The 112,789-nt window shown below is 68.7% G+C and carries 111 protein-coding genes (2 of these 111 only partly in view); 56 read left to right on the top strand and 55 right to left on the bottom strand.

The window, feature by feature from the left end; translation table 11 throughout:
- A protein-coding gene (locus ASF80_RS17775) for a 3-oxoacyl-ACP reductase (protein ID WP_056313526.1) crosses the window boundary here: on the top strand, window positions 1-177 show its end. Its footprint begins 603 nt before the window's first position; the window shows 177 of its 780 coding nt (coding positions 604-780); the start codon falls outside the window, past its left edge; its stop codon occupies window positions 175-177.
- 34 nt (window positions 178-211) lie between these two features.
- A complete protein-coding gene (locus ASF80_RS17770; RefSeq protein ID WP_056313524.1) occupies window positions 212-940 on the top strand; it encodes a FadR/GntR family transcriptional regulator in 729 nt (242 codons plus the stop codon).
- Between the two features lie 50 nt (window positions 941-990).
- Here ASF80_RS17770 and ASF80_RS17765 read toward each other — a convergent pair whose 3' ends face one another.
- Both ASF80_RS17765 and ASF80_RS17760 read right to left on the bottom strand, forming a co-directional pair.
- A complete protein-coding gene (locus ASF80_RS17765; RefSeq protein ID WP_056313522.1) occupies window positions 991-2,379 on the bottom strand; it encodes an aspartate aminotransferase family protein in 1,389 nt (462 codons plus the stop codon).
- 23 nt (window positions 2,380-2,402) lie between these two features.
- The gene (locus ASF80_RS17760) at window positions 2,403-3,887 is read right to left on the bottom strand and encodes a CoA-acylating methylmalonate-semialdehyde dehydrogenase (RefSeq protein WP_056313520.1); all 1,485 of its coding nucleotides are present in this window, start codon (window positions 3,885-3,887) and stop codon (window positions 2,403-2,405) included.
- Window positions 3,888-3,985: 98 nt separating this feature from the next.
- Here ASF80_RS17760 and ASF80_RS17755 point away from each other — a divergent pair, with 98 nt between their 5' ends.
- Entirely contained in the window at window positions 3,986-5,524 is a 1,539-nt protein-coding gene (locus tag ASF80_RS17755; protein WP_235560044.1) for a PucR family transcriptional regulator, read from the top strand.
- A gap of 15 nt (window positions 5,525-5,539) precedes the next feature.
- On the opposite strand, the gene ASF80_RS17750 is transcribed toward ASF80_RS17755, so the two are convergent.
- From ASF80_RS17750 to ASF80_RS17725, 6 genes are all read right to left on the bottom strand, one after another.
- Entirely contained in the window at window positions 5,540-6,934 is a 1,395-nt protein-coding gene (locus tag ASF80_RS17750; protein ID WP_056313518.1) for an aspartate aminotransferase family protein, read from the bottom strand.
- Window positions 6,931-7,398, bottom strand: a complete 468-nt coding sequence (locus ASF80_RS17745; RefSeq protein WP_056313516.1) for an Lrp/AsnC family transcriptional regulator — start codon at window positions 7,396-7,398, stop codon at window positions 6,931-6,933. The genes ASF80_RS17750 and ASF80_RS17745 overlap by 4 nt, the downstream gene beginning before the upstream one ends.
- A gap of 88 nt (window positions 7,399-7,486) precedes the next feature.
- On the bottom strand, window positions 7,487-8,647 hold the full coding sequence (locus ASF80_RS17740) for an acyl-CoA dehydrogenase family protein (RefSeq protein WP_056313514.1): 1,161 nt from the start codon (window positions 8,645-8,647) through the stop codon (window positions 7,487-7,489).
- Window positions 8,644-9,402, bottom strand: coding sequence for an alpha/beta fold hydrolase (locus ASF80_RS17735; RefSeq protein WP_056313512.1), 759 nt, complete (start codon window positions 9,400-9,402; stop codon window positions 8,644-8,646). The genes ASF80_RS17740 and ASF80_RS17735 overlap by 4 nt, the downstream gene beginning before the upstream one ends.
- Window positions 9,403-9,456: 54 nt before the next feature.
- Window positions 9,457-10,371, bottom strand: coding sequence for a sugar kinase (locus tag ASF80_RS17730; protein ID WP_056313509.1), 915 nt, complete (start codon window positions 10,369-10,371; stop codon window positions 9,457-9,459).
- A complete protein-coding gene (locus tag ASF80_RS17725) occupies window positions 10,368-11,576 on the bottom strand; it encodes an MFS transporter (protein ID WP_164481754.1) in 1,209 nt (402 codons plus the stop codon). The genes ASF80_RS17730 and ASF80_RS17725 overlap by 4 nt, the downstream gene beginning before the upstream one ends.
- Before the next feature lie 389 nt (window positions 11,577-11,965).
- Here ASF80_RS17725 and nrdH point away from each other — a divergent pair, with 389 nt between their 5' ends.
- From nrdH to nrdF, 4 genes are read left to right on the top strand one after another with little or no spacing between them, the layout of a single operon-like run.
- Entirely contained in the window at window positions 11,966-12,199 is a 234-nt protein-coding gene (gene nrdH, locus ASF80_RS17720) for a glutaredoxin-like protein NrdH (protein ID WP_017828869.1), read from the top strand.
- A 6-nt stretch (window positions 12,200-12,205) separates the two neighbouring features.
- A complete protein-coding gene (nrdI, locus tag ASF80_RS17715) occupies window positions 12,206-12,667 on the top strand; it encodes a class Ib ribonucleoside-diphosphate reductase assembly flavoprotein NrdI (protein ID WP_056313504.1) in 462 nt (153 codons plus the stop codon).
- Between the two features lie 20 nt (window positions 12,668-12,687).
- Window positions 12,688-14,808 (top strand): class 1b ribonucleoside-diphosphate reductase subunit alpha, encoded by a 2,121-nt coding sequence (nrdE, locus tag ASF80_RS17710; protein WP_056313740.1) that lies wholly within the window; start codon window positions 12,688-12,690, stop codon window positions 14,806-14,808.
- A 32-nt stretch (window positions 14,809-14,840) separates the two neighbouring features.
- A complete protein-coding gene (gene nrdF / locus ASF80_RS17705; RefSeq protein WP_056313503.1) occupies window positions 14,841-15,821 on the top strand; it encodes a class 1b ribonucleoside-diphosphate reductase subunit beta in 981 nt (326 codons plus the stop codon).
- A 70-nt stretch (window positions 15,822-15,891) separates the two neighbouring features.
- Here the strand turns inward: nrdF and ASF80_RS18830 are convergent, their stop codons facing one another.
- From ASF80_RS18830 to ASF80_RS17690, 3 genes are all read right to left on the bottom strand, one after another.
- Window positions 15,892-16,320: a hypothetical protein gene (locus ASF80_RS18830; protein ID WP_082488459.1), complete on the bottom strand. Its 429-nt coding sequence runs from the start codon at window positions 16,318-16,320 to the stop codon at window positions 15,892-15,894.
- A gap of 73 nt (window positions 16,321-16,393) precedes the next feature.
- Window positions 16,394-17,740, bottom strand: coding sequence for an MFS transporter (locus tag ASF80_RS17695; protein WP_082488458.1), 1,347 nt, complete (start codon window positions 17,738-17,740; stop codon window positions 16,394-16,396).
- Between the two features lie 5 nt (window positions 17,741-17,745).
- Window positions 17,746-18,186: a MarR family winged helix-turn-helix transcriptional regulator gene (locus ASF80_RS17690; protein ID WP_056313499.1), complete on the bottom strand. Its 441-nt coding sequence runs from the start codon at window positions 18,184-18,186 to the stop codon at window positions 17,746-17,748.
- An 81-nt stretch (window positions 18,187-18,267) separates the two neighbouring features.
- Here ASF80_RS17690 and ASF80_RS17685 point away from each other — a divergent pair, with 81 nt between their 5' ends.
- From ASF80_RS17685 to ASF80_RS17650, 8 genes are all read left to right on the top strand, one after another.
- Window positions 18,268-19,005 carry a copper homeostasis protein CutC gene (locus ASF80_RS17685; RefSeq protein ID WP_056313498.1) on the top strand — a complete coding sequence of 246 codons (738 nt, stop codon included), beginning with the start codon at window positions 18,268-18,270 and terminating at the stop codon, window positions 19,003-19,005.
- 90 nt (window positions 19,006-19,095) lie between these two features.
- Window positions 19,096-19,950 (top strand): alpha/beta fold hydrolase, encoded by an 855-nt coding sequence (locus ASF80_RS17680; protein ID WP_056313496.1) that lies wholly within the window; start codon window positions 19,096-19,098, stop codon window positions 19,948-19,950.
- A gap of 131 nt (window positions 19,951-20,081) precedes the next feature.
- On the top strand, window positions 20,082-20,822 hold the full coding sequence (locus ASF80_RS17675) for a DUF1684 domain-containing protein (protein ID WP_235560043.1): 741 nt from the start codon (window positions 20,082-20,084) through the stop codon (window positions 20,820-20,822).
- A gap of 48 nt (window positions 20,823-20,870) precedes the next feature.
- Window positions 20,871-21,920 (top strand): lipoyl protein ligase domain-containing protein, encoded by a 1,050-nt coding sequence (locus ASF80_RS17670; protein WP_056313491.1) that lies wholly within the window; start codon window positions 20,871-20,873, stop codon window positions 21,918-21,920.
- Window positions 21,917-22,933, top strand: coding sequence for a DNA-methyltransferase (locus tag ASF80_RS17665; protein ID WP_414845943.1), 1,017 nt, complete (start codon window positions 21,917-21,919; stop codon window positions 22,931-22,933). The genes ASF80_RS17670 and ASF80_RS17665 overlap by 4 nt, the downstream gene beginning before the upstream one ends.
- A gap of 76 nt (window positions 22,934-23,009) precedes the next feature.
- Window positions 23,010-23,255 (top strand): hypothetical protein, encoded by a 246-nt coding sequence (locus tag ASF80_RS17660; RefSeq protein WP_056313489.1) that lies wholly within the window; start codon window positions 23,010-23,012, stop codon window positions 23,253-23,255.
- Window positions 23,252-23,596 carry a type II toxin-antitoxin system PemK/MazF family toxin gene (locus ASF80_RS17655; RefSeq protein WP_082488455.1) on the top strand — a complete coding sequence of 115 codons (345 nt, stop codon included), beginning with the start codon at window positions 23,252-23,254 and terminating at the stop codon, window positions 23,594-23,596. Before ASF80_RS17660 ends, ASF80_RS17655 begins: the two co-directional genes overlap by 4 nt.
- 5 nt (window positions 23,597-23,601) lie before the next feature.
- Window positions 23,602-25,068 (top strand): carboxylesterase/lipase family protein, encoded by a 1,467-nt coding sequence (locus ASF80_RS17650; protein WP_056313485.1) that lies wholly within the window; start codon window positions 23,602-23,604, stop codon window positions 25,066-25,068.
- 36 nt (window positions 25,069-25,104) lie between these two features.
- On the opposite strand, the gene ASF80_RS17645 is transcribed toward ASF80_RS17650, so the two are convergent.
- The 4 genes from ASF80_RS17645 to ASF80_RS17630 form a co-directional block, all read right to left on the bottom strand.
- Window positions 25,105-25,578 (bottom strand): DUF3237 domain-containing protein, encoded by a 474-nt coding sequence (locus ASF80_RS17645; RefSeq protein ID WP_056313482.1) that lies wholly within the window; start codon window positions 25,576-25,578, stop codon window positions 25,105-25,107.
- Window positions 25,575-26,072 (bottom strand): MarR family winged helix-turn-helix transcriptional regulator, encoded by a 498-nt coding sequence (locus tag ASF80_RS17640; protein ID WP_056313480.1) that lies wholly within the window; start codon window positions 26,070-26,072, stop codon window positions 25,575-25,577. The genes ASF80_RS17645 and ASF80_RS17640 overlap by 4 nt, the downstream gene beginning before the upstream one ends.
- Window positions 26,069-27,325 carry a flavin-dependent oxidoreductase gene (locus tag ASF80_RS17635; protein WP_056313478.1) on the bottom strand — a complete coding sequence of 419 codons (1,257 nt, stop codon included), beginning with the start codon at window positions 27,323-27,325 and terminating at the stop codon, window positions 26,069-26,071. Before ASF80_RS17635 ends, ASF80_RS17640 begins: the two co-directional genes overlap by 4 nt.
- 94 nt (window positions 27,326-27,419) lie before the next feature.
- Window positions 27,420-28,076, bottom strand: a complete 657-nt coding sequence (locus ASF80_RS17630) for a TetR/AcrR family transcriptional regulator (RefSeq protein ID WP_056313476.1) — start codon at window positions 28,074-28,076, stop codon at window positions 27,420-27,422.
- Between the two features lie 161 nt (window positions 28,077-28,237).
- Between ASF80_RS17630 and ASF80_RS17625 the strand changes: the two genes are divergently transcribed.
- The 5 genes from ASF80_RS17625 to ASF80_RS17605 are packed head-to-tail and all read left to right on the top strand — an operon-like array spanning window position 28,238 to window position 34,995.
- On the top strand, window positions 28,238-29,944 hold the full coding sequence (locus ASF80_RS17625) for an amidohydrolase (protein WP_056313474.1): 1,707 nt from the start codon (window positions 28,238-28,240) through the stop codon (window positions 29,942-29,944).
- Entirely contained in the window at window positions 29,941-31,599 is a 1,659-nt protein-coding gene (locus tag ASF80_RS17620) for an ABC transporter substrate-binding protein (protein WP_056313472.1), read from the top strand. The genes ASF80_RS17625 and ASF80_RS17620 overlap by 4 nt, the downstream gene beginning before the upstream one ends.
- Window positions 31,596-32,552: an ABC transporter permease gene (locus ASF80_RS17615; RefSeq protein ID WP_056313470.1), complete on the top strand. Its 957-nt coding sequence runs from the start codon at window positions 31,596-31,598 to the stop codon at window positions 32,550-32,552. The genes ASF80_RS17620 and ASF80_RS17615 overlap by 4 nt, the downstream gene beginning before the upstream one ends.
- Window positions 32,549-33,415, top strand: a complete 867-nt coding sequence (locus ASF80_RS17610; RefSeq protein ID WP_056313467.1) for an ABC transporter permease — start codon at window positions 32,549-32,551, stop codon at window positions 33,413-33,415. Before ASF80_RS17615 ends, ASF80_RS17610 begins: the two co-directional genes overlap by 4 nt.
- Window positions 33,412-34,995, top strand: a complete 1,584-nt coding sequence (locus tag ASF80_RS17605; RefSeq protein WP_056313465.1) for an ABC transporter ATP-binding protein — start codon at window positions 33,412-33,414, stop codon at window positions 34,993-34,995. Before ASF80_RS17610 ends, ASF80_RS17605 begins: the two co-directional genes overlap by 4 nt.
- A 48-nt stretch (window positions 34,996-35,043) precedes the next feature.
- Here ASF80_RS17605 and ASF80_RS17600 read toward each other — a convergent pair whose 3' ends face one another.
- The 8 genes from ASF80_RS17600 to ASF80_RS17565 form a co-directional block, all read right to left on the bottom strand.
- On the bottom strand, window positions 35,044-36,666 hold the full coding sequence (locus tag ASF80_RS17600) for an amidohydrolase (RefSeq protein WP_056313734.1): 1,623 nt from the start codon (window positions 36,664-36,666) through the stop codon (window positions 35,044-35,046).
- Window positions 36,667-36,724: 58 nt separating this feature from the next.
- A complete protein-coding gene (locus ASF80_RS17595) occupies window positions 36,725-37,192 on the bottom strand; it encodes a DUF3237 domain-containing protein (RefSeq protein ID WP_056313463.1) in 468 nt (155 codons plus the stop codon).
- The gene (gene nikE / locus ASF80_RS17590) at window positions 37,189-38,904 is read right to left on the bottom strand and encodes a nickel ABC transporter ATP-binding protein NikE (RefSeq protein ID WP_056313461.1); all 1,716 of its coding nucleotides are present in this window, start codon (window positions 38,902-38,904) and stop codon (window positions 37,189-37,191) included. Before nikE ends, ASF80_RS17595 begins: the two co-directional genes overlap by 4 nt.
- A complete protein-coding gene (locus tag ASF80_RS17585) occupies window positions 38,901-39,764 on the bottom strand; it encodes an ABC transporter permease (protein WP_056313458.1) in 864 nt (287 codons plus the stop codon). Before ASF80_RS17585 ends, nikE begins: the two co-directional genes overlap by 4 nt.
- Window positions 39,761-40,708, bottom strand: coding sequence for an ABC transporter permease (locus ASF80_RS17580; protein WP_056313456.1), 948 nt, complete (start codon window positions 40,706-40,708; stop codon window positions 39,761-39,763). Before ASF80_RS17580 ends, ASF80_RS17585 begins: the two co-directional genes overlap by 4 nt.
- 30 nt (window positions 40,709-40,738) lie before the next feature.
- Window positions 40,739-42,388, bottom strand: coding sequence for an ABC transporter substrate-binding protein (locus tag ASF80_RS17575; RefSeq protein ID WP_056313455.1), 1,650 nt, complete (start codon window positions 42,386-42,388; stop codon window positions 40,739-40,741).
- A 145-nt stretch (window positions 42,389-42,533) separates the two neighbouring features.
- The gene (locus ASF80_RS17570; RefSeq protein WP_056313453.1) at window positions 42,534-42,968 is read right to left on the bottom strand and encodes a DUF3237 domain-containing protein; all 435 of its coding nucleotides are present in this window, start codon (window positions 42,966-42,968) and stop codon (window positions 42,534-42,536) included.
- Window positions 42,965-44,623, bottom strand: a complete 1,659-nt coding sequence (locus tag ASF80_RS17565) for a CocE/NonD family hydrolase (protein ID WP_056313450.1) — start codon at window positions 44,621-44,623, stop codon at window positions 42,965-42,967. The genes ASF80_RS17570 and ASF80_RS17565 overlap by 4 nt, the downstream gene beginning before the upstream one ends.
- Window positions 44,624-44,769: 146 nt before the next feature.
- Between ASF80_RS17565 and ASF80_RS17560 the strand changes: the two genes are divergently transcribed.
- Complete coding sequence (locus tag ASF80_RS17560) at window positions 44,770-45,339, top strand: TetR/AcrR family transcriptional regulator (RefSeq protein WP_056313447.1); 570 nt, start codon at window positions 44,770-44,772, stop codon at window positions 45,337-45,339.
- Between the two features lie 232 nt (window positions 45,340-45,571).
- Entirely contained in the window at window positions 45,572-45,883 is a 312-nt protein-coding gene (locus tag ASF80_RS17555; RefSeq protein ID WP_029153956.1) for a hypothetical protein, read from the top strand.
- 228 nt (window positions 45,884-46,111) lie between these two features.
- Here ASF80_RS17555 and ASF80_RS17550 read toward each other — a convergent pair whose 3' ends face one another.
- From ASF80_RS17550 to cmtR, 4 genes are read right to left on the bottom strand one after another with little or no spacing between them, the layout of a single operon-like run.
- Window positions 46,112-46,645, bottom strand: coding sequence for a signal peptidase II (locus ASF80_RS17550; protein ID WP_029264099.1), 534 nt, complete (start codon window positions 46,643-46,645; stop codon window positions 46,112-46,114).
- A complete protein-coding gene (locus tag ASF80_RS17545; protein WP_036275918.1) occupies window positions 46,642-47,250 on the bottom strand; it encodes a cadmium resistance transporter in 609 nt (202 codons plus the stop codon). Before ASF80_RS17545 ends, ASF80_RS17550 begins: the two co-directional genes overlap by 4 nt.
- Window positions 47,250-49,175, bottom strand: a complete 1,926-nt coding sequence (locus ASF80_RS17540; RefSeq protein WP_197491836.1) for a heavy metal translocating P-type ATPase — start codon at window positions 49,173-49,175, stop codon at window positions 47,250-47,252. The genes ASF80_RS17545 and ASF80_RS17540 overlap by 1 nt, the downstream gene beginning before the upstream one ends.
- Window positions 49,172-49,531, bottom strand: a complete 360-nt coding sequence (cmtR, locus tag ASF80_RS17535; RefSeq protein ID WP_036275916.1) for a Cd(II)/Pb(II)-sensing metalloregulatory transcriptional regulator CmtR — start codon at window positions 49,529-49,531, stop codon at window positions 49,172-49,174. The genes ASF80_RS17540 and cmtR overlap by 4 nt, the downstream gene beginning before the upstream one ends.
- A 299-nt stretch (window positions 49,532-49,830) precedes the next feature.
- Between cmtR and ASF80_RS17530 the strand changes: the two genes are divergently transcribed.
- The 6 genes from ASF80_RS17530 to ASF80_RS17500 all read left to right on the top strand — a co-directional run bounded on the left by ASF80_RS17530 (window position 49,831) and on the right by ASF80_RS17500 (window position 54,770).
- Complete coding sequence (locus ASF80_RS17530) at window positions 49,831-50,112, top strand: metal-sensitive transcriptional regulator (protein ID WP_056313732.1); 282 nt, start codon at window positions 49,831-49,833, stop codon at window positions 50,110-50,112.
- Between the two features lie 31 nt (window positions 50,113-50,143).
- Window positions 50,144-50,473, top strand: a complete 330-nt coding sequence (locus tag ASF80_RS17525; RefSeq protein WP_056313443.1) for a heavy-metal-associated domain-containing protein — start codon at window positions 50,144-50,146, stop codon at window positions 50,471-50,473.
- Between the two features lie 55 nt (window positions 50,474-50,528).
- Window positions 50,529-52,649, top strand: a complete 2,121-nt coding sequence (locus tag ASF80_RS17515) for a heavy metal translocating P-type ATPase (protein ID WP_414845930.1) — start codon at window positions 50,529-50,531, stop codon at window positions 52,647-52,649.
- A 51-nt stretch (window positions 52,650-52,700) separates the two neighbouring features.
- Window positions 52,701-53,162, top strand: a complete 462-nt coding sequence (locus ASF80_RS17510) for a DUF6153 family protein (protein ID WP_056313438.1) — start codon at window positions 52,701-52,703, stop codon at window positions 53,160-53,162.
- A gap of 82 nt (window positions 53,163-53,244) precedes the next feature.
- Window positions 53,245-53,844, top strand: coding sequence for a DUF305 domain-containing protein (locus tag ASF80_RS17505; protein ID WP_056313436.1), 600 nt, complete (start codon window positions 53,245-53,247; stop codon window positions 53,842-53,844).
- 149 nt (window positions 53,845-53,993) lie between these two features.
- The gene (locus ASF80_RS17500) at window positions 53,994-54,770 is read left to right on the top strand and encodes a F510_1955 family glycosylhydrolase (RefSeq protein ID WP_235560041.1); all 777 of its coding nucleotides are present in this window, start codon (window positions 53,994-53,996) and stop codon (window positions 54,768-54,770) included.
- Window positions 54,771-55,320: 550 nt separating this feature from the next.
- Here the strand turns inward: ASF80_RS17500 and ASF80_RS17495 are convergent.
- Together ASF80_RS17495 and ASF80_RS17490 are read right to left on the bottom strand one after the other, a co-directional pair.
- A complete protein-coding gene (locus ASF80_RS17495) occupies window positions 55,321-55,509 on the bottom strand; it encodes a hypothetical protein (RefSeq protein ID WP_056313431.1) in 189 nt (62 codons plus the stop codon).
- 84 nt (window positions 55,510-55,593) lie between these two features.
- On the bottom strand, window positions 55,594-56,535 hold the full coding sequence (locus ASF80_RS17490) for an NAD(P)/FAD-dependent oxidoreductase (protein WP_056313430.1): 942 nt from the start codon (window positions 56,533-56,535) through the stop codon (window positions 55,594-55,596).
- A 77-nt stretch (window positions 56,536-56,612) separates the two neighbouring features.
- On the opposite strand from ASF80_RS17490, the gene ASF80_RS17485 reads away from it, so the two are divergent.
- Window positions 56,613-57,200, top strand: a complete 588-nt coding sequence (locus ASF80_RS17485) for a helix-turn-helix domain-containing protein (RefSeq protein WP_056313428.1) — start codon at window positions 56,613-56,615, stop codon at window positions 57,198-57,200.
- A 95-nt stretch (window positions 57,201-57,295) separates the two neighbouring features.
- On the opposite strand, the gene ASF80_RS17480 is transcribed toward ASF80_RS17485, so the two are convergent.
- On the bottom strand, window positions 57,296-57,661 hold the full coding sequence (locus tag ASF80_RS17480) for a hypothetical protein (RefSeq protein ID WP_056313426.1): 366 nt from the start codon (window positions 57,659-57,661) through the stop codon (window positions 57,296-57,298).
- A gap of 308 nt (window positions 57,662-57,969) precedes the next feature.
- On the opposite strand from ASF80_RS17480, the gene ASF80_RS17475 reads away from it, so the two are divergent.
- Entirely contained in the window at window positions 57,970-58,461 is a 492-nt protein-coding gene (locus ASF80_RS17475) for a hypothetical protein (RefSeq protein ID WP_235560040.1), read from the top strand.
- 110 nt (window positions 58,462-58,571) lie between these two features.
- Window positions 58,572-59,351, top strand: coding sequence for a CPBP family intramembrane glutamic endopeptidase (locus ASF80_RS17470; RefSeq protein WP_056313730.1), 780 nt, complete (start codon window positions 58,572-58,574; stop codon window positions 59,349-59,351).
- A gap of 156 nt (window positions 59,352-59,507) precedes the next feature.
- Here ASF80_RS17470 and ASF80_RS17465 read toward each other — a convergent pair whose 3' ends face one another.
- Genes ASF80_RS17465 through ASF80_RS17455 form a run of 3 tightly spaced genes read right to left on the bottom strand, consistent with a single transcriptional unit; the run spans window position 59,508 to window position 61,770 of the window.
- Window positions 59,508-59,870 (bottom strand): cupin domain-containing protein, encoded by a 363-nt coding sequence (locus ASF80_RS17465; RefSeq protein ID WP_235560039.1) that lies wholly within the window; start codon window positions 59,868-59,870, stop codon window positions 59,508-59,510.
- Window positions 59,867-61,273, bottom strand: coding sequence for an NAD(P)/FAD-dependent oxidoreductase (locus ASF80_RS17460; RefSeq protein ID WP_056313420.1), 1,407 nt, complete (start codon window positions 61,271-61,273; stop codon window positions 59,867-59,869). Before ASF80_RS17460 ends, ASF80_RS17465 begins: the two co-directional genes overlap by 4 nt.
- A 29-nt stretch (window positions 61,274-61,302) precedes the next feature.
- On the bottom strand, window positions 61,303-61,770 hold the full coding sequence (locus ASF80_RS17455) for an Lrp/AsnC family transcriptional regulator (RefSeq protein WP_056313418.1): 468 nt from the start codon (window positions 61,768-61,770) through the stop codon (window positions 61,303-61,305).
- 100 nt (window positions 61,771-61,870) lie between these two features.
- Here ASF80_RS17455 and ASF80_RS17450 point away from each other — a divergent pair, with 100 nt between their 5' ends.
- A complete protein-coding gene (locus ASF80_RS17450) occupies window positions 61,871-63,304 on the top strand; it encodes a gamma-aminobutyraldehyde dehydrogenase (protein WP_056313728.1) in 1,434 nt (477 codons plus the stop codon).
- A gap of 13 nt (window positions 63,305-63,317) precedes the next feature.
- Here ASF80_RS17450 and ASF80_RS17445 read toward each other — a convergent pair whose 3' ends face one another.
- Window positions 63,318-63,845 (bottom strand): GNAT family N-acetyltransferase, encoded by a 528-nt coding sequence (locus ASF80_RS17445; RefSeq protein ID WP_056313416.1) that lies wholly within the window; start codon window positions 63,843-63,845, stop codon window positions 63,318-63,320.
- Between the two features lie 114 nt (window positions 63,846-63,959).
- On the opposite strand from ASF80_RS17445, the gene ASF80_RS17440 reads away from it, so the two are divergent.
- Genes ASF80_RS17440 through ASF80_RS17430 form a run of 3 tightly spaced genes read left to right on the top strand, consistent with a single transcriptional unit; the run spans window position 63,960 to window position 67,326 of the window.
- On the top strand, window positions 63,960-65,099 hold the full coding sequence (locus ASF80_RS17440; RefSeq protein WP_056313413.1) for an ROK family transcriptional regulator: 1,140 nt from the start codon (window positions 63,960-63,962) through the stop codon (window positions 65,097-65,099).
- Entirely contained in the window at window positions 65,096-66,004 is a 909-nt protein-coding gene (locus tag ASF80_RS17435; protein WP_056313411.1) for a polysaccharide deacetylase family protein, read from the top strand. The genes ASF80_RS17440 and ASF80_RS17435 overlap by 4 nt, the downstream gene beginning before the upstream one ends.
- Window positions 66,001-67,326: an MFS transporter gene (locus ASF80_RS17430; RefSeq protein ID WP_056313409.1), complete on the top strand. Its 1,326-nt coding sequence runs from the start codon at window positions 66,001-66,003 to the stop codon at window positions 67,324-67,326. The genes ASF80_RS17435 and ASF80_RS17430 overlap by 4 nt, the downstream gene beginning before the upstream one ends.
- Window positions 67,327-67,328: 2 nt before the next feature.
- Here ASF80_RS17430 and galE read toward each other — a convergent pair whose 3' ends face one another.
- The 3 genes from galE to galT form a co-directional block, all read right to left on the bottom strand.
- Window positions 67,329-68,306, bottom strand: coding sequence for a UDP-glucose 4-epimerase GalE (galE, locus tag ASF80_RS17425; RefSeq protein ID WP_056313407.1), 978 nt, complete (start codon window positions 68,304-68,306; stop codon window positions 67,329-67,331).
- A 61-nt stretch (window positions 68,307-68,367) separates the two neighbouring features.
- Window positions 68,368-69,564 carry a galactokinase gene (gene galK, locus ASF80_RS17420; RefSeq protein ID WP_056313404.1) on the bottom strand — a complete coding sequence of 399 codons (1,197 nt, stop codon included), beginning with the start codon at window positions 69,562-69,564 and terminating at the stop codon, window positions 68,368-68,370.
- Window positions 69,561-70,838: a galactose-1-phosphate uridylyltransferase gene (gene galT / locus ASF80_RS17415; RefSeq protein ID WP_235560038.1), complete on the bottom strand. Its 1,278-nt coding sequence runs from the start codon at window positions 70,836-70,838 to the stop codon at window positions 69,561-69,563. The genes galK and galT overlap by 4 nt, the downstream gene beginning before the upstream one ends.
- A 142-nt stretch (window positions 70,839-70,980) precedes the next feature.
- Between galT and ASF80_RS17410 the strand changes: the two genes are divergently transcribed.
- Complete coding sequence (locus tag ASF80_RS17410) at window positions 70,981-71,931, top strand: LacI family DNA-binding transcriptional regulator (RefSeq protein WP_056313726.1); 951 nt, start codon at window positions 70,981-70,983, stop codon at window positions 71,929-71,931.
- Window positions 71,932-71,933: 2 nt separating this feature from the next.
- Here the strand turns inward: ASF80_RS17410 and ASF80_RS17405 are convergent, their stop codons facing one another.
- A complete protein-coding gene (locus tag ASF80_RS17405; protein ID WP_056313402.1) occupies window positions 71,934-73,022 on the bottom strand; it encodes a substrate-binding domain-containing protein in 1,089 nt (362 codons plus the stop codon).
- Window positions 73,019-74,821 carry a heparinase II/III domain-containing protein gene (locus ASF80_RS17400; RefSeq protein WP_056313400.1) on the bottom strand — a complete coding sequence of 601 codons (1,803 nt, stop codon included), beginning with the start codon at window positions 74,819-74,821 and terminating at the stop codon, window positions 73,019-73,021. The genes ASF80_RS17405 and ASF80_RS17400 overlap by 4 nt, the downstream gene beginning before the upstream one ends.
- 145 nt (window positions 74,822-74,966) lie before the next feature.
- Between ASF80_RS17400 and ASF80_RS17395 the strand changes: the two genes are divergently transcribed.
- The 12 genes from ASF80_RS17395 (at window position 74,967) to ASF80_RS17340 (ending at window position 88,359) form a co-directional block, all read left to right on the top strand.
- Window positions 74,967-76,898 carry a DUF2264 domain-containing protein gene (locus tag ASF80_RS17395; protein WP_056313398.1) on the top strand — a complete coding sequence of 644 codons (1,932 nt, stop codon included), beginning with the start codon at window positions 74,967-74,969 and terminating at the stop codon, window positions 76,896-76,898.
- Between the two features lie 66 nt (window positions 76,899-76,964).
- Window positions 76,965-78,245, top strand: coding sequence for an ABC transporter substrate-binding protein (locus ASF80_RS17390; protein ID WP_056313396.1), 1,281 nt, complete (start codon window positions 76,965-76,967; stop codon window positions 78,243-78,245).
- A 69-nt stretch (window positions 78,246-78,314) separates the two neighbouring features.
- Complete coding sequence (locus ASF80_RS17385) at window positions 78,315-79,253, top strand: carbohydrate ABC transporter permease (RefSeq protein WP_056313394.1); 939 nt, start codon at window positions 78,315-78,317, stop codon at window positions 79,251-79,253.
- On the top strand, window positions 79,250-80,155 hold the full coding sequence (locus ASF80_RS17380) for a carbohydrate ABC transporter permease (RefSeq protein ID WP_120493840.1): 906 nt from the start codon (window positions 79,250-79,252) through the stop codon (window positions 80,153-80,155). Before ASF80_RS17385 ends, ASF80_RS17380 begins: the two co-directional genes overlap by 4 nt.
- Before the next feature lie 3 nt (window positions 80,156-80,158).
- Window positions 80,159-80,857 carry a DUF624 domain-containing protein gene (locus ASF80_RS17375; protein ID WP_056313389.1) on the top strand — a complete coding sequence of 233 codons (699 nt, stop codon included), beginning with the start codon at window positions 80,159-80,161 and terminating at the stop codon, window positions 80,855-80,857.
- Window positions 80,854-81,828 carry a hydroxyacid dehydrogenase gene (locus ASF80_RS17370; protein WP_235560037.1) on the top strand — a complete coding sequence of 325 codons (975 nt, stop codon included), beginning with the start codon at window positions 80,854-80,856 and terminating at the stop codon, window positions 81,826-81,828. Before ASF80_RS17375 ends, ASF80_RS17370 begins: the two co-directional genes overlap by 4 nt.
- 173 nt (window positions 81,829-82,001) lie before the next feature.
- On the top strand, window positions 82,002-83,165 hold the full coding sequence (locus tag ASF80_RS17365) for a Gfo/Idh/MocA family protein (protein WP_056313387.1): 1,164 nt from the start codon (window positions 82,002-82,004) through the stop codon (window positions 83,163-83,165).
- A gap of 2 nt (window positions 83,166-83,167) precedes the next feature.
- On the top strand, window positions 83,168-84,340 hold the full coding sequence (locus ASF80_RS17360; RefSeq protein ID WP_056313386.1) for a dihydrodipicolinate synthase family protein: 1,173 nt from the start codon (window positions 83,168-83,170) through the stop codon (window positions 84,338-84,340).
- A complete protein-coding gene (locus ASF80_RS17355; protein WP_056313385.1) occupies window positions 84,337-85,200 on the top strand; it encodes a sugar phosphate isomerase/epimerase family protein in 864 nt (287 codons plus the stop codon). The genes ASF80_RS17360 and ASF80_RS17355 overlap by 4 nt, the downstream gene beginning before the upstream one ends.
- Before the next feature lie 164 nt (window positions 85,201-85,364).
- On the top strand, window positions 85,365-86,123 hold the full coding sequence (locus ASF80_RS17350; RefSeq protein ID WP_056313383.1) for a sugar phosphate isomerase/epimerase family protein: 759 nt from the start codon (window positions 85,365-85,367) through the stop codon (window positions 86,121-86,123).
- An 83-nt stretch (window positions 86,124-86,206) separates the two neighbouring features.
- Window positions 86,207-87,262: a LacI family DNA-binding transcriptional regulator gene (locus tag ASF80_RS17345; RefSeq protein ID WP_082488450.1), complete on the top strand. Its 1,056-nt coding sequence runs from the start codon at window positions 86,207-86,209 to the stop codon at window positions 87,260-87,262.
- Complete coding sequence (locus ASF80_RS17340; RefSeq protein ID WP_056313379.1) at window positions 87,259-88,359, top strand: glycerate kinase; 1,101 nt, start codon at window positions 87,259-87,261, stop codon at window positions 88,357-88,359. Before ASF80_RS17345 ends, ASF80_RS17340 begins: the two co-directional genes overlap by 4 nt.
- Window positions 88,360-88,380: 21 nt before the next feature.
- Here ASF80_RS17340 and pgm read toward each other — a convergent pair whose 3' ends face one another.
- Window positions 88,381-90,024 carry a phosphoglucomutase (alpha-D-glucose-1,6-bisphosphate-dependent) gene (pgm, locus tag ASF80_RS17335; protein WP_056313376.1) on the bottom strand — a complete coding sequence of 548 codons (1,644 nt, stop codon included), beginning with the start codon at window positions 90,022-90,024 and terminating at the stop codon, window positions 88,381-88,383.
- Between the two features lie 62 nt (window positions 90,025-90,086).
- On the opposite strand from pgm, the gene pheA reads away from it, so the two are divergent.
- On the top strand, window positions 90,087-91,037 hold the full coding sequence (pheA, locus tag ASF80_RS17330; RefSeq protein WP_056313374.1) for a prephenate dehydratase: 951 nt from the start codon (window positions 90,087-90,089) through the stop codon (window positions 91,035-91,037).
- A gap of 37 nt (window positions 91,038-91,074) precedes the next feature.
- Here pheA and ASF80_RS17325 read toward each other — a convergent pair whose 3' ends face one another.
- From ASF80_RS17325 to ASF80_RS17285, 9 genes are all read right to left on the bottom strand, one after another.
- Window positions 91,075-93,168 carry a molybdopterin oxidoreductase family protein gene (locus tag ASF80_RS17325; RefSeq protein WP_056313372.1) on the bottom strand — a complete coding sequence of 698 codons (2,094 nt, stop codon included), beginning with the start codon at window positions 93,166-93,168 and terminating at the stop codon, window positions 91,075-91,077.
- The gene (locus ASF80_RS17320; protein WP_056313370.1) at window positions 93,165-94,709 is read right to left on the bottom strand and encodes an FAD-dependent oxidoreductase; all 1,545 of its coding nucleotides are present in this window, start codon (window positions 94,707-94,709) and stop codon (window positions 93,165-93,167) included. Before ASF80_RS17320 ends, ASF80_RS17325 begins: the two co-directional genes overlap by 4 nt.
- Before the next feature lie 2 nt (window positions 94,710-94,711).
- Window positions 94,712-96,103, bottom strand: a complete 1,392-nt coding sequence (locus tag ASF80_RS17315; RefSeq protein WP_056313368.1) for an MFS transporter — start codon at window positions 96,101-96,103, stop codon at window positions 94,712-94,714.
- Window positions 96,104-96,228: 125 nt separating this feature from the next.
- Window positions 96,229-96,513 carry a DUF6457 domain-containing protein gene (locus ASF80_RS17310; protein WP_056313365.1) on the bottom strand — a complete coding sequence of 95 codons (285 nt, stop codon included), beginning with the start codon at window positions 96,511-96,513 and terminating at the stop codon, window positions 96,229-96,231.
- Complete coding sequence (locus tag ASF80_RS17305; RefSeq protein WP_082488449.1) at window positions 96,510-97,256, bottom strand: molybdenum cofactor guanylyltransferase; 747 nt, start codon at window positions 97,254-97,256, stop codon at window positions 96,510-96,512. The genes ASF80_RS17310 and ASF80_RS17305 overlap by 4 nt, the downstream gene beginning before the upstream one ends.
- Complete coding sequence (glp, locus tag ASF80_RS17300; protein ID WP_235560036.1) at window positions 97,253-98,512, bottom strand: gephyrin-like molybdotransferase Glp; 1,260 nt, start codon at window positions 98,510-98,512, stop codon at window positions 97,253-97,255. The genes ASF80_RS17305 and glp overlap by 4 nt, the downstream gene beginning before the upstream one ends.
- Window positions 98,513-98,578: 66 nt before the next feature.
- On the bottom strand, window positions 98,579-98,788 hold the full coding sequence (locus tag ASF80_RS17295; protein ID WP_056313719.1) for a hypothetical protein: 210 nt from the start codon (window positions 98,786-98,788) through the stop codon (window positions 98,579-98,581).
- 84 nt (window positions 98,789-98,872) lie between these two features.
- Window positions 98,873-99,907: an LLM class flavin-dependent oxidoreductase gene (locus tag ASF80_RS17290; protein WP_056313361.1), complete on the bottom strand. Its 1,035-nt coding sequence runs from the start codon at window positions 99,905-99,907 to the stop codon at window positions 98,873-98,875.
- A gap of 75 nt (window positions 99,908-99,982) precedes the next feature.
- Window positions 99,983-100,468: a MarR family winged helix-turn-helix transcriptional regulator gene (locus ASF80_RS17285; protein WP_056313359.1), complete on the bottom strand. Its 486-nt coding sequence runs from the start codon at window positions 100,466-100,468 to the stop codon at window positions 99,983-99,985.
- Between the two features lie 78 nt (window positions 100,469-100,546).
- On the opposite strand from ASF80_RS17285, the gene ASF80_RS17280 reads away from it, so the two are divergent.
- Together ASF80_RS17280 and ASF80_RS17275 are read left to right on the top strand one after the other, a co-directional pair.
- Entirely contained in the window at window positions 100,547-101,725 is a 1,179-nt protein-coding gene (locus tag ASF80_RS17280) for an FAD-dependent oxidoreductase (protein ID WP_056313357.1), read from the top strand.
- Window positions 101,726-101,778: 53 nt separating this feature from the next.
- Window positions 101,779-103,509, top strand: a complete 1,731-nt coding sequence (locus ASF80_RS17275) for a cation:proton antiporter (protein ID WP_056313355.1) — start codon at window positions 101,779-101,781, stop codon at window positions 103,507-103,509.
- A 107-nt stretch (window positions 103,510-103,616) separates the two neighbouring features.
- Here ASF80_RS17275 and ASF80_RS17270 read toward each other — a convergent pair whose 3' ends face one another.
- Entirely contained in the window at window positions 103,617-105,050 is a 1,434-nt protein-coding gene (locus ASF80_RS17270; protein WP_056313354.1) for a dicarboxylate/amino acid:cation symporter, read from the bottom strand.
- A 143-nt stretch (window positions 105,051-105,193) separates the two neighbouring features.
- Window positions 105,194-105,526 carry a hypothetical protein gene (locus ASF80_RS17265; protein ID WP_056313351.1) on the bottom strand — a complete coding sequence of 111 codons (333 nt, stop codon included), beginning with the start codon at window positions 105,524-105,526 and terminating at the stop codon, window positions 105,194-105,196.
- A gap of 104 nt (window positions 105,527-105,630) precedes the next feature.
- Here ASF80_RS17265 and ASF80_RS17260 point away from each other — a divergent pair, with 104 nt between their 5' ends.
- Complete coding sequence (locus tag ASF80_RS17260; RefSeq protein ID WP_056313349.1) at window positions 105,631-105,999, top strand: YbjQ family protein; 369 nt, start codon at window positions 105,631-105,633, stop codon at window positions 105,997-105,999.
- 54 nt (window positions 106,000-106,053) lie between these two features.
- Here the strand turns inward: ASF80_RS17260 and ASF80_RS17255 are convergent, their stop codons facing one another.
- From ASF80_RS17255 to ASF80_RS17245, 3 genes are all read right to left on the bottom strand, one after another.
- Window positions 106,054-106,269, bottom strand: coding sequence for a hypothetical protein (locus ASF80_RS17255; RefSeq protein WP_056313348.1), 216 nt, complete (start codon window positions 106,267-106,269; stop codon window positions 106,054-106,056).
- A gap of 84 nt (window positions 106,270-106,353) precedes the next feature.
- A complete protein-coding gene (locus ASF80_RS17250) occupies window positions 106,354-106,584 on the bottom strand; it encodes a helix-turn-helix domain-containing protein (protein WP_056313345.1) in 231 nt (76 codons plus the stop codon).
- Window positions 106,581-107,222 carry a hypothetical protein gene (locus ASF80_RS17245; RefSeq protein ID WP_056313343.1) on the bottom strand — a complete coding sequence of 214 codons (642 nt, stop codon included), beginning with the start codon at window positions 107,220-107,222 and terminating at the stop codon, window positions 106,581-106,583. The genes ASF80_RS17250 and ASF80_RS17245 overlap by 4 nt, the downstream gene beginning before the upstream one ends.
- A 226-nt stretch (window positions 107,223-107,448) precedes the next feature.
- Between ASF80_RS17245 and ASF80_RS17240 the strand changes: the two genes are divergently transcribed.
- The 4 genes from ASF80_RS17240 to ASF80_RS17225 all read left to right on the top strand — a co-directional run bounded on the left by ASF80_RS17240 (window position 107,449) and on the right by ASF80_RS17225 (window position 112,098).
- The gene (locus tag ASF80_RS17240; RefSeq protein ID WP_056313341.1) at window positions 107,449-109,974 is read left to right on the top strand and encodes an ATP-dependent Clp protease ATP-binding subunit; all 2,526 of its coding nucleotides are present in this window, start codon (window positions 107,449-107,451) and stop codon (window positions 109,972-109,974) included.
- Window positions 109,975-110,148: 174 nt separating this feature from the next.
- Window positions 110,149-110,652, top strand: a complete 504-nt coding sequence (locus ASF80_RS17235) for an amino-acid N-acetyltransferase (protein WP_056313339.1) — start codon at window positions 110,149-110,151, stop codon at window positions 110,650-110,652.
- Window positions 110,653-110,661: 9 nt separating this feature from the next.
- A complete protein-coding gene (locus tag ASF80_RS17230; protein WP_056313337.1) occupies window positions 110,662-111,324 on the top strand; it encodes a hypothetical protein in 663 nt (220 codons plus the stop codon).
- A gap of 363 nt (window positions 111,325-111,687) precedes the next feature.
- Window positions 111,688-112,098 (top strand): hypothetical protein, encoded by a 411-nt coding sequence (locus ASF80_RS17225; RefSeq protein ID WP_056313335.1) that lies wholly within the window; start codon window positions 111,688-111,690, stop codon window positions 112,096-112,098.
- Window positions 112,099-112,135: 37 nt separating this feature from the next.
- Here the strand turns inward: ASF80_RS17225 and radA are convergent, their stop codons facing one another.
- Window positions 112,136-112,789, bottom strand: partial view of a DNA repair protein RadA gene (gene radA, locus ASF80_RS17220; RefSeq protein ID WP_056313333.1) — the 3' end only. Its footprint extends 714 nt past the window's final position; the window shows 654 of its 1,368 coding nt (coding positions 715-1,368); its start codon lies off the right edge, out of view; the stop codon is at window positions 112,136-112,138.

Below are 112,789 nucleotides of genomic sequence, written 5' to 3'. Positions count from 1 at the left end.
AAGGATCCCGAGCGCGCACAGCGCCGACTCGTGCACGTGCCGATGGGGCGCTTCGCGGAGCCGTCGGAGCTCGCCGCCGCCGTGGCCTTCCTCGCCTCGGACGACTCGTCGTTCATCACCGCCAGCGCCTTCGTCGTCGACGGCGGCATCACCAACGCCTACGTCACCCCGCTGTGAAGCGGGATCATGTCGCTGTGACAGGCTGAGAAGCATGAGCGAGCACCCTTCCGACGGCGATCTCGTCGCGGTGCGCCGGGCGGTCTATCGGCCGCTGCGCCGAGGCAATGCCCTCGAGGATGCGGTCGCTCGCCTCGTGCAGACCATCCGCCTCGGCGTCGTCGCGCCGGGGGAGTCGCTGCCGCCGGAGCGTGAGCTCGCGGCATCCTTCGGCGTCAGCCGCGACACCGTCCGGGAGGCGATCCGCGAGCTCGCCGACACCGGCTATCTCGTGCCCAAGCGCGGGCGGTACGGCGGCACGTTCGTCGCCGATCCGCTGCCGCAGCCCTCTGATGCCGGACCTGTGACCGCGGCCGAGGTCGATGACGTGCTCGGACTCCGTCTCGTGCTCGAGACCGGTGCGGTGCGGGCAGCCGCGAGCCGGACGCTGGATGCCGCGACCCGCGCCGACCTGCGGGCGAGGCACGAGGCCGCACTGCCGGCCGGGCCCGAGGAGTACCGCCGCCTCGACACCCTGCTGCACCTCGCGATCGCCGAGGCAGCCGGCGTGCCGTCGCTCGTCGCGCTCGTCGCCGAGAACAGGGCCGACGTCAATGCGTGGCTCGACACCTTCCCTCTGATGCCTCGCAACATCCAGCACTCGGGGGAGCAGCACGAGCGCATCGTCAGCGCGATCCTCGCCGGGCGTCCCGACGTCGCCGAGGCCGCGATGCGCGATCACCTCGCAGGTTCCGAGGCGCTGCTGCGCGGATTCCTGATCTGAACCCGCGCAGCAGCGGCTGCACCTCACGGCACCGTCAGCTCACAGAGCTGTCAGCTCGTTGCGGCCTCGTCGGCGACCGACAGAGCCTCGTCGAGCACGGCGAGACCGCGCACCAGGTCGTCCTCGCTGATCACGAGGGGCGGGGCCACGTGCATGCGGTTGAAGTGCGTGAACGGCCAGACGCCGGCCTTCTTCGCGGCGGCGGCGAAGGCCGCGACCGGCGCAGCATCCGCTCCGCTCGCGTTGAACGGGACGAGCGGCTCGCGCGTCTCCTTGTCGCGCACGAGCTCGACCGCCCAGAAGAGGCCGCGGCCGCGCACCTCGCCGACGCTCGGGTGGGTGTCGACCCAGCGGTGCAGCGTCGGCTCGACGATGCGCTCGCCCAGGTCGCGCACGCGCTCGAGGATGCCGTCGCGGCGGAACACCTCGAACGTCGCGACACCCGCGGCGCACGCGAGCGGGTGGCCCGAGTACGTCAGTCCGCCGGCGAACGGCGTGGTGTCGAACGCCTTCGCGATGCGCTCCGAGATCACGACGCCGCCGAGCGGCACGTAGCCCGAGTTCACGCCCTTGGCGAAGGTGATGAGGTCCGGGCGCCCGTCGTAGGCGTCGATGCCGAACCACTCGCCGAGACGGCCGAAGCCGACCATGACCTCGTCGGCGATGTAGACGATGCCGTAGCGGTCGCACAGCTCGCGCACGCCCTTCAGGTAGCCGGGCGGCGGCACGAGCACGCCGTTGGTGCCGACCACGGTCTCGATGATGATCGCCGCGATCGTCGAGGGTCCTTCGAGCTGGATGGTCTGCTCGAGGTGGGAGAGGGCGCGCTCGGACTCCTGCTCCGGCGTCTCGGCGTGGAACGGCGAGCGGTAGAGGTAGGGCCCGAAGAAGCGCACGGCACCTGAGTCGGGCGTACCGTTCGCCCACCGGCGGGGGTCACCCGTCAGTGAGATCGCGGTCGAGGTCGACCCGTGGTAGCTCCGGTACATCGAGAGCACCTTGTGGCGCCCCGTCGACTGGCGCGCCATGCGCACCGCGTACTCGTTGGCCTCGGCGCCGCCGTTCGTGAAGAAGACCTTCTCGAAGCCCTCGGGCGCGACCTCGACGATGAGCCGGGCGAGCTCGCCCCGCACGTCGCTGGCCATCGCGGGCTGGATGGTCGAGAGACGGCCGGCCTGCTGCTGGATCGCTGCGACCAGATCGGGATGCTGGTGCCCGAGGTTCAGGTTCACCAGCTGGCTCGAGAAGTCGAGGTAGGCGTTGCCGGCGTAGTCCCAGAACGTCGAGCCCTCTCCCGCCGCGACGGGGAGCGGATCGATCAGGCCCTGGGCGCTCCAGGAGTGGAAGACGTGGCCGCGGTCGTCCGCGCGCACCTGCGCCTCGGCCTCGGGGGCAGGCAGCGGGTGCGATGCGCCATGGCGGTCGGTGAAGTTCGTCATGTCTCGTGTCTCTCTCTGAGCGTTCAGTGGTTGCTCGGGAAGCCCAGGTCGATCTGCGAGGGCGTGTGGTCGGGCCAGCGAGTGGTGACCACCTTCGACCGAGTGTAGAAGTGCACCGACTCGGGGCCGTAGATGTGCGAGTCGCCGAACAGCGAGTCCTTCCAGCCGCCGAACGAGTAGGCGCCGATCGGCACGGGGATCGGCACGTTCACGCCGACCATGCCGACCTCGATGTCGAATTCGTACTGGCGGGCGGTGCCGCCGTCTCGCGTGAAGATCGCGGTGCCGTTGCCGTAGGCGTTCGCGTTGACGAGCTCGACGGCCTCGGAGTAGTTCTCGACCCGCACGACCGAGAGCACCGGACCGAAGATCTCGTCGTCGTACACCTTCATACCGGGGGCGACCTGGTCGATCAGGCTGACTCCGATGAAGAAGCCCTCCGAGTCGAACTGCTTCGTCGTGCCGTCGACCACGACCGTCGCACCCTCGGCGGCGGCGCCCGTCACGTACGACGCGACGCGGTCGCGGTGCTCGCGGGTGATGAGCGGACCCATCTCGCTCGCGGCATCCGTGCCCGCGCCGATCGTGAGGCCCTCGATGCGCGAGGCGATGGCTGCGACCAGGTCGTCGGCGATGTCTCCCACCGCGACCAGCACCGACACGGCCATGCAGCGCTCACCGGCCGAGCCGTAGGCGGCCGAGATCGCGGCGTCGGCTGCGGCGTCGATGTCGGCATCCGGCATCACGACCATGTGGTTCTTCGCTCCACCGAGAGCCTGGACGCGCTTGCCCGCGGTCGACGCGCGCTGGTAGATCGAGCGGGCGATCGGCGTCGAGCCGACGAAGCTGATCGCGTTCACGCGCGGCGATTCGAGCAGGGCGTCGACGGCCTCCTTGTCGCCGTGCACGACGTTGAGCACGCCATCGGGAAGACCCGCCTCCTGGAAGAGCTTCGCGAGCCAGACCGACGCCGACGGGTCCTTCTCGCTCGGCTTGAGCACCACCGTGTTGCCGCACGCGATGGCCGAGGCCACCATCCAGAGCGGCACCATGACGGGGAAGTTGAACGGCGTGATCGCGGCGACGACGCCGACGGGCTGCTTGACCGAGTGCACATCGACGCCGCGCGAGACCTGCTCGCTGCGCTCGCCCTTCAGCAGATGCACGAGACCGGCGGCGAACTCGACGTTCTCGATGCCGCGTGAGACCTCGCCCGCGGCATCCGACAGCACCTTGCCGTGCTCCGAGGTGACGATCGCCGCGAGCTCGGGCGTGCGCTCCTTGAGCAGCTGACGCAGACGGAAGAACACGTCGGCGCGCTTGATGAGGCTCGTCTCGCGCCAGGCGGGCAGAGCGGATGCCGCGGCGGCGATCGCCTGGTCGACCTCGGCGGTGGAGGCGAAGGCGACCTGCTTCGAGACCTGACCCGTGGCCGGGTCGAAGACCTCTCCCGTGCGTGCCGCGTCGGCGGTGTCTGCTCCATTGATGAGGTGACGGACGATGTCCACGGGGCTCCTTCGGGGTGGGTGATCCGTATCGAACACTCTGACCGAGTGGCGATACGCTGGCTTCCTCCCATGATCACAGAGCGCGAGGAGCAGCCACCGTGTCAGAACGTAGCGAGATCGCCGGTGATCGGACAGATCGTCCGACGGGCGCCGTCTTCCTGACGGTGGCTGATGTGCTCGCAGAGGCTGCGGTGCAGCAGGGTGAACCCGACGTGATCGTCGGCGGTGCCGCACTCGAGGCCGCCGTGCGCTGGGTGCACGTCTCCGACAGCGTCGGGGTCGCCCGACTGCTCGACGGCGGTGAGCTGCTGCTGACCACGGGCGCCGGGTGGCCGGTCGTCGATGATGAGCTGCGGGATTTCGCGTCGAGCCTGCATCGGGCGGGAATCGCCGGCATCGTGTTCGAGCTGAAGACCGCCCGTCAGGCGGTGCCGCAGCCGGTCGTCGACGTCTGCGCCACGGTGGGGCTGGCCCTCATCGCCCTCACGCACGAGGTCAAGTTCGTCGCCGTGACCGAAGCCGTGCACCATGCGCTGATCGCCGCGCAGACGCAGGCGCTGCGCGAACGGCAGCACCTGCACGAGCTCTTCACCGCGCTGAGCCTGCAGGGGGCGCCCGCCGACGTCGTGGTCGCTGAGACCGCTCGAGCGCTCGGCGCACCGGTCGTGCTCGAGAACCTCGCACGCGAGGTGATCGCGACCGAGGGGCTCGGGATGCCGATCGCCGAGGTGCTCGGCGATCGCCGCACTGCCGAGACGGTGCCCGTGCAGGCGCGCGGGGTGCGCTGGGGCACGCTTCTCGCTCTCCCGGGCCCTGCGCATCCCGCCGGTCGGGTCACGGTGCTCGAGCAGGGCGCGACGGCTCTCGCGTTCGGATGCATCGCCGACGGCGGTGACGCCGAATGGTCGCTGCTCGCTCAGCGCGGGGTGATCGACGACCTGCTCGGTGCGCGGTTCGCGAAAGCCGAGGACATCGACGCCCGGCTGCGCGCCGGAGGGTTCGCGCTCCGAGGCCGCCACTGCCACGGGATCGTGGCGCGGGGCAGCGGCTCGATCAGCGAGCTCGCCTACCGCGCGCGACAGGCAGGATTCGCCGTGATGGCTGCCCGCGTCGACGGCGACGACGTGGCGTTGCTGTCGGTGCCCGCATCCGCCGGGCTGTCCGACGAGGTGCTGCTGCGCATCGCAGGTCCCGACCGTGCCGTCTTCGTGGGGCCGGTCGCCGACGACGTGATCGGTCTGCTCGGCTCTCTGCGCGCGGCGCGCGATCTGGCCGACAGCGATCGGGCCGAGGCCGGCGCGAGAGTGCGCCGCGTCGACGATCGCCCGCTCGAGCGGCTCGTCGCCACGCTGCGCGACGATCACCGACTGCACGAACACAGCGAGCGGATGCTGGCGCCGCTGATCCGTCATGACAGGGAGCGCCGCGGCGACCTGCTCGACGTGCTCGCGGCCCTCGTCGCACACCCGGGCAATCGCTCGGCCGCAGCGGCCGCGAGCCATCTGTCGCGGTCGGTCTTCTATCAGCGCCTCACGCTGATCGGCGACCTGCTGGGGGCCGATCTCGACGACGGCGAGACGATCGCGGCGCTCCACCTCGCACTCCTCGCGAGGCGGCGCACCGCGGCATCCGGCTGAGACGATCCGGCTGGGTCAGAGCACCGACTGGGCGTCGGAGAGGACGCTCCGCAGGATCTGCCCGATCTCGCGGAACTCGGCAGGGCCCACCGTGAGCGGCGGCGCGAGCTGAATCACGGGGTCGCCGCGATCGTCGGCGCGGCAGTAGAGCCCGGCCTCGAACAGCGCGGGGGAGAGGAAGCCGCGCAGCAGCCGCTCGGACTCGTCGTCGTCGAACGTCTCGCGCGTCGCCTTGTCCTTCACCAGCTCGATGCCGAAGAAGTACCCGTCGCCGCGCACGTCGCCGACGATGGGCAGGTCGAGCAGGGTCTCGAGCTCGGCGCGGAACAGCGGCGAGTTCTCGCGCACGTGCTGGTTGAGCCCCTCTTCATCGAAGATGGCGAGGTTCTCGAGTGCGACCGCCGCCGACACCGGGTGACCGCCGAACGTGTAGCCGTGCGGGAACGACACGTCGCCCTTCGAGAACGGCTCGTAGATCCGGTCGCTGATGACGGTCGCGCCGATCGGTGAGTAGCCGCTCGTCATGCCCTTGGCGCACGTGATCATGTCGGGCACGTAGCCGAGCCCGGTGCACGCGAACGTGTGACCCAGGCGGCCGAATGCGCAGATGACCTCGTCCGAGACGAGGAGCACGTCGTGACGGTCGCAGATCTCGCGCACGCGGGCGAAGTAGCCGGGAGGGGGCGGGAAGCATCCGCCCGAGTTCTGCACCGGCTCGAGGAAGACGGCGGCGACGGTGTCGGCACCCTCGAACAGGATCATCTCCTCGATGCGGTCTGCGGCCCAACGACCGAAGGCCTCGAGGTCGTCGCTCGGGCCGCCCATCTCGGCCGCGCGGTAGAAGTTGGTGTTCGGCACCCGGAAGCCGCCCGGGGTGACCGGCTCGAACATCGACTTCATCGCGGGGATGCCGGTGATCGCGAGGGCGCCCTGCGGGGTGCCGTGATACGCGACCGAGCGCGAGATGACCTTGTGCTTGGTGGGCTTGCCCATCAGCTTCCAGTAGTGCTTCGCGAGCTTGAACGCGGTCTCGACGGCCTCACCGCCACCGGTCGAGAAGAAGACGCGGTTGAGGTCGCCGGGGGCCTCGTCGGCCAGCCGGTCGGCGAGCTCGATCGCCGCGGGGTGCGCGTACGACCAGAGCGGGAAGAAGGAGAGCTCGGATGCCTGCTTCGCCGCAGCCTCGGCCAAGCGCCGGCGACCGTGTCCGGCGTTCACGACGAAGAGCCCGGCGAGACCGTCGAAGTACTCCTTGCCCTTCGAATCCCAGATCCGGTGACCGTCGCCCTTGACGATGATCGGCACACCGCTCTTCTCCATCGTGGACTGACGGGTGAAGTGCATCCACAGATGGTCCTTGGCCATCGCCTGGAGTTCGGCCTCGGTCGGAGTCGTGCGTTGCGTGCTCATCTGGTCCCCCAGTTGTAGAGCTGCTTCTGCAGCTTGGCGTAGATGAAGGTCTCGGTCGACAGCACCCCGTCGATCGGGCGGATGCGGTCGTTGATCAGCGCGAGCAGGTCTTCGTCGTCCTCGCAGACGACCTCGGCGAGGATGTCGAAGGAGCCGACCGTGATCACGACGTAGTCGATCGCGGGGACCTCGGCGATGGCCTCGGCGACGACCCGGGTGTCGCCGGAGACGCGGATGCCGATCATGGCCTGCCGGGGAAAGCCCAGCTGCATCGGGTCGGTGACCGCGACGATCTGCATGACGCCGGACTCGGTGAGGCGCTGGACCCGCTGCCGGACGGCGGCCTCGCTCAGGCCGACCTCTCGGCCGATGTCGGAGTACGAGCGTCTGCCGTCCTCCTGGAGCAGCTCGATGATCGTCTTTGCGACGTCATCCAACGGGGGGTGCTTCTTCGAGGACGGCATGATGCGATCCTCGCACCGGAGCGGGCTCTCTTCAACCGATTCCGCAGAATTTTCGAAGCCGCAGCCGGGAAACCGCAGAATACCGGGGCTAGGAGTCGAGCGGTCCCAACCACGCGCTCGCCGCGGTCGCGTGCGCCGACTCGGGGTCGGAGGGGTGGAACGCGCCAGCCAGCACGTCGCGGTACAGCCGGGACAGCTCGTTCGATGAGAAGTACGAACCCCCGCCCGCGACCAGCATCGCCTGGTCGACGACGTGCTTCGACATGGTGATCGCCCGATGCTTGACGCCCGACAGCAGGGTGAACCACCGGGCGCCGTTGTCGGCCTTCTCATCGACGTCTCGGGCCAGCGCGGCGATCTGCGGAGGCAGGGCGTCGTACGCGAGGCCCATGTCGGCGATGCGCCAGCGAATGTCGGGGTCCTGGCTGTAGGCAGCGCCCGTCTTCTTCGAGCGGCGCTTCTGCGCGGTGAGCACGGCGAGATCCAGGGCGCGGCGAGCGATGCCCGTGTACACCGAGGCCAGCAGGATCTCGAAGACCGAGAAGATCCCGAAGACGATCGGGTCGGGGTTCGGGCCCGGATCGATGCGGCGCACGACGTGCGCGGCATTCGCGGTCGCTCCGTTCAGGCGAGTCGTCCTGCTCTGCGTCCCCCGCATGCCGAGGGTGTCCCAGTCGTCGCCCGTGACGACCGCATCGGTGCGCTCGACGAAGGCGAACACGAGCTTGGGGGCGTCGGGGCTCGTGGTGTCGAGGCCGTGCAGCCCGAGCCTGGTCCACACCGGGGCGAGGGAGGTGAAGATCTTCGTGCCGGTGAAGGAGTACCCGCCGTCGGCGGTGGGAACGGCGTCGGTGTCGCTGCCGAACAGCACGAGGTCGTTGCCGCCCTCGCTGATGCCGAACGCGAAGACCTCGCCGGCGACCGCGCCGTCCTGCACGAACTCGAGGCCCGGGACGCCACGGTCGGAGAAGACCTTGGCGACGCCCGTCCAGACGAGGTGCATGTTGATCGCGAGGGCCGTCGCGGGGGCTGCCGTCGCGAGGCGCTGCTGCAGGATCGCCGCCTCGGCGAGGCCCAGACCTGCGCCGCCGCGCTCGGTCGGCACGAGGATCGAGAGGTAGCCCGCGTCGCGGAGCTCGTCGAGGTCCTGCTCGGGGAAGGTGTTGTCGCGGTCGTGGATCGGCGCCCGGTCGCGGATGCGCTCGAGCAGGTCGTCCGGGAGGAAGGCGGTCGGATCGAACGTGCTCATGCGAGTGCCTCTTCCAGCTGTCGGATGGTCTCTTCCGGCTTGTCGCGGTGCAGCGAATGGCCTGCGCCCGCGACCACCGACATCGTGATGAGCGGGTTCGAGGCGAGCACGCCGGCCGCGACATCGCCGGTGAAGATGCTGTAGACCGCGGGGTCGGAGGCGATCACACGCGTGGGGACGGTCAGCCGCGCGGCATCCGCCGTGACGTCCCAGGGAGTGTTCTGCCGGCTCGTCTGCTCGACCGCCCAGGCGCTCGTGCGGTGCACCGCGTCGACCTTGAGCTCCCAGTCCTGCGGATGCCAGTGCGGATGCTCCTGCTGCACCAGCTCGACCCGGTTGTCGGCGAACGCGCGCTCCTGGCTCTTGCGCACGATCGTGGCGTCGCGGCCGCCGACGAGGATCGCGGGGTCGAGGAGTACAAGCCTGCGGGTCCACTCGGGGGCGGATGCCGCGGCCACCGTGGCGGAGGCCCCTCCGAGCGAGTGGCCGATGACGGCATCCCACGGTCCGCCGCCGTCGGGGAGCGTCGCGACGAGATCGGCGCCGTAGGCGGCGACCGAGTAGTCGAGCGCACGCGGCGCATCGCCGTGGCCGCGCAGATCGATCGCGGTCGCGTGCCAGCCCACGTCTGCCAGAGCGGTGCCGAGGCGCCACATGAGCGCGCCGGACGAGCCGAGTCCGTGCACGAGGAGGACGCGGCGATCAGACGCCGGGTGTCCCCAGGAGATGCGAGGCAGCGAGAGCGGTGCGGGCATGCAGCAAGCCTACGACCGGGTTGCGCGGGGCAGTCCGGTCGCGGTCACGCGAGGTCAGATCAGTGGCGGCAGATCGCCGTGCGTCGTGAGCACCAGGGCGGCGGCGGCGTGCCCGGCAGAGAGGCGCTCTGCGAGGTCGGCGCCGTCGAGGGTCGCGGCGAGGAACCCGGCGGCGAACGCGTCGCCGGCGCCGACCGGTTCGACGACGTCGACCCGGGGAGCCGGCACGAACACCGGCTCATCGTCACCCGAGAACGCGGTCGCGCCGACGTCGCCGTCCTTGACGATCAGCAGCCCGCAGTGCGGCAGGTGCGCACGGATCTCGGCGGGCGTCGCGGTGCCCCAGATGCGCTCGGCCTCGTCGCGTCCGACGAACGCGATGTCCGCAGCATCCGCGAGTCTGGCCAGCGTCTCGGCGGCGTCCTGCATGGTCCACAGCGCGCGGCGGTCGTTGACATCGAACGAGACGAGCGCGCCGGCCGCGCGGGCATCGACGAAGAGCTGATCGACCATCGCGCGGCACGACGGCGAGAGCGCGGGGGTGATGCCGGTGGTGTGGACGATCCGGACGCCGGCGAGCTGTGCGACGTCGAGGAACCCGGGACCCATCAGCGAGGCCGCCGACCCGCGGCGGTAGTAGTAGACCGAGGAGGACTCGACGCCGGGGTCCTTGAACATGACGCCGGTGGGAGCATCCGCATCCGTCGTCGCCCAGAGGTCGACGCCCCGGCGCGCGAGCTCGGTGGAGATGCGGATGCCGATCGGGTCGTCGCCGAGACGCGAGGCCCATGCCGCCCTGTGCCCCGCCGCCACGAGCCCGACGGCGACATTGCCCTCGGCCCCCGCCAACCCGAGCGCTGCCGTCTCGGTCTCGGCGAGCGGGGCGCCGAGGGCGGTGATGAGTCCCATGGACTCACCGATGCAGACGACCTCGGGGGCGGCGGATGCGGGGGAGGAGGCAGAGCTCATGAAGGGGTGACCGCCAGGGGTTCGGTGTCGGGGTGGGGGCTCGCGTCGCGGTGACGCAGATCGGGGAAGAAGCGGACGAACACGATCGAGACGACGAGACCGGCCGCCGCGAACAGGGTCGCTGCGAGGTAGGCGCCGCGGGGATCCGTCGCGTCGACGAGGAACCCGGCCACGGCGGATCCGGCGGCCGCGCCGATGAGCTGGCCGGTGCCCGCCCAGCCGAACGCCTCGGCCGTCTCGCTGAACTTGACGCTCGCGGTCGTGATGGCGAACAGCACGGCCAGCGCCGGGGCGATGCCGATGCCGGCGACGATCAGCGTGCCGCCGAGCCAGAACTCGTTGAGGGAGAACATCGTGAGGGCGAGGCCGATCGTGACGATCGTGAGGCGGCGGGCCATCGCCCAGGGGCCGATCGGGATGTGGCCGAACGAGAGGCCTCCGGCGAGGCTGCCGACGGCGAACACCGCGAGCACCAGACCCGCGGCGAGGCTCCCGTGCTCGAACGTCGCGACGACCCCGACCTCGACGGCCGAGCAGGCCCCGATGAGCAGGAAGCCGATGACGGTGGCGAGGAGCACCGGAGGCTTGAGCACGACCTTGCCGAGCGCGCTGCGACTGCGGGGGATGCGCACGCGGCCGACCTCGGGGGAGAGGATGAACCACGCCCCGCCGCCGACGAGCACCGCGGCGACGAGGAGCAGACCCTCTGCCGTGCCCACCTGCGTCGACACGAGCGTGATCACGACGGGCGCCAGCACCCAGATGATCTCCTGCAGCGAGGCGTCGAGCGAGAAGAGAGGAGTGAGCTGCTTCGAGTTCACGAGCTTCGGGTAGATGGTGCGCACGGCGGCCTGCACCGGCGGCGTCGAGAGCCCGGCGATCATGCCCAGGATCATGTAGCCGGGAACGTTCAGGGGGAGGAACGCGAGACCCAGCACCGCGACCACGCACACGCTGAGGGTGAGGGTGAGCACGCGGCGCATGCCCCAGGCACCCATCCATCGACTCGTGATCGGGCCGGCGACGGCCTGGCCGACGCTGGTCGCAGCGAGCACGAGGCCCGCCGATCCGTACGAGCCGGTCTGCTGCTCCACATGGAGCAGGATCGCGAGCGAACTCATGCCGTTGGGGAATCGAGCGGTCAGCTGCGCCGCGATCATGCGCGCCACTCCGGGCGTGCGAAGAAGGTCCCGATATCCCGCCACGGGTCAACGCTACCGGGAGCCGGCGGCGGGGGTCGAAGCGGCTCCTCGGCGACACGCCGCGACACGCCCAAACGGAGTTTCCACAGAAAATCCGATGTCCGAGGTCGGTCGTATCGTGCCACCTGTGGATGGATCTCTCACAGCTCCCTCCCAGCCGCGATTTCTCGCGGTTCGGAGGTGCCTCCGACGGGGCTCAGCCTGTGGAAGAAACGGTGGAGAACCTGTGTTGTACCAGTGGAGAGCGGTGGAAAACTACACGTATGTAACTACTACCCCTAGTGGTCACCCCGAATGTCCGTACCTATATGTAGTATTGAGATCCCGGTGAGGGTCTACCGGAAAACAGCCTGATTCAGAACCGGGCCAGAGATTTGAGGGGAAGCGAAAAGATGTCGATCACGGTCTACACAAAGCCGTCCTGCGTTCAGTGCAACGCCACCTACCGCGCGCTCGACGCCAAGGGCATCGAGTACGAAATCCTCGACCTGTCGGAGGACCCGACGGCCCTGGAGCAGGTCAAGGCACTCGGCTACATGCAGGCGCCCGTCGTCGTCACCGACGAGGGCCACTGGTCGGGCTTCCGTCCCGACAAGATCGACGAGCTCGCCTCGCGTCTGGCGTAATGAGCCATGAGCGCCGTCGCGACCGCCGCGCCGCTCCTGGTCTACTTCTCGAGCGCCTCGGGTAACACCGCGCGCTTCGTCGAGAAGCTCGGGCTTCCGGCCCGACGCATCCCGCTCCTCCGCAACGAAGAAGAACTCGTCATCGACGAGCCCTTCGTGCTGGTCACCCCCACCTATGGCGGGGGTGAGGGGCGGGGCGTCGAAAAAGGTGCCGTGCCCAAGCAGGTGGTCCGGTTCCTCAACGACGAGCGAAACCGGCGCCACATCCGCGGAGTGATCTCGGCGGGCAACACCAACTTCGGCGAGTCCTTCTGTCTCGCCGGTGACATCATCAGCCGCAAGTGCCACGTGCCTCACTTGTATCGGCTCGAGATCTTCGGCACACAAGACGATGTTGATCGCGTGAGCGACGGATTGGAGCGACGGTGGGTACCGCAGTTGACGAGCAGGCAGGAACGGACTCAGTGACCGACACGGTGGCGTTCAAGATGAACCCGACCTATGAGGGCCTGGACTATCACGCCCTCAACGCGATGCTGAACCTGTACGACGCGAACGGCAAGATCCAGTTCGACGCCGACAAGCGGGCGGCACGTGAGTACTTCCTGCAGCACGTCAACCAGAACACGGTGTTCTTCCACTCGCTCAAGGAGCGCCTCGACTACCTGGTCGAGAAGGAGTACTACGAGCCGGCCGTGATCGAGCAGTACTCGCTCGAGTTCATCCAGGAGCTCAACGACCTCGCGTACGGCAAGAAGTTCCGCTTCGAGACCTTCCTCGGCGCCTTCAAGTACTACACGAGCTACACGCTCAAGACGTTCGACGGCAAGCGCTACCTCGAGCGCTTCGAGGACCGCGTCGTGATGACGGCCCTCGGCCTCGCCGGCGGCGACGAGAAGCTCGCGGTCGCCCTGGTCGAGGAGATCATCTCCGGCCGTTTCCAGCCCGCCACCCCGACCTTCCTCAACTCGGGCAAGGCACAGCGAGGCGAGCTCGTCAGCTGCTTCCTGCTGCGCATCGAAGACAACATGGAGTCGATCGCCCGCGGCATCAACTCCGCCCTCCAGCTCTCCAAGCGCGGCGGTGGCGTGGCGCTGCTGCTCTCGAACATCCGCGAGGCCGGTGCGCCGATCAAGCAGATCGAGAACCAGTCCTCGGGCATCATCCCCGTGATGAAGCTCCTCGAAGACAGCTTCAGCTACGCCAACCAGCTCGGAGCCCGTCAGGGTGCAGGCGCCGTGTACCTCAACGCGCACCACCCCGACATCATGCGCTTCCTCGACACCAAGCGTGAGAACGCCGACGAGAAGATCCGCATCAAGACGCTGTCGCTCGGTGTCGTCGTTCCGGACATCACGTTCGAGCTCGCCAAGAACGGCGAGGACATGTACCTCTTCTCGCCGTACGACGTCGAGAAGGTCTACGGCGTTCCCTTCGGCGACATCTCGGTCACCGAGAAGTACCGCGAGATGGTCGACAACCCGCGCATCAAGAAGACCAAGATCAACGCGCGCGAGTTCTTCCAGACCATCGCCGAGATCCAGTTCGAGTCGGGCTACCCGTACATCATGTTCGAGGACACGGTGAACAAGGCCAACCCGATCAAGGGCCGCATCAACATGTCGAACCTCTGCAGCGAGATCCTGCAGGTGAACACGCCGACCACGTACAACGACGACCTGTCGTACGACCAGATCGGCAAGGACATCTCCTGCAACCTCGGCTCGATGAACATCGCGCTGTCGATGGATGCCGATGACCTGGGTCAGACGGTCGAGACCGCCATCCGTGCGCTGAGCGCGGTCAGCGACCAGAGCCACATCCGCTCGGTCCGCTCGATCGAAGACGGCAACGACCGCTCGCATGCCATCGGCCTCGGCCAGATGAACCTGCACGGCTTCCTCGCTCGTGAGCACGTGCACTACGGCTCCGAAGAGGGCATCGACTTCACGAACATCTACTTCTACACGGTGCTGTTCCACGCGCTGCGCGCCTCGAACAACATCGCGATCGAGCGCAAGCAGGCCTTCGACGGCTTCGAGGACTCGACGTACGCGTCGGGGGAGTTCTTCGACAAGTACATCGAGCGCGCCTGGGAGCCCGAGACCGACAAGGTCAAGGAGCTCTTCGCGGGCAAGCACATCCCGACGCAGGCCGACTGGGTGGCGCTGAAGTCGTCGATCCAGGAGCACGGCATCTACAACCAGAACCTGCAGGCGGTGCCGCCGACCGGCTCGATCTCGTACATCAACAACTCGACGTCGTCGATCCACCCGATCGCGTCGAAGATCGAGATCCGCAAGGAAGGCAAGCTCGGCCGCGTCTACTACCCGGCGCCGTTCATGACGAACGACAACCTGGAGTACTACCAGGACGCATACGAGATCGGCTACGAGAAGGTCATCGACACCTACGCCGCCGCCACCCAGCACGTCGACCAGGGCCTGTCGCTGACGCTGTTCTTCAAGGACACCGCCACGACGCGTGACATCAACAAGGCTCAGATCTACGCATGGCGCAAGGGCATCAAGACGATCTACTACATCCGTCTGCGTCAGATGGCTCTGGAGGGCACCGACATGGCCGAGTGCGTCTCCTGCATGCTCTGATCCCGTCACTGAATACGAGAAACGACGAAGACATGACTCCTCACCCCCCGATCAAGCTGGTTGCCGAGGTTCAGGCGATCAACTGGAACCGCATCATCGACGACAAGGACCTCGAGGTCTGGAACCGTCTGGTGAACAACTTCTGGCTGCCCGAGAAGGTGCCGCTGTCGAACGACATCCAGTCGTGGAACACGCTGACGCCCGACGAGCAGCTGCTCACGATGCGCGTCTTCACAGGCCTGACCCTTCTCGACACGATCCAGGGAACCGTCGGCGCCGTCTCGCTGATCCCGGATGCGATCACCCCTCACGAGGAGGCGGTGTACACCAACATCGCGTTCATGGAGTCGGTGCACGCGAAGAGCTACTCCTCGATCTTCTCGACGCTCGCGTCGACGAAGGAGATCGACGAGGCGTTCCGCTGGTCGACCGAGAATCCGAACCTTCAGAAGAAGGCTCAGATCATCATGGATTACTACCAGGGCGACGACCCGCTCAAGCGCAAGATCGCCTCGACGCTGCTCGAGTCGTTCCTGTTCTACTCGGGCTTCTACCTGCCGATCTACTGGTCGTCGAAGGCGAAGCTGACGAACACGGCCGACCTGATCCGCCTCATCATCCGTGACGAGGCCGTGCACGGGTATTACATCGGCTACAAGTTCCAGAAGGGTCTCGAGAAAGAGACCGAAGAGCGTCGCCAGGAGCTGAAGGACTACACCTTCAACCTGCTGTTCGAGCTCTACGACAACGAGGTGCAGTACACGCAGGACCTCTACGACGGAGTCGGCCTGACCGAAGACGTCAAGAAGTTCCTGCACTACAACGCCAACAAGGCGCTGATGAACCTCGGCTACGAAGCGATGTTCCCCTCGACCGTCACGAACGTGAACCCGGCGATCCTGTCTGCGCTCTCGCCGAACGCCGACGAGAACCACGACTTCTTCTCGGGTTCGGGTTCCTCCTACGTCATCGGCAAGGCTGAGGCGACGGAAGACGACGACTGGGACTTCTGAGTCACACGCTGAACGACACCAAGGGGGCGGATGCTGCGGCATCCGCCCCCTTCGTCGTACAGTCCGCCGCTCAGGCGGGAGCGTCGTTCGGGTCGAGTGAGCGCAGCGCGTCTTCCTCGACCTCGTTGTCGGCCGTCAGCTGGTCTTCGGTGTGCTTGTCGCCGCCGAGCGCCGCATCGCGGTCGGGGCTCGCGTCGCCCTGGATGGCGCCACGCGGGGACTCGCCGTGCGAGCTGTCGCCCTGGATCGCGCCGCCCTGGGCTGCACCCTGCGCGTTGCCGTCTTCGGCCTCGCCCTGGATGGCGCCTCGTGCCGCATCGCCGTGCGAGCTGTCGCCCTGAATGGCACCGCCCTGCGCTGAGCCCTGAGCGTTTCCGTGCAGCTCGTCGCGTTCGGTCGACGACTGTCCGTCCGGAGCGGTGTTGTGCTCCGGGTTCTGATCGGTCGAACCCTCAGCGGGCTCTTCGGCGTGCGGGGTGCGTCCTGTGTTCTGGTCCATGCAGTGACGCTACGTCCGCTGTCATCGCAGATGCAGGGCATTGACAAACCGCATCCACGCTCTCAGAACGCGGTCAGTCCTTCTTTGCCGTCCGGATCGGCGTCGTGGCGGCGACCTCGTCGCTGAACTCCGCGGGGTCAGCCTTGTCATCGAGGATCTCGGCCTCGTCGATCACGTTCAGCGGCCTGGTCTCATCGAGCGTCATCAGGAAGCGGCTGCTCTCGGACCGGTGCAGGCGACCGGAGGTGAAGACCCAGATCGCGCCGATCGCGCAGGCCACGAACCCGGCGGTGCCGCCGAGCATGATCGCGCTGCGAGGACCGAACGTGTCGGCGACCCACCCGGCGATGGGGGCTCCGACCGGGGTCGACCCCATGATGACCGCCATGTAGAGCGCGAGCACGCGGCCACGCAACGCGGGCGCGGTCGTCATCTGCACGTAGCCGTTCGCAGTCGTCAGCAGCGTGACGATCATGAAGCCGGTGAACGTGAGGGTGATGGCATACGAGATGTATGTCGGCATCGCCGCCGAGATGAAGGCCGCGATGCCGAAGCCACCGGCCGCGAGGATCACGACGCGCACCCTCGCGCGGTCGCGTCGAGCGGCCAGGAGTGCGCCGGCGAGCGAACCGATCGCGAGCACCGAGCTCAGCACACCGTAGCCGTCGGCTCCCGCCCCGAACTCCAGCGCCATGGTCGACGCGAAGATCGGGAAGTTCATGCCGAAGGCGCCGATCAGGAAGACCGTCACGAAGACCACACGCAGGTCGCTGCGCCCCCACACGTAGCGGAAGCCTTCGGCGAGCCCGCCGGGGCGGCGGTTCTTGAGACGCGGCGCCAACTGTCCGGTGCGCAGCAGGAGCAGCGCGACCAGCATCGCGAGGAACGTGACGGCATTCGCGATGAACACCCAGCCCGATCCGATCGCGACGATCAGCAGACCTCCGACCGCGGGGCCGATCATGCGGGCGAGGTTGAAGGATGCCGAGTTGAGGGCGACCGCGTTCGACGTGTCGCCCGACGAGACCATGTCGGAGACGAACGCCTGCCTGGCCGGTGCGTCGAACGCGTTGACGACACCGAAGCCCGCGGCGAAGCAGAACATCATCGGCAGGGTCATGACGCCGTTGAGCAGCAGCACACCCACGGCGATCGCGAGCAGCAACAGCGCCGACTGCGTGGCCATCAGGATGCGCCGGCGCTCGAACCGGTCGGCGACCCAGCCGGTCAGGCTCACGAGCACGAGCGGTGGACCGAACTGCAGCGCCATCGTGACGCCCATGGCCGCCGCGTCGTTGTCGGTGAGCTCGGTGAGCACGACCCAGTCCTGGGCGGTCGCCTGCATCCACCCGCCGATGTTCGAGACGAGGGCACCGGCGAACCAGATGCGGTAGTTGATGTTCGAGAACGAACGGAACATCGCGCTCATCGGTCGACCACCTTTCGCATCAGGGCGCTGGCTTCGCGCAGTGTCGCGAGTTCTTCCTCGGTGAAGTCGAGCTCGGCGAGCATCTCGGCGAGCAGCTCGTCTCGGCGCTTGATGGTCTGCGCGACGATCTCGGTGCCCGCGTCGGTGATGTCGACCTGCACGCGACGGCGGTCTTCGGCATCCGGAGTGCGGAGCACGTAGCCCTGCTCCTCGAGGCCGTTGATCATGTTCGTCATCGACGGTGCGGTGACGCGCTCGCGCTCGGCGAGGGCCGTGATCGTGCGGCGACCGTGCATGCGCAGCGTGGCGAGCACGGCGAGCTGCGCATCGCTCATCGCGTCGACGGCTCGGGCGCATCGCAGGCGCCGTGCGAGTCGGAAAGTCGCCATGCGCAGGTCTGTCGCGGTGAGGTGGAGGGATTCATCAGACGCAGACATTACTTAGACAGTCTAAGTAATTTTCGGTGAAACCGGAAACCCCATATCGGAACAGAACGTCACACACGCCAGAATGGACGGGTGACCCGAACCCCCGCCATCGAAATCGCCGTCCAGGATCCTGCCGGAGTCCGCATCGCCGGAGCCGTCGGCGCCGCCCGGGTAGAGCTCGCCCAGGCATTGCCGCTCGGTGGACTGACGCCCTCGCTCGCCACGATCGAACTCGCGGTCGAGACCGCTCGCACCGCGGGGCCCGAGGTGCACGTGCTGATCCGCCCCCGTGCCGGTGGGTTCCACTACGACGCCGACGAGATCGCCCTCTCCGAGCGTGACGTCCGCGCGGCGATCGAGGCCGGCGCTCACGGCGTCGTGATCGGGGCGCTCGACGCGCAGGGCCGCCTCGACCTCGACGCGATGGCCCGGCTGCGTGACGCCGCGGGCGGAGCATCCGTCACCCTCCATCGGGCGATCGATGTGACCGCCGACCCCATCGCCACGCTCGTCGCCGCTCGCTCGCTCGGCCTCCGCCGCGTGCTCACCTCGGGTGGGGCCTCGGTCGCGATCGATGGCATCGACACCCTGCGCGCCCTGGTAGCCGAGGCCGCCGGTGAGATCGAGATCATGGCGGGCAGCGGAGTGGATGCCGCCAGCGCTGCCGCTCTCGCCGCGACGGGCGTCGACGCCCTGCACTTCTCAGCCAAGCGCACCGTGCACGAAGACGGCGGCGTGCGCATGGGCTCGGCCGCAGACGGCGTCGGCGGCTACGAGGTCACCGACCTCGCGATCGCCCAGGGTGTCATCGCCGCGCTCGGCGCCTGACGCGCGCCGTGGTCGGGCGCCCGACGCGCGCCCGGCCACGCCGCCGACGCGGGCCTGACACGCGCCGGGCACTCTCAGTAGGGTGGGGGCGTGACGGATACGCGTGAGTTCACGGATGCTGACGGCATCGCCATCGTCTACGACGTCCACGAGGCGGCAGGGGATGCGCGAGGAGTCGTGCAGTTGTTGCACGGCGTCGGCGAGCATGCGGGTCGCTACGGCACGCTGGCCGCCGCTCTCACAGAGGCGGGCTTCCACGTCTACGCCGACGATCATCGCGGACACGGTCGCACCGGCATCCGACAGCACGGGGGCCCTGCGAAGCTGGGGCGACTCGGCAAGGGCGGTCTGATCGCCGCCAAGGATGCCGTCTGGCAGCTCACCGGCATCATCAAGGACGAGCATCCTGATCTTCCGCTCGTGCTGCTGGGACACTCGTGGGGCTCGTTCCTCGCGCAGATGCTCGTGAACGACCACCCCGAAGCGTGGGATGCCGTGATCCTGTCGGGCTCCGCTCTGCGGATGCCCGGTTCGCTCAACGCGGCACCGCTGAACGCCCGCTGGGCCGCCGACGATGCCACAGGCCTTGAGTGGCTCAGCCGTGACCCCGCGGTGTGGAAGGCGTTCGACGAGGATCCGCTGACCACCGACGTTCCGCTGTTGAAGCTGTTCGGCCCGATCGAGGCTGCGAAGCTCTACGGTCGACCCCGCAAGGACCTCGGACGAGACATCCCGATGCTGCTTCTCGTCGGGCGCGACGACTCGGTCGGCGGTCCCCGCAGCGTGCACAAGCTCGCCGACGAGTACCGCACGCGCTCTGGGCTCACCGACATCACGACTCTCGTCTATCCCGATGCGCGTCACGAGATCTTCAACGAGCTGCAGCAGGACGAGGTCCGAGCCGACATCCTCTCGTGGCTCGACACGCACATCCCCGCGCGCTGAGCCGCGCCGCACCCTCCCGCGCGTCCGCGTGTTACGCCCCGTGAACGGGTGTTACAGCGGGTGAATCCGCGTGACGTCGACCCGACATATCGGTGTCTCCTCCGCATAGATTCGCGGCGAGAGGGAGGTGCGTGGTGGGTTTCGAAGACGAGTGGCGGGCATGGCATGAGTCGCGTGAGCGCTATGCCGGCGCGGAGTACGGTCCTGCCGCGCTCGAGTCGACGAACTGGCTCATCACCGAGCCCGCTGCCGTGGAGGGGGTTCCGGGGTTGTGGGCGCTCACGGGAGACGGAGGGATCCGCGGCAGTGATCTCGGCACCGCTGGCTCGGTCGTCACCCTGCGTGGCAGCGAGTCGCTGAGGCTCGGACGCCGGGAGCTGCGCGTGTTCGACCGACGCGGCACGGTCGCCCTGCGGGTGTTCAACCCGCGGCGACCCGAGCGCGAACGGTTCAGCGCGATCGACGCATATCCGCCTCGGGAGGGCTGGCGGATCGCGGCGGTGTTCGAGCCGACGCCGGGGGAGTCGATCCCGGTCACATCGATAGACGGACACGTCCACGATTCCGACCTCGCGGGCCGGTTGCACTTCACCCTCGACGGCGTCGCCGTGACACTCGCGGCCACCCGCACCCCGCAGGGCGCTCTGACGGCGGTCTTCGCCGACGGGACGAACGGCACCGAGACCTATCGGTTCCGCTTCCTGCCGATCGAGGAACCGGCCGCAGACGGCTCCGCAGTGATCGACTTCAACCGGGCGTACCTGCCCCCGTGCGCGTTCTCGGACCAGTACGTGTGCCCGCAGCCGCCGGCCGGCAACCGCTTCTCGGCGCCGATCCGCGCCGGCGAGCGTGCGGTGGTCCTCGGGCGCTGAATCCGCGGGTTCGGCGCCTGCGCGACCCGCTCGCCTTAAGCTGTAACCGTGCACGGTGAATACAAGGTTCCAGGCGGAAAGCTCGTCGTCGTCGACCTCGAGGTCGAGGACGGCAGGATCGCTCGCTTCCACCTCGCCGGCGACTTCTTCCTCGAGCCCGACACGGCGCTCGACGACATCGACGCGGCGGTGACCGGCCTGCCGGTCGAGACGGATGCCACGGCCATCGCCGCGGCGGTGCGCGGCGCTCTGCCCGAGGGCGCGCAGCTGCTCGGCTTCACGCCGGAGGCCATCGGCACCGCGGTGCGCCGCGCGCTGGTGACGGCACCCGGCTGGAACGACTTCGATTGGGAGATCGTGCACGAGAAGGCGGTCTCTCCCCGCATGAACCTCGCGCTCGACGAGGTGCTCACCTCCCGCGTGGGCGAAGGGCGCCGACGCCCGACCCTGCGCATCTGGGAATGGGACCAGTCGGCCGTCGTCATCGGCTCGTTCCAGTCGTATCGCAACGAGGTCGACCCCGAGGGCGCTGCTCGCCACGGCTTCGATGTCGTCCGCCGCATCTCGGGCGGTGGCGCGATGCTCATGGCCGCAGGGCAGATCATCACCTACTCGCTGTACGTTCCGGCATCCCTCGTGCAGGGCATGACCTTCGCCGACTCGTATGCCTTCCTCGACGACTGGGTGCTGCAGGCGCTGCGCTCGCTCGGGATCGACGCGATCTACCAGCCGCTCAACGACATCGCCAGCTCGTCGGGCAAGATCGGCGGCGCAGCCCAGAAGCGCCTCGCGAACGGGGGAGTGCTGCACCACGCGACGCTCTCGTACGACATCGACGGTCAGATGATGACCGAGGTGCTGCGCATCGGCCGCGAGAAGCTCAGCGACAAGGGCACGACGTCGGCGGCGAAGCGGGTCGATCCGCTGCGCAGTCAGACCGGTCTCGCGCGGGCCGAGATCATCGAGCGCTTCAAGGACACGTTCCGCTCACTGACCTCTGCCGAAGACGGCGAGATCACCGCCGACGAGTACTCCGATGCCGAGGCACTGGTGGAGTCGAAGTTCGCCACCGACGCGTGGCTGCAGCGGGTTCCGTGACCGACCCCGCGCCTGCGCCGGAAGCTGCGCCGGAGGATCCCGCTCCCGTTGATCCTGCCCCCGTCATCCGCGGTGATGTCTCGATCCTCCAGGGCGACAATCTCGCCGCAGCGGCGACCCTTCCGTCTGCGTCGTTCACGCTCGTCTACCTCGATCCGCCGTTCAATACGGGTCGCGCGCAGGAGCGGCAGGTCGTCACCGCCCGGCGGACGGTCACAACTCAGCACGAGGCTGATGCCGAGGGGGTCGAAGACCCGGAATCCCGCGGATCGGATGTCACGGCAGCCCCTGTCGTGCTGAATACGGAAGCACCGACGGCGCCCTCCGAGGTGCGGCACGGGTTCCACGGCCACGCGTACGAGCGGGTGCGCGGGATGCTGCGCACCTACGACGACCGCTTCGACGACTACGGCGCCTTCCTGATGCCCCGGCTCGAGGAGGCATGGCGGCTGCTCGCCGACGACGGCACGCTGTACCTTCACCTCGACTACCGCGAGGCGCACTACGCCAAGGTCATGCTCGATGCGGTGTTCGGCCGCGACTGCTTCCTCAACGAGCTCATCTGGGCCTACGACTACGGGGCCAAGTCGCGTCGCCGCTGGCCCACCAAGCACGACACGATCCTCGTCTACGTCAAGAACCCGCGCGAGTACGTGTTCAATGCCGACGACATCGACCGCGAGCCGTACATGGCTCCGGGTCTGGTCACGGCCGAGAAGGCCGCCCGCGGCAAACTGCCCACCGACGTGTGGTGGCACACGATCGTGCCGACGACCGGGCGTGAGAAGACGGGATACCCGACGCAGAAGCCTGAGGGCATCCTGCGGCGCATCGTGCGCGCCTCGAGCCGCCCCGGCGACCGTGTGCTCGACCTCTTCGCCGGCAGCGGCACGACCGGCGCCGTCGCCTCGGCTCTCGGCCGCGACGCGGTGCTCGTCGACGACAACCCCGAGGCGGTACGCGTGATGACCGAGCGGATGCCGCACGCCGAGGTCACGCAGCTCGGCGAGTAAACGGGTCACTTTCCGCGCATCCGCGAATGTCGGATGCTCCGACTACTTTCGCAGTATGACCAGTTATACTCTTGCCATGAAGACGGCGATCTCGGTACCCGACGGCGACTTCGCACGTTTCGAACGTGTAGCTGCGCGACACGGGATGAACAGGTCGGAGTTCTTCCAGCTCGCAGGGCGCCGTCTCGCCGATGAGCTGGAAGGCTCGTCTGATCTGACCCGGATCGGGAATCAGATCCTGGCACAAGCAGGCAGCGATGCAGAGGATGAACTGTTCGTTCGTGCGAACGAGCAGCGGCTGCGCGAGAACTCCGACTGGTGATCCGCCGCGGCGACATCGTCTGGGTAGACTTCGGGATTCCGCGCGGCTCGGAGCCCGCAAAAGTGCGACCGTCCGTCGTGGTGCAGGAGGACTGGCTGCTCGACACGAACATCAACACGGTCCTCGTCGTGCCGCTCACGTCGAACACCGCTCTCGAGGGCTTTCCCGGCAACGTGCTGGTGCCGGCCGCCGCGTCAGGACTCGATCGCGACTCGGTGGCGAACGTCGCTCAGATCGGTCCGGTCACCCGAGAATTCGTCGACGCCTACCCAGCCGGCCACCTCGCGCCCTATCTGATGGCGCAGATCAGCACCGGCATCCGTCTCGTCCTGGGAGTGTGAGAGTCATGACCGAGTACATCGAAGTGCAGACCGCCGCGGGGCGGGTTCGCGGGCGCTGGCGCCCGACCACGGGTGGCACGGGGGCGCCGCGGTCGGCGGCCTTCCTCGGCATCCCGTTCGCGGAGGAGCCGATCGGCGATCTGCGTTTCCAGGCGCCGGTGCCGAAGGCGCCGTGGGGCGGCGTGCTCGACGCGCTCGAGTTCGCCGCGACCGCGCAGCGCGGCGACCCCGGTGTGACCCTGATCCCCGAGCCGAGTGTCGAGGGTGACTCGACGCTGAACGTCAACGTCTTCACCCCTGACCCCACCGCAGCTGGGCTTCCCGTGCTCGTGTGGATCCACGGCGGCGGCTACTTCGCCGGCTCGCCCGCGAGCCCCTGGTACGACGGCCGCAACTTCAACCGAGACGGCGTCGTCACCGTGTCGATCTCGTACCGGCTCGGCTTCGACGGCTTCGGCTGGATCGAGGATGCGCCGTCGAACCGCGGAGTGCGCGACTGGCTGCTGGCACTCGAATGGGTCCAGCAGAACATCGCCGCGTTCGGCGGAGACCCCGAGCGCGTGACGATCGCCGGACAGTCCGCGGGCGGCGGAGCGGTGCTCACTCTGCTCGGGATGCAGAAGGCTCAGCATCTCTTCCACGGGGTCTACGCGATCTCGGGGGCGCTCGGAGACGTCGCTGCGCCGAGAGCCGAGGCGTTCGGGCGGGCGCTCGCCGCATCGGGCGGGGTGCCTCCGACCGTGGCCGGACTCTCGACGCTGTCGGAGGACCGTGTGCTCGCCCTGCAGAAGAAGGCGACCCAGCTGGGCCCCTCCTCGCTGACGACGATGATCGAGGAGGGGCTGCCGCTCGGCCCGGCGATCGACGGCGACCTGGTGCCGCGGCCGACCCGCGAGTCGTTGCGCGCCGGCACTGGCGCCGACAAGCCGCTCGTGATCGGAGCGACCGACGACGAGTTCACCATGGCATTCGCTGGGAAGGCCGCGAAGGCGCTGCGGTGGGTGCCGCAGGCGGTGCTGCTGAATCGGTTCGGGGTGCCCAAGAGCATCCGCGCGGACTATCTCGCCGCGAATGCCGACGTCGTCCGTCTCGGCAAGGCGCGTCTCGCCGGCCGCGTGCTCACCGACCGGATGTTCCGCACCTCGGTGCCGAGGATCGCTGCCGAGCGAGGCGATGCGCCCACCTGGCTCTACCGCTTCTCCTGGCCCTCGGGGCACTTCGGCTTCGCGGAGCACTGCCTCGACGTGCCGTTCTTCTTCGACTGCCTCGACGGCCCCTCGATGGAGGCGCTCGCCGGGCCGAATCCGCCGCAGGAACTCGCCGACGACGTGCACGGCGCCGCCGTCGCCTTCATCGCGACGGGCGACCCTGGGTGGACGAGACACGACGGGGATGCCGGTGCCGTGCGGGTCTACGACCGGCCCACCCGCGACGTCGCCGACGCATACGCCTCGGTGCGGGCATTGCTCTGAGCCGAGCGGGTACGCGGTGCGGGCGACCGGCTGGCCTCAGCCCACCCGGTAGGCGCGGTAGCGCACGGCATCCGCCTGCCGCTGAGCCGCCGAGAGGAACAGCGAGCGCTGCAGGTGGGCGAGCGCCGGCGCCGCTGTCTCGATCTGCACCGTGGTGCGGAAGTAGTACGAGCCGGGGTCGACATCTTCGCCGCGTCGCAGCTGCTCGAGCACGTCGGGAGTGCCGGTGCGGAGTCCCTTCGCGTGCAGCAGCAGCAGGTCGCCGTCGCTCGTCCGCGCCGAGTAGCGTCCGTCGATCTCGATCGTGCCGTCGGGGCGGACGATCTGCCAGTCGGCGCCGCCGGGGAGGATCACGGCGTCGACGGCGCCGGTGACGCGGCCGCCGAGGATCGGCACGACGCGACGGTGACCGACGCTCGTGCCGCCGTGGTCTTCGAGCGGACCGAGATCGACGGTCACGTCGAAGGCGAACTCGAAGGTGGGCAGCGGGAGCGCATCGTGCAGGGTCATCGTGTCTTCTCCGGGAGGGTGGCGCGGCTCTCAGCGGTGGTCCGCTGCTCGGGGTCAGCGCCGCCGAGCAGGGTGCAGAGTCGTTCGAGGACGGGAAGGGCGGCATCGAGCGCGGCGAGTTCGTCGTGGCGGAGCTGCGCCGTCGCCTGAGCGACGAGCGCGGAGTTCGCGGCGTCGAAGCGGTCGAACAGGTCGAGCGCTGCGGCGGACGCGCGCACCACCACCCGGCGTCCGTCGGACGGTGCCGGTGTGCGCTCCACGAGGCCGTCGCCCTCCATCGCGGTGAGGAGGTTGCTCACGGTGGGCCTGCTCAGCCGCAGACGCTCGGCGATCTCTGCCGGGCCGCGGGAGGTTCCGCGGGGCAGCGCACGGATCACATCGATCTGCGCATCCGACAGTTCGGGCAGTCGGGCCTCGGCGCGGGTGGCGGCGAGCAGCGCCCGTCGCAGCGGAGAGATGACGGCGGCGAGGCGCGCAGCGTCGAACTCGCTCATCGTGCGATACCCGAGGGAGGCGTGAGCGAGGGGCGGTCGTTGAGGATCTCGGGCAAGAACCCGGCTGCGGTCTTGTAGTCGGCCGCGATCTGCGCACGCTCGGCATGCGGGATCACCTCGTCGATGTCGGAGAACCCCTGAGGTGCGCGTTCCCGGGCGAGCTGCATGACCCGCTCCGGCCCGGTCGCCCGAGTGCCGGCGAGCAGCGCGGTCATCGCGGGGCGTCGGGCCTGCTCGTAGGCGGCGAGGCCCGCGTCGATGCCCGGGGCCGTCGCCAGGTGGAAGGCGAGGGTGCGGGCGTCGAGGATCGCCTGGGACCCGCCATTCGATCCGTTCGGGTACATCGCGTGTGCGGCGTCGCCCAGCAGGGTCGTGCGGCCGAACGTCCACTGCGGCAGGGCGTCGCGGTCGACCATGGGGTATTCGAGGATCTCATCGGCGGTCGCGATCGCGGTCGGCACGTCGAGCCAGTCGAAGTTCCAGTCGCGGAAGAGCTCGGCGATCGGGGCCGGGTCGATGGCCCTGTTCCAATCGGCGTCTCCCGTGCCGCCGACGCGGCGTTCGGCGATGAAGTTCACCAGCATCCGTCCGTCGGCATCCGCCGGAGCGAGCGGGTATGCGACGAACTTCTGGTCGGCGTCGCCGGCCATGATCATGGTGCGCCCGTCGAGGAAGGCCGGGATCCGTGTCACCCCGCGCCACAGCGTGAGGCCTCCCCAGGGTGGTGCACCCTCGGCCGGGTAGCGCAGAGCACGCAGGGCGGAGTGGATGCCGTCGGCGCCGATGATCACGTCGGCAGTGGCCTCGACCGTGCCGTCGGCGGTCGCGAAGGTCGCCGTCTCGGTGCCGTCGTCGTTGCTCGCGACGGCAACGAGGCGGTGGTCGAGGCGGATGGGTTCGGCGAGGCGCGCCTCGGCAAGGTCGCGGAGAGCGAGCTGCAGGCGCCCCCGGTGTACCGACAGCTGCGGCCAGCGGTAGCCGGCGTCGAGGCCGCGAGGCTCGTGCCAGATCGGCTGCCCGAAGCGGTTGTAGTACGCCAGCGTGCGCGGTTCGACTCCCAGCTCGGCGATGGAGTCGGCGATGCCGAGCTCCGTCAGCTCGCGCAGTGCGTGCGGCAGCAGGTTGATGCCCACGCCGAGCCCGCGGATCGCGGTGCTTCGTTCGTAGACGGTGACGTCGTGCAGTCCGGCCTCGTGCAGGCTGATCGCTGCGGCGAGTCCGCCGATGCCTGCGCCGACGATGATGATCTTCATCGATCTCTCCTGTCCACGGCCCATCGAGAGCCGGTGTCGAATACAGTTTTGTCACAAAACCATATTCAGCGCAAGAGTCAGATCGACGACGTCCTCAGCGTGCGGCGGCGGCGCGCGCAGCCTCGATGATCACGTCGACGCCCAGCAGGAAGAGCTCGCGATCCTGCAGGTCGGAGAGGAGCGCGCTGTTCTCGGCGATCAGAGGGAACTGGCGCGGATCCGCGAGCAGGGGGGAATCGATCCACGGGCTGTCGTCCGCGTCGTGAGTGCGATCCGCTCGCGCCCTGGCGATCCCCGCGGCGGCCGAGAGCACGTGCGATGCGAGCAGCGCGTAGTGGCGCACGAGCTCCTGCCCGCGCAGCCCCGCCCGGTGGAAGGCGTCGAGCATGAGTTCTATCGCGGCGAGCTCGCCCGGGCCATGGGTGGTGAGGCTCGTCGCCTCCGCGCCGATGGCCGGGTAGCGCGTGAACGATGCGAGGGTGGCTTTGCTGAGCATGCGCAGGCGCCCGGCCCAGTCCTCGACAGGGAGGTCGACGCTCGCCGCCGCCTGGCCGTTGAGTTCGTCGAGGAGGGCGCCCATCAGCGCGTCCTTGCTCGCGAAGTGGCGATAGATCGCCGTGGGGTCGGTGCCGAGATGCGCACCGAGATCGCGCACCGAGATGGAGGCGGCTCCCGTCTCGGCGAGCTCCATGCCGGCGTCGATGATCGTCGCTCGGTCGAGCCGCACGCGCGTGGATGCCTTGTTCGCCATCGGGTCTCCGGTCTTCTCTGATCCATCGTGCCATGCGGTGGGGCGGTCGCGCGCTGTTCGCAACAGAATCGCATCGCCTCTGACAACACTGTTGACACCATAGATGACCGAGGATACGTTTGTCGCGTTCCAGCAGCATCGACGATGAGGGAAGGTCCACTATGGCGAGCGAGTTCGTCTTCCACGGAGGTCTCGTGTTCACCGGCAGCGGTGCGCCGCTCGAGGGCCATGCGGTCATCGTGCGCGATGGTCGGATCGCTGCGGTCATCGACGAGTCCGAGGTGGATCTGGAATCCATCCCCGCATCGAGTCGAGTCGACCTGGACGGTGCGCTGCTCAGCCCCGGCTTCCAGGACGCCCACATCCACCCGGTCGGCGGAGGCATCGAACTGCTGCAGTGCAACCTCACGGATGCCGAGGATGCGGCGCAGGCGGCAGCCCTCATCCGTGCCTACGCGGAGGCGAACCCCGAGGAGGAGTGGATCCTCGGCGGAGGCTGGAGCATGGACCACTTCGCCGGCGGCAACCCGCCGCGCGGTCTGCTCGACGAGGCCACGGGCGGGCGGCCGGTACTGCTCCAGAGCCGCGACCACCACAGCACCTGGGCGAGCACCGCCGCGATCGAGCAGGCGGGGATCACAGCCCAGACGCCCGATCCCGCTGACGGACGCATCGTGCGCGAGTCCGACGGGTTCCCGGCTGGAACCTTTCACGAGGGCGCCGGCGACCTCTTCGCAGGCGTGCGCCCCGCCACCTCCGGCGACCTCGCGTACCAGGGACTGCTGCGCGCGCAGGAGGAACTCATCGCCCTCGGCATCACCGGGTGGCAGGATGCCATGGTCGGTGCGGACTCCGGCGGGATCGCCGATCCGCTCGCCGCGTACGAGCGCGCAGCCGCCGAAGGACGACTTCTCGTGCATGTGGTCGGCGCCCAGTGGTGGACACGCGACGGAGGGATCGACCAGGTCGCGCGCATGACCGAGCGGCGGGAGCGTGCCGCTGCGGCGCATCCCGACCGGCGGATCGATCTCGGCACCACGAAGATCATGGTCGACGGCGTCGCAGAGAACCAGACCGCGGCGATGCTCACTCCCTACCGCGACGGTGCGGGTCACGACACGTGCAACCACGGCCTGAGCTTCATCGAGCCGGCGAAGCTGCGCGAGTACGTCGCGGCCCTCGACGCCTCGGGGCAGCAGGTGCACATGCACGCGCTCGGCGACCGAGCGGTGCGGGAGGCCCTCGATGCCCTGCAAGCGGCGCGCGACGCCAACGGCGAGACCGACGGCCGCCACCATCTCGCGCACCTCCAGGTCGTCGCCGCAGACGACACCGCCCGCTTCGCGCCGCTCGACGCGATCGCCAACATCCAGGCGCTCTGGGCCACGCATGAGGACCAGCTCGACGATCTCACCCTCCCGTTCCTGCAGGACGGTCAGGTGGACCGTCAGTACCCGTTCGGCGACCTCGTCCGAGAGGGCGCGCGCCTGGCTGCGGGCAGTGACTGGCCCGTCTCGACCGCGGATCCGCTCGCCGCCATCCACGTCGCCGTGAACCGCGCGTATCCGGGATCCGAGCGTCCGCCGCTCGGTGGTGCGCATCAGCGACTCGATCTCGAGACCGCGCTCGCCGCCTACACGTCCGGGTCCGCGTACGTGAACCGACGTGATGACGACACGGGCAGCATCCGCGCGGGCTATCTCGCCAACCTCGTCGTGATCGAGCCGAACCCGTTCCGTCTCGCGACACCCGACCTGCACCGGGCGAGAGTCACCTCGACCTGGATCGAAGGGCGACTCGTCCACGACGCCGACGCGATCGCCGCCACCCCTGCCGCATCCGACACCCACCGCAAGGAGTCCCGATGAACCGCACGCTCCGCTCCCGCCCCCTCGCCCGCGCCGGTGCCGCCACGGTCGCCGGCGTGCTCGCCGTCACCGCGCTCGCCGGCTGCGGCCCCGCCGACACGACCGGATCAGGGTCGGACGAGCCGATCGACTGGGAGCTGACCGAGACGACTGCCGCTCCGAGCGGAGACATCGACTCCTTCACCTTCGCGACCTACGCCGAGCCCTACTCGCTCGACTACGCGTACGCCTTCGACTACGCCGACAACTCGGTCCTCGCGAACACCTGCGAGTCACTGCTGCGGCTCAATCCCGACTTCTCGCTGAGCCCGGGGCTCGCCGAGTCCTTCGAGCACCCGACACCCGACACGTGGGTCTACACGATCCGCGAGGGCGTGACCTTTCACGACGGCACTCCGCTCACCGCTGCCGACGCGGTCGCATCGATGAGCCGTCACCTCGACCCCGCCGTCGGCTCGTTCTGGTTCTCCGTGTATCAGAACGTGAAGTCGATCGAGCAGACCGGCGACCGTGAGGTGACGGTCACGATGACCGGAGCCGATTCGCAGTTCAACCTCGGCATGGGCGGGTCTGCCGGCGTCATCGAGTCGGCGGCGACCCTCGCCGAGAAGGGAGCCGACTACGGCAACTCGACCGGCGGTGTGAACTGCACGGGTCCGTTCGAGCTGACATCGTGGGAGTCCGGCGAATCGATCACGATGACCCGCTACGACGACTACTGGGATGACGATCTCCGAGCCCGCTCCGGTGAGGTCGAGTTCGTCTTCATGACCGATCCCACCGCGCGGATCAACGCCCTGAAGTCCGGCAGCGTCGACGGATCGTGGATGGTGCCGATGGAGGCTGTCTCGACGCTCCAGTCCGCGGGCACGGGAGACGTGCTGTTCGGGATGAGCACGGCGGTGGGCAACATCGTCGTGAGCGACCTCGACGGCCCCCTCGGCGATGTGCGCGTGCGCAAGGCGCTGCTGCTCGCGATGGATCGGGACGGCATCCTGCAGGCCGCATACCGAGGCGTCGGCGAGACGACCGATGTGATGACGACGGAGTCGGTCTGGCAGGACGCTTCTGATGCCGCGCGCACCGCGGCGTTCGATGACGTCACCTCGTACGAGCAGAACCTGGACGAGGCGAAGAAGCTCATCGCCGACGCCGGTGCCGAGGGGGCCGAGCTGACCTACGTCACCGCTCCGATCAGCAACGACTTCGCCGTCATCTCGCAGGCCACCGTCGCCGCCGCGCAGTCGATCGGGCTGACGGTGAACGTCGAGACCGTCACCCCGAACGCCTACACCGCACTGTTCTCCGATCCCAGCGCCCGCGAGGGAGTCGACCTGTTCTACACCAGCTGGTATCTCTCGAGCCCGGATGCGCTGGAGATGTACTCGGTGCTGCGCACCGGCGACTTCAGCAACTACGGCGGCTGGTCGAACTCCGAGTTCGACGCGATCCTGCAGGAGGCCGTCACGATCGACGACCCCGCCGCCCGCAGCGAGCTGACCGCTCGGGCGCAGCAGATCGCGAACGAGGAACTGCCGTGGCTTCCGCTGTATCAGGCGCCGATCTCGCTGTACCTGGGCGAGAGGATCACCGGCGTCCAGCCGTCGATCGCCTTCATGTACTACCCCTGGGCGGCCACGATCGGCGCGCGATGACAGTCGCACGCCGCGTCGCCGGAAAGCTCGGCGGACTGATGCTGACGCTGTTCCTGGCGTCGCTGCTCGTCTTCTTCTCGCGCTTCCTGGTGCCGGGAGACCCGGTGAGCTTCCTCCTGCGCGGACGCAAGCCCAGCTCTGAGGCGGTGGCGCAGGTGACCGCTCAGTACGGATTGGACCTGCCGCCGTGGGAGCAGTACCTCCGCTGGGTTCTCGGACTGCTCCAGGGCGATCTCGGGCGCTCGCTGCAGTACCGCGAGGATGTCACGGCCGTGATCGGCGACCGGCTTCCGGTGACCCTCATGCTCGTCACGATGGCGGGGGCGATCGTGCTGGTCGCCGGCGTCGTGCTCGGCGCCGTCGCCGCGCTGAACCGGGGCCGAGTGCTCGACCGGTTCGTGCTGATCGGGCTCACGGTGCTGGGGGCGATCCCGTCGTTCGTCGGGGCGATCGTGCTCATCGCGCTGTTCTCGGTGCAGCTCGGGTGGTTCCCCTCGTTCGGCTCGGGTGAGGGGTTCGTCGACATGGTCTACCACCTGACTCTGCCGTCGATCGCGCTGGCGCTCGTCTTCATCGTGCTGGTCGGCAAGGTGACGAGGTCGGCCATGGTCGATCAGCTGGGCCGCGAGCACGTCGAGGTGTCGACGAGTCGGGGTGTGCGGCGCGCTGCGGTCGTGCGCCGGCACGTGCTGCGCAACGCCCTCGGCCCCATCCTGACTGTGAGCGGGGTGCTCGTGGCGGGGCTCATCGTCGCGAGCTCGATCGTCGAGGCGGCCTTCGGCCTGTCGGGCATCGGGTCGCTCCTCGTGCAGTCCGTCGACCGGCTCGACTTCCCCGTCGTGCAGGCCATCGTCCTTCTCGTCGTAGTCGCGTTCGTCGTGATGAACGCGATCGTCGACGTCCTCGAACCCTGGATCGACCCGCGGTCCGCTGCAGGAGCTGGTGCCCGATGACCTCCTCGCCTCCCACCGTCGCGATGCGTCTGCTGCGCGCTCCGCGCCGGCGGCGCCCTCGCATCCTCTACCTGACCAGCGTCGTCGTGCTCGGCGCGGTGGTCCTGGCAGCGATCTTCGCCCCCCTCGTGGCGCCGTACGATCCGGATGCGGTGGACTTCACGTCGTTCCTCGCACCGCCGTCGGCAGCCCACTGGCTCGGCACGGATTCTCTCGGCCGAGATCTGCTCAGCCGGCTCATCTACGGCGGGCGCACGGCTCTTCTCGGTCCGTTGCTCGTCGTCGTGTTCTCGACCGTCATCGGCATCCTGCTGGGGCTGTGGGCCGGGTGGCGCGGCGGCTGGATCGATGCGGCGCTCAGCCGGGTCTTCGACGTGCTGTTCGCGTTCCCGTCGCTGCTGATCGCGATCATGGCGGTCGCGCTGTTCGGAAAGGGGCTGGTCGCGCCGGTGATCGCGATGAGCATCGCCTACGCGCCGTTCGTCGCCCGGCTCACGAGGTCTCTCGTCACGGCTGAGCGCACGCGGCCCTATGTCTCGGCCTACCGGGTGCAGGGATTCGGGGGCGGGTGGATCGCATCGCGACGGGTGCTGCCGAACGTCACGCCGATCGTGGGCGCGCAGTCGACCCTCAACTTCGGATACGTGCTCGCCGAGCTCGCCGGACTGTCGTTCCTCGGGCTGGGCGTGCAGGCTCCCACAGCCGACTGGGGAGCCATGATCAACGAAGCGCAGTCGGGGGTGGCCGCGGGGCAGTTCCTGCCGGCGATCGCACCGGCCGTCGCCGTGGTCATCGTCGTCGTCTGCGTGAACATCATCGGCGAGGAACTGTCCGACCGAATCGGCGGAGGGATCCCCGCATGACCGCTCTTCTCGACATCCGCGACCTGACGCTCGACCTTCCGAACGGCACCAGGCTGCTGCACGGCATCTCGCTGCAGGTCGCACCCGGCGAGACCGTCGGCCTCGTCGGCGAATCGGGCTCGGGCAAGTCGCTCACAGCGCGTTCGGTGCTGGGCCTGCTTCCTGATCGAGCCCTCGTCGGCGGAACCGTCGAGGTGAACGGACGGTCTCCGCTCGCGGGCACCGCCGGGCGGCAGGAGATCCGTCGCCATGAAGCCTCGATGGTGTTCCAGGATCCGCGTGCCGGCATCAATCCGATGCGGACGATCGGCGACCACGTCACCGAGGGGCTGCGGCTCTGCGAGGGCTGGGCGAAGGATGCCGCTCGCACGCGTGCGGTCGAGCTCCTCTCCGCTGTCAGGCTGCCCGCACCGGCGGATCATCTGACGCAGCATCCGCATGAGCTGTCGGGCGGAATGCTGCAGCGGGTCATGATCGCCGGTGCGCTGAGCGCCTCGCCCGGTCTGCTCGTGTGCGACGAGCCGACGACCGCACTCGACGTCACGACCCAGGCGGAGATCATCCAGGTGCTGCGGGATCTCTGCGGCCGGAGCGGGATGGGGATGCTGTTCATCACTCACGACCTCAACCTCGCGGGTTCTCTCTGCGACCGGATCGTCGTCATGAAGGACGGCGCGATCGTCGAGCAGGGAACGGCGCGGGAAGTGCTCGTCGCGCCGGCGGCCGAGTACACCCGCCGCCTGGTCGCCGCGACGCCGCGCATCTCGGGGGAGATCACGCCGCCGACGGTCGTGCCGGGATCCGAGGCGCAGCTCGTCGTGTCGGAGGTCGCCAAGACCTACCGGCGCCGCGGCGCAGAGCCCGTCGCCGCCGTGGTCGACGCGAGCCTCACCATTCCCCGTGGAGGCTCGCTCGCCGTCGTGGGCGAATCGGGATCGGGCAAGTCGACTCTGGCGCGGATGATCGTCGGACTCGAAGAGCCGGATGCCGGGGACATCACGATCGGCGGGCGATCCATGGCCGGCATCCCGCGATCGCGTGCCGAGCGACTCGAACGCGCAAAGAGCGTGCAGATGGTCTTCCAGGATCCCTATCTCTCCCTGGATCCGCGGATCCCGGTGGGGCGAGCGATCGAGGACGTGCTGAGACTGCACACCGGCCGCACAGGGAACGACGCCGCCGGGCGCGTGCGCGAGCTGATCATCGCCGTGGGGCTGGGGGAGGAGCATCTCGCCGCCCGTCCGCGCACGCTGTCGGGCGGCCAGCGTCAGCGTGTGGCGATCGCCAGGGCATTGGCGGTCGAGCCCGAGCTGCTCGTGATGGATGAGGCGACGAGCGCTCTCGACGTGTCGGTGCAGGCGCAGGTCCTCGACCTCGTCGCCCGGATCCGTCGGGAGCAGGGGCTCACGTTGCTGTTCATCAGCCACGACCTGGCGGTCGTGCGCAGAGTGTGTGCAGAGACGATCGTGATGCGGCGTGGAGAGATCGTGGAAGCGGGGCAGACGGAGCGCCTGCTGAGCGACCCGCAACACGAGTACACGCGCCTGCTCATCGACTCCGTGCCGGTGCCGATCAGCTGATCTCGCACCGGCGACGTGCGGGGAACGTGCGTCGCCGGTGCGAGTCGGTCAGTCCCGCGTGTGCACCACGGTGCCGCCGACGACCGTGACGGCGGTGCCGACACTGATGAGGGCTTCGGTCGGGATCACGAACGGGTCGACGGTCGACACGGCGACGTCGGCGCGGGCGCCGACGCGCAGCATCCCTCCTCCGCCGAGTACGAGCTCGGCGGAGCCGCTCGTGTACGCGGCGAGAGCCTCGGTGAGGGTGAGGCGCTGGGTGGCATCGAGCGGCTCGCTCGGCTGCCCGTCGGGGCCGGGCAGAGTGCGGTTCACGGCGACGTGGATCGCGAGCCAGGGGTCGGCGGGCGACACGGGCCAGTCCGATCCCATCGCGATCGCCGCGCCGCTGTCGGCGATCGCGCGGAACGGATAGCCGGCACGCATGCGCACATCTCCGATCATCGGCACGACGGACGGATCTACCGATGCCCACAGGCCCTGGATGTTCGCGGTGATGCCGAGCGGTCCGAAGCGACGGGCGTCGTCGGGGTGCACCATCGACAGGTGCGCGAAGTGATGGCGCTGCCCGGTGCCGTTGATGCGTCGAGCGGCCTCGACCGCAGCCAGGGCGACGCGTACTCCACGGTCACCCATGATGTGCAGGTGCATCGCGAAGCCCTCGGCGTCGAGCGACACCACGAGGGCCTCCAGTGCCTCGGCATCGATGTGCAGCTCTCCGCTGCCCGCATGGCTGCAGTACGGCTCGAGCAGGGCGGCGGTCTCGCCGTGGGGCACGCCGTCGACCATCGCCTTGGCGGTCGATGTGTCGAAGCCCGCTGCCGCGTTCGCGGCACGCAGCGCGACGAAGCGCTCGACCAGCGCGGGCACCTGAGCGGCCGTCGTGCCAGGGGGCACCCACAGTGCGCCGGACGTGCGACTGCGCAGCGCTCCGTCACCGATCGTCGCGAGGTACGCCGCGGTGCAGTCGGCCTTGCCGTTGTACTCGCCGAGGATCGCCTCGTGCCAGCCCGTGATGCCGAGCGTCCACAGGAACTCCTGCGCGTTGAGAAGTCCGGCGGCGATCTCGGCATCCGTGCTCGGCGGAACGATCCGCCCCACGAGCTCTGCCGCCGTCTCGTTGAGGTACCCGGTGGGGTCGCCCTGCTCGTCGTGATGGATGTGTCCGTTCGGCGGCGTGGGCGTCTCGCGGTCGACCCCGGCGAGCTCCAGCGCGCGCGAGTTGACCCACAGAGTGTGGTGTCCGGCATCGCTCAGCGCCACCGGTCGGTCGGGCACGATCGCGTCGAGCATCTGCCTGGTCGGATGCGGGAACAGCTCATGGCTCCAGCCGCCGCCGGTGATCCACTCGGCATCGGTCGCGTCTGCTGCGGCCACGATCAGCGACAGCGTCTCATCGACGCTCGTGGCCGTGGTCAGGTCGCAGCTGAGTCGTTCGACACCGGCGAAGGCCGCGTGGATGTGCGCGTCGACGAACCCGGGCAGGATGCCGCCACCCGCCGCCTCGATGATGCGAGTGTCGGGGCCCGCGAGCGCGCGGATCTCGGCATCCGTGCCGATCGCGATGATGCGCTCGCCGCGGATGGCGACGGCCGTGTCGGCGGTGCCCACCCGGCCGTCGAACACGCGGCCGTCGACGATGCACACGTCGGCGAGGAAAGTGCGGGTCATGGTCGTGCCTCTCGTCGGTGCGGCCGCGCCGCTCGGGTTCTGCTCGTCGATCATCTCGTCACACCACTCGGAACACGCGAATGACGACCTGGTCGTCTCCGGGGCGCGCGTAGCCGACGAACTGCGACTCGGTGAGCCAGCGCAGCGATTCCTCATCCGTCTGGAAGACGAACGCGGTGCGGTAGTACAGATCCTGTTCTGCGGGGTGCCCGCCGGCCTCGAACTGCGCGATCGCGGCCTCGTTCGCGCGCCAGTAGCCGCGGTTCACGACGTCGACGAGGTGCCCGTCGATCTCGATCAGGTAGTGCGCGTCGAGCTGCGTGGTCACGCCGTGGTCGACCCACCAGTCACCGCCGCCGGGCACCACGCGTCCCTCCGCGCGAGGACCCGAGAGTACACCGCCGGTTATCGCGGTGAAGTGCAGCTCGCCGCCCTCGCCTCGACCGATCCGCTGCGGCGGGGTCACATCGACCCGCAGCTCGAAGCAGTACTCGAACGCGGGGGTCATCAGCTCGGTGTCGGTCATCGCCGTCTCCTCTTGGTCGGTCGGTCGAGCCCGATGGTCGGGATCGGGGTGGTGCGCACGGGGATGCGCCGCTGCGGCACCCAGCCGTCGCCGGGAATCGAGTCGAGCAGCAGGCGGGTGTACTCAGCCTGGGGGTTGTCGAGCACGGAGCCGGTAGCGCCGCGTTCTTCGATGCGACCGTCGCGCATCACGACCACCTCGTCGCACAGGCGGCGGATCACGGTGAGATCGTGGGTGATCATCAGCAGGGCGACGCCGGTGTCGAGACGGATGCGCTCGAGCAGCGACAGGATCTCGACCTGCGTGGTGACATCGAGCGCCGACACGGCCTCGTCGAGCACGAGGATGCGCGGCTCGGCGGCGAGCGCTCGGGCGATGGCGACGCGCTGCCGCTGGCCGCCCGAGAGCGATCTGGGGCGTGCGTCGAGCAGGGCGACGTCGAGGTGCACCGACTCCATGAGCGCCGACACCCGCGCCGAGAGTGCCGCGCGGTCGTCGTCGCGGCGGTGCACCCGGATCGCCTCGACGAGGCACTGCCGCACGGTCTGGCGTCGATCGAGTGACTGGTACGGATCCTGGAACACCATCTGGGCGGTCTTCGCGCGAGTGCGCCGTTCGGCACCCGAGCCCGCGGGTGTGCTCCAGTCGGATCCGCCGACCCGCACGGTGCCGGCATCGGCGCGCTCGAGTCCGCAGATCACGCGCGCGGTGGTCGACTTGCCGGATCCCGATTCGCCGACGATGCCGAGAGAGCCACCCGCCGCGAGCGCGAAGGACACGTCGTCGACCGCGGTGAGGATGTCGTGGCCCCGACCGTGCGCCGCGCGCACACGGAACGACTTCTTCAGGCCCTCCACGCGCAGCAGGGGTTCTGGGGCTGTGGCCGGCTCATCCGGCGCAACCGCGGGAGCCGGGGGAGTCATCGGCACCGCATCGAGAGAGGCCGACATCAGGATGCGCGTGTAGTCCTCCCGAGCATCCGCTCGCATGCTCGCACCGTGCAGCGTCTCGATCGTGCGTCCCTGCTTCATGACGACCACCCGATCGCACACGGCTCCGGCGAGAGCGAGGTCATGGGTGATGAAGAGCAGCGACAGGTCGCGGTGGCGGCGCAGGTCGCCGATCACGGCCATGACCTCCTCCTGCGTCGTCACGTCGAGGGCCGTGGTGATCTCGTCGGCGAGCAGCAGTCGAGGGTCCATCGCGAGCGTCGAGGCAATCATGACGCGCTGCAGGAGCCCGCCCGACAGCTCGGCGGGCCGCTGTCGAAGCCGCCGGGCGGGAGAGGGCACTCCGACCTCGTCGAGCAGTTCGATCGCGTGGCGCTCTGCGGCGTCGTGCGTGTAGCCGGCGACTGTGACCAGCGCCTCGGTGAGAAAGTCACCGATCGTCCGCAGCGGGTTCAGGTGCGCTCGTGGCGTCTGGAACGCCATGCCGATGCGCAGCGCCCGCAGCTCGCGGCGCCCTCGCTCGTCGAGAGACGCGAGATCCTGACCCTCGACGCGGATCGTGCCGGCCGTGGTGAAGGTCTCAGGCAGCAGGCCGGCGATCGCTCGCACACTCAGGGTCTTGCCCGAACCCGATTCGCCGACGAGGCCGACCGATTCACCGAGGGAGACGTCGAGCGTGCAGTCGTGCACCAGCGTGCGGGGGCCGTCGGGCGTCGGCATCGTGATCTCGAGACTCTGCAGTTCGAGGACGGGTGTCGTCATCGTTCCTTCTCCTCTGCCCAGGTGGTGGCGCGGGCGCCGATGATGCCGACGGCGAGCACGGTGATGACGATCAGCAGAGCGGGGAACAGCGACTGCTCGGGAGCGCCCGCGAGGATCGCGGCCTGCCCGCCGGCGATCATCGAGCCCCAGTCGGCAGCGGGCGGCTGCTCGCCGAGGCCGAGGAACGAGATCGCCGCGAGGTCGAGCATCGCGTAGCCGAATCCGATCGTGGCTTGGGCGGCGACCACCGGGATCAGCGCGGGGATCAGATGGCGGAAGCAGATCGCGGCGCTCGAGACGCCCTGCACCCGCAGTGCCGCGATGTACGGTCGACCCAATTCGCGCGAGGCTGCGGTCTGGGCCAGCCTGGCGACGACCGGGATGTACGCGATCGACAGGGCGGCCACCGGGGCGACGAGCCCCTTGCCGAACATCGCGACCGCGAGCACTGCGAGCACGAGACCGGGGATCGCGAAGATCACATCGATCACCCGGGCGATCGTTCCGCGCACGAGACCGCCGAACCACGCCGAGGTGATGGCGAGCGTCAGGCCGAGGGTCGTGGAGAGGACCACGACGATCACCGGGGCCGCGACGCTCGCAGCCGCACCGACCAGCACGCGAGACAGGATGTCGCGGCCGAGGTCATCGGTGCCGAACAGGTGGTCGAGCGAGGCGGGGCCGTTGGTCGGCCCCGCGTACAGCTGGTCGGGAGAGTACGGCGCGAGCCACCGCCCGGCGATCGCGATCACGGCGACGGCGACGAGTACGACGACGGCCACGACCACGAGGGGGTCGCGTCGGGCGAGCCGACGGGTGGCGGCGGGGATGCGCCCCGCGGCGAGTTGACCGACGCTCATGCGTTCCTCCGGGTTCCCGCGGTGTCGGGGTCGATCGCGGCGGCCAGAAGGTCGGCGATCGCGTTGAGCACGACGAACAGGGCGACGAGCAGCAATGAGACGACCTGCACGACCGGCAGATCCTTGCGGGCAGCGGCCTCGGTGAGCAGCGACCCGATTCCGCCGAGTCCGAAGGCCTGTTCGGCGATGGCCGAGGCGGCGAACAGCCCCGCGATCGTCGTTCCTGAGATCGCCAGGATCTGCGGGGCCGCGTTGTGGAAGACATGCCTGCGGAAGACACGGCCCCACGGGATGCCGCGGACGCGGGCCGTCTCGACGTGCTCGGAGTGCAGCTGGGCGACCAGCGCGCTGCGGGTCACCCGGCTGATGTACGCGATGAACATCAGCGCGAGCGACACCGCAGGAAGCACCAGATGCCAGAGCCGATCGAGGCCCTCCTCGCCCGCGCCGAACGTGGGGAACCAGCCGAGCGAGGTGGCGAAGATCCAGATCAGCAGGATCGCCACGATGAACGTCGGCAGCGCCATGCCGAGTGAGGTCGTGACCGAGACCACCATGTCGGTGCGGCGGCCGCGGACGGCGGCGAGGATGCCGGAGCCGAGGCCGAACACCGCGATGAGTGCGGTGGTCAGCAGCACCAGCTGGAACGTCACCGCGAACCGGGCCCCCACGAGCTCGGCGACATCCGTCTTGTAGACGAACGATCGACCGAAGTCGCCGGTGACGACACCGCCGAGCCAGTGGAGGTACTGCAGCCAGACCGGGTCATCCAGCCGGTACTCCGCGCGGATCGCCGCGATGAGCTCCGGGGTCGGACGTGCTCCGCCCGCCAGTGCCGTCACCGGGTCTCCCGGCGTGAGCAGCAGCGCCGAGAAGATGACGACGCTGGCGAGGAAGAGCGTGAGCGTGAGACCGCCCAGCTTGCCGAGCAACGTCCTGATCATGATGTGGTCCGTTCCGTGGTCTCTGACGACTCACTCGCCGCCGAGGTGCAGCGCCCAGGGGGAGCTGTAGATCGCGACAGAGGTGGTGATGCCTGTGAGGTCGTCAGACAGGTAGGTGAGCTGGTACGCCCCGGCGAGGGTGACCTGCAGCTGATCGGGGGCGAAGATCTCCTGAGCGCTCACGAACGCGTCGGCCGCGGTCGTGGCATCCGTCGCGGTGCGTGCCGCCTGGAGGTCGGCCGTCACCTCGTCGTTCGCGTAGCCCGACCAGTTGAAGATGCCGCCGATCTCGGCCGGCAGCATGAACAGCTGCGGGTAGCCGAGCACGCCGGGAACCTCGAGGTAGCCGGTGGTGGCGACGAAGTCGATGCCGTCGCGCAGCTCAGGGGTGTAGAAGAGCGCCCCGAAGTCGGCAGGCTGACGCTCGTCGATCGTGACCGTGAGGCCGATGTCCTTCGCCGCGCTCTGGACGATGGATGCCGTCTGCGAGAACTCCTTGGCGCCGGCAGGAACAGCCAGCACCAGCGGCACCGAGGTGTCGATGCCGGATTCGGCGATCAGCTCCTTGGCCGCATCGAGGTCGACCTCGGGGGAGGGGAGAGCGTCGTAGGCATCCTGGTAGGTGTCCTTCGCCTCCATGCCGCTCCACACGAACGGCGGGACGATCGTCTTCTGCACCTCGCCGAGGCCCTGCAGCACGGTGTCGATGTAGACGCTGCGGTCGATCGCGAGGCTCAGCGCCTGGCGCACCCGCGGGTCGGCGGCGGCGCTGTCGGCGGAGGTCGGACCGAAGCTGTACGACGCGGTGGAGGGTCCGGCGATCAGGCGGCCCTCGCCGTCTTCTGCTTCGAAGCTCTGACGCGACCCCGGGGGCACATTGAATGCTCCGTCGATCTCTCCGGCCGTGAGAGCCGAGGTGAGAGTGGCCCCGTCGGTGACGAAGACGAAGCGGATGCGCTCGGTGAGCGGCGCACCGTTCCAGTAGTCCGGGTTCGCCGTGACCGAGATCTCGGTACCGGGCTGCCACTCGTCGAGCTCGTACGGACCGGCGCACATCAGGCCTCCGCCGGAGGTGCCGAGATCCTGACCGACGGTGTCGCCGAAGGCCTTGCTCATGACGGCGCCGCCTCCGCCTCCGAGCGCGTCGCGGAACGTGGTGTCGGGTGCCGTGAAGTGCACGATCACGGTGTCGTCGCCCGAGGTCTCGATGCTCGAGATCAGTGCGAAGGCGGCGTACCACTGCGACGCGGGAGTGCGGTTGCGCTCGAGGCTGTAGGCGACATCCGCCGCGGTGACGGGGGTGCCGTCCCAGAAAGTGACGCCGTCTCGGACGGTGATCTCGAAGGTCACCGGATCGACCCACTCGGCCTTCTCGGCGATGCCGGACTCCAGAGTGAAGTCGGGTTCGACCGTGAGCAGGCTGTCGCAGAGGTTCGGGATGATGATGTTGGCCGATGACGAGGGGTCGAGCGTCTGAGGCTCGCCCTCGACGACCGCCCAGGTGACCTCATCGACGGCGGTGGTGGCTGCGGGCAGCGCGGTGACGAGGGAGGAGGCGTCGATCTTCTCCGGTGAGGAGTCGGTCGTGCCGGTGCGCGGAGCGCAGGCGGTGGCGGCGAGAACGGTCGCTGTCGCCAGGGCGGCGGCGGCGACGAGTCGGCGTCGGGTGGTGCGGGTCATGTCGGGTCCTCTCAGGTGCGTGCAGCGGGGGCGTCGTCGACCCCGCCAGGAGTGGTGGTGCAGGCAGTGCTGGTGGAGCGGTTGGTGCAGGGAGTGCGGGTGGTTCAGGCAGTGCAGGTGGTGCGGTCAGTGCGGGTGCTGCGACTCATCTGACGACGTAGACGCGGATGCAGATCTGCTCGTCTTCGTCGCGGGCCAGGCCGATGAACTGATTGCGGCTCAGCCAGCTGTGCGCCGGTGCGTCGGTCTGGAAGACGGGAGCGGTGCGGAAGTAGGACGTGCCGTCTGGTTCTTCGCGGTAGTAGCCGCGGTTGAGGATGTCGATCGCCGCACCGTCGTCGGCTCGCAGCAGGTAGCGCGCTTCGAGTTGGAAGGTGCCGTCGCGCTCGACCGACCAGTCGCCGCCGCCGGCGATCACGGTGCCGCGCAGCAGCGGGCCGTCGACGGTGCCGCCGGTGATGGGGGTGAAGGCGAGCACCTCATGCGGGCCACGACCCAGGTGGATGTCGGTGTCGACGTCGACTCGGATCTCGAAGGCGTACTCGAGGATCGGCTCGGGCAGAGCGGTGGGAGCAGTCATGACAGTTCTCCATCCAGGACGGGAAGGTGGATCGTGAGGCCTTCGGATCCACCGATCGTGAGGTGCTGCAGGTTCGTCGCCGTCGGACCCCAGGCCCAGGGGTCGGCGCCCGTGCCGGTCTGCGGCACGAACTCGGGGTAGTCGCTGCTCGACACGTGCACCCGAAGGCGGTGTCCGGCGCGCAGCCGGTACCCGACCTGACCGAGGTCGAGGTCGAGGGCCGCGGGTTCTGTGGCGCCGGTGACCTGGCGTTGCCCGCGGGCGATGCGCAGTGCGGTGCCGTCTGGTGAGACATCGAGCAGTCGGACGAACAGATCCATCACAGGGCCGTCCGAGCGGACGGTCGCGGTGGCGGTCACGGGGCCTGCGAGATCGACATCGGCCTCGACTGCAGCGGACGTGAAGACGAGCACATCATCGCGGTCACCGATCGGCGCCTCATCGGGAAGCTCGAGGAGGAACGAGAAGGCATCCTCGGCGCTCGACGGCACGAGGTCGTCGGGGTCGTGCGTCCACGTCAGCTCGGTGGGCTGCGCCACAGCATCCGTTTTCAGCTCGCCATCGGCGGTCGCGATGAGTGCGAGGGTGCGGATGCCGGTGGGCGGCCACGCCGCATCCGTCCGCTCTTCCGTCGTGCCGGCGAGGTTCCACCGCACGGCGGGGATGTCGGCGGGAGCCCCGTTGCCGCGCAGGTACACCTCGAAGAACTCGAGCGTCGGGTCGAGGGTGCGGGGGAGGAGCGCGCGCAGCTGCTCGTCGGTGCGCTCGGCGACGCGATCGGCGGGGTCGCTCAGCAGTTCGTAGCCCTCGTGGTCGATCGACTCGATGCGGAGGTGGTGGTGCGCGGCCCACGCCGGGTTCTTCGCGATGTCGGCGACGTCGGCCCACGACAGGGGCGAGCAGTTGTCCCACCAGCCGATCGTCTGCAGCGCCGGAACCGAGCGGGCGGCGAAGGGAGAGCCGAGGGGGAAGCGGGGCAGGTGCACCGGGCGCGGGTACCACTGGTCGTACGAGATCGAGCGCTCGCCGGCTTCGGCGAGGAACTCCTCGACCTGTGCCGCGAAGTCGCGTCGCGTCCAGTCGGGCTCCCACATATAGGTGTCGTTGCCATGGAAGTGACTCACCGGGTAGAGGTAGGTGATCGTCCACTCGACGTTCGAGGTGCGCTCGCCGGGAGTCTTGTGCACCGGTTCACCGAGGCGGGTGCCGGTGACGCGGGGTGCGATCGCCTTGAGGGCGGGGTGCCCGCTCGCGGCGGCCGCCCACTGCGTGTATCCGTAGTAGCTGTCGCCCCACATCGCCACCCGGCCGTTCGACCAGGGCTGCTGCACGATCCAGTCGAGGGTGTCCTCGCCGTCTCGCACCTCGTTCACGAAGAGGAGTGCCTCGCCCTCGGAGCGGAACTTGCCGCGCACGTCCTGAGCGACCACGCGGTAGCCGTGAGCCATCAGGTATTCGGCGATCAGCGGGATGTAGGTGTAGCTGCCGCTCTTGTCGTAGGGGAGGCGGATGAGGATCGTGTCGCCGGCGCTCTCGCCTCCGTCGGCGGGGAGGTAGACGTCCGCCGCGAGCAGCACGCCGTCGCGCATCCGGACGCGGGCGGGGCGTGCGAGATCGCTCTCGGGCTCCGCCGGAATGCGGGTGTAGCTGGTCATGACTCTCCTTCAGAACCTCGGCGCCGGGGAGACCGCGGTGCTCGGTGAATCACAACGTAAGTCCGCCGAAGTTAATAGTCAAGTCTGACTAGACTAAAAACTTGTAACATCTATGTATCCTGCTGATGCAGGGAAAAGGGGGACCGATGGCACGACCGACCGTGGCCGCAGAACGCCGCGACCAGATCATCGAGGCCACGTTGCAGACCGTGGCCGAGCACGGCATCGCCGGCACGTCGCTCGACCGCATCGCGGAGGCCGCGGGGATGTCGCGTGGGCACGTGCGCCACTTCGTCGGCAATCGCGATCAGCTCCTCGCCGACACCGCCCGGCACGTGTTCGCCGACGAGACCGGCGCGCTGACGATCCTGCCGTCGACCCTGGTGACGTTCACCGACGCGCTCGACTATCTCTTCGGCGAGGAGTTCACCCGATCGGATGCCGAGAACGCGGTCGTCCTCGGGTTCGTCGAGCTCTCACGCACCAACCCGGCCATCGCCGAGGTGCTCACCGAGTCGTATGGGCGCACGCGCACCACTCTGGCCGAACTCGCCGCCGCGGAGTACCCGAAGGCGGATGCCGCGACCTGCGAGCTCGTCGCCGACGGAACCCTCTCGGCCGCCCTCGGCAACGTCTTCATGGGTGACTTCAACCCCGACGAGGTGCGCACCGCACGCGTGCGCCGAGCCGTCGAGACGTTGCTCGCCGCCCTCTGAGGTTCGGTGGCAGGTGAGGTGGTCGCCGTTCTCTGCCGATGGTGATCGTTGTGGCCTGCCGAAAACGCTGATGCCGACGTTCCGGCGGATCAGGTTTCGGCGGGGAGTTCCGGCTGGCGACTGTCGGCGTGTCGCTCGGGGATACCGCCGATCAGACTGGTGCGCCGTAAACGATCGTTTTCGGTGGTAGCCCGGGCACGACATCAACAGCGAAGTCGAGGATGATTGAGTCGTGGAGATTGAGCTGCTTTATATCGCCGGTTGCCCCAGCTGGGTTGAGGCTGGCCGTCGTGTTTCTGAGGCGCTACGAGAAACAGGCCACGACGAATCGGAGGTTCACTACCGACTCATCCGGACGGAGGAGGACGCGGGCGCAGTCTCGTTCGCGGGCTCCCCCACGATCACCCTGGATGGCAACGATCTCTTTCCGGGGTCGGGGCGAAGCAATGACCTCGCCTGCCGTATTTACAGCACCCCTGCTGGGCTGGCCGGGATGCCAACGGTTGAACAGATTCGAGAGGCGCTCTCCGCTCATGGCGACTGACGAGGACGTTGCGTGCACGTGCTGCGGGCGACATCTGCCACGCAAGAAGCTGCACGCACTCGGAGACGATCGCGCTTTCATCTGTCGACGATGCGGCTGGTGGGTGGCTCTGCGCCTACATCGCGACCGCCCGCCTGCCTAAGCGTGAACTCACTCAACGGCTGCCCACGGCGATCGCGCCGATGTAGAGGGCGAGTTGATGGGTGTCCCACCACCGCACAACGGATCTCACTCGGTGCTCTCATCCCCGGCGCGGATCATGAAAACTGCTCCGGTGATCGCTGCGGCGAAGATTACGATGTCGGCGATGTTGCCGATGAACCAGTTTCCGTAGGCGAGGAAGTCCACGACGTGACCACGGGCGAATCCGGGGTCCCGGAAAAGGCGGTCGCCTGCGTGTGAGGCGGAAGCGCCGCCGAGCGCGCCGATGACGATCGCCCATCTCACGCGTTGCACTCGGAACGCGAACACGATCGCTGTGACCGTGGCGGCGACAGCGAGCAGCGCGAACACCCAGGTGAAGCCTTCCCCGAAGGAGAATGCCGCTCCGGGGTTATAGGCGAGCTGCAAACCCAGCAGGTCACCGATCAGCGGGATGCGCTCACGGTCGGTGAGGGTCGCTTCGGCCCACACCTTGGTTCCCTGATCGATCAGCACGACGACCACGGCGATCAAGAGCGCTCCACCAGTGAGCTGCCGCCGCCGGGTCGACGACAGCTTGCGCGCAGCGGGCGGATGAGCCTCTGACTGGGAGGAGGTCATGCGAGCACCTCGATCAGACGGACGATGACCCCAGATTCGATCAGGATGAACAGGCCCAGGCCGATGAACACGGCCGGTACGAGCCAGTGCTCGACGCGCTCCAGCCCCTCGGTAACAGCCTTGTTGGTGCCGATCAGCCGGCCGGCCGCGCACCAGACCGCGACGAGGATCAGGAATACGACGATCATGATCGCGACGTCGCTGGGGGCGCTGGTGCGGAAGATCGGCGTGTAGAGGGAGATGTTGTCGGCCCCGTTGGCGATCGTGATCCCTGCGACGCCCCATAGTCCGACCGCGGTGATCTTGGAGTCGTCATCATCGTCATCGCTGTTACGGCGCAGGCCGCGAATGAGCGTCCAGATGCCGATGCCGAGCGGGATCAGACCCAGGAAACCGACCCATTCGTCCGGAACGATGGTGAGACCGAGAGCGGCGATCACGCTGATCACGACGAGGGTGATGAACCCGAGATACTGGCCCGCGACGATCTGCCACGGCCGGGGCTTCCCTCGACTGGAAGCCAGGAACAGCACGGTGAGCACGACAATGTCGTCGATGTTGGTTGCCGCGAACAGGCCGATCGCTGAACCGATAGTTGCGAGCATCAGCTTTCCAGTCGTGGCGTGCGGGTGCGTGCGGCGCGCAGACCGTTGAGGATCACGATGACCTCCGCGACCTCGTGGACCAGGACGACGGCCGCGAGCCCCAGGACGCCGAAGAGCGCGAGCGGGAGCAGTGCAGTGATGATCAGCAGCGACAGGATGATGTTCTGGTTGATGATCCGTCGACCGCGGCGGGCGTGATCGAACGCTCGCGGGATGAGGCGCAGATCATGGCCGGTGAAGGCCACGTCGGCGGATTCGATTGCCGCGTCGGAGCCGGTGGCGCCCATCGCGATACCGATGTCTGCGCCAGCGAGGGCCGGTGCGTCGTTGATTCCGTCGCCGATCATCGCGACCGGCCCCGCCTTTGACAGCTCGCCGATCGCGGTTGCCTTATCCTCGGGACGCAGTTCCGCGCGCACGTTGCTGATCCCGGCCTGCGCGGCCAGTGCACGAGCGGTGCGGGCGTTGTCTCCGGTGAGCATCGTCACGCCGACGCCTTGGTTGGTGAGCGTCCGGACTACCTCGGGGACTTCAGGGCGCAGTTCGTCGCGGACGCCGATCGCGGCGACGGGGGTTCCGTCGCGGTGGACGATCACGACGGTCATGCCCTGCTCCTCCAACTCCGCGACCTGCTTCCCGAGGTCGCCCGCGTCCAGCCAGCGAGGACTGCCGACGGTGATTCTCGATCCGCCGACAGTGCCGTCGATGCCGTGCCCGGCCTGCTCGGTCACATCTGCAGCTGCCGGTGTGCCCGGGGCCGCGGCGGTGATCGCAGAGGCAAGGGGATGCGTGCTGTGCTGCTCCAGTGCGGCCGCCCAGGCCAGCGCCTGTGTCTCGGTCACGCCGTTCGCAGTGAGCACCGCGGTGACCGCAGGTTCGTTGCGGGTGAGGGTGCCGGTCTTGTCGACCGCGACGTGGCGGACCGTGCCGAAGCGCTCGAAGACGGCGCCGGACTTGATGATCACGCCGAACTTGCTTGCTGCGCCGATCGCGGCGACGACCGTCAGCGGCACCGAGATCGCCAGCGCACACGGAGAAGCGGCGACCAGCACGACAAGCGCGCGGGTGATCCACACCTCTGGATCGCCCAGCAGCGACCCGATGATCGCGACGAGCGCTGCGAGGATCAGAACGCCGGGTACGAGCGGGCGGGCGATCCTGTCCGCGAGACGTGCACGCTCGCCCTTCTCGGTCTGCGCCTTCTCGACCAGCTCCACGATCGTGGTGAGCGAGTTGTCGGTGCCCGCAGCGGTCGTTTCGACCTCCAGCGCGCCGGCGCTGTTGATCGCACCGGCCGACACCGCATCGCCGGGCTCGACCTCGACGGGGATCGACTCCCCGGTGATCGCCGAGGTGTCCAGGCTGGAGCGGCCAGAACGGACGATCCCGTCGGTTGCGATCCGCTCGCCGGGACGGACCACCATGACCTGGCCGACCGTCAGCTCTCTCGCGGGCACCTGCGCAGAGACGCCGTTCTGCAGCACGGTCGCTGTCTCCGGCACGAGCTTCAGCAGCGCCCTCAGCCCGCCCCGGGCACGGTCCATCGCCTTGTCCTCGAGCGCCTCAGCAATCGAGTACAAGAACGCCAGAGCCGCAGCCTCCTCCACGTAGCCGAGGATGACCGCGCCGATCGCGCTGATCGTCATCAGCAGCCCGATACCGAGCTTGCCCTTGAACAGTTTCCGGATCGCGCCGGGCGTGAACGTCGACGCACCGAGGAGCAGACCGGCCCAGAACAACACCAGCGCCGGGATCTCGAGGCCGGACCATTCAAGGATCAGACCGGCCAGGAATGCGACACCGGAGAAGACCGGCACCATGATCCCACGGTCCCTCCACCAGGGCCGCACAACCTCTTCGGTCTCATCCTCCGCCGCAGTGGCAGGCTGGGCAGGCTCGTGCTCGCAGCCACACGCCGCGCTCACGCGTCCGCCCCCGTCCCACAGCAGCCAGCCACCGTGCACGCAGAGTCCACGCACGGCGCGTGCTCATCGACCGCCAGCGTCACGTCCACGAGCGCGACGAGCGCAGCCGTAAGATGCGGGTCGGCGATCTCGTAACGAGTCTGGCGACCCTCCGGCTCGGCAACGACAATCCCGCAGTCACGCAGGCAGGTGAGATGGTTCGACACGTTCGAACGCGTCAGCTCCAGCTCACGAGAGAGCACAGCCGGGTAGCTCGGTCCACCGAGCAGAGACATTAGGATTCGGGAACGCGTGGGATCGGCCATGGCCCGGCCGAGCCGGTTCATGACATCGAGGCGTGAGGAAATAGTCAGCACACACTGAACTATACAGTGATTGATGACCTATTGGAACGGCTTCACCCCAGGCGACATCTCTGGGGCCTGGGTGTAAGTACATCCGGCTCACACCCCACCGAATACGCCTACCGAAACCCGCTTACGGCGCACGTTTCTGGCATTCGATCTGGTGTGCCTTCACTCACCGCGCCGCAAACGATCGTTTTCGGTGGGCGCACTAAGTTCTCGTCAGGCTCGCGCCGCTAGAAGGACCGAGTCACGCGGGAATGCGCGCAACCAACCTTGAGTTAGATACCCCCAGGGGGTATCTTCTAACCATGAACGGGTACAGCGACGGCAAGGCAGATCTCGCTAAGCGGTTGAGTCGCGTCGAAGGTCAGGTGCGAGGAATCGCACGGATGGTCGAGGAAGACAAGTACTGCATCGACATCCTCACGCAGGTATCTGCAGCGACGAGAGCGCTCGAAACGGTGGCGTTGTCGCTGCTGAGCGATCATCTAAGTCATTGCGTTGCCGAGGCCAGCGCAGAGGGCGGCGAGGTCGCCGCAGAGAAGGTCCGCGAGGCTAACGAAGCCATTGCCCGCCTGGTCCGTTCATGACCGCCACATCTGTCTACTGAAGGAGCACACGATGACTGATCGCATTGAACTCGGCCTAAAGGACGCGAACGCAGGCTGCGCGTGCTGCGCCGTCCCATCGAACACCGAGGCGTCCGCACCTGCTGCGGCCTCATCCTCATCCTCCGAAGAGGTTTTGGTTGCGGGGATGACGTGCTCGCATTGCGTATCGAGCGTCAGTAAGGAACTGGCGGCTGTGGACGGTGTCGAGTCCGTCGACGTCGACCTGAACGCCGGCGGCACCTCCCGCGTGACTATCCACAGCGCAGCACCGGTCGATCCTGCCGCTGTGAGAGCTGCGGTCGAAGAGGCCGGGTATACCCTCGCGACCAGCCAGGCCTGAGTCGCTAACCGTCTGCACCCGGGCTCAACCGGGCGCATCTGAGCAAGGAATTCCGATGAGCCAGCACGACGAACACAGCCATCGCGCCGCACACGAGAACCACGGCGCGGCGCCGACAACGGAGCATGACCACGCGGCGATGAGCCACGATCACGACGCTTCGCCAGAATATGGCGGCCATGGTGGGCACGGCGGACATGGTGGGCACGGTGATCATGTGGGCCAGTTCCGGCGGTTGTTCTGGATCATGCTGGTCCTTGCGGTTCCGGTCGTCGGGTTTTCGATGATGTTCTCGATGCTGCTCGGATACCCGCTGCCGGACGCTGCGTGGGTCGGCTGGATCTCCCCGGTTCTCGGAACGGTCATGTATGTGTGGGGCGGGGCGCCGTTCCTCACCGGTGCGGTGAGCGAACTCCGGGCCCGCAAGCCCGGCATGATGCTGCTGATCGCCCTCGCGATCACGGTCGCGTTCCTCGCATCATGGGGCGCGAGCCTGGGCCTGCTGCACCACGAACTGGACTTCTGGTGGGAGCTGGCCCTGCTGATCGTGATCATGCTGCTCGGTCACTGGATCGAGATGCGTTCCCTCGCGCAGACGACCTCAGCGTTGGATTCCTTGGCTGCGTTGCTGCCTGACGAGGCGGAAAAGATCGAGGGCGATACAACCGTCACGGTTGCCCCGTCTGATCTGCTGGTGGGTGACGTGGTGGTGGTGCGCCCGGGCGGGCGGGTCCCCGCAGACGGGCGGATCGTGCAGGGCTCGGCCAGCATGGACGAGTCGATGATCACCGGCGAGTCACGGCCCGTGCGCCGCAGCGACGGCGACCAGGTCATCGCCGGCACCGTCGCGACCGATTCTGGTGTGCGGGTGGAGATCACCGCGATCGGCGAGGACACCGCTCTCGCGGGCATCCAGAAGCTGGTGACCGAGGCGCAGAACTCGTCGTCTCGGGCGCAACGGCTCGCGGATAAGGCGGCGGGATGGTTGTTCTGGTTTGCGCTCGGCGCTGCCGCGATCACCGCGATCGTCTGGACGGTCGTCGGTCTGCCCGACGCGGCGGTGATCCGCACGATCACCGTGCTGGTGATCGCGTGCCCGCACGCTCTAGGCCTGGCGATCCCGCTCGTTGTGTCGATCGCGACGGAGCGGGCGGCTCGTGGGGGTGTGCTGATCAAAGACCGCCTTGCGCTGGAAAGCATGCGCACCGTCGACACCGTCTTGTTCGACAAGACCGGGACGCTCACCAAGGGCACCCCCGCCGTCACCGCGATCGACCCCGTGTCCGGCACCGATTCCGAGCAGTTGCTGGCCTGGGCCGCGGCTGCGGAAGCCGACTCCGAGCACCCCCTCGCTCGCGCAATCGTCAACGCAGCGAAGGAGAATAACCTCACGGCCCCTGCCTCGTCCGACTTCGAGTCCTCGCCAGCGGTTGGGGTCCGTGCGCGTGTCGACGGGCACATCGTGCAGGTCGGTGGGCCGTACATGCTCGAGCAGGAGCACGCCCAGGAGCTGGCTGTTGCCGACGAGTGGCGTGAGGAGGGTGCGATCATCCTCCACGTACTCGTCGACGGTCAGGTCGCGGGCGCGCTGCGCTTGGCAGATGAGATCCGCTCGGAGTCGCGTCACGCCGTCGAGGCCCTCCACGAGCGGGGTGTACAGGTGGTCATGATCACCGGTGACGCCGACGCGGTGGCCGCCTCCGTGGCGGGCGAGCTCGGCATCGACCGGTACTTCGCCGGGGTGCGACCGGAGGACAAAGCCTCGAAGGTGAAAGAACTGCAGGGCGAGGGCCGCAAGGTCGCAATGGTCGGAGACGGTGTGAACGACGCCCCCGCGCTCGCGCAAGCGGATGTCGGTATCGCCATCGGCGCGGGCACGGATGTCGCGATCGCCTCCGCGGGGGTCATCCTCGCCAGCGACGACCCCCGGTCGGTGCTGTCGGTGATCGAACTGTCACGGGCCAGCTACCGGAAGATGAAGCAGAACCTCTGGTGGGCCGCCGGCTACAACCTGCTCTCCGTCCCGCTCGCGGCCGGCGTGCTCGCCCCCATCGGATTCGTTCTCCCGATGTCCGTGGGGGCAGTGCTGATGTCCCTGTCGACCATCGTCGTCGCGCTCAACGCGCAGCTGCTGCGCCGGCTGGATCTCCGCCCGGACGCAGTAGCGGGCAAGTAGCAAGAAACAGTCAGGGTGACGGACGTAGGCTGAGGAGAACGGGAGGTGAGTATGTCGCTGATCAACGTCGCACAACAGGTGCGTGGACCGCGCACGCTCACCCATACCGTCGTGGCCGTCCTCGCGGTCGCCGTGGGCGTCATCGCCGGTCTGCTGGCGATGCACTCCTTCAACTCGCACGCTACAGCTGCCGGCCACCACGACACCGTCGCAGTCAGCACTCAATCCGGAGCGGCCGACCAGCACCACGACACATCCGAAGCCGCCACCCTGCAGGACTCACCGACAGCGGCAGCGGGATGCGCGACGTGTGGGGGCGGGGATCCGATGACGTGGATGGCGTGCGTCCTCGCACTCCTGGTCGCCACGATCCTGCTCGGGTGGATCGGGCTCGGCTGGCGGCATGCCACCCTGATCACGGCACTCGTGGCCGCGACGACCCGTTGGCCCGCCCGTGCCCACGCGCTTCCGCCACCGCCCTCTCTCACGGTTCTCTGCATCAGTCGCACGTGATGACGCGCTAGCCCCCTTTGCGGGCACGCACCCCTGGCACCGGCAATAGCCGGGCCTCATCACCGACCCTTGGAGAACACTCATGAAGATTCGACCCGCGGCGATCGCCGCACTCACCCTCACTGCCCTTCTCGCCCTCACGGGCTGCGCCGGAAACACCGGTTCCGGCGACGGCATGGAAGGCATGGACCACGGCGGCAGCTCGTCCGCGCCCACCGACACAGCGGACGCGAATGACGCCGACATCATGTTCGCCAGCATGATGAAGGAGCACCACGCACAAGCCATCGAGATGTCCGACGTCCTTCTCAGCAAAGACGGCGTCGATGAGCGCGTGGTCGCTCTCGCCGAAGAGATCAAGGCCGCTCAGGAGCCGGAGATCCAGAAGATGGACCAGTGGCTCGAAGACTGGGGCGCGGAGATGGACAGCATGGAGGGCATGGATCACGGCAGCGGCATGATGTCTGAGGAAGACATGCAGGCCCTCGAAGATGCCACCGGTCCCGATGCGGGGCGTCTGTTCCTTGAGCAGATGATCCAGCACCACGAGGGCGCTGTCGACATGGCGCAGAACGAAGTCGACAACGGTCAGAACAGCGACGCCGTCGCACTCGCTGAGACGATCATCGACGCGCAGACCGAAGAGATCGCCACCATGAAGGAGATCCTCGCAACTCTGTGACCCATGGGTGGGGTGCGGGATTCCCGCACCCCACCTAGAGATCTGTTGCGCACACCATCATGCGAACCCTCAAGAAATCCACCCTGCCCCCTCCCCGCCTGCGACGTCGCGGAGCACTCACGATCGCTACGACGATCGCAGCCAGCATCGTGCTGGCCGGCTGCACCGCACCCGCCGAGCCCACCACCGGACACGACCACGCCACGTCCATCAGCCACGTCCACGCAATCGTGCCAAACCCCTCCGAGGACGGATACCTCCTCGGCGCCCACGACGGGATCTACACGGCCACGCCGGATGGCGAAGTCGGCTCCCGTATCGAGACGACCGACTTCGACGCAATGGGCCTCATCACCGTCGGTGACGCTCTCCTCGCGTCCGGGCACCCCGGACCAACCACGGCCCCAGAACTCGGCTCCCCCAACCTCGGAATCATCCGGAGCGACGACAGCGCCAGAACTTGGACGCCCGTCTCATTCACCGGCGAGAAAGACTTCCACGTCCTTGCCGCCGGGAAGAACGACACCCTCTACGGGATCGCCTCGGACTCCGCGGAGCTCCTCCGCTCCGACGATCTCGGTGAGACCTGGTCGCCGGTCGGAGAAATTCTGGCGTTCAGCCTCGTCCTCGACAACGCGGGAGAACTGATCGCTGCCACCCCTGACGGGCTGCAAATCAGCACTGATGAGGGCGCCTCCTTCGCACCCCTGAACGACGCACCTGCGCTCTACCTCCTCGCCGTGTCACCTGACGGCAAACAGCTGGTCGGTGTCGGCCGCGGCGGACAGATCTGGGCCAGCACAGGATCCAATGCCGAGTGGGTTCCCGCCGGCGTCACCCACGGCTCCGCACAAGCGCTCGCGACTACAAACGACGGCGCAATACTGGTCTTCGACGACAGTGGGTTGACCGCGATAGACAACTAGACGCGACGGAGATTTCTCCAAGAGAACGGCGCTCACCACCCCAGGTCCGCCGAAAGTGCCCGCCGTTAGGAGGTTTCGACAGACCATAGCGGCGGGCCTTCGAGCGCCGAACAACTACGTCTGCCGCAAACGATCGTTTTCGGCAGCACGCCGCTCCCGTCACGGCAGGCAGAGGCTTCGCTCCGCCGAAGATGTTCAGGCGTCCAGCGCGATCGCTGAGTTACTTTGAAACCGTGACTCAACGCGCATCGAGACTGCTGGCCTTGATCGGCGCTTCAGTCGCGGTCCTGGCTGCCGCGACAGCAGTACTGTTCTTCTTCCAGCCCTGGAGAAGCTGTCCCTACGAGGACACCTCCGTCGGGTGCGCCATGCTGCCTCACGACGCCGCAGTGATGGTGACTGCGTTTGCTATTGCTGTCGTTGGTGCCGGGGTTTGCGTGTTCGGCAGGCTTAAGTCTCGTTGATCTACCCGCAGTACAGATTCAAGCAGCGTCAACGATGTCATGGTCGCCGACAGTAGGCAGTTTGCAGTGAATACGCGGGCATTCCCTCAACGGCGAGTGGCCCGGATCTTTCCGTATACGCGCATCAGCTGAGGAACGACGAGGTAGACGGCGACGGGGACCACCACGATGGTGAGGAGGAAGGCGCGCAGGATGGGGTTCCAGTCCTCCGCGAAGGGCGCGATCGCCAAGAACCCGAGGGTGACGAGTGGGAAGATCGCGATCCAAGTGATCACGGCTCTGACGTGCACGGACGGGGGCTGTGGTGCGGCGGCGGGGACTGTTTTTGGCTGAGACATCGGAATGCCCTTTCTGTGGGGCTACTGCGGTCGGGTTGCGGATGCGGTGTCGAGGTCTTGCTGGAGAAGCCATCCGTTGATGGCGATCCCGGTCGCACTGCCGTTACCTGCGGCGGTGATGACCTGAGCGGTGGGAGTGACGACGTTGCCTGCTGCCCAGACGCCGCGGACGCTGGTCTGGCCGAATCCGTCTGCGACGACGAGTCCTGTGTCGGGGTGGGTCTCGCAGCCGAGCGATGTGAGGAGTGAGTCTCGCGGCGTCTGCCGCGGAGCGACGAACGCCGCGTCGCATGCCACGACGTTCCCGTCGTGGAGCAGGACAGCTTCGAGAGCGTTGTGCGTTCCTGTCACTGCTGATGCGGAGCCGTGCACTACTGCGACCCCGAACGCGGCGAAGCGCTGCAGCTCATGGACTGTGAGATCGATGCCGTTGGTGATGAGTGTCACGTCGTCGCTGTATCGGCGAAGGAGCCCGGCTTGCTTGAGCGACATCTCTCGCTGCGGGCCTCCGATCACGGCAATGCGCTGACCGCGGACTTCGTAGCCGTGGCAATACGGACAATGGTGCACCGTCGTCCCCCAGCGCTCGGCAATGCCCGGGATCTCGGGAAGTTCGTCGACAAGACCGGTCGCCACCAGGACAGCACGTGAGCTCTCGACCGTGCCGTCGTTCAGGGTGATGCGGAAGCCGGCAGCGCCCGAGCGTTCGATCGTCCCGACTGATCCTGCGACGATCCGGGCACCATAGGTCGACACCTCAGTTCGGCTCGCTGAGAGGAATTCTCGTGGCGGCACACCATCGCGGCTGATGAAGCCATGCATGTGCTCGGCAGGCGCATTGCGAGGCTGGCCCGCATCGATCAGGAGAACATCGGCTCGCGCTCGGCTCAGGACCAGTGCTGCGCTCAGGCCTGCCGCACCCGCGCCGATGATGATGACATCGTGGTGTCGGTTCTCGCTCATATGACCAAGGTGACAGGCGGGCCCGTCATCTCGGGAATTCCGTTGCCGAAACTGGAACGGCGTGCTTCCATGACCAGGTGAGCACATTTCAGCGGATCGAAACGGAACTCAGCCAGATCGCCCCGCGTCTGCGTCATGCGCGGCAGAAGAAGAACATCACGCTGGAGGATCTTGCGAAGTCGACGGGAATCTCGAAGAGCACGCTCTCGCGCCTCGAGTCGGGTCAGCGCAAGCCCAGTCTCGAGTTGCTGCTTCCCGTCGTCGCCGCACTCGCGATCTCGCTGGATGACATAGTCACGTCCCCGAAGATCGACGACCCTCGGGTCCCGCAAAGAGCCACCCGCACGGAGGGCCGCACGCTCACCCGACTGTCGCAGCCACACAGCGAACCACAGGCATTCAAGATCACCATCCCAGCCACCGAACGCGAACCCGTTCTGCGCACTCACGACGGCTACGAATGGATCTACGTGCTCGATGGCCGACTTCGCATGGTGCTGGGTGAGCACGACATCGTGATGGGGCCCGGTGAAGCAGCCGAGTTCGATACCAAGAACCCCCACTGGTTCGGGTCCGCCGGCAACGGGCCGGTCGAGATCCTCAGCATGTTCGGCAGGCACGGTGAACGCATACATATCCGGGCGAGGGCGAAGCCCGCCCTCTGACATGACGGCCGCATCTTGAAGGCCCGCAATACGGGAGATGTCATCAGTAGCTGCCCACTGAGGGATCCACCTCAAAGGGTATCCAGTGGCGGGTGCTAGTTGAGAAGAGCCGGCGTAGCCAGCACCGCTATCAACGCTCCCAGCACGAGAGCCGTGCTCAGTCCCACGACGATCCACACCGTGGCACGCCGCCCGCGCGTCTGGTGGCCGCCGCGCAGCCCCACTAGCACGGCGGACAGCGTCAGTACGAGCCAGAAGACAAGCGCGATGATGCCCATGCCGATACCGAACGCCCGCTCGGTGTCATCCGAGTCGGAATACTCGATGACTGTGACCCCTGGACCTGCCCAGCTGAGGCCCGGACCCGTCACGCTGAGGCCGGCTGCGCCGAGCATGAGAGTGCCGAAGAGTCCGATGAGCGTCGCTGCGGCAGCGAGAGAGACACTGCCGAGGATCCGCACGGCCCCATATTGGCACGTGAGGGCGCATCAGCCCAACGCCTAACCATCCGCCGCCCAAGGCGTGCTGCACCGCGGCCAGCGTCAGGAGAACAGCTGGCGAAGCGCGCAGGGTCTTCGCGCGAGAGGATGGTTCCGTGCCGATCTCCTCCGACCGCCCGGATTGCTTCCTCCTGCCGGCCGTCGATGCTGCGGCGATCCGGACGAGCCCGGATCAGTTGCACCTCGTACCGCCCGACAGCGGAACTGACGCGTCGGCGATCATCGAGAGCCATCGGCGAGCGCGCGCCGCCCGTGGCAGGAGGGATGCGATGGGGTGTCTCGTCCCGCTCGCCGGCGGTCTCCTGCTCGCGGCCGTGGCCATCGCGGTGGTCGCGTCGCTCCGACTGCCATTTCGAGACGCGGCCATCGCCGTCGCGCTGCTGTTCGTCCTCGGCGCGATCGTCACCGCGATCATCGCCTCGCGCCGGATACCGGCCGCTCCCGTCCCGAAGCCCATGCCATCCGTGCTGATCCATCCCCGTGTGGCGGCTGGTGCCCCGGCGGATCTGCCTGCACGCGACCTCGCGCTCGCTTCGCGGGTCTTCGACGAGCGGGACCGTGCCGAGGCCGACCTCCGAAAGGCCCGCGCCGACGCGCAGCTCACTGACGAAGAGCGATACGTTTCCCCGGGCGACCGGTCGACCTGGTTCTACGGCCCGGAGGACCTGCCCCGCCTCGAGCGCACAGCAATCGACGCTGAGAGGCGGTCTCGTGATGTCGCAAACAGGCTCGGGATCGTCCTCGACGCGGACCCCGCGTAGCTGATCGTGACGAGCGCGAGGATGATGGCGGCTCCGGCGTCATCATCACCACCCTGCCCACCGATATGTTGGATGATCTGAACTCGCTCGTCGACGGAAGGCACAAACTCATGCGCGTCACCCCTCGGGTCTGGATCGGCCTCGCGATCTACGTCGGCTACGTCGCGGTCATCTTCATCGTGTCGAAACTGAGCGGAGTGGCGTACACCGAGATCGGCACTTCGGCCGAGTTCACCTGGCGCGGGGCTGTGCTCGATCTCGCGGTCGGGGCCGTGCTGCTCGCCATCACCACGTGGCTTCTGGGGTGGTGGAAGCCGGCGCTGTTCGAGCGCACGCGCTCGCACCACAAATGGCCGATCTTCGTGCCCGCGATCATGCTCGTCGTCGCTGTCGCGAACCTGTTCAACACCGACTGGTCGAAGTTCGACGCGTCGTTCCTGCTGTCGCTGCTCGCCCTCGGGCTCGCCGTCGGCTTCTGTGAAGAGCTGATGTCGCGAGGACTACTGCTGACGGCCCTCCGCTCACGCCTCTCCGAGGTGTGGGTGTGGCTGCTCACCTCCCTGCTCTTCGGCGGGATGCACATCATCAACGCCGCACTCGGAGCCCCCGTCGTGTCGACCCTCGGACAGGTCGTGATCGCCGCAATGTCGGGTACGTGCTTCTACATCGTGCGGCGGGTCACTGGCTCCCTCATCTGGGCCATGGCGCTGCATGGTCTCTGGGACATCTCGGTGTTCGCGGTCGGCTTCGCCCCGCTCGGTACAGCCTGGGCGGCCTACCTGACCCCGGTGATCGGAATCCTGGCTGTGGCGGTCGTCTACTGGGTGATCAAGGGTGCGGACGAGAAGCCGGGTGTCGTAGCGACGGCGGCAGCATCCGCGCGAGCCTGAGGCGGAGCGGAGGTACGTCGAGAGGGCGTGGCGGAGTCGTTGAATACTGGTGCGGCGTGCGTTCCTGAGTAATAGTGGATGCATCACGATCAGCCCGTAGCCGAAAGGCGCGGGCTGATTTTCTTTTGAGGGATCGCGTGGTCACACCCCCGCGCGTCAGGCGATATAGACCTTCCGCAGCGTCTCGGTGACCGTCCACACCGTGCGCTGGCCCGCGGCCAGGCGCACGACCGACCCGTGGTCGACCTCGATCGCGGGCAGCGCCGGTTCGACGAACTCGATGCGGGCGTGACCTGAGAGCACGACGAAGACCTCGTCGACCTCGACATCGGATGCCGTGCCCGGCGTCATCTCCCAGACGCCGACCTCGACCTCGCCGAGCGTCGCCAACGCATGCATCGCCGTCGTCGGGCGACCGATGACCACCTCATCCGCAGGCAGCGGTTCGTGCACGAGCGGCAGCGCCAGCGCATCCATTCCGGTTCCTGGAGCGAGTGCGCCCGGTGCGAGCTCGCTCACGAGTCGAATCCCATGCCGACGGCATCGAGCGTCTTGAGGAACAGGTTGCGCTTGCCCTCGTTGTGATCGGCCCGGTTCATCGCCGCGCGCACGAGGTTGACGCCGATCGAGGCGACCGGCTCAGGAGGGAAGGGGATGGGCTTCTCGCGCACCATCGCGAGCTCGGTGCGTTCGGTCGGCTCGCCCGACAGCTTGTCGAGCATGACGTCGGCGGCGAACCGGGCGGCGCCGACGCCGAGCCCGGTGAACCCCGTCGCGTAGGCGATGCGTCCCTTGCGGGCGGTGCCGAAGAACGCGCAGAAGCGGCTCGACGAGTCGATCGCCCCGGCCCAGCGGTGCGTGAACCGCAGGCCCTCGAGCTGCGGGAACGTCGTGAAGAAGTGCGAGGCCAGCTTGCGGTGGCTCTCGGCGCGGTCCTCGTACTCGGGGCGCACCTTGCCGCCGAAGTGGTAGACCGCGTCGTAGCCGCCGAAGAGGATGCGGTTGTCAGCCGTGAGCCGGTAGTAGTGGAACTGGTTCGCGCTGTCGGCGAGACCCTGCCGGTTCGACCACCCGATCGACGCGAGCTGCTCGTCGGTCAGCGGCTCGGTCATCAGCACGTAGTCGTACACCGGCACCGTCATCAGGCGGTTGCGCTTGAGCAGTGAAGGGAACACGTTGGTGGCGAGAGCCACGGCATCCGCTCGCACCTGCCCGCCATCGCGGGTGACGAGCGTGATCGCACTCGATCCGTCGCCGACGATCTCGCGCACGAGCGACTGCTCGTAGATCTCGACGCCCAGTTCCACGGCGACGCGCGCCAGCTCGAGGCCCAGCTTGGCGGGATGCACCAGTGCGCATCCTTCGCGCTCCCAGGCCCCGGCGAGGAACGTGTCGGAGTGCACCTCGGACTGCACCGCCTCGCGGTCGAGGAAGCCCTCCTCCTCGCGCAGCCACTCGACCTGGTGCGGTTCGACGGCCACGGCCAGCTGTCCGGTGCGCTCGAAGTCGACGTCCATGGCGTATCGCTTCACGGTCTCTTCGATGCCGTCGAGGTTCTCGAGGCCGAGCTCCTCGAGGCGATCGATCTCGTCGGGCCAGCGCGTCAGGCCGTTCTCGTGTCCGTGCGTGAGGCTCGCCTCGCAGAAACCTCCGTTGCGGCCGGACGCCGCCCACGCGATGCGCGACGCCTCGAGCAGCACCACCCGACGCTCGGGGTCGCGCTCCTTGGCGCGCACGGCCGTCCAGAGACCGGCATATCCACCGCCGACGATGGCGAGGTCGGCGGTGATGCTCTCGGTGAGTGCGGGATGCGAGACGCGCTCGACGTCATCGAGCCAGAACACGCTGAGAGCCGTGTCGCGCAGCGAGGCGTCGATCACGGCATCCGCGGGGCGGCGACGTTCGAAGACCGTTGTTCCCATGATGTGCTCCTGGTTTCCGGACCCGCGCCTCAGCGCGTGCCCCAGTTGTAGAGGTCTTTGTAGAGGCCGGCGTAGAGCAGGCTCTCGGTGTGCGTGATGCCCGGAATCGTACGGATGCGGGTCGCGATCAGGTCGAGCAGGTGGGTGTCGCTCTCGCACACGGCCTCGACGAGGATGTCGAAGGTGCCGAGCGTGACCACGACATAGGCGAGCTCGGTGATCTTCGTCAGCTCCTCGGCGATGAGCCGCGGGTCGCCGGTGACGCGGATGCCGATCATCGACATGCGGTTGAAGCCGAGCTGCATCGGGTCGGTCACGGCGACGATCTGGATGATGCCGGCCTCGGTCATCCTCTGCACGCGCTGGCGGGCCGCAGCTTCGCTGAGACCGACCTCGCGACCGATCTCGGCGTAGGGACGTCGGCCGTCCTCCTGCAGGAGTTCGACGATCCGCTTCGAGATGTCATCCAGCACAGGTTGCTTCGGCGTGGCGCTCATGTGTCGATATTGACAGGATCGTGCGCTTGAAGCAACTGATTCCATCGTTTGAGTCAGAAGACTCTTCTGTATTCGTGATCCGGTCGCTAACATGGCCGTCATGGCCACAGAACTCCTTCAGAACTTCATCGGCGGGCAGTACGTTCCCGTGAGCGGGCCGGGGCGGATGCCGCTCATCGACCCCGTGACGGAGGAGACGTACGGGGAACTCCCCGTCTCCGACACCTCTGATGTGGATGCGGCCTACGCCGCCGCATCCGCTGCCTTCCCGATCTGGCGTGACACGACTCCCGCCGATCGGCAGCTGGCGCTGTTCCGCATCGCCGACGAGATGCAGGAGCGTGCAGAGCAGTTCGCCGACCTCGAGTCGAAAGACACCGGCAAGCCGCGCGCGAGCCTCGTCACCGACGAGATCCTGCAGTCGATCGACCAGTTGCGGTTCTTCGCCGGTGCGGCGCGCAGTCTTGAAGGCCGAGCCGCGGGGGAGTACCTCGCCGGTCACACGTCGTTCGTGCGCCGCGAGCCGATCGGAGTCATCGGCCAGGTCACCCCGTGGAACTACCCGCTCAACATGGCCGTGTGGAAGATCGCGCCCGCGCTCGCCGCGGGAAACACCGTGGTGCTGAAGCCCGCCGAATCGACGCCGCTGACCACCCTGCTGCTCGCCGAGATCGTCGCGCTGCACACACCCGCCGGCACGCTCAACGTCGTGCTCGGCGACCGCGACACGGGCGTCGCTCTGGTCGAGCATCCGACCCCGCAGATGGTCGCGATCACCGGTTCGGTCCGTGCGGGCATGGCGGTCGCGCGGTCGGCGGCGAATGACGTCAAGCGCGTGCACCTCGAGCTCGGCGGCAAGGCGCCGGCGATCATCTATCCCGACGCGAACCTCGACAAGGCGGCCTCCGGCATCGTCACCGGGGCGTTCTTCAACGCGGGGCAGGACTGCACGGCAGCCACGCGAGTGCTGGTGCACTCCTCGGTGCACGACGAGTTCGTCGCGGCGTTGGTCGAGAAGGCGAAGGCGGATGCCCGGACGGGCGCCCCGCACGAAGAGGGAGTGCTCTACGGGCCGCTCAGCAGCGCCGCCCAGCTCGCCCAGGTGCAGGGCTTCGTCGACCGTCTGCCCGCGCACGCCACGATCGAGACCGGCGGTCGGCGACAGGGAGACACGGGCTACTTCTTCGAGGCGACCATCGTGTCGGGTCTGCATCAGGACGACGAGGCCGTGCAGGGCGAGATCTTCGGCCCGGTGCTGACCGTGCAGTCGTTCGACACCGACGAGCAGGCGCTCGAGATGGCGAACGATGTGCCCTACGCGCTCGCCTCGTCGGTGTGGACGACGGATCACGCCCGCGCGATGCGCTTCTCACGCGACCTCGACTTCGGATGCGTGTGGATCAACACCCACATCCCGTTCGTGTCCGACATGCCGCACGGCGGGTTCAAGCACTCCGGCTACGGCAAGGATCTCTCGCAGTACGGCTTCGACGACTACACGCGCATCAAGCACGTGATGTCGGCTCTCGACTGAGAGCGCTGCCGGGTCAGGAGTCGGCGAGGCGCTTGACCCTGCGGTGCTCCCGCAGACTCAGGCCCGGCCGCTCCTCGACCTTGCTCGCGCCGTCGGCCTCCCAGTCGCGGCGCGCGTAGAACGCGTCGGCGCGCTCGTTGCCGTCGAGCACCCACAGGTAGGCGCGCATGTGCCCTGCGCTCAGGATGCGCTGCTCGGCGGCGTCGAGCAGCGCGCGTCCGACACCTGTCGACCACTCGGCGGGGTCGGCGTAGATCCCGTAGACCTCGCCGTCGCCCGCTCCCTCCTCCTCGCGTCCCGAGCCGAAGGAGGCCCACCCGACGATCTCGCCGTCGCGTTCGGCGACCAGGATGCCGAGGCTGGTGGGCAGCGGATTCACGAAGATGCGGCGCCAGCCCTCGGCGCGGTCGGAGATCGAGAGCCCGTCGAGGGCCTCCTGATCGATGAGCCCGCGATACGCCGCCTGCCAGGAGCGCACGTGCACGCCGGCGATCTGATCGGCGTCGTCGATCACTCCGTCACGGATCACCAGTGTCGTCATCCGACCACTCTAGAAGCGGTGTTCCGGAAGCGCCGTCGAATGTGACGAAGGACCACTCGACCAGTGAGACACGATGTGTCATGCTGGGCGCACGTCGAATCCGGGGGGATCATCATGGCAAGACCACTGGCGGGCCCGCAGACCCTCTTACGCACCCTCAACGGCCGGGCGATCCTCGAGACGCTCGCTCGCCGAGGGCCACTCACACGGAACGCGCTCGTGACCGAGACCGGGCTCTCCCGCACCGCGGTGACGCAGGTGCTGCGGATGCTCGAGAGCGCGTCGGCCGTGGCCCCGGCCGGCGTCGATCGCGAGACGCGGGGACCCGCCGCCGGACGCGTGGCCCTGCATCCGCAGCTCGGACTCGCCGCCGCCGTGCACGTCGACGGCCACGCCGCCCACGTCGTTCTCGTCGACCCGACCGGCGCGGTGCGCGCCGAGCATCACGCGGCGTTCCCGGTGCGGGGCGATCGGGTGGAGCACATCGTCGAGCTCGTCACCGCCTGCCGACGCGTGGTCGCCGGGCCCCTCGAACTCGTGGTGGTCGGCATCCCCGGCATCGTGACGGCCGACGGCGGCATCCGCGACGACCAGGGCCCCGACGGCGGGGCCTTCAAGAACTCCCTGTCGGCGGGGCTCGGCTGCCCGGTGCGCGTCGAGAACGACGTCAACCTAGCGGCTCTCGCCGAACTGACCGCCGGCACCGGCGCGGAGCTCGCCAGCTTCGCGCTGCTGCTCCTCGACGACGGACTCGGAGCAGGCATCGTGATCGACGGCATCCTGCACCGCGGGTTCTCGGGAGTCGCCGGCGAGGTCATGTACCTGCCGCAGACGCCTCTGCCCATCGGTGCCCCTGTGCTCGGCGATGACGTGGTGCGCGACCTCGCACTCGGCAACGGCCGCGACCCCGAGCTCACGATCGATCAGCATCTCGACGCCGCGGCCGCCGGTGACCCTGCCGCGATCGCGATGGCCACCGAGATGGGACGCCGCCTCACCCTCGTCGCCGGCAGCGTCGCCCTCGTGCTCGACCCCGAGGCGTTCATCCTCAGCGGATCCGCCGCGCACCCCGCGATGCTCGACGCGGTCGCCGACTACGCCGAGCAGCTCGCCCCCCAGCTGCCGTTGCGATTCGTGGTGTCGTCGTTCGGACCCGAGGCGCCGCTGGTGGGAGCCGCCGGGGAGGCGGCATCCGCTCTTCGCGCAACCGTCTTCTCTCGTCTTCTCCCCGGTTCGGACAGGAGCAGCAGATGATCTCAGACCTCGCCGACCGGCTCGGACTGCCTCCGGGGGCTCGAGCCGTGATCATCAACGCCGACGACTTCGGCATGTGCCACGCGGCCAACACCGCGATCGTGCAGCTGCTGGATGCCGGGCACATCGACTCCACGACCGTGATGGTGCCGTGCGCCTGGGCGCCGGAGGCGCTGGCGTTCGCCGCCTCGCGCACCGACCTCGACGTCGGCGTGCACCTCGTGCTCACGAGCGAGTGGACCGATTATCGATGGCGCCCGCTCACCGGCACCGGCACGAGCCTGGTGGATGCCGCTGGATACTTTCCGGCCGGAGTCCTCGAGGTCGAAGAGCACGCGTCGACCGACGACGTCACCGCCGAGATCGCGGCTCAACTGCAGGCGGCGCTGGATGCCGGAGTCGACGTCACGCACCTCGACAACCACATGGGGTCGGTCTACGGGCTGCTGACGGGACGCGACTTCCTGGGGCCCGTGTTCGAGCTCGCCGCGCGCCACGGACTGCCGTTCCGACTGCCGCGGAGCATCGAGGGCACCGGCGACGACGCCGCCCTGCAGGAGAAGCTCACGACAGCCTCGGCAGCCGCGGATGCCTTCGGCGTCGTCATCATCGACCGCCTGTGGAGTCATCCGTTCGAGGCCGCACCCGACGAGTCGTACGAACAGGTGCGCGACGGCTTCATCGCGCTGCTGCGCGCGGTGCCCGCCGGGGTGACCGAGATCTACCTGCATCCGATGGTCGACGACGACGAGCTGCGCGCGGCCGTCGACTACGCCGCCGTCAAGCGAGGGCACGAGCTGCGCCTGCTCTCCGACCCTGCGGTGCTGCAGGCGATCGCCGACGAGGGGCTCGTCAGGCTGGGGTGGCGCGACCTGCGCGATCTGCAGCGGAGAGAGAGCGTATGAGTTCGCTGACAACGCGTCTGCGCGACCGGCGGTTGGATGCCGCGCCCACGAGGGCGCAGGCGATCGCGTTCGGAGCATCCGGATTCCCGACCCAGCTCATGGCGCAGACGTTCTCGGCGTTCGTCGTCTACTTCTACGTCACGCACCTGGGCGTCGAGCCGACGTGGGTGGCCGCCGCGATGATCGCGCACGGAGTGCTGAATGCGGTGCTCAACCCCGTGGTCGGGGCGCTGTCCGATCGCATCCGCACGCCATGGGGCCGCCGTATCCCCTGGATCGGACTCGGCATCGTGCCGCTGGTCGTGGCGTTCGCGCTGGTGTGGATGCCGCCGGAACTGCCCGCCGCAGGTCTCATCGTCTGGTTCCTGGTGGTCGTCGCGGTCTACGACATCGCGTTCGTGGTCGTGGTGCTGAACATCTCGGCGCTGTTCCCCGAGATCTTCCGCACCACGGAAGAGCGCGCGCGGGGCAACGTGCCGCGACAGATCTTCGCGATCCTCGGAATGGTGCTGGGCACCGCGGGGGCGCCCGCACTGTACGGATCGATCGGCTGGCCGGGCATGGCGATCGTGCTCTCGGCCGTCTGCCTGGTGCTGCTCGTGTGGTCGTTCTTCGGCGGCATGATCGAGCGCCAGGTGCCCGAGGCGGCGTCCGAGGCGATGCGTTGGGGTGACCAGCTGAAGTACACGTTCGCGAATCGGGCGTTCGTGCCCTACGTGCTCGGTTCGCTGTTCATCCAGACGGCGATCGCCGTGATCCTCGCGGCGATCCCGTTCTATGTGAGGTACTCGCTGGGGGCACCCGAGGGCGAGGGCAGCCTGCTGCTCGGCGCCATCTTCGTCACCGCGATCCCGTCGATCGTGCTGTGGAGCGCCGTCGTGCGGCGCACTTCACCGCGCACGGCGCTGCTGTGGAGCGTCGCCGTCTTCGGCGTCGCGATGCTCGGCTTCGTGCTGCCGTCGACCGTCTTGGCGGCGGCGCTCGTCGGCGTCGCGGTGGGAGTGGGAGTCGGAGGTCTGCTGCAACTGCTCGAGGTGGTGCTCGCCCAGATCATCGACGAGGACGCCACGCGCACCGGCCACCGACGAGAGGGCGCCTACTTCGGGGTCAACGGCTTCGTGGTGCGCGGCTCCGTCGTGCTGCAGGCCGTCGTCGCGGCGGTGGTGCTGACGGCATCCGGCTTCGACGCGTCGCTGGGCGATGCGCAGCCCGAGGCGGTCGACGGCGGCATCCGCGTGATGGTCGCAGTCGTGCCGATGGTCTTCGCCGCCCTCGCCTGGCTCTGCTTCTGGCTCTACCCGATTCGCACCAGAGACCTCTGACGTCAGGAGGCGGACTGACGCGCCTCCCAGCCCGTCCGCACCATCTCGTCGACCGAGTACCGCATCTTCCAGTCGAGGTCGCGGGCGGCGAGCTCGCCGGTGGCGACGATGCGGTCGGGGTCACCGGCACGGCGGGGGCCGATCTCGGGCGTGAAGTCGATGCCGGTGACGCGTGCAACGGCATCCATGATCTGCTTCACGCTCAGGCCGTCGCCGGAGCCGAGGTTGTAGGCCGCCTCGATCGACTCGCCCGCGGCGAGGCGCTTCGCCGCAGCGACGTGGGCGGCGGCGATGTCGCCGACGTGCACGTAGTCGCGCACGTTCGTGCCGTCTTCGGTGTCGTAGTCGTCGCCGTTGATGCGCGGGGTCTTGCCCGCGATCAGCGCCTCGAAGACGATCGGGAAGAGGTTGTGCGGGCTGACGTCGTAGACGGTCGGGTCGGCGGATCCGACCACGTTGAAGTAGCGAAGCGACGTGTGGCGCAGCGGGGTCGCCGAATCGGCGGTCGCGATCGCCTGGTCGCGCAGCAGCCATTCGCCGATGAGCTTGGACTCGCCGTACGGACTCGCCGGCTTCTTGGCGGTGTCCTCGACGACCAGCGCCACATCGGGGGTGCCGAAGACGGCGGCCGACGACGAGAACACGATGTTGCCGACGCCCGCGGCCTCCATCGCCTCGAGGATCACCCGGGTGCCTTCGACGTTCTGCGCGTACGTGTGCAGCGGGCGCTGTACCGAGACGCCCGCGTACTTGAACCCGGCGACGTGGATGACACCGTCGGCGTCGTGATCGCGGAGCGTCTTCTCGACGAGCTCGCGGTCGAGGATCGATCCCTGCACGAACGGCACGCCCTCGGGCACGAACGACGCGACGCCGCTCGAGAGGTCGTCGAGGATGACGGGTGTGAGCCCCGCATCCGCCAGGGCGCGTACGACGTGCGAGCCGATGTATCCGGCGCCGCCGGTCACGATCCAGGACATGGTGCTCCTCAGGTGGTGGAGAGTTCAGTATCTCAGGTCTGGTTCCGCGGACCCGGTCGCGTCAGGCGTCGCGGTGCGCGCCGGCCGACGGGGTGACGGTGAAGATCACCGGAGCGGTGAAGGAGGATGCTGCGAACGCCGCGTTCACGGCATCCGTCACCTGCTGCACGGCATCCTGCTCGATCAGCGCGATGGCCGCGCCGCCGAAACCGCCGCCGGTCATGCGGGCGCCGATCGCACCGGCCGCGAGAGCCGCCTCGACCGCGGTGTCGAGCTCGGGCACCGAGATCTCGAAGTCATCGCGCATCGACGCGTGCGAGGCGACGAGCAGGTCGCCGATCGCGCGGGCTCCCTCTTCGCGCAGCACGCGCACCGTGTCGAGCACGCGCTGGTTCTCGGTGACCACGTGGCGCACGCGACGGAAGGTCACGTCGTCCATGAGCTCCTCGGCGCGGGGCAGGTCGTCGACCGAGACGTCGCGCAGGCTCGGCACGCCCATGATCGCCGCTCCTCGCTCGCAGGCGGCTCGGCGCTCGCCGTATCCGCCGGTCGAGTGGGCGTGCTTGACGCGCGTGTCCATCACGAGGATCGCGAGGCCGGCTTCGGCGATGCCGACCTGCACGAGGTTCGCGTCGAGCGAGCGGCAGTCGAGGAAGATCGCCGCGTCGGGCTCGCCGAGCATCGAAGCCATCTGGTCCATGATTCCGGTCGGGGCGCCGACGGCCTCGTTCTCGGCGCGGCGACCGACCCGGGCGAGGGCGGTGCGCTCGAGGCCGGCCTCCCACAGCTCGTTGAGAGCGGATGCCGTGGCGCCCTCGATCGCGGCAGACGACGAGAGTCCCGCGCCGACCGGCACGTCGGAGGCGATGGCGATGTCGAGGCCTGTGCCGGTGATGACGGCGTCGGAGGCGCCCTCGGCCTGGCGCAGCGCCCACGCGACGCCGAGCGGATAGGCGGCCCACTCGGGAACTGCCGGCGCTTCACCGGTCGGAGTGGGGAACAGCTCGGCGAGCTCGTCGAGGGCGACCTCGACCGGCTCGTCGGCGAAGGTCGAGGCGACGCGGATGCGGCGGTCGTCACGGGGGCCGACGGCTGCGACCGTGCGGTGCGGGATCGCGAACGGGAGCACGAATCCGTCGTTGTAGTCGGTGTGCTCGCCTATGAGGTTCACGCGGCCGGGGGCCGACCAGACGCCGGCGGGGGCATGGCCGGTGAGCTCGGTGAAGAGAGCGGTCGCGGCGTCGTCGGTGGTGGTCATGCGGATGCCTCGTCTGCGGTGTCGGTGCTGTCTGTGGTGTCGCTGCTGTCTGTGGTGTCGGTGCTGTCTGTGTGGGCGGCGTCGGCGCTCTGTGCGTGCGCGGCGTCTGCCTTCGCGATGGCCTCGCGGATGCGAGCGGCACCCTGCTCGGGGGTGACCTCGGCGGCCCAGGCCCACATCGCGGCCTCGGAGCCCGCCAGGAACTTGAGCTTGTCGGCGGCGCGGCGGGGGCTCGTGAGCTGCAGGTGCAGGCGCACGCTGTCACGACCGACGTTGACCGGGGCCTGGTGCCAGGCGGCGATGTAGGGGGTCGGGGTGTCGTAGAGCGCGTCGACGCCGCGCAGCAGACGCAGGTAGAGCGGGGCGAGCTCGTCGCGCTCGGCATCCGTCGTCTCGGCGAAGTCCGGAACGTGGCGGTGCGGCATCAGGTGCACCTCCAGCGGCCAGCGGGCGGCGAAGGGCACGAACGCGGTCCAGTGCTCGCCGCGGAACACGACGCGCTCGGATGCCTGCTCGGACTCGAGGATGTGCTGGAAGAGCTCGGGCGCCGTGCGATCGATCGACTCGAGCACGCGGGTGGTGCGCGGCGTGACGTACGGGTACGCGTAGATCTGGCCGTGCGGGTGGGGGAGCGTGACCCCGATGGCCTCGCCGCGGTTCTCGAACGGGAAGATCTGCTCGATGCCCGGCAGCTTCGAGAGGGCGGCTGTGCGGTCGGCCCAGGCCTCGATCACCGTGCGGGCGCGGGTGACGGACTGGGTGCCGAAGGATCCGGTGTGCTCGGGGCTGAAGCACACGACCTCGCAGCGGCCGACAGACGTGCGGGTGCGGCCGAGGCCGAGAGCCGCGAGGTCGTCGAGCCCGCGGGGAGGGTTGCTCGCCTCGGGGGCGATGCCGGTCCCCTCGGCCAGGGCGGGGCCGAAGGCGGGGGAGCGGTTCTCGAACACCGCGACGTCGTAGAGCGAGGGGACCTCCGACGGGTTGGTCGGCGACTGCGGGGCCAGCGGGTCGGCGTCGGCGCTGGGCATCATGACGCGGTTCTGACGGTTCGCGGCGACCGTGATCCAGTCTCCCGTGAGCACGTCGAGGCGCATCGTGGCGGTCTCGCCGCGAGGGTCGAGGGTGCGGGAGTCGACAGCGCGCTCTTCGCCGAGCGTCGTGTCGGGGTCGTCGAAGTAGATCAGCTCGCGGCCATCGTCGAGCGTGGTCGCGCGCTTGATGATTCCGGCGGAGAGGGTCTCGGTGCGCAACTCAGCAGATTCGGTCGTGTTCACGTAAACATGGTACGCACATCGCCGTGGTAACGTCAACATTGCTGAGTTGTGAACGCGAGATGAGGTGCATGCGGTGGATGACGACCTCGTGCGCGAGCCCAGCAGGCCCCGCCGCCGACGCCCCTCGTCCGGCCGCGTGTCGATGGCGATGGTCGCCTCCCGTGCCGGGGTCTCCGGCCAGACGGTCTCGCGCGTCGTCAACGACAGTCCCCGCGTCGACCCGATCACCCGCGAGCGCGTCGAGAAGGCCATGGTCGAGCTCGGGTATCGGCCCCATCGCGCGGCGCGGGCACTGCGCACCGGCCGCTCGCAGACCATCGGACTCGTCGTCACCACGCTCGCGACGGTCGGCAACTCGCGCATGCTGCAGGCCACGGCCGAGGCCGCAGCCGAGCGTGGCTACGCCCTCACCCTCGTGACCGCGGGCGAGAACGTCGCCGACGCGTTCGAGCGCCTCGCCGAGCAGGAGGTCGACGGCGCCATCGTGCTGAACGAGGCCTCGGCCCTGATGCCGGCGGCCGAGCGGCCGGCCGGACTGCGGCTCGTGGTCGTCGACGCCCCGGGGGCGGCCGACCTCGCCGTCGTGCACAGCGACCATGTCGGCGGTGCCTCCGCAGCGACCGCGTATCTGCTGGCCCTCGGACACGAGACCGTGCACCATCTCGCGGGCCCTGTCGATTCGTTCGCCGCGTCCGAGCGCGAGCGCGGCTGGCGTGAGACCCTTCTCGCCGCGGGCCTCGAGCCCCCGATGATCGTCCGTGGTGACTGGTCTGCTGAAGCCGGGTTCGCTGCGGGCGACGCGCTCGGCGCAGCATCCGCCGTCTTCTGCGCCAACGACCAGATGGCGCTGGGACTGCTGCGCGCGCTCGCCCAGGCGGGGCGCCGGGTTCCCGACGACGTCAGCGTGATCGGCTTCGACGACGTGCCGGATGCCGCCAACTATCGCCCGCCGCTGACCACGATCCGTCAGGACTTCACCGCTCTCGCGCACCGCGCAGTCGACCTGCTCGTCGCCGAGATCGAGGGCACGCCGGGTGCGGAAGCATCCGCTGTGGTGCCGACGCTCCTGGTCGAGCGGGCCAGCACCCGCTGACGTCAGGCCGGAGGCGCCGACGACTCCCTGGCGTGCATCGTCGGGCTCAGCGACACGCGATGCACCGGACGCGTGGGGTCGGCGATGCGCTTGGCGAGAAGGTCGATCGCGGCGGCTCCGACGGCGGCACGCGGAGGGCTGACCGCGCTGAGTGCGGGGGTGAACAACTGAGCGACCTCGTCGTCGTAGGCGACGACCGAGAGGTCTTCGGGCACCGAGAGCCCGCGGTTCAGGGCGATGTCGATGAACGCCATGGCCTCCGGGTCGGAGTGGATGAGCAGTCCCGTCACTCCGGCGTCGAGTGCCTTGTCGATGGCGGCGTTGACGGCGGTCGCGAAGCCCGGCCCGTTGCGGTCCGGGAAGAGGCTCTCGAAGTGGTCGTCCGGTGCGAGCCCGAGTTCCTCGCAGGCCGTCGCCCATCCGGTGACGATCTTGCGGCCGGTGGGCGATTCCCGCGACAGGATGAGGCCGATGCGACGGTGGCCGAGGCTGGCGAGGTGGCGTGCGGCGAGCACGGCGCCCAGGGCGTGGTCGGTGGTGACGTTCTCGACGGGCGCGCGGTCGGGGAGCACCACGGCGTCGCGCTCGACGAACACCGCCGGAACGCCGGAGGCGTCGAGCCACTGCACCACGTCCTGCGCGTGGGTCACGTCGGGGTTGGGCGCGACGATCAGTCCGCGGATGTCGTCGGAGGCGATGAGGCGCTCGAGTACCGGGCGCTCGTCCTGCAGCTCGTACGAGGCTCCGCGCAGCACCAGGCGAAGCCCGCGCTTGCGTGCCTCGGCCTCCATGCCCCGTACGACGCCCGGCCAGTAGTACGCGAGCGACGGCACCAGCACGCCGATCGCACCGCCGACCTGCGCGGGCACCGGCTCCTCCGCATCCGGCGTCTGCGCCGAGACGGCGCCGCCGTGCACCCGCTCGAGACGCCCTTCCTCTTCGAGCTGCTGAAGGTCGCGACGCAGCGTCACGGGCGCGACCCCGAGCTCTTCGGTCAGGCGCGAGACCCGCACGATCCCGTCGCGTTCGAGGGCGGCGAGGATGTGCGCGTGACGCGCGGGCGCGAGCGGAGCGTGCTGCTGATCGGTCATCGGTCGTCCTCGCTGTCACCCGTCCCCGGGGTGGCGTCGTCTCTTTCTACCGTGATCCACGCGCGATCGTGCGCGCTCACGTCCAGTTCGATGCGGGTGAGTCGCTCGCCCCACACATCGCTCAGCATCGGGTCGTCGAGCAGGCGCACCGTGTGAGCGGAACGGATGCCGGCGGCCCACCGGATCACGACGGGCGTCGCCCCGTCGAGCGGCACGACACGAATGCCGTCATCGAGGGCGGATACGGTGCCGGCGACGACGAGGTTGAGGGTGGTCGGGCCGTCTGAGAGGGGGCCGTGCCACGCGTCGGAGACCCGCACGACCCTCTCCGTACGGTCGAGGGCGGCGGTCCGCCGCCACGCGAGCTCGTCGAGCGCGTACGTGGCGCCGAGGTCGAGCGACAGCGACGACACGGCATCCGTCACCGAGGCCTCGACCTCGGATGCCGCGAACTCCCGCCCCGGCGACTGATCGACGCCGGCGATCGTGGGGGTGTTGTGCCACGCGCTCTGCATGGTCCAGATCTCGTATCGGTCGGGCCCGAACGTGGCCTTCGTGTACGTCGGACGCCCCGCGTCGACGATCACGGGAACCCCGTCGGACGTCACGATGAACGAGCCGACGTCGTTGTGGTTGTGGTGCTCGGCGTTGTGCCCGCCCTTGACCACGAGGCCGAGACCAGCGGCCGATCCTGCCTGTTCGCGGGCGAGCAGCACCTGCGTCGAGGGCAGCCACACGTCCCGCGGCAGGGGAGAGGCGGCGGGGGCAGCGGCGAGCCAGTCGGCATCGGTCAGCTCCTGCACGAGACGCCCGAGACCGGCGAACTCCGACGGAGGTGCGGCGCGGTGCGAGGCGGCGTGGGCCGCGGCATCCGCATCGCCGATCCGTCGGGCGGCGCGGTGCAGGGCATGCCAGGGGAGATCTGCAGGCGGGCGAGCCTGCCCGTCTGCGAGGTTGGCGTACCAGTCGCCGCCGAGGTGGCAGCGATGCGGAAACGCGACGGTCTCGCGCAGGCCGACGAGGTCGCGGCGCGAGCGGTCCGTCGCGTACTCGAGCAGGTCGAGCGCCTCGAGCGCGCGGCAGGCCCCGTTCCACCAGTACGAATAGCCCTCGTCGATCGCGCCGTCGTCGGGCAGCGAGACGAGGTACCGGTCGAGTCCCTCGACGACCAGGTCGATGAGGTGGTCGGGGTGCTCGTGCAGTTGCACGGCCGCGGTGAGGACTGCCGAGTGGATCCACGGATTCCAGTTGTGCACATCGCCGTCGAGGCCCAGCCAGTGCCAGTCGCGGCGCTCGATGAAGGGACGGAAGACGCGCACCTGCGCCTCATGCCGGATGCGGGAGCGGATGCCGGGGGCGCGGGCATCGAGCTGCGTGCCGAGCACATGGTCGATCCACGCGAGCTGGGCGACGACCTCACCGGCGCCGAGGTCGAGGAAGGGATCGGTGACGGTAGCGAGCACGCTGCCGTGCCTGTCGAACGTGTCGTCGTGGGCCGGCCAGCACCATGAGCTCTGCTCGCACAGCAGCTGCACCCCGTCGACGACCTCGTCGATCCACTGATCGTCGAGAGTCACGGCCGCGGCGACGACGGCGCGACTGAGTCGGTGCTGGCGGGCGAAGGCCGGATTCTCCCAGGGGACGCGATCGCCGTCTCGGTGCACGCGGGCTGCCTGACTGGCGAGAGGCTGCGGCCAGGCCGTGCCGAGGTCGGCGTCGGCGCGGGCGCGCAGATCGGCCGCATCGATGTGCGACCAGGCGGCGCGATCATCGGCGGTCGGCGCGGGGAGCGTGTTCACGCACTCAGCATAACTGATCGAAAATGATCGATCTAGCTTTATTTAAGTCTTGTCTTGATCGAAATGCGGTGATAATCTCCCAACGATCGCAAAGAGACGGCATCCGTCGCGGTCCATCTCGAAGCAGTCTTCAAAGGAGAACCCTGTGGCGTACGAGCGCACCGGTGCAGCGACCGCTGTGAGCCCCCGTGATTCGGAGTGGTCTCGCGACGATCTGATCGCGTACGCCGACCGACTGCTCGCGGCCGTGCGTCCGTGGGCTTCCGAGAACAACGCCCGCATCACCCTGCCCGGCGCCTCGGGCGGATACGGCATCGATGTCGACGGCCTCGAGGGATTCGTGCGCAGCTTCCTGCTCGCGGGCTTCCGTATCGCGGGGGCACGCGGCGACGGGGTCGACGACCTCATCGACTTCTACTCGCGCGGCATCGTGGCCGGGGTCGATCCTGCGAGCCCCGACCGGTGGGTGCGACTCGACGAGCATGCACAGGCCAAGGTCGAGGCGGCGTCGATCGCCCTGATCCTCGACATGACGCGCCCCTGGATCTGGGATCGCCTCGACGAGACCACTCAGCACCGCATGATCGACTACCTCGCCCCCGTCGTGGGCGACGACAGCTACCCGAAGAACAACTGGCTGTGGTTCCGCGTCGTCGTGCAGACCTTCCTGCGCTCGGTGGGCGGCCCGTGGTCGCAGGCCGACATCGATCAGGACCTCGCGCAGCACGACTCGTTCCTCCGCGAGGGCGGGTGGATCTCCGACGGCGACGACCGCTCGTACGACCACTACGTCGGCTGGGCCCTTCACCTCTACCCTGTGCTGTGGTCGCGGATGCAGGGCGCCACCGAGCTCGCGGGCGGTCGGACCGCGGGCGATCTCGCCCGCCTCGACACCTTCCTGCAGGACGCGATCGCGCTCGTCGGTGCCGACGGTGCTCCGTTGATCCAGGGTCGCAGCCTCGTCTACCGCTTCGCCGCGGCAGCCCCCTACTGGGCCGGCGTCATCGCCGAGGTCCCGTCGGTCCCGGCCGCGCAGCTGCGCCGCGCGGCATCCTCCATCGTCCGCCACTTCGCCGAGAACGGCGCCCCCAATGATCAGGGGCTCCTCGACCTCGGGTGGCACGACGAGTGGCGCCGGCTCGCGCAGAACTACTCCGGCACCGGATCCCCGTACTGGGCATCGAAGGGCCTGCTCGGCATCGCTCTCCCCGCTGACCACCCGGTGTGGTCGGCGCCCGCCGAGCGGCTGCCCGTCGAGAGCGCAGACGTCCTCCGGGTCGTCGAAGCCCCCGCGTGGATCATCTCCGCGACGAGCGACGACGGCATCGTCCGGGTGATCAACCACGGAGCCGACCACGCCCGACCCGGTGACCTCGTCGGGGACTCGCCGCTCTACGCGCGCCTCGGCTACTCGACGGCTGCGAGCCCGCTGCTGAACGGCGACGCCTGGGCAGAGCCGCTCGAGCAGTCGGTCGCACTGCTGCACGCCGACGGCCGGGCGACGCATCGTGCCGGCATGCGCGTGCAGGGCATCCGGCGCGACGGGGATGCGGCGATCGCCGGGTCCGAGGCGACCGCGCACTGGATCGCACCGGACGCGACCCAGACCCGACACGGCTCCGGCATCACGGGCGAGGTCGAGATCGCGGGCACCGTCACCACCTGGTCGATCGTGCGCGGTGCATGGGAGGTGCGAGTCGTGCGCATCGACCGGATCGAGGCGGATGCCGCCCCCACCGCCCTGCGCATCGGAGGCTGGGCGCTCGCCGCAGATGCCGTCGACGACACCGTCTCCGAGAACGTGGCCGCCGCGAGCGCCCGCGGTCGCCACAGCACCATCGCCGCACTCACGCCCGGGGGAGCGCCCTCGATCGAGAACCGGCGCGACGCGAGCCCGCTCGGCGCAGCCGCCTCCGTGCCCGTCGTCACGTACCCGGTGTCGACGGGTGAGTGGATCGCGACCGCGGTGCACCTGTCCGACCGCGCCGCGGCATCCGCCCCCACCGTCCGCATCGACGGCGACGACGTCGCCGTCGTGTGGCCCGATTCCACCACCACCGAACACCGGCTCGCCTGAGCCGTCATCCCGACCCGTCATCCCGCCCCATCCGGGCACCCGCCATTGCAAAGGAGCAGTATCCCCATGAACCGCAAGATCCTCGCCGCCGGCAGCATCGCCGCCGTCGCGGCCCTCGCCCTCGCAGGCTGCTCCGGCAGCAGCGACGCCGGAGAGAGCACCGACCCCGACGCCCCCGTCACGCTCACGCTCTCGGGCTGGAGCATCGACACCACCCCCGAGTTCCAGACGCTCGCCGACGCGTTCACCAAGGACCACCCGAACGTCAAGATCGAGCTCAAGGAATACGACGCGGCCGAGTACAACACCCTCGTCACGGCCGACCTCGCCGCAGGGTCCGGCCCCGACATCATCACGCAGAAGGAGGTCAAGTACGTCACGACCTTCCAGGAGGGAGGCCAGCTGCTCGACGTCTCGGACGTGGCGCTGCCCGACGGCATCAGCGGCGCGGACTCCTACGAGGTCGACGGCGCCGCCTACGCCGTGCCGTACCGCCAGGACTCCTGGGTGCTCTTCTACAACAAGGCGCTCTTCGAGGCGGCCGGCGTCGCCGAGCCCGACGGATCGTGGACGTGGGATGACTACGCGGATGCCGCGGAGGCGCTCACCACCGACGCCTCCAAGGGCACGTACCTGCACCGCTGGCAGTCGACCGTGCAGGGCTTCGCGAACGCGCAGACCGACACCAGCGTGCTCGACGGCGACTTCAGCAACATGAAGGACTACTACGACAACACGCTCGCGCTGCAGGATGCCGGCGACCAGGTCGACTTCAACACCTCGACCGCCAACCAGCTCACCTACCAGGGCGAGTTCGGCACGCAGAAGGCCGCAATGATGCTGATGGGCACCTGGTACACCGCGACGCTCATCGCGCAGCAGGCATCGGGCGAGGCGAACGACTTCGAGTGGGGCATCGCGCCCGCACCGCAGCTCGACGAGAAGACCACGGGCACCGACAACACCCCGGTGACGTTCGGCGACCCGACGGGCTTCGGCATCAACGCGAACATCGACTCCGCCAAGGTCGACGCCGCCAAGGAGTTCCTCGAGTTCGCCGCATCCGAGGAGGGCGCGCAGGCTCTCGCCGAGATCGGGATCACCCCGGCGCTCACGAACGACGCCGTCGTCGAGTCCTACTTCGCGGTCGAGGGTGCGCCGACGGACGATCTGTCGAAGTTCGCCTGGTCGACGCACGAGGTGCTCCCCGAGAACCCCACGTCGAGCAAGACGGCGACGATCCAGGGGATCCTCGCCGACCTGCACACCGCCGTCATGTCGGGATCGACCTCGGTCGACGACGCCATCAAGACGGCCGAGGACCGCGTGAAGAACGAGGTCGGCTGATCCACTCGGGGGTCGGCCGCCGGCCGGCCCCCGACATCGCCCTCGCGCAGCATCCAGGAGACGAGAGACATGACCACCACCGAGGCCCCGAGCCGCGACGCGGCCCCGCCGCAGACGAAGCTGCCCCGCAGACGCTCGGCACTGCGTCGCCGCAATGCCCTGATCGGCTGGAGCTTCATCCTGCCGAACTTCATCGGATTCGGGTTCCTGACCCTGCTCCCGGTGCTGATCCTCTTCTACATGGCGTTCACGAACTGGAACGTGTTCGGCAAGGCCGACTGGGTGGGGTTCGCGAACTTCCAGCGCCTGATGGGCGACGGCAGCTTCCACATCGCGTTCTGGAACACCATCTACTACTCGGTGATGCACATCCCGCTGACGATCGTCGTCTCGCTCGGGCTCGCACTGCTGCTCAACAACAAGCTGCGCGGCGTCGCGTTCTTCCGCACCGCCGCCTTCTTCCCCTACATCACCTCGATCGTCGCGATCGCCGTGGTGTGGAACCTGCTCTTCAGTCCCGACTACGGGCCCATCAACGAGGTGCTCCGGGCGATCGGCATCTCCGAGCCTCCCGGCTGGCTCACGTCATCGGAGTGGGCGATGCCCGCCGTCGTGATCGTCAGCACCTGGCGGGACATGGGCTACTACATGATCCTGTTCCTGGCGGGCCTGCAGACCGTGCCGCGTGAGCTGCACGAAGCCGCGCGCGTCGACGGCGCCAACGTGTGGCAGCGCTTCACGAACGTCACGATCCCCTCGCTGCGGCCCACCATGTTCTTCGTCACCGTGATGCTCACCATCAACTCCTTCAAGATCTTCGACCTCATCCTCGTCATGACCGACGGCGGCCCCGGCCAGTCGACCCTGGTGCTGTCGCAGTTCATCTACAAGAAGGGCTTCGAGGAGTCGCAGTTCGGCTACGCGTCCGCCGCCGCGGTGGCGCTGTTCTTCCTCTGCATCCTCGTGACCATCGGCCAGTTCCTCTGGAACAAGAAGCGGAGCGCATGATGACCGAGACCCAGGTCCTCGTCACCGGGGGAACGCTGCGCAAGCTCAGCGACCCCGCCCCCGTCGGCCGCGCGCGCACCAGGCTGACGGTCGGTCGCACGCTCGGCTACATCGCCCTGATCATCGCGGCGGTCGGCCTGCTCGCACCGTTCTTCTGGATGGTCATGAGCTCGCTGAAGAACGCCAACGAGGTGTTCTCGGTGCCCGTCGTCTGGGTACCCGAGACGTTCGTGTGGCAGAACTACATCGACATCTGGACGAAGTCGAACATGCTCGTCTGGATCCGCAATACCCTGTTCCTGGCTGTCAGCGTGACGTTCCTCCAGGTGCTGACCGGATCGTTCGCCGCCTACGGCTTCGCGCGCATGAAGTTCGCCGGCCGCGACATCCTGTTCCTCGTCTACATCGGCACGATCGCTGTGCCGTGGCAGTCGTACATGATCCCGCAGTTCATCCTGCTGTCGAATCTGAAGGTGTCGAACACGCTGTGGGCGATCATCCTGCTCCAGGCGTTCGGCGCCTTCGGGGTGTTCCTCATGAAGCAGTACTACGAGACCATCCCGGAAGAACTCAGTGAGGCCGCGCGCCTCGACGGGCTCAGCGAGTACGGCATCTGGCGGCGCATCATGCTGCCGCTGTCGGTGCCGGCCATCGCGAGCCTCACCCTGCTCACGTTCGTGAACACCTGGAACGACTACCTCGGGCCGCTCATCTATCTGCGCAACCCCGACCTGTGGACGATCCAACTCGGACTCAAGAGCTTCGTCTCGAACCTCTTCGACACGAACTATGCGCTGCTGTTCGCCGGACTCACGATCTCGGTCGTGCCCATCGCGATCATCTTCCTGCTCGGGCAGAAGTACTTCGTCGAGGGCATCGCCACCAGCGGGCTGAAGGGCTGACCGATGAAGCGCATCTCACATGACGCCTGGGCCACGATCCTCGGAGTCGTCTACCTGGGCCTGATGGTCAACTTCCTCGTGCTCGTCGCGGCGTCACCTCTCGTGGTGCTGCTGATCACGACCGATCCCGCGCTGTCGTGGCCGCTGCTGGCGCTCGCGGCTCCGCTGGTCGCTCCGGCGCTGACCGGTGCATTCACGGCGTTCCGCGAGTTCGGCCGTGGCGAGCCCCAGGTGGTGCGCTCGTTCCTCCGGGGCTGGAAGGCCACGGCGCGCAAGGGCCTGCTGATCGGCGCGGTGGTGACGGCATCCGTGGTGGTGCTGCTCGTCGACGTGCGCGCGGTCAGTGCGTCGCCCGCCTCGGTCATGATCGTCCCGGTGCTCGGTCTGCTCACCGTGATCGCGGTGGCGACCGCTCTGGTGGCGCTCGTCGCGCTGGCCGAAGAGCCGGGTGCGCGGATGCGCGACATCGTCAAAGCCGCGCTCTACCTGTGCGTGCGGCGCTGGTACCTCACGGCGCTGTCGCTCGTCGTCCTCGGTGTGCAGATCGGACTGTTCACCACGATGCCCGCGATCGCGATCGGCCTGACCTGCGCGCCTGCCCTCTACGTGGCGTGGGCGAACAGCCGCTACACACTGCGGCCCGTGCTCGATGTCGACACCGCACGCGATTCCGACATCGTGCTCGAAGGAGTGCGCGCGTGACCGTTCGCACCGCGATGAGTCCCGAGGTGTTCGCTCTGCTCTTCGATGAGGCGCGTCTGCAGCGCCTGCGCGCGCTGGCTCCGTCGCCGCAGCTGGCGATCGATGGGGGAGACCTCGCCGACACCGAGATCCTGCTCACCTCGTGGGGAGCCCCGCGTCTCGACGCCGAGCTCCTCGACCGGATGCCGCGGCTGCGCGCCGTGGTGCATGCGGCGGGCAGTGTGCAGCAGCTGGTGTCCGACGAGCTGTGGGAGCGGGGGATCACCGTCACCTCGGCCGCCGACGCCAACGCCGTACCGGTCGCCGAGTACACGTTCGCGACGATCATCCTCGCCTTCAAACGTGCCTTCGTGCACATGCGCTCGCCGTCGACCGTGGTCGAATGGCGCGACCTGGTCGGCTCGACCCGCTACGGCAGCGTCGGTCGCACGGTCGGCATCGTCGGGTTCTCACGGATCGGACGCCGGGTGGTGCGGATGCTGGGGCAGCTCGACGGCATCCGCATCATCGTCGCCGACCCGTTCGTCGCCGCGCAGGCGGTGGCCGACGCCGGTGCGGAGCTGCTGCCCCTCGACGACATGCTCGGACAGGTCGACGTGCTCTCTCTGCACGCGCCTGCGCTGCCCGAGACCCGGCACATGATCGGCGCGGCCGAGCTTGCGGCGCTCCACGACGGCGCCACCGTGATCAACACGGCTCGGGGGTGGATCCTCGACCACGATGCGCTGCTCGCCGAGTGCGAGTCCGGACGACTGGATGCCGTGCTCGACGTCACCGAGCCCGACCCGCTGCCGACCGATTCGCCGCTGCGAACGCTGCCGAACGTCGCTCTGACCCCTCATATCGCCGGGTCCATGGGCAACGAGGCGCGGCGCCTGGCCGACTCGGCGCTCGACGACGTCGAGGCGCTGCTGCACGGCGGGGTGCCGTCGCAGGTGATCACGCGTCTCGACATGGAGCTGAGCGCATGAGGGCGGGTGTCGGGTGGAGTCAGACCTGGTAGATCCGGAGAGCGTTTTCCGCCTGCGCTTGCGCACCGGCTCGCGGCATGGCATGCTGTCGGAAAGCGCTTACCCGCACTGAATGGCACACACGAGTTTCCCCGCAGAGCATGCGGGATCTGAGAGAAGAGAACGGACCAGCAATGTCACAGGCGACAACCCGCGAGATCGGGATCATCATGAACGGCGTCTCCGGGCGCATGGGCTACCGCCAGCACCTCGTGCGCTCGATCCTCGCGATCCGCGACGCGGGCGGCATCGAGCTGCCCGACGGATCCCGCATCACGGTGAAGCCCCTGCTGGTCGGCCGCAACGAGGCCAAGCTCGCCGAGCTCGCCGCGAAGCACGGCATCGAGGACTACACGACCGATCTCGACGCGGCGCTCGCCGACCCGAAATGGGAGATCTACGCCGACTTCCTCGTGACCAAGGCCCGTGCCTCGGCCCTCCGCAAGGCGATCGCCGCAGGCAAGGCCATCTACACCGAGAAGCCCACCGCCGAGTCGCTGGAAGAGGCTCTCGAGCTCGCGCGTCTCGCCGATGAGGCCGGCGTCAAGACCGGCGTCGTGCACGACAAGCTCTACCTGCCGGGTCTGCAGAAGCTCAAGCGCCTGATCGACTCGGGCTTCTTCGGCCGCATCCTGTCGGTGCGCGGCGAGTTCGGATACTGGGTGTTCGAGGGTGACTGGCAGCCCGCGCAGCGCCCGAGCTGGAACTACCGCACCGAAGACGGCGGCGGCATCATCGTCGACATGTTCCCGCACTGGAACTACGTGCTCGAGAACCTGTTCGGCGAGGTCAAGAGCGTCTACGCGCAGGCTGCCGTGCACATCGCCGACCGCTGGGACGAGAACGGCGAGCACTACACCGCCACCGCAGAGGACGCCGCATACGGCATCTTCGAGATCGAGGGCGGCATCGTCGCCGAGATCAACTCCAGCTGGACGGTGCGCGTCAACCGCGACGAGCTCGTCGAGTTCCAGGTCGACGGCACTCACGGATCGGCTGTCGTCGGACTCTTCGGCGCCAAGATCCAGCCGCGCAACGCGACGCCGAAGCCCGTGTGGAACCCGGACCTCGAAGACAGCCACGACTACGACACCGACTGGCAGAACGTGCCCACGAACGACGTCTTCATCAACGGCTTCCGTCAGCAGTGGGAGGAGTACCTGATCTCGTTCGTCGAGGGCACGAAGTACCCCTTCGACCTGCTCTCGGGTGCCCGCGGCGTGCAGTTCGCCGAGGCCGGTCTGACCTCCAGCGCCGAAGGCCGCAAGGTCGCTCTCTCGCCGCTGACGCTGGGCTGAGCATGACCACTCTCCGACTTCTCGATGCCGCGGGCGCGGTGACGGATGCCGAGCTGCGCGAGGGTGGCGGGTACTCCCGTCCGGCCTCGCCGCTCGTGAGCCGTGTCGCGTACGCCGCCGCCCACGTGGTGCCGAAGGTGCACGCCGACAACACCCCGGGGCAACCTGCCGACATCGACTGGGACTCGACGCTCGCGTTCCGCCGCAATGTCTACTCGTGGGGTCTCGGCGTCGCCGACGCCATGGACACCGCGCAGCGCAACATGGGCCTCGACGCCGCCGCGACGCGTGAGCTCATCTCGCGCAGCGCCGAGGTCGCCCGTGAAGAGGGCGGCTCGGTCGTGGTCGGCGTCAACACCGATCACGTCGCCGAGTCGCACATCTCGCTCGACCAGGTGATCGACGCCTACAAGGAGCAGCTGCACTTCACCGAGGAGCAGGGGGCAGGGCCGGTGCTCATGGCCTCGCGTCACCTGGCTCGCGTCGCCGAGAACGCCGACGACTACCGTCGCGTGTACCGCGAGGTGCTCTCGTCGGCCACGGTGCCGGTCGTGCTGCACTGGCTCGGGACCGCGTTCGACCCGGAGCTCGCCGGCTACTTCGGAGCGGATGACTGGCAGACGGCATCCGCTGTGCTGCTCGACGTGATCGCTGAGAACCCCGACGTTGTCGCGGGCGTGAAGATGAGCCTGCTGAACGCCGAGTCCGAGATCTCGGTGCGCGAACGCCTTCCGCAGGGCGTGCGCATGTTCACCGGAGACGACTTCAACTACGTCGGCCTGATCGGCGGCGACACCGTGGGCCAGGGCGATGGACACTCCGACGCGCTGCTCGGCGCGTTCGCGGCGATCACCCCGGTGGCGTCCGCGGCGATCCAGGCGCTGGACGGCGGAGATCCCGCGCGCTATCTCGAGATCCTCGGTCCGACAGAAGAGCTCAGCCGTCAGGTGTTCGCGGCTCCGACGTTCTATTACAAGACGGGCGTCGCCTTCCTCGCGTGGCTCAACGGGCACCAGCCCGCGTTCCAGATGGTCGGCGGGCTGCACTCGGCGCGCAGCCTCCCGCACCTCAGCCGCATCGTCGAGCTGGCGAACGCCTCGCTCGCACTCGAGAACCCCGAACTCGCGCGCGAGCGCTGGCACGGGATGCTGCGCCTGAACGGAGTGGACCTGTGACCGTCGATCCTCGCCTGTCGATCAATCAGGCCACTGTCAAGCACGCCGACCTCGCGACCGCGCTGCGGGTGACGGCGGATGCCGGCATCCAGGCGATCGGTCTGTGGCGCGAGCCCGTGAACGAGGTCGGGCTCGACGTCGCGGCGCGCATGCTCGCGGACTCGGGTCTGCGGTTCACGACACACTGCCGTGGTGGCTTCTTCACGCTCCCCGAGGGGCCGGAGCGCGTCGCCGCACTCGACGACAACCGCCGCGCGATCGAGGAGACCGCAACCCTCGCCGCCGCGGGAGCCGACGGATCGACGGCCGTGCTCGTGCTCGTCGCCGGGGGACTGCCTGCCGGCTCGCGCGACCTGATCGGCGCGCGTGAGCGGGTGCGCGACGCGATCGGCGTGCTCGCGACCGACGCGAAGGCGGCGGGCGTGACGCTCGCGATCGAGCCGCTGCATCCGATGTATGCGTCCGACCGCGCCGTCGTCTCGACCCTCGGCCAGGCGCTCGACATCGCCGCCGACTTCGACGCCGATGTGGTCGGCGCGGCGGTCGACACGTTCCACATCTGGTGGGACCCGCAGGTGCTCGAGCAGATCGCCCGCGCCGGCCGAGAGGGCCGCATCGCGACCTATCAGGTGTGCGACTGGAAGACCCCGCTCGCCGCCGACGTGCTGCTGTCACGGCACTACACCGGCGACGGCGTGATCGACTTCGGCTCGCTCACCCGTGCGGTGATCGAGACCGGATACGACCGCGACATCGAGGTCGAGATCTTCAACGCCGACATCTGGGCGGATGCTCCCGAGAACGTCGTGCGACGCACGGCCGAGACTTTCGGGGCCGCGGTCTCGCCGCATCTGCGCTGACGGGACGTGCCGGGGCTGACCGGGCGACAGTCGCGGACTGCGCCCGGTCAGACTCCGGCATCCGTGTGTCTCCAGTCATCCGTGTGCCTCCGGCACCACTAGGCGGAGATCGGTCGCAAGGCAACCCCCGAGACGCCCTGCCGCCCCCTTGAGAGGATGAACCCATGACGAAGATCCGACCCGGGCTCTGCTCGGTGACCTTCCGTTCGCTCGAGGCCGAGGAGGTCATCGGACTCGCAGCCGAAGCCGGGCTCGAGGTCATCGAGTGGGGTGCCGACGTGCACGTGCCGGTCGGCGACATCGAGCGGGCAGCGCAGGTCGCCACGGACACGGAGGATGCCGGGCTGACGTCGTGCTCGTACGGGTCGTACTTCCGGGCAGGGGCCGATGAGGTGCTCACGCCCGTCCTCGACAGCGCCGAGGCGCTCGGAGTCGACCGGGTGCGCGTCTGGGCCGGGCATCTCGGGTCGTCGGAGGCGTCGGACGAGCACTGGGCCGACGTCGTCTCCCGGATGCGCGATGCGGCAGCCGAAGCGGAGGAGCGGAGCATCGGCCTGGCCCTCGAATTCCACTCGGGCACGCTCGCCGACACGGCTCCGACCACACTGCGACTGCTCGCCGACGTGAACAGCCCGGCACTCAGCACCTATTGGCAGCCGACGGTCGCCGCGACCGTCGACACCGTGCTCGGCGAGTACCGCGACCTCGCCGCGCACACGACCGCAGCGCACGTCTTCTCCTGGTGGCCCACGCAGGAGCGCCTGCCGCTTCGGGCGAGGGATGCACTGTGGACGCGCTTCTTCGCCGAGGCGCTGGCGTCCTCTCGGCCGCCCAGGGATGCACTGCTCGAGTTCGTCCCCGGTGACGACCCGGCACTGCTGCGGGGCGAGGCCGCGGCTCTCCGCTCCTACCTGTCGATCTGAGGCCCGGTGCCCGCCCTGACGCGCCGCTGCGCGATGCCTCTCCGCTCCCCGTTCCCGCGGTCCCCCCGCAGTATGCTCGGGGCATGAGCCAGCCGGAAAGCCCTTCCCGCGTGCGTCAGCCGCGTCACGCGCGAGGCGCCGCCCCGACCCTGCACGACGTCGCCCGTGAGGCCGGTGTCTCGCTCGCGACGGCATCCCGCGTCTTGAACGGATCCGAGCGCAAGGTCGCCGAATCCTTCCGCGAGAAGGTCGAGCAGGCCGCCGCAGAGCTCGGCTACACGGCCAATGCGTCGGCGCAGGCGACAGCACGTGGCTCCTCTCCTGTGATCGCGCTGCTGGTCGCCGACATCGCCGACCCGTACTTCGGCCTGATCGCCGCCGGCGTGGCCCGCGGAGCCGACGAGCAGGGGCTCGTCGTCACGATCGCGATCACCGAGCGCGATCCGGCCCGCGAGGCGCGCATCGTGCGGGCTCTCCGAGGACAGCGGCCGCAGGGGCTCATCCTCGCGGCCTCCCGCACGAACGAGCCGACCGACTCCGACACCGCGCGCGAACTGGCCGAGTACGCCCGCTTCGGCGGACGCGTCGTCACGTTCGGTGCGGGCAGCGCCGAGAACCGGCACGTCGAGATCGACAACCGCGCCGGGGCCGAAGAGCTCGGTCGGCGCATGGCGGCACTCGGCTACCGCTCGGCCATCGCGATCGCGGCGGCCGAGGGCGTGCTGACCTCCGATGAACGTCTCGCCGGGTTCCGTGCCGGCTTCGAGTCCGGCGGCGGCACGATCGACCGGGTGATCCGCGGCGACTTCCGCCGCGAATCGGGTGTGCAGGCCATGAGCGGCGCACTCGCCGACGGGGTCGAGCCGGGGACTCTCGTGTTCGGCATGAGCGACGTCGTCGCGATCGGCGCCATGTCGGCGATCCGCGACGCAGGACGCGAGATCGGCACCGACATCGCGGTGTGCGGCTTCGACGATGTCCCCTCGAGCAGCGACGTGACACCGGCGCTCACGACCGTGCGGGTGCCGCTGAGCGAGGTCGGCTACCAGGCCTTCCGCGCGACGGTCGACGCCGACTGGGAGCAGGCGGCACTGCCGCTCGAGGTCGCCGTGCGCGCGAGCACCCCGGGCCTCGCATGACCCGGGTGGTCCTCGCCCCCGACAGCTTCAAGGGCACGATCACCGCGGCGGATGCGGCGGCATCCCTCGCCGACGGCTGGGCGTCGGTCGACCCCACCGCCGACTTCGTGCACCGCCCGATGGCCGACGGAGGAGAGGGCACCGTCGCGGCCTTCGAGGCCGCGGTGCCCGGCGCTCGCCGTGTCCCGGTGGTCGTCGACGGCCCTGCCGGTGCCCGCATCGAGACGAGTTGGCTGCTGCTTCCGCCGACGACGGATGCTCCCGCCGGCACCGCGGTCGTCGATCTGGCCTCGACCTCGGGCATCGAGCTGCTCGACGAGCTGCGCCCGTGGGATGCCGACACCACCGGCTTCGGCCAGGCCATCGCCGCGGCCCTCGACCACGGCGTCTCGCGTCTCGTCGTCGGCATCGGATCGAGCGCGTCGACCGACGGCGGCACCGGGATGCTGTCATCGCTGGGTGCCCGCTTCCTCGACGTCGCGGGCGACCCGGTCGCCCCCGGCGCCCGGGGTCTCGCGGACATCGCGTCGGTCGACCTCAGCGGTCTGCGCCCGGCCCCGGAAGTGCGGGTGCTCACCGACGTGACGAATCCGCTCGTGGGCCCCCGCGGAGCCGCCGCGGTGTTCGGCCCGCAGAAGGGCCTCGCGGGCGACGACATCGCGCAGGTGGATGCCGCGCTCGCGCGCCTGGCCGACCTGCTCTCGCTCGACCCCGCCGTGCCCGGCACCGGCGCGGCCGGCGGCACGGGCGGCGCGCTGGTCGTGTGGGGTGCGACGCTTGCTCCGGGAGCAGCCGAAGTCGCAGAGCTCATCGGACTCGCGGACGCGATCGCCGACGCCGACATCGTCATCACCGGCGAGGGCTCGTACGACGGGCAGTCGGGTGATGGCAAAGTCCCCTCGTTCATCGCCGGCCTCGCGTCTGCGGCGGGGGCGACCGCACTGCTCGCTGCCGGGCGCATCACGGACGACTCCGACACGGCGCTGTTCGCGGCATCCGCTTCGCTGACCACGCTGTCCGGTTCGTCCGAGGCCGCACTCGCCGAACCCGCTCGCTGGCTGCGCGACGCCGGGGCACTGCTCGCCCGGTCGGTCTGACCGAGCGAGCATCGGCGAGACTCAGCCGCCGAGGGCGGCCGACACGACGGCTCGCGCCTCGGCCTGCACCTCGGCGAGGTGCTCGGGGCCACGCAGGCTCTCGGCGTACAGCTTGTAGACGTCCTCCGTGCCCGACGGGCGGGCGGCGAACCAGGCGTGCTCGGTCTGCACCTTGAGGCCGCCGATCGCCGCGCCGTTGCCGGGAGCGTGCGACAGCTTGGCCGTGATCTCCTCACCCGCGAGGGTCGTCGCCGAGACGGCATCCGGCGCCAGCTTGCCCAGCGTCGCCTTCTGCGCGGGGGTCGCGGGCGCGTCGACGCGCTGGTACGCGGATGCCCCGAACGCCTGCTCCAGCTCGGCGTACCGCTCCGACGGGGTCTTGCCGGTCACGGCGATGATCTCGGCCGCGAGCAGGCACAGCAGGATGCCGTCCTTGTCGGTCGACCAGACGGTGCCGTCCTTGCGCAGGAACGATGCTCCGGCCGACTCCTCGCCGCCGAACGCCACCGAGCCGTCGAGCAGCCCTGGCACGAACCACTTGAAGCCGACCGGCACCTCGAGGAGGCGTCGTCCGAGTGACTCGGCGACGCGGTCGATGATCATCGACGACACGAGCGTCTTGCCGATCGCGGCGTCGCGCGGCCACTCGGCCCGGTGCGAGAACAGGTAGTCGATCGCGACCGCGAGGTAGTGGTTCGGGTTCATCAGCCCGGCGTCGGGGGTGACGATGCCGTGGCGGTCGGCATCCGCGTCGTTGCCGGTCAGGACGTCGTAGTCGCCCTTCTTGGCGACGAGCGACGCCATCGCCGAGGGGGATGACGGATCCATGCGGATCTTCTCGTCCCAGTCGAGCGTCATGAAGCGCCACGTCGGGTCGACCTCGGGGTTCACGACGGTCAGGTCGAGGCCGTGCACCTCTTTGATGAGCGCCCAGTACTCGACCGAGGCGCCACCCAGCGGGTCGGCGCCGATGCGCACGCCGGCGTTGCGGATCGCGTCGATGTCGATGATCGTCGCGAGGTCCCGCACGTAGGCGTCACGGAAGTCGTAGCCGGGAACCGCATCCCAGTCGACGTCGGCGAAGCGCTCGCGCTTGACGTCGACCAGTCCGCCGGCGATCAGCTCGTTGGCGCGGTCGGCGATCCAGCCCGTCGCGTCGGTGTCGGCCGGTCCACCGTGCGGCGGGTTGTACTTGAAGCCGCCGTCACGGGGCGGGTTGTGCGACGGGGTGACGACGATGCCGTCGGCGCGGCCGGGAGCATCCGGTGCGAGGTCGCGGTTGAAGGTGAGGATGGCGTGGCTGAGCGCGGGCGTCGGCACCCACGAGTCACGCGAGTCCACGCGCACGTCGACGCCGTTCGCGACCAGCACCTCGATGGCGCTCCGCTCGGCCGGAAGCGAGAGGGCGTGCGTGTCGCGACCGAGGAACAGCGGGCCGGTGATGCCCTGACCCGCGCGGTAGTCGACGATCGCCTGGGTGGTGGCCAGGATGTGGTTCTCGTTGAAGCTGTTCGAGAGGGAGGAGCCGCGGTGCCCGCTGGTGCCGAAGGCGACGCGTTCGGCGGCGACCTCCGGATTCGGGACGCGGTCGTAATAGGCGGCGATCAGTTCATCGACATCGATCAGATCGGATTCTTCGGCTGGTAGACCGGCACGGCTCGTCATGCAGACAGTCTGCCCCCATCTCGGCATCCGCGCATCTTCTTGCGCCCCACCGGTGCCCTAAGGTGAAACGCGTGACTGAACGCCGCACCTACAGCTATCTCGGCCCTGCCGGAACGTTCACCGAAGCGGCGCTCGAACAGGTCGCCGAAGCACGAGGCCAGGACTGGCGCGCCGTGCACAACGTCGGCGAGGCGCTCGCCGACGTGCTCGAGGGCCGCAGCGACGCCGCGATGATCGCGATCGAGAACTCGGTCGAGGGCGGCGTCTCGACCACGCAGGATGCACTGGCCACGCTGCCGGGCCTGCGGATCGTCGGCGAGTACCTGGTGCCGGTCAACTTCGTGCTCGTGGCGCCCCGTGGCACCACGCTGGCCGATGTGCAGGTCATCGCGGCCCACCCCGTCGCCTACGCGCAGTGCCACAGCTGGCTCGGCGAGCACCTGCCGACGCACTCGCACGTGCCCGCGGCGAGCAATGTCGCCTCGGCGGTCGGCATGCTCGACGGCGGTCTTCCCGCGCAGGCGGCGATCGCCGCTCCCGGCGTCGTGAAGCATCTCGATGTCGATGTGCTGGCCCAGGACATCGGCGACAACGCCCAGGCCGTCACGCGCTTCGTGCTCGTCACCCGCACCACCACGGCACCGGCTCCCACGGGCGCCGACAAGACCTCGCTGATCGTCGAGCTGCCCAACGATCACCCCGGCTCCCTGCTCGAGATGCTCGAGCAGTTCTCGACCCGCGGCATCAACCTCTCGCTCATCCAGTCGCGTCCGATCGGCGACGAGCTCGGCCGCTACCGTTTCGTGCTCGACGCCGACGGGCACATCGAGCACGAGCGCATGGCGGACGCACTGCTCGGCATCCGCCGTTTCAGTCCCCGCGTGGTGTTCCTCGGTTCGTACCCGCGGGCCGACCGGCAGATCGTGCAGTACCCCGAGCGCTACGCCGACGACATCTTCGTCGAGGCGCGCGACTGGCTGCGCGGCATCCTCTCGGGCGAACCCGAAGACTGACCCGGGCACGCGGGCGACGCGCGGGTCGCCGGACGGTTCAGACCGCGCTGACCTGCACCAGCGCCCGCTTGAACTCCGGCATCGCCGAGTGCGGATCGACCTGGTCGCTGGTGAGCAGGTTGGCGCTCTCGGCATCGGGGTAGTGGAACGGCAGGAACACCGTGTCCGGCCTGATGTCGTGCGTCAGCTCGGCCCGCGCCTGCAGTGCGCCGCGGGAGTTCGAGATGCGGATGCCGTCGCCCTCGCCGATCCCGTGCCGGCGGGCCGTGGCGGGGTGCAGCTGTGCCACGAGGGCCGGGCGCTTCTCGGTGAGCTCGGGGATACGGCGGGTCTGCGCACCGCTCTGATACTGCTCGAGCAGGCGTCCGGTGACGAGGTTCAGCCGATCCGCGCTCGCCGTGGGATGCGAGCGCGCCCGCACGGCGACGAGCTTCGCCCGCCCGTCCGCGTGCGCGAAGCGGTCGGCGAACAGGCGCGGGGTCCCGAGGCTGCCCACGGGGAAGGGCCAGTGCGCCTCGATGCCGAGGTCGAGCAGTGCATGGCTGAGGCCCGAGTAGTCGGCGCGGCCCCCGGCAGACGCCCGGGCGAGCTCGTCGAACACCTCTGACGGGTCGAGGCTCCAGGTGCCCGGGGCGTCGAGGCGTCGGGCGAGCTCGGCCATGATCCAGAGCTCGCTGCGGGCCCCGGCGGGGGCGTCGATCGCGCGACGGCGACGCAGCACCCGGCCTTCGAGGTTGGTCATGGTGCCCTCCTCCTCGGCCCACTGCAGCACGGGGAGCACGATGTCGGCGGCCTTCGCGGTCTCGGAGAGGAAGAAGTCCGACACGACGAGCAGGTCGAGTCGACCGAGCGCCTCGCGCACTGTGGCGACGTTCGGCGCCGAGACGAAGACGTTCGAGCCGTGCACGAGCAGCGCCCGCACGCCACCGGGCAGGCCGGCGCTCTGCAGCAGCTCGACGGCCGGCACTCCGGGCCCGGGCAGGTCGTCAGGGTCGACACCCCAGACAGCCGCGACGGACGCACGCGCCGTCGGGTCGCTGATCGACTGATAGCCGGGCAGCTGGTCGGCCTTCTGCCCGTGCTCGCGTCCGCCCTGTCCGTTGCCCTGCCCCGTGAGCGTGCCGTAGCCGCAGCCGGGCGTGCCGGGCAGCCCGAGCAGCAGAGCGAGATTGATGGCGGCTGTCGCGGTGTCGGTGCCGTCGACGTGCTGCTCGACGCCGCGACCGGTGAGGATGTACGTCGAGTCGGAGCGGGCCAGCGTGCGCGCGAGCTCGCGGATGCTGCGCGCCGGAACCCCTGTGACGGTCTCGGCGCGCTCGGGCCACCACGCCGACACCGACTGGCGCAGCGCCTCGATGCCCGAGGTTCGCTGCCGCACATACCCGTCGTCGAACAGCTCTTCGGCGATCACGACGTGCGTCAGCGCCAGCAGCAGGGCGAGGTCGCTGCCGGGCACCGGCTGCACGTGGATGCCCGCGCCGTCGGCGCAGAGCCGGGCGGTGGAGCTCCGCCGCGGGTCGACGACGATGAGACCGCCCCGAGCCCGGGCACCCTGCAGGTGGGACACGAACGGCGGCATCGTGTCTCCGACGTTCGAACCCAGCAGCAGCACCGTCTCGGCGGTGTCGAGATCGGTCAGCGGGAACGGCAGGCCGCGGTCGATGCCGAACGAGCGGTTGGCGGCAGCGGCGGCCGACGACATGCAGAAGCGGCCGTTGTAGTCGATGCGCGAGGTGCGCAGCGCGATGCGGGCGAACTTGCCGAGCTGGTAGGCCTTCTCGTTCGTGAGGCCGCCACCCCCGAAGACGCCGACCGCGTCGGGGCCGTCTTCGGCGGCGATCCGTCGCAGCTGCGCGGCGATCAGGTCGAGCGTGGCATCCCACTCTGCCGGATGCAGCTCGCCGTCATCTCCGCGCACCAGGGGAGTGGTGAGGCGCCCAGTGTCGGCGAGCAGCTCGGCCGAGGTCCAGCCCTTCTTGCACAGGCCCCCGCGGTTGGTGGGGAAGTCACGCCCGGCGACGGTCACCGGCAGGGCGGTGCGGTCAGCGGTGGCGGTCGGGATGGCCGGGGCTGTGGGCGTCAGCGTCATCGCGCACTGCAGCGCGCAGTAGGGGCAGTGGGTGTCGGTCATGCGACGGCTCCCGCGTGCGCGTGCAGCAGCTCGGTGATGCGGGCGCGGCATCCACCGCATCCCGTGCCGGCGCGGGTGCAGTCGCCGACCGCGGCGACCGACGAGCATCCGTCGTCGATCGCATCCTCGATCTGCCCCACGGTGACCGCGTTGCAGATGCACAGCGTCGCGTCGCGGCCGGCGGGTGCGACCGCGTCCGCGTCGGGGTCGTCGAGCCGCAGCAGCAGCGACCGGTCGGCCGGCAGCTCGCCGCCACGCAGATACAGCACGCTCAGTTCGGCGGCGGCCCGCGGCATCCCGACCGCCACGAATCCGGTGAGGATGCCGTCGCGCGTCGCCATCTTGACGTACGTGCCGTGCTCGGGGTCGGCCCAGACCGCGACGCCGGGGGCGTCCTCCCCGGCGGGGACCGGCGCGAAGGGATCGGCTGACACGTCTCCGGCCGAGGCGATGTCGACCAGCTCGCCCTTGAGCACGACGACGCCGGGATGCTCGTCGGTGTACTCGCCCGGGTGCTCGTCGGCACTGTCGAGCTCGGCCGTGATCGACGCGGCCAGCCAGCTCGCCTGCCGCCATCCCGGACCCACGAGGCCTGCGGGCCCGCCCGGCACCTGGCGCTCGTGCAGGAACTCGGCGGGGTCGGCGACGTGCGCGCAGTCGCCGATCGCGTGGATGCGCGGATCCGACCACGACCGCAGCGAGGCGTCGACGAGCACACCGTTGCCGACGCGCAGGCCCGCCGCCTCGGCGAGCTCGGTGCGTGCCCGGACTCCGCACGAGAGCACGAGCAGGTCTCCCTCGATGCGTTTGCCGTCGGAGCTGGCGAGCGCGCGGAACCGGCGGATGCCGTCATCGCCCTCGACGCCGATCACTCCTTCTGCGCGGGTGTGCGGCACCAGGGTGACGCCGGCCGAGGCCAGTGCGGTCGACAGGATCGAGGCCGAGCCGCGATCGAGCTGGCGGGGCATCGGCATCGGACCGAAGTGCGCGACCGCGGGGATCGCCCCGGCGTCCGCGAGCAGCATCGCGAGCTCGATGCCCAGCACCCCGGCGCCCAGCACCACGACACGGCCGCCGCTCTCGACCACCGCGCGCACCTTCTCGGCATCCGACAGGTCGCGCAGCACGCAGACGCCCGTGGTGAGCCGGGTGTCGAGTCCCGTGCCGTCGGGTCCGAGCGTCTCGAGCCCGTCGAGGGAGGGGATGATCGAGCGTGCGCCCGTCGCGAAGACGAGCCGGTCGTAGCCGATAGCCGATCCTTCGGCGAGTTCGACCGTCTGCGCATCCCGGTCTATCCGCATCACGCGGGCTCCCAGGCGCAGGTCCACCCCGGGCAGGGCGGATGCGGTCGCCAGGGTCAGCTCGTCGGCGGTCGCCTCGCCGACCGCGAGCTCGGCGATCAGCACCCGGTTGTACGGGTCTGCCGTCTCGGCACCCAGCACGGTCACCGTCGCCCGTCCCTCGGCCACCAGGGGCAGGAGCTCCTCGGCGAACCGGATGCCGACGGGCCCGGCTCCGATGACGACGATGCGCTCGGACATGATCAGATCCGGTGTCCGGCGAGGGAGGGGCGCGGGATCGCGTAGACGAAGATCGTGATCAGGAGCAGCACGACGTAGGCGGCGACGAATCCGCCGAACGCCGGTGCGTACGAGCCCGTGCCGCTCTTCGCGGCGGCGAGAACCTGCGGGATCACGAATCCGCCGTATGCCCCGATCGCCGAGATCAGACCGAGGGCGGCGGCGCCCTTGCGCTGGGTGCTGACAGCGAGTGCGTCACCCGCGGTCGCGGCGCCCCGGGCGGCGAAGACGTTGGGGATCATCCGGTAGGTCGCGCCGTTGCCGACGCCTGCCGCGATGAACAGCAGCAGGAAGCATCCGAGGAACAGCGCGAAGCTGTTCGCCTCCAGGGTGACGAGCAGCGAGAGCGCCCCCACGATCATGAGCGAGAACGCGGCGATCGTCATGCGTGCTCCGCCGAACCGATCGGCGAGCTTTCCGCCGTAGGGGCGGGCGAGCGAGCCGACGAGAGCTCCGAGGAACGCGAGCGACAGCGACGCGCTGCCGATCTGGAAGGTGGAGAACTCGGGGAAGGTGTCGGCGATGAGCTTCGGGAAGACGCTGGAGAACCCGATGAACGACCCGAAGGTGCCGATGTAGAGGAGCGACAGCACCCACAGGTGGGGTTCTCGCAGTGCGGCTGCCGCCCCGGCGAAGTCAGCCTTGGCGGACGACAGGTTGTCCATGTGGCGCCATGCACCCCAGACCGCCACGAGGATCAGCGGCACCCACATCCACCCCGCGAGCGACAGGTTGAAGGTGAACGCGGCGGTGACCGAGACGACGATCGGCACCGCGAGCTGGGCGACGGACGTGCCGAGGTTTCCGCCTGCGGCGTTGAGCCCGAGCGCCCATCCCTTCTCCTTCTGCGGGAAGAAGTAGGTGATGTTCGCCATCGAGCTCGCGAAGTTGCCGCCGCCGAATCCGGCGAGGGCCGCGACCGCGAGCAGCACGCCGAACGGGGTCTCCGGGTCCTGCACGACGATGCCGAGCAGGATCGCCGGGATGAGCAGCAGCAGCGCCGAGACGATGGTCCAGTTGCGTCCGCCGAAGCGGGCCACGAGGAACGTGTACGGGAACCGCAGCGTCGCACCGACGAGGCTCGGCAGCGAGATCAGCCAGAACGACTCCGTGGTGCTCAGCGTGAAGCCGGCGGCGGGGAGCAGCACGACGACGATGCTCCACAGCTGCCAGATGATGAAGCCGAGGAACTCGGCGAAGATCGACCACCCGAGGTTGCGCCGGGCGATCGCCTTGCCCTCGGTGGCCCAGAAGGCCGTGTCCTCGGGGTTCCACCCGTCGATCCACCGGCCGGGGCGGCGCGTGAGGGTCACGGCGTGGGTGTCGACGCTGCTTCTTCCGGTGATCTGGGACATCGCGGCTCCTGCGTTCGAGAGGTGAATGCTCTGAACGTAGGCGGCGGATGTTGCAGGGCCGCACGAGTGCGATTACCGGACGATTACTTCTCGATCACATCGGGGAGGTCGCCGATGAGAGAACTTCAGGAATCCTGGTCGTCGGCACGCCAGGTCGCGGCGAGTGCGGTGATCGTCGCGGCCGCCGTGGCGGTGTTCTCGCGGCTGCCGCCGGCCCGGCCCGCCGCGAGTCCCGCGAGATAGGCGCTGAGCGGTGCGGCAGGGCGGGCGACGCCGTGCGCGACATCGCGGGCCAGGTCGAGGAGCAGCGCGATGTCGACCGACTCGCGGTCGATGTCGAGCGCTGCGCAGGCGGCGCTGGTCCAGTCCTCGAGGGCCTCGACCGGAAGATGCTGCGTGTTGTCTGTCATGTCGTCTCCTCGTCGGATGCACTCGCGATCGCGTCGTCGCGGCGGTGGGTCGACATCATCGCGCGGGCACGTTCCAGATCGTCCCACGTGTCGACGTCCATCGCCAGGTCACCGGCCGCGCGCGCCGTGAGGGCGAGGTCTGCGAGCAGCGCGCGCATCGAGGCACCGCGCCCCGCATCGGGCAGCGCGGCGACGGCCCTGCGCAGAGAGGCGGTGCGATAGCGGCCGAGCAGCCACTGCATCCGTCCCGCGGCATCGGTCAGGCAGAGGCCATCGTGGTTTTCGTTCTCGCTCGCGTTCTCGTCGTCGTCGTTGTTGTCGTCAGGCGAGAGCGGTGGATGCTGTCGCAGCACTGCGACCGCCGCCTCGGCGTTCGGCAGGTCGGCGGCGAGAACGTAGACCTCGGCGCTGTCGACCAGGGCGAGGCCGGCGGCGATGCCGGCCACGGGGCCGCCGAAGGACGGCATCTCCCGTGCCCATACGACGTCGGCGTGAAGGGGCGACGGCGGGCCGACCACGACGATCGGCTCGCAGCCGGCGACGGCGGCCACGGCCCGGTCGAGCAGGGTGCGTCCGTCGATGTCGAGCAGCGGCTTGGCCGCGCCGCCGAGGCGAGAGGCCCGGCCGCCCGCGAGGATGATCGCCGCGGTCCGTGGGGTTGCGGGCTGTGGGGTTGCGGTCCGTGGGGTTGCGGGCCGTGGCGTTGCGGGCCGTGCGGGCGCGGTGTCCGGGCTCGTGGTCACGAGAGCAGCATCACGTCGACGAGGTCGCCCGCGGTGACCGCCGATACGCCTTCGGGAACGACGGCGTAGGCATCCGCTCGCGCCAGCCCTGCGGCGAGGTGAGACCCGGACGACCCGTCCGCGGCCGCCGGGCGCACCGACCACGCGGCGGGGTCCGAGCGGTCGAGCGTCACGGGCACGTACTGCCGTCGCCCTGCCGGGCTGCGCCAGCCGGTCGTGGCGGCGAGTCGGAGCGTCGGACGGTGCCGCGGCTCGCGTCCCTGGAGCGCGAGGAGGGCCGGACGCACGAAGGCCTCGAACGAGACGGCGACGCTGGCCGGATTGCCGGGCAGGCCGAAGACCAGGGTGTCGTCGATGCGGCCGAACGCCTGCGGCCTGCCCGGCTGCATGCCCACGGCGACGAATTCGATGCGATCACGCAGCACATTCTTGACGACCTCATGGGCGCCGGCGCTGACCCCACCCGAGGTGACCACGACGTCCGCGCGGTCGAGCGCGCGTTCGAGGAGCGCCTCGAACGCGGCATCCTCGTCGGTCACCGTCTCGATCGAGATGACCTCCGCACCCGCCTGCGTGCACAGCGATGACAGGAGCACCGAGTTGGACTCGGGGATCTGGCCGTGCGCGAACGTCCCGCCGGCGGGCGCGAGCTCGCTGCCCGTCGAGATGACGGCGACGCGGGGCCGTCGTCTCACGATGATGCGGTCGACGCCGACCACCGCGAAGGCCGTCATCTGCAAGGGGCCGACGACTGTGCCGGCGGGGGAGACCTCGGCATCCGCTCGCATCTCCTCACCTCGGCGGCGGATGTGGGCTCCCTCGCGGGCGGGGGCCCTGGTGACCACGGCGGGAGCGTCGATGCCCTGCAGGCCGTCTCGGGTGTGCTCGAACGGGACGACCGCGGTCGCCATGCGGGGAACGGGGGCGCCCGTCATGATCCGGACCGCATCGCCCGGGCCGAGTTCGGGTTCGGCGGTCGACCCGGCGGGCAGATCGGTGATCACCCGCAGCGCGATCGGATGCTCGGCGGTCGCCGCGGCCACGTCCGGGTACCGCACGGCGTATCCGTCCATCGCGGAGTTGTCGAACAGTGGCGCATCCACTCGGGCGCGCACCGGCGCGGCGAGGGTTCGGCCCAGAGCATCCTCGACCCGCACGGACTCGTCCGACAGCGATGCCGTCGCGGCGAGAACCGTCGCGAGATGCTCATCGGCCGTCCGCATGGCGGGAGTCACGGCAAGAGGGGCGATACGCATGCTGTCAGCGTACGACGGTCGCGGGCGTGACCCCGCGACCGTTGCGCCTCGCCCTCCCCGTCTGGGTCAGTGCTCGCGGAACATTGGCCAGGCGCTGCCCGGCGACATGTGCGAGTGCAGCGCGCCCTTCGCCGACGCGAGATTCGGGTACGTACCCGTCGCCGCATCGGAACCCGCCATGACGACGGTGTACCCCTCATCGTCGTGTCGGATGCTGCCTGCGACACCGTTCGTGCCGTACGCCACCCAGAGTGCCAGGGTCTTGGTCGTGCTCATCATCGAACCCCTTCCGTTGCTCGTGACGCTACGCCCAGGCGCACCGGAATACCAGCCCTTGACGCGGGGTCGGGTCGCAGTCGGTCAGAGTGCCGCGGCGATGAGCTCCAGCGTCTGGGCGCGGCCGGCGGCGGAGTCGCGCGGCTCGGATTCGTAGGCACCCGCGACGGGCGACAGCATGACCTCGTCGACGCCCCACTTCGTCGCGAACGAGCGCACCTCTTCGGCGACGGATTCGCCCGTGCCGACGAACCAGCGGGAGCGGGCGGCCTCGACGACCTGGTCGGTCGCGGCATCCGACTCGGCGGCCAGTGCCTCCTCAACCGTCTCGAGCGCGATCAGCGGCTTGTTCAGGCGCAGACGCGACATCATGCGCAGCTGGGGGAGCGCGCGGGCCTCGGCCTCCTCCTGAGTGGGGGACGCGACGACGTTGACCGTCAGGAAGGTGCGGGGCTCGGGGTGCTCCTCGCTCGGCTGGTATCCGGTGCGGTAGAGGTCGAGGGCGCGCTCGAGGCCCTGCCCCGAGAAGTGGTTCGCGAAGACGTACGGCAGCCCGTGCGATGCGGCGAGCTGGGCGGAGTAGTCGCTCGATCCGAGCAGCCACACCTCGGGGCTGCCGGTGGCCGAAGGCGTCGCGTGCACGGTGTACTCGCCACCAGACGTGAAGCGCACGGTCGCGCCCTCGCCCGAGAGGAGAGCGGCGATGTCCTGCACGTTGCGAGGGAACTGCTCGACGTCGCTCGTCGTGCCCGAACCGCGCAGCAGCTGTGTGATCACGGGGTCGCTGCCGGGGGCCCGGCCGAGGCCCAGGTCGATGCGGCCGGGGGCGATGGCCTCGAGGGCGGCGAACTGTTCGGCGACGATCAGCGGAGCGTGATTGGGCAGCATGACGCCGCCCGAGCCCAGGCGGATCTGCGTCGTGCGCATCGCGGCTGCGGCGATCAGCACCGGGGGAGTGGTGGATGCCACGGCGGGCATGTTGTGGTGCTCGGCGAACCAGTAGCGGCGATAGCCGAGCCGGTCGGCGGTGGCCGCGAGGGACAGGGAGGCGGAGATCGCCTCGGCACTGGTCTGCCCGGTGCGAACCGGGACGAGGTCGAGAACGGAGAGAGCAGTCACCCCGACCCCAACGCGAGCAGGGCTCGGCGCATTCCCATCCGGACGGATCGAACGACCGGATGCCCGCCTTGCGGGTCAGGGGCGCGCGGCGCCGTGCAGCGCCTCGGTCTCCTCCTGGTTGAGTCGAGCGGCACGGACGAGGAACTCGTTGGCGAAGTCGATCTGCTCGTCGGTGAGCGTGTCGAGGTACTCGTTCCATCGCTCGGCGACCCGGCCGTACACGTGCCCGACCCGACCCATCACGGCCTCGGGGACGGCCGAGACGATCACCCGCCGTCGGTCGTTCTCGTCTCGGGCTCGAGTCACGAACCCTGCGCGTTCGAGGCGGTCGATCATCGCGGTCACGGCGCCGCCGGCAGTGAGCCCTGTGCGGGCCGCCAGCTCGCCAGGTGTGGCGGGTCCTTCGCTCAGCAGCAGCCCGACGGCCTGCAGATCGCTGCCGTTCAGGCCTCCCGAACGCGCGACGGCCTCTTGGAAGAGCACCGCTCTCGCCATGAACTCGCGCATCACCTCACCCTGGCGCGCGATCGCGGCAGCACGGGTTGACGGCTTCTCAGGCATCCGGTAGTCTCTCTAAATCAGAGAGACTCTATTTGCGAGACTCTCTCTTCTGTTCTCAGACTACCGAAGGGACGCCCCATGCCCAAGGCGCTCATCATCGGCGGTGGGGTCGCCGGACCAGCCACCGCACTGTTCCTGCAGCGCGCCGGGTGGGAGGTCGAGATCTTCGAGGCGCACAGCGCCCCCGACCCGTTCGGCGGGCTCTTCCTCAACGTCGCCACCAACGGTCTGGCTGTCCTCGACCAGCTCGGGCTGCGCGAGCGGCTCGTCGCCGACGGGCACCTGTGCCCGCGCATGGTTATGGTCAGTGGGCGGGGGCGCCCGCTCGGAGTCGTGCCGAACGGTCCCGCCGCCGACCCCGACCGGGGGAGCGTCGTGGTGCGCCGCTCCTGGTTGCACGAGGTGCTGCACGATGCCGTCGTCGCGGCCGGCATCCACCACCGCTTCGGGGCCCGGCTGCTGCGCGTCGAGGAACACGCCGACCGGGTCGTCGCGCACTTCGCAGACGGGTCCACGGCCAGCGGCGACGTGCTCGTGGGGGCTGACGGGGTCGGATCCGTCGTGCGCACGACGATCGACCCGGATGCGCCGCCGCCGGCGTCGAGCGGTCTGATCAGCGTCGGAGGGTTCTCGCGCGTGCCCGGTCTCGCACCGACCCCTGGCGAGCAGTACATGGTGTTCGGGGCGAGATCGTTCTTCGGCTACCTGGTGCGCGACGACGGCACGGTCTACTGGTTCGCCAACGTCACCGACCGGAACGCCACTCGCGACGACATCCGTGCGGTCTCCGACGACGAGTGGCTGCGACGGCTGCGCGTGCTGCACGCCGACGATCCCCAGCCCGTGCCGAGGATCCTCGACCACGTCGAGGGTGAGATCGGCGCCTATCCGCTCGCCGACCTCACTCATGTGCCGCACTGGCACCGCGGACGACTCGTGGCGGTCGGCGACGCGGTGCATGCGACGTCGCCGAGCGCCGGGCAAGGGGCCTCGCTCGCGCTCGAAGACGCGATCTCGCTCGCCAGGCACCTCCGGGACGATGTCGACCATGAGCAGGCTTTCGCCGGGTATGAGAGCGACCGACGCCCCCGCGCCGAAGAGGTCGTGGCGTACGCGCGGGCGGTCAACCGCAACAAGCGGGTGACGAAGTCGAGGCTGGGCGTCGCGCTGCGGGACGCGATGCTGCCGCTGTTCCTGCGCAACGCGGCATCCGACACCCGCAACGATCACCTCTACAACCACGTGATCCGGTGGTGACGGCGGGGGCGGATGACGGCATCCGCCCCCGCCCGCTTCGATAGCCTTTCCCCATGGATGCCGAGATCTTCTACGTGCTCGTCGGTGCTGTCATCGTGGCGGCGATCGCGCGATGGCGCGGCTGGCCGGCACCGCTGCTCGTGACGGTGGTGGCGCTCGCGGCATCCTTCCTGCCCTTCGTCCCCGACGTCGAGATCGACGGCCACCTGCTGCTCAACCTCGTGCTGCCGCCGCTGCTGTACTCGGCCGCGCTCGACGTGTCGTTCGTGGGCTTCAAGCGCAGCCTGCCGCAGATCCGTCGGCTGGGGATCACGCTCGTGCTGCTCACGACTCTCGCGGTCGGTCTCGTGGCATGGTGGATCCTGCCGTCGCTGACCCTGCCGGGCGCGCTGCTGCTGGGCGCCATCGTCGCGCCGCCGGATGCGGTCTCGGCGGCTGCGATCGGCCGCAAACTCGGGCTGCCCCGTCGCATCATGACGGTGCTCTCGGGGGAGAGCCTGATCAACGACGCGACCTCGCTGACCCTGTACCGGGTGTTCGCCGCGATCATCGCCGGAGCCACGGTGGGCATCGTCGACGGTGTCGGGCAGTTCCTGCTCGCCGTCGGAGTCGGCGTCGCGATCGGTCTCGTCTTCGGCGTCGTGCTGCACCAGCTGCGCATGCGCATCAACGACGCTGTCGTGATCGGGACGTTCGGTCTCCTCGCGCCCTTCGGTGCCTACGCGATCGCGGAGCACCTGCTCGGATCCGGTGTGCTCGCCGTCGTCGCGATGGGGCTCTATGTCGGATTCAATTCCCCTCGTACCGACTACACGACCCGCCAGCAGGAGAAGCCGCTGTGGCTGTCGGCCGACCTGCTGCTCGAGAGCTTCGTGTTCGCGTACATCGGCCTTCAGTTCCCCCGCGTCCTCAGCGACCTCGGAGGCGAGGAGGTGGGCCGAATCCTGCTGCTGTCGGGTGCCGTACTGCTGGTCGTGCTCATCACGCGGCCGCTCTACGTGTACCCGGCGAACGGGTGGGCCAACTTCCAAGACCGCAAGCGACTCGAGCGCTGGGATCGCACGGTCGAGTCCGGCGCCTTCGACGAGCGGCGCAGAGAATCGAAACGCTGGAAGGACTACAGCACGGAAGAGCTTCGCTCGAAGATCGTGCGCGACCGCATGGCCGGGCTGCAGCTGACCTGGAAGGACAATGCCGTCATCTCGTGGGCGGGAATGCGCGGCGTCGTCACGCTCGCGACAGCGCTCGCCGCGGCCGACCTCGCCGCCCTCGACACCGAACCGTCGCACGCGATCGTCGTCGTCGCCTTCATCGTGACGGTCGGCACCCTGCTGCTGCAGGGGCTCACGCTGCCGCTGCTGATCCGTGGGCTCGGCATCGCCAGCGATGTCGACGATCAAGACGACGAAAGGGCGATCGCCGAGGTCAGGGAGAAGAGCCGCAAGGCGGGCAAGGAGTTCCTGGCCGAGAAGCGCGTCGAGTGGGAGCAGAAGTACGGCGAGGTCGACCTCAGCGTCTTCGACGGATTCACCAAGCGCATGACCAGGGTCGAGAGGGACACCGACGAGGCGCAGGAGGTCGAGGATGCCGCGGCCAGACCGTCGTACGACGACCTCGTCGCCCTGTCGCGTGGGTGGCTGCAGGTGCGCCGCGACATCCTGCTCGCGGAGCGCGACGCCGGCAACCTCGACGAGGAGGTCATGCGCGAGCTGATGACCGCGATGGATGCCGAGGAGCTCGCGCTCGACACGCGCGGCGCCACTCGGCAGCAGGGCCGCGCATAGCGCCGACTCAGTTTTCGAGCGCATCCGGCGGCTGCGGAAACATCCGCCGCACGCATGCACGAACGCCCCGCCCCCGAAGAGGGACGAGGCGCTCGGGTGCTGCGGGGTCAGCGGCTGCCGACCGGTTCCTTCTCGGCGTCCGCGGTGCCGGAGGCGTCCGCCTCGGGCACGTCGTCGTCGGAGTCGTCGGCGAAGGGCAGGCCCTCGCGCGGGGCGTTGTAGAGCTCCTCGTCGAGGATGCCCTCGCGCTTGGCGACGATGGTCGGCACGAGCGCCTGGCCCGCGACGTTGACCGCGGTGCGACCCATGTCGAGGATCGGGTCGATCGCGAGCAGCAGGCCGACGCCCTCGAGCGGCAGGCCCAGCGTCGACAGCGTCAGCGTGAGCATGACCGTCGCGCCCGTGGTGCCGGCGGTGGCGGCGGAGCCGACGACCGAGACGAGCACGATCAGCAGGTACTGCACGAGGTTGAGCTCGATGCCGAAGAACTGGGCGACGAAGATCGCGGCGATGGCCGGGTAGATCGCGGCGCAGCCGTCCATCTTGGTCGTCGCGCCGAACGGGACGGCGAACGAGGCGTACGACCGGGGCACGCCGAGGTTGCGCTCGGTGACGCGCTCGGTCAGGGGCAGGGTGCCGATCGACGAGCGGCTGACGAAGGCCAGCTGCACGGCCGGCCACACGCCCGAGAAGTACTGCTTGATCGAGAGGCCGTTGGTCTTGACGAGGATCGGGTAGACGACGAACAGCACCAACGCGAGGCCGATGTAGACCGCGATCGCGAACCAGCCGAGCGAGGCGAGCTTCTCCCAGCCGTACTTGACGACCGCCGCGCCGATCAGACCGAAGGTGCCGAGCGGGGCGATGCGGATGATCCACCACAGCACGCGCTGGATGACCTTGAGCAGCGACTCGGTGAACGCGAGGAACGGCTCGGCCTTCTTGCCGGCCTTGAGGGCCGCGATGCCCACGGCGACCGCGATCACGATGATCTGCAGGATGTTGAAGTTCACGCTCGACGAGAACGTGCCCTCGGCGGCGCCGGGGTTGGTGCTGACGCTGAGGCCCAGGAAGTTCTGCGGGATCAGGCCGAGGAGGAAGTTCCACCACGTGCCCACCGTGTAGGGGTCGCTCGGCTCGAGTCCGTCGCCGGCGCGCGAACCGGGCTGGATGACGAGGCCGAGCGTGATGCCGATGATCACGGCGATGAAAGCGGTGATCGCGAACCAGAGCAGGGTCTGACCGGCGAGACGTGCGGCGTTCTGCACGCGCCGCAGGTTCGAGATGCTGGCGACGATCGCGGTGAAGATCAGCGGCACGACGGCGGTGCGCAGCAGCGTCACGTACGAGCTGCCGATCGTGTCGAGCGTGGCCGAGAGGCCGTTGGGGCTGTCTGCCGTGGCGCCCAACTGGCGGGCGATCAGACCGGCGGCGATGCCGAGGACGAGGGCCGCGAGGATCTGGAAGCCGAACGAGGTCAGCAGCTTCCGGACGGGTCCGCGGGTGTCTGGCGCCTTCGTGGCGCGGACGGTGGTGCTCATTGGATTGGGGACTCCAGAATCGATGCGCGCCGTGTGCGCGCTTCCGTCCACGCTAGGAGCCGGGCCGGAGTCCCGAGGCCGAGATGACGAAGGATGACGGATGCCGAAGCATCCGTCATCCTCGGTCTATCGGAGGGGGCGGGTCAGCCCGCGCACTCCTGGAGGTTGTCCTGCAGGATCTTCGTCGTCAGGGCCTTGTCCGCCTCGCTGGACTGCTTGTCCTCGCCGTTGGCGAGGAACGTGAGGGTCTCGTTGCTGAGCTCGGAGTCCACCAGGTAGCCGGCGAAGCACTCGGAGGCGCCGTCGGGCAGCTCCTGGCCCTGAGACGTGAAGAACTCGTCGAGGCCGTCGGCGACCATATCGGCGGTCGGGCGAGTGGATCCGCCGCAGGCGGCGAGCGAGAAGGCGAGTGCCGCGATGGGCAGCGCCATGAGGAGGCGGGAAGAGGTGCGCAGGTTCCGGTCGTTGAGCTTCATGCGCTCAACGCTATCGGCTCACAGCGAATGCATAGAAGGGGTTGTGCCGATTCGTCTCGCGCTGGTAATCCGTGTCGGCGCCCGGGCCATGGCACGATGTCCTCATGTTCATGGTGACGACGAACGACATCCCCGGCTACCGCATCACTCAGGTACTGGGGGAGGTCATGGGGCTGACGGTGCGCTCGACCGACTTCGGGCAGGGGTTCACCGCCGGGTTCCGCTCGCTCGGCGGTGGTGAGATCCCCGAGTTCACGCAGGTCATGTACGAGGCGCGGCAGGTCGTGATGCAGCGCATGTGGGCCGAGGCTCAGCAGCGCGGCGGCAACGCGATCGTCGCGATGCGCTTCGACGCCGGGTCGATCGCGAACTTCAGCGAGATCTGCGCCTACGGCACGGCCGTGGTCGTCGAGCCTCTCGCGCCGGTCGGGCAGCCTCAGCCGCCCCAGCCCCCGCAGCCTCCGGTCGCCTGAGGTCTCGCACGTCAGACGCGTCGACTTCGGCCTGTCTCGGCGACGGTCGCGATCTCACTCGCCACGCGTGATCTCCATCACCTCGGCGGTCGTCCGACCAGCTGGGAGGACGCCTCGAACGCGATCAACCGCCTGTTCGCCGCTCTGAGATCGGACGATGTGGAGATTGCGACTGTTGTCGATCAGATCCCCTCGATCTCTCACCTCGAAATCAAGACGGTGGCGCAGCTCGGCGGGGATCGTCGCCCGCCCATCGTCGTCAATGCTCATTCGGCCCACCTCCGATCGCGTGCATCACACCGTATGTCCGCTACCTGCCCCGCGCTAGTCCGCACCAGCATTCTCGAGAGTTCCTCATGCGAGGACCAGCAGGTCGCCGACCTCGCACTCGAGTGCGTCGCAGATCGCCCGCAGGGTCGAGTACCGGATGGCCCTGGCCCTGTCGTTCTTCAGCACCGACAGGTTCACGATGCTGACGCCCACGCGCGCGCTCAGCTCGGTCAGCGTCATCCCTCGTGCGGCGAGCAGCTCGTCGAGACGGCAGTGGATGCCGGTGAGCTCGTCGTCGTTCTCCGCCGGGGTCACACGAGACCCCGTGTGTCATCCTCGAGGGTGGCCTTGTCGCGCTGCAGGCGGTCGCCGACCACGAAGACCGTGCCGATGAGTGCGAGGACGAACGCCGCGAGCACGAAGGTGAAGGGTTCGACGCTCATGACGGCGCTCTCGACGCCGTTGTCGGTGATGTGGGCGATCGTCGCATTGGCGAGCATGTTGTCGAAGAAGCGGACGGCGGCGAACCCGACGAGTCCGGTGATGCCCGCGGTCGACGCGAGAGCGGTGTTACGGCGGCTGAAGACGCGGCCGGCGAGAACGCTGCGGGCCAGCACGATGAGGCATCCGATCACGACGACGATCGTCAGGATCTGCGCGATCTGTCCGATGATGCCGGGCACCGCCGCGATCGCGGGCAGTTGAGGCGCCGTGATCACGGCGCTGTCGAGCCCGACGGAGATGCTGTCGCCGGTGCTGAGCGGCAGCTCGACCGGGGTCTTCGAACCGATGAACTCGGCGAGCACCGGGACGTCGACGCCGCGGGCGAGTTCGATGATCCGGATGATCGAGAACACCGTGATGTACGCGGCGATCGCGACCCCGGCGATGCAGAAGCCGATCAGGGCTCCGGTGTCGCCGCGGGAGAGCGTGCGGTTCTTCGTCGAGGTCATCATCCACTCCTTATCGATCTTCGTTATTACCGATAATCGTTAACATAACGACTGTCGATATGTTCGTCAACCCTCGTGGCACGAGAGCGGTGTCACGGCCCGTCACGGCACTATGCCGACGGCGAACACGGGCATACCTCTCCCGTGCGGTGGTTACTCTCGATGTACAAGCGCTTCACGCGTCTTCGCCAGTGTCGAACAACACGTGCGAATAAGGAGTCACAGCATGTTCGAGAGATTCACGGACCGAGCCCGTCGAGTGGTCGTCCTCGCCCAAGAAGAGGCGAAGATGCTCAACCACAACTACATCGGCACCGAGCACATCCTGCTCGGCCTCATTCACGAGGGCGAGGGTGTCGCGGCCAAGGCGCTCGAGAGCCTCGGCATCTCGCTCGACGCCGTGCGCGAGCAGGTGCAGGACATCATCGGCCAGGGCCAGCAGCAGCCGACCGGGCACATCCCGTTCACGCCGCGCGCCAAGAAGGTCCTCGAGCTGAGCCTCCGCGAGGCCCTCCAGCTCGGCCACAACTACATCGGCACCGAGCACATCCTGCTCGGCCTCATCCGCGAGGGTGAGGGTGTCGCAGCCCAGGTGCTCGTCAAGCTCGGTGCCGACCTGAACAAGGTCCGCCAGCAGGTCATCCAGCTCCTGTCCGGTGCCCCCGGACGCGAGCCGGCAGCCGTCGGCGCGCAGTCGAACGACACCCCGAGCGCCCAGGGCGGCTCGCAGGTGCTCGACCAGTTCGGTCGCAACCTGACGCAGGCCGCACGCGACAACAAGCTCGACCCGGTCATCGGGCGCGAGAAGGAGATCGAGCGGGTCATGCAGATCCTGTCTCGTCGCTCCAAGAACAACCCCGTTCTGATCGGTGAGCCCGGCGTCGGCAAGACCGCCGTCGTCGAGGGCCTCGCCCAGGCGATCGTCAAGGGCGATGTGCCCGAGACGCTGAAGGACAAGCAGCTCTACTCGCTCGACCTCGGCTCTCTCATCGCCGGTTCCCGCTACCGCGGTGACTTCGAGGAGCGCCTGAAGAAGGTCACGAAAGAGATCCGCACGCGCGGCGACATCATCGTCTTCATCGACGAGATCCACACCCTCGTGGGTGCGGGTGCCGCCGAGGGCGCGATCGATGCGGCCAGCATCCTCAAGCCCCTCCTCGCCCGTGGTGAGCTCCAGACCATCGGTGCGACCACGCTCGACGAGTACCGCAAGCACTTCGAGAAGGATGCCGCTCTCGAGCGCCGCTTCCAGTCGATCCAGGTGAACGAGCCGAGCCTCCCTCACACGATCAACATCCTCAAGGGGCTGCGCGACCGGTACGAAGCGCACCACAAGGTGCAGATCACCGACGGCGCGATCGTCGCGGCATCGAACCTCGCCGACCGCTACGTCTCCGACCGGTTCCTGCCCGACAAGGCCATCGACCTGATCGACGAGGCCGGCGCACGCCTGCGCCTCAGCATCCTGTCGAGCCCGCCCGAGCTGCGCGAATTCGACGAGAAGATCGCCAAGGTCCGCGAGCAGAAGGAAGTCGCGTCCGAGGATCAGGACTTCGAGAAGGCCGCATCGCTGCGCGACGAGGAGAAGAGCCTCCTCGCCGAGCGCCTGCGCCTCGAGAAGCAGTGGCGTTCGGGTGACGTCGCGACCCAGGCGGTCGTCGACGAGGGTCTGATCGCCGAGGTGCTCGCACAGGCCACCGGCATCCCGGTCTTCAAGCTGACGGAAGAGGAGTCCTCGCGACTCGTCTTCATGGAGAAGGCGCTGCACCAGCGCGTCATCGGTCAGGAAGAGGCCATCGCGGCACTCTCCAAGACGATCCGTCGTCAGCGTGCAGGCCTCAAGGACCCGAAGCGTCCCTCGGGCTCGTTCATCTTCGCCGGCCCCACGGGTGTCGGAAAGACCGAGCTCGCCAAGGCGCTCGCCGAGTTCCTGTTCGACGACGAAGCCGCTCTCATCTCGCTCGACATGAGCGAGTTCGGTGAGAAGCACACCGTCTCGCGTCTGTTCGGTGCCCCTCCCGGATTCGTCGGATTCGAGGAGGGTGGCCAGCTCACCGAGAAGGTGCGTCGCAAGCCGTTCAGCGTGGTGCTGTTCGACGAGATCGAGAAGGCCCACCCGGACATCTTCAACTCGCTGCTGCAGATCCTCGAAGAGGGTCGTCTGACCGATGGTCAGGGCCGCGTGATCGACTTCAAGAACACCGTCATCATCATGACCACCAACCTCGGTGCTCGTGACATCGCCGGTGGTCCGGTCGGATTCCAGATCGAGGGCGTCAACTCGACGAACTACGAGCGGATGAAGGGCAAGGTCAACGAAGAGCTCAAGCGCAACTTCAAGCCCGAGTTCCTCAACCGTGTCGACGACATCATCGTGTTCCCGCAGCTGTCGAAGGACGAGCTCGTGCAGATCGTCGATCTGTTCACGAAGCGCCTCGGCGAGCGTCTGCTCGACCGCGACATGACGATCGAGCTCTCGCAGTCCGCCAAGGAGCGCCTCATCGAGATCGGGTTCGACCCGGCACTCGGTGCCCGACCGCTGCGTCGCGCGATGCAGCACGAGGTCGAGGACCGTCTGTCCGAGAAGATCCTGCACGGTGAGCTGAACCCCGGCGACCACGTCAAGGTCGACTCGAAGGACGGCGAGTTCCTCTTCGAGCACGGCCCGCGCGGCGAGCAGGTCGCGGTCGGCGTCAACACCGGTGGAGCGATCCCCGGCACCCCCGACCTGGCCATCGCCAGCGGAGAGTGACCTGATCAGAGAAGGGGCGGATGCTGAGGCATCCGCCCCTTCTGCGTGTCCGAGACTTTCGTTCGAATCGCGCACCTTGCAGGTTTCGGGCCGGATTGTCCGCAAAGTGAGCGATTCGAACGGGTGGGGGCCGCTTCAGCGTCTGTGGAGGTGACGGGTTCTAGGCTTGACGATGTGAGCGAGTACATCGTCCGGCCGGCGCGGAGCGCCGACATCATCGGCATCCGGAATCTTCTGCAGCCGATGGTCGAGCAGCGCATCCTCCTCGGCAAGGATCTCGCCGTGCTCTACGGCGCCGTGCAGGAATTCGTGGTGGCCGAGGCCGACGGCGAACTGGTCGGATGCGGTGCACTCCACGTCTTCTGGGAGGACCTCGGCGAGGTGCGCACCCTGATGGTCCGTGCGGACTGGCTGCATCACGGCGTCGGCGGCGCGATCGTCGGTGCTCTCGAGGAGCAGGCGAGGCAGCTGGGTCTCAGCCGACTGTTCTGCCTCACGTTCGAGGTCGATTTCTTCGGTCGACGCGGGTACTCGATCATCGGCGAGCAGGTCGTCGACCCCGACGTGTATTCGCAGCTGCTGCGCAGCGGTGACGCCGGTGTCGAGGAGTTCCTCGACCTTGCGCACGTCAAGCCGAACACGCTCGGCAACACCAGGATGCTGAAAAGGCTCAACTAACCTGGACTCATGCCCCGTCACTCCGCCGCCGTCTATCGTCGTCGGCGACTGGTGACCCTCGTCGCACTGATCCTCTTCGTCGCGTTCATCGTGACGGCGGTGTGGCTTCTCGTCGCCCGACCGTGGGCGAGTGCGACGGAGGCGACCCCGTCGCCGACGCCCTCCGCCTCGTCGACTCCGACGGCATCGACGACCCCCGACCCGACCGCTGCGGAGTCGCCCGCTCCCGAGCCCGAGCCGTCCAGCGAGGAGACGCCGGGAATCGTGGCGTGCGAAGCGCAGGACGTCGAGGTCTCAGCGGTGACGGATGCCGACACGTATCAGGCGGGAGTCCTGCCGCAGCTGTCGATCTCGCTGACGAACCGCGGAGCCACGGACTGCGCGATCGATGTCGGGTCGACGACCCAGGTGCTCACGGTGTCGAGCGGGTCCGACGTGTGGTGGCGCTCGACCGACTGCCAGGAGAACCCGAGCAGCATGATCGCCACGCTGGCGGCCGGAGCGACGGTCACGAGCAAGGTTCCGGTGACCTGGGATCGCACGCGGTCGAGCGTCGAGACCTGCGCCCAGGAGAACCGTGCGCGTGCTCCCGGTGGGGGAGCGTCGTATCACGTGGCCGTCGAGATCGGCGGCTTCAAGGGCGCGGCCACCAAGCAGATCCTGCTCTACTGAGTGCCCGGCCGGCGCCTGGTGCGTCGCGCAGTGCGCCGCTCGTCGCATCCGCATTGGCCAAAGGTCTTGAATACAGACCTGCACTCAGTTTCGGTGCTGACACCATCCGTTCTTTGGGATACCATTGAGGTGACCCTCGCAGACTTGCGGCGCATGCCATCCCCAGTGGCGTCGAACACAGCGTCCCCAGCGCTTCGACATGCCGCCCCGAGGGTCCGCGGGCCCTCTCGAGTACCCCAGTCCCCAATGGAGGACTCGAGAGGGCCCTTTTCTTTTCCTGCGCCTCTCCCGCGCGTCTCTGATTTCGCGGTGAGCGTCCGCATTCGCGGGGAGCGGCAGCCGCGGGCTGAATATGCTGGATGCATGGCATCGAAGAAGGCGAAGTCCGCGAAGAACAAGCCCGCGCCCGAGGATTTCCGGTCGGATGCTCTCGCACAGGCCCTGGAGAAGCAGGACATTGCCGCGGTCGCCCTGGCACTGCGCCACGGCACCACCGTCGTGCCGCTCGTGAAGCCCGGGGCCCGCGACAACCCGCTCGACAGCGGCGAGGTGTGGACCTACCGCGACCCGAAGTCGGGCGACTTGGCGCTTCTGCTGTTCAGCGATGCGAAGAACAAGCCCGACAACCTGCCGCCGGGGGTGGGCATCTACACCGCCGATTGGCTGCGCAAGTTCCTGGTCGCGCACCCGATCACGACGGTCTTCCTCGACATCGCGGGGCCGCATCCGATGCAGGCCTCGCCCGACGAGCTGCTCAGGGCCCTCGACGCCTGAGCGCGGTGGCGCCCGCGACCCTGCGGTCGCCGCGGACTCAGAACGGCGGGATGTCGGCTTCGCTGCGACGCGTGGTGTTGCGCGAGCGGACGTCGTTGAGCGCCGCGCGCAGCGTCTTCGAACGGTCGTCGACCACCTGCTCGTAGCCGAGTCGCGACGCCTCTGAGCGGCGCTGCGCCGACTGCGTGACCGGCCGGATCTCACCGGCGAGGCTGAGCTCTCCGACCGCCGCGACCGTGCGCGGCACGGAGATCTGCTGGATCGACCCCGCCACGGCGATCGCGATCGCGAGGTCGGCGGCAGGTTCGGTGAAGCGCACACCGCCGACGGTCGAGACGTAGACGTCGAGATTGCTGGTCTTGATGTGCGCTCGTCGTTCGAGGATCGCCAGCACCATCGCCACACGGGAGGAATCGAGTCCGTGCACCACACGGCGGGGGTTCGGCGCGGTGGTGTTGATCGTCAGCGCCTGCACCTCGACAGGGAGCGCCCTGCGGCCCTCGAGCGAGATGGCGACGCACGTGCCCGGCTCCGTCTCGCCCTGCGAGAGGAAGAGACCCGAGGGATCGGGAACCTCGGAGATGCCCGCCCCCGTCATCTCGAAGCATCCGACCTCATCGGTGGGGCCGAATCGGTTCTTCAACGCCCGGATGAAGCGCAGTGACGTCTGCCGGTCGCCCTCGAAGTGGCA

Origin of the sequence: Microbacterium sp. Leaf159, assembly GCF_001423615.1 — a bacterium.
Classification (GTDB): Bacteria; Actinomycetota; Actinomycetes; order Actinomycetales; family Microbacteriaceae; genus Microbacterium.
The sequence above is the reverse complement of the archived record's forward strand: the minus strand, read 5'-3'. Positions and strand labels throughout refer to the sequence as shown.

Coding starts and splice junctions, on each gene's coding strand:
- ASF80_RS17515 (WP_414845930.1), top strand. CDS start 50,529: ATGAGCCAGCACGACGAACACAGCCATCGCGCCGCACACGAGAACCAC.
- ASF80_RS17365 (WP_056313387.1), top strand. CDS start 82,002: ATGTCACAGGCGACAACCCGCGAGATCGGGATCATCATGAACGGCGTC.
- ASF80_RS17340 (WP_056313379.1), top strand. CDS start 87,259: ATGACCCGGGTGGTCCTCGCCCCCGACAGCTTCAAGGGCACGATCACC.
- ASF80_RS17435 (WP_056313411.1), top strand. CDS start 65,096: ATGATCTCAGACCTCGCCGACCGGCTCGGACTGCCTCCGGGGGCTCGA.
- ASF80_RS17580 (WP_056313456.1), bottom strand. CDS start 40,708: ATGATCAGGACGTTGCTCGGCAAGCTGGGCGGTCTCACGCTCACGCTC.
- ASF80_RS17295 (WP_056313719.1), bottom strand. CDS start 98,788: ATGAGCACGACCAAGACCCTGGCACTCTGGGTGGCGTACGGCACGAAC.
- ASF80_RS17560 (WP_056313447.1), top strand. CDS start 44,770: ATGGCACGACCGACCGTGGCCGCAGAACGCCGCGACCAGATCATCGAG.
- ASF80_RS17645 (WP_056313482.1), bottom strand. CDS start 25,578: ATGACCCTGCACGATGCGCTCCCGCTGCCCACCTTCGAGTTCGCCTTC.
- ASF80_RS17545 (WP_036275918.1), bottom strand. CDS start 47,250: ATGCTCGCAACTATCGGTTCAGCGATCGGCCTGTTCGCGGCAACCAAC.
- ASF80_RS17275 (WP_056313355.1), top strand. CDS start 101,779: ATGGATGCCGAGATCTTCTACGTGCTCGTCGGTGCTGTCATCGTGGCG.
- ASF80_RS17390 (WP_056313396.1), top strand. CDS start 76,965: ATGAACCGCAAGATCCTCGCCGCCGGCAGCATCGCCGCCGTCGCGGCC.
- ASF80_RS17600 (WP_056313734.1), bottom strand. CDS start 36,666: ATGACCCGCACTTTCCTCGCCGACGTGTGCATCGTCGACGGCCGCGTG.
- nikE (WP_056313461.1), bottom strand. CDS start 38,904: ATGACGACACCCGTCCTCGAACTGCAGAGTCTCGAGATCACGATGCCG.
- ASF80_RS17475 (WP_235560040.1), top strand. CDS start 57,970: ATGGGGTGTCTCGTCCCGCTCGCCGGCGGTCTCCTGCTCGCGGCCGTG.
- ASF80_RS17310 (WP_056313365.1), bottom strand. CDS start 96,513: ATGACAGACAACACGCAGCATCTTCCGGTCGAGGCCCTCGAGGACTGG.
- ASF80_RS17630 (WP_056313476.1), bottom strand. CDS start 28,076: ATGGCGAACAAGGCATCCACGCGCGTGCGGCTCGACCGAGCGACGATC.
- ASF80_RS17615 (WP_056313470.1), top strand. CDS start 31,596: ATGACAGTCGCACGCCGCGTCGCCGGAAAGCTCGGCGGACTGATGCTG.
- ASF80_RS17280 (WP_056313357.1), top strand. CDS start 100,547: ATGCCCAAGGCGCTCATCATCGGCGGTGGGGTCGCCGGACCAGCCACC.
- ASF80_RS17620 (WP_056313472.1), top strand. CDS start 29,941: ATGAACCGCACGCTCCGCTCCCGCCCCCTCGCCCGCGCCGGTGCCGCC.
- nrdH (WP_017828869.1), top strand. CDS start 11,966: ATGTCGATCACGGTCTACACAAAGCCGTCCTGCGTTCAGTGCAACGCC.
- ASF80_RS17770 (WP_056313524.1), top strand. CDS start 212: ATGAGCGAGCACCCTTCCGACGGCGATCTCGTCGCGGTGCGCCGGGCG.
- ASF80_RS17490 (WP_056313430.1), bottom strand. CDS start 56,535: ATGAGCGAGAACCGACACCACGATGTCATCATCATCGGCGCGGGTGCG.
- galK (WP_056313404.1), bottom strand. CDS start 69,564: ATGACCACCACCGACGACGCCGCGACCGCTCTCTTCACCGAGCTCACC.
- ASF80_RS17730 (WP_056313509.1), bottom strand. CDS start 10,371: ATGAGCTCTGCCTCCTCCCCCGCATCCGCCGCCCCCGAGGTCGTCTGC.
- ASF80_RS17765 (WP_056313522.1), bottom strand. CDS start 2,379: ATGACGAACTTCACCGACCGCCATGGCGCATCGCACCCGCTGCCTGCC.
- pgm (WP_056313376.1), bottom strand. CDS start 90,024: ATGACGAGCCGTGCCGGTCTACCAGCCGAAGAATCCGATCTGATCGAT.
- ASF80_RS17660 (WP_056313489.1), top strand. CDS start 23,010: ATGAAGACGGCGATCTCGGTACCCGACGGCGACTTCGCACGTTTCGAA.
- ASF80_RS17360 (WP_056313386.1), top strand. CDS start 83,168: ATGACCACTCTCCGACTTCTCGATGCCGCGGGCGCGGTGACGGATGCC.
- ASF80_RS17455 (WP_056313418.1), bottom strand. CDS start 61,770: ATGAGCGCCACGCCGAAGCAACCTGTGCTGGATGACATCTCGAAGCGG.
- ASF80_RS17380 (WP_120493840.1), top strand. CDS start 79,250: ATGATGACCGAGACCCAGGTCCTCGTCACCGGGGGAACGCTGCGCAAG.
- ASF80_RS17650 (WP_056313485.1), top strand. CDS start 23,602: ATGACCGAGTACATCGAAGTGCAGACCGCCGCGGGGCGGGTTCGCGGG.
- ASF80_RS17350 (WP_056313383.1), top strand. CDS start 85,365: ATGACGAAGATCCGACCCGGGCTCTGCTCGGTGACCTTCCGTTCGCTC.
- nrdF (WP_056313503.1), top strand. CDS start 14,841: ATGACTCCTCACCCCCCGATCAAGCTGGTTGCCGAGGTTCAGGCGATC.
- ASF80_RS17265 (WP_056313351.1), bottom strand. CDS start 105,526: ATGAAGCTCAACGACCGGAACCTGCGCACCTCTTCCCGCCTCCTCATG.
- ASF80_RS17245 (WP_056313343.1), bottom strand. CDS start 107,222: ATGACCTCGACGAAGAACCGCACGCTCTCCCGCGGCGACACCGGAGCC.
- galE (WP_056313407.1), bottom strand. CDS start 68,306: ATGTCCTGGATCGTGACCGGCGGCGCCGGATACATCGGCTCGCACGTC.
- ASF80_RS17460 (WP_056313420.1), bottom strand. CDS start 61,273: ATGGGAACAACGGTCTTCGAACGTCGCCGCCCCGCGGATGCCGTGATC.
- ASF80_RS17525 (WP_056313443.1), top strand. CDS start 50,144: ATGACTGATCGCATTGAACTCGGCCTAAAGGACGCGAACGCAGGCTGC.
- ASF80_RS17565 (WP_056313450.1), bottom strand. CDS start 44,623: ATGACCAGCTACACCCGCATTCCGGCGGAGCCCGAGAGCGATCTCGCA.
- ASF80_RS17270 (WP_056313354.1), bottom strand. CDS start 105,050: ATGAGCACCACCGTCCGCGCCACGAAGGCGCCAGACACCCGCGGACCC.
- ASF80_RS17225 (WP_056313335.1), top strand. CDS start 111,688: ATGGCATCGAAGAAGGCGAAGTCCGCGAAGAACAAGCCCGCGCCCGAG.
- ASF80_RS17410 (WP_056313726.1), top strand. CDS start 70,981: ATGGCGATGGTCGCCTCCCGTGCCGGGGTCTCCGGCCAGACGGTCTCG.
- ASF80_RS17505 (WP_056313436.1), top strand. CDS start 53,245: ATGAAGATTCGACCCGCGGCGATCGCCGCACTCACCCTCACTGCCCTT.
- ASF80_RS17345 (WP_082488450.1), top strand. CDS start 86,207: ATGAGCCAGCCGGAAAGCCCTTCCCGCGTGCGTCAGCCGCGTCACGCG.
- ASF80_RS17635 (WP_056313478.1), bottom strand. CDS start 27,325: ATGAAGATCATCATCGTCGGCGCAGGCATCGGCGGACTCGCCGCAGCG.
- ASF80_RS18830 (WP_082488459.1), bottom strand. CDS start 16,320: ATGGACCAGAACACAGGACGCACCCCGCACGCCGAAGAGCCCGCTGAG.
- ASF80_RS17740 (WP_056313514.1), bottom strand. CDS start 8,647: ATGAGCACGTTCGATCCGACCGCCTTCCTCCCGGACGACCTGCTCGAG.
- ASF80_RS17570 (WP_056313453.1), bottom strand. CDS start 42,968: ATGACTGCTCCCACCGCTCTGCCCGAGCCGATCCTCGAGTACGCCTTC.
- ASF80_RS17285 (WP_056313359.1), bottom strand. CDS start 100,468: ATGCCTGAGAAGCCGTCAACCCGTGCTGCCGCGATCGCGCGCCAGGGT.
- nrdE (WP_056313740.1), top strand. CDS start 12,688: ATGAACCCGACCTATGAGGGCCTGGACTATCACGCCCTCAACGCGATG.
- ASF80_RS17240 (WP_056313341.1), top strand. CDS start 107,449: ATGTTCGAGAGATTCACGGACCGAGCCCGTCGAGTGGTCGTCCTCGCC.
- glp (WP_235560036.1), bottom strand. CDS start 98,512: ATGCGTATCGCCCCTCTTGCCGTGACTCCCGCCATGCGGACGGCCGAT.
- ASF80_RS17595 (WP_056313463.1), bottom strand. CDS start 37,192: ATGACCGACACCGAGCTGATGACCCCCGCGTTCGAGTACTGCTTCGAG.
- ASF80_RS17575 (WP_056313455.1), bottom strand. CDS start 42,388: ATGACCCGCACCACCCGACGCCGACTCGTCGCCGCCGCCGCCCTGGCG.
- ASF80_RS17745 (WP_056313516.1), bottom strand. CDS start 7,398: ATGCCGTCCTCGAAGAAGCACCCCCCGTTGGATGACGTCGCAAAGACG.
- ASF80_RS17640 (WP_056313480.1), bottom strand. CDS start 26,072: ATGAGCGAGTTCGACGCTGCGCGCCTCGCCGCCGTCATCTCTCCGCTG.
- ASF80_RS17450 (WP_056313728.1), top strand. CDS start 61,871: ATGGCCACAGAACTCCTTCAGAACTTCATCGGCGGGCAGTACGTTCCC.
- ASF80_RS17375 (WP_056313389.1), top strand. CDS start 80,159: ATGAAGCGCATCTCACATGACGCCTGGGCCACGATCCTCGGAGTCGTC.
- ASF80_RS17320 (WP_056313370.1), bottom strand. CDS start 94,709: ATGTCCGAGCGCATCGTCGTCATCGGAGCCGGGCCCGTCGGCATCCGG.
- ASF80_RS17605 (WP_056313465.1), top strand. CDS start 33,412: ATGACCGCTCTTCTCGACATCCGCGACCTGACGCTCGACCTTCCGAAC.
- ASF80_RS17440 (WP_056313413.1), top strand. CDS start 63,960: ATGGCAAGACCACTGGCGGGCCCGCAGACCCTCTTACGCACCCTCAAC.
- ASF80_RS17470 (WP_056313730.1), top strand. CDS start 58,572: ATGCGCGTCACCCCTCGGGTCTGGATCGGCCTCGCGATCTACGTCGGC.
- ASF80_RS17405 (WP_056313402.1), bottom strand. CDS start 73,022: ATGACCGATCAGCAGCACGCTCCGCTCGCGCCCGCGCGTCACGCGCAC.
- ASF80_RS17625 (WP_056313474.1), top strand. CDS start 28,238: ATGGCGAGCGAGTTCGTCTTCCACGGAGGTCTCGTGTTCACCGGCAGC.
- ASF80_RS17510 (WP_056313438.1), top strand. CDS start 52,701: ATGTCGCTGATCAACGTCGCACAACAGGTGCGTGGACCGCGCACGCTC.
- nrdI (WP_056313504.1), top strand. CDS start 12,206: ATGAGCGCCGTCGCGACCGCCGCGCCGCTCCTGGTCTACTTCTCGAGC.
- ASF80_RS17255 (WP_056313348.1), bottom strand. CDS start 106,269: ATGAGCATTGACGACGATGGGCGGGCGACGATCCCCGCCGAGCTGCGC.
- ASF80_RS17550 (WP_029264099.1), bottom strand. CDS start 46,645: ATGACCTCCTCCCAGTCAGAGGCTCATCCGCCCGCTGCGCGCAAGCTG.
- ASF80_RS17385 (WP_056313394.1), top strand. CDS start 78,315: ATGACCACCACCGAGGCCCCGAGCCGCGACGCGGCCCCGCCGCAGACG.
- ASF80_RS17750 (WP_056313518.1), bottom strand. CDS start 6,934: ATGAGCACGCAACGCACGACTCCGACCGAGGCCGAACTCCAGGCGATG.
- ASF80_RS17695 (WP_082488458.1), bottom strand. CDS start 17,740: ATGTTCCGTTCGTTCTCGAACATCAACTACCGCATCTGGTTCGCCGGT.
- ASF80_RS17735 (WP_056313512.1), bottom strand. CDS start 9,402: ATGCCCGCACCGCTCTCGCTGCCTCGCATCTCCTGGGGACACCCGGCG.
- ASF80_RS17530 (WP_056313732.1), top strand. CDS start 49,831: ATGAACGGGTACAGCGACGGCAAGGCAGATCTCGCTAAGCGGTTGAGT.
- ASF80_RS17690 (WP_056313499.1), bottom strand. CDS start 18,186: ATGTCTGCGTCTGATGAATCCCTCCACCTCACCGCGACAGACCTGCGC.
- ASF80_RS17585 (WP_056313458.1), bottom strand. CDS start 39,764: ATGAGCGTCGGTCAACTCGCCGCGGGGCGCATCCCCGCCGCCACCCGT.
- ASF80_RS17445 (WP_056313416.1), bottom strand. CDS start 63,845: ATGACGACACTGGTGATCCGTGACGGAGTGATCGACGACGCCGATCAG.
- ASF80_RS17260 (WP_056313349.1), top strand. CDS start 105,631: ATGTTCATGGTGACGACGAACGACATCCCCGGCTACCGCATCACTCAG.
- ASF80_RS17230 (WP_056313337.1), top strand. CDS start 110,662: ATGCCCCGTCACTCCGCCGCCGTCTATCGTCGTCGGCGACTGGTGACC.
- ASF80_RS17430 (WP_056313409.1), top strand. CDS start 66,001: ATGAGTTCGCTGACAACGCGTCTGCGCGACCGGCGGTTGGATGCCGCG.
- ASF80_RS17610 (WP_056313467.1), top strand. CDS start 32,549: ATGACCTCCTCGCCTCCCACCGTCGCGATGCGTCTGCTGCGCGCTCCG.
- ASF80_RS17325 (WP_056313372.1), bottom strand. CDS start 93,168: ATGACCGACACCCACTGCCCCTACTGCGCGCTGCAGTGCGCGATGACG.
- ASF80_RS17315 (WP_056313368.1), bottom strand. CDS start 96,103: ATGTCCCAGATCACCGGAAGAAGCAGCGTCGACACCCACGCCGTGACC.